Origin of the sequence: Mycobacterium parmense (genome assembly GCF_010730575.1) — a bacterium.
Lineage (GTDB): Bacteria > Actinomycetota > Actinomycetes > Mycobacteriales > Mycobacteriaceae > Mycobacterium > Mycobacterium parmense.
The window spans coordinates 2,972,452-3,084,026 of the sequence record NZ_AP022614.1; the positions used below are offsets into that span (position 1 = coordinate 2,972,452).

Here is a 111,575-nt window from a genome sequence, read left to right on the forward strand (position 1 = left end):
ACGGCCGGATGGGGGTCATCGACTTCGGTGCCGTGGCCCCGCTGCCCGGGGGCTTACCGATCGAGCTCGGGTTGATCATGCGGGCGGCCCTGCACAAGAACTACGACCTGCTGCTGCCGACCATGGAGAAGGTCGGCTTCATCCAGAAGGGGCAGCAGGTGTCGGTCCGCGACATCGACGAGATGCTGCGCCAGTACGTCGAGCCCATCGAGGTCGACGTCTTCCACTACACCCGCAAGTGGCTGCAGAAGATGACGGTCGGGCAGATCGACCGCTCGGTCTCCCAGATCAAGACGGCCCGGCAGATGGACCTGCCCGTCCAGCTGGCCATTCCGATGCGGGTCATCTCGTCGGTGGCCGCGATCCTCTGCCAGCTCAACGCGCACGTGCCGATCAAGCGGCTGTCCGAAGAGCTGATCCCCGGCTTCGCCGAACCCGACTCCGTCGTCGTCTGATCCCCTGCCGGCGTGTTGGCCGGTGGAGCGGGCCGCCGCCGCGGGTTCAGGCCGCGACTTGCGCCTTGCGGGGGCGTCCGCGCGGGCGTTTGTAGTCCAGGATCGAGCCGCGGTCGAAGATCTCGCCGCCCCACACACCCCAGGGTTCGGCGCGTTCGACAGCGGCCGCCAGGCACTGGCGCCGGATCGGGCAGCCGGCGCACAGCGCCTTGGCGTGTTCGAGATCGGCAGGGGCCTCGGCGAACCAGAGATCAGGGTCGCCGACGTGACACGGCAGTGCTGCTCTGAAGACCTGTCTGGGGATTTCCGACATGTCCTGGATACCTGCTTCCTGGTCGGGTGGTTCTCCGTTTGCGGTGATCCGGGCCAGGTGGACTGTCGGGAAAAACGAGGGCCACGGATCCTTGACTCGGGTCCGTGGCCATCTGGGTGAATACCGGGCTATGCGCTCAGGTATGGCTCCGATCCACGGACGCGGTCGCGGCGGCGGCGCGGTGCTTGACCGCGGCCGCCGGTGCGGCGGCGGCATGGGAGATGCGCGCGGCCGGCGCCGCAGACAACTTCAACGCGTCGTTGATCATCGCGGCCACCTCCCTTTCACGCCCTCAGACTGCGGTTTCGAGGGTAGACGGTCGGCGCCGGTCCCCACAACCGAATTTCTGACCTGCGCGTTCGCCCTTCAGCGTGCGCGGACCAAGGCCAGCACGTCGGCGCCGTACTGTTCGAGCTTGCGCGCGCCGATGCCCGGGATGGCGATCAGCGCCTCCTCGTCGCCGGGCCGCAGTTCGGCGATCGCGATCAGCGTGTTGTCGGTGAAGACGACGTAGGCGGGCACCTTCTGCTCCTTGGCGACGTCCAGTCGCCACGCCTTGAGCCGCCCCAACAGCTCCTCGTCGATGTCGGCGGCGCACGTCTCGCAGCGCCGCAGCATGACGGCCGCGGCGCTGGCCAGGTCCTTGTTGCAGACCCGGCAGCGGGTGGTGCCGCCGCGGTTGCGGCGCGACCGGCTGGGGGCCGGGTCCGCCCGCGTCTGCGGCGCAATGCCGTTGAGGAACCGCGAGGGCTTGCGGCTCTGCCGCCCGCCGGGGCTGCGGGCAAGCGCCCAGCTGAGCGCCAAATGCACCCTGGCCCTTGTGATTCCGACGTACAAGAGCCGACGCTCCTCTTCGACCGGCTCGCTCTCGGCGCCGTGGGACAGCGCGTGCGAGATGGGCAGCGTGCCGTCGGCCAGCCCGACCAGGAAGACCGCGTCCCACTCGAGGCCCTTGGCGGCGTGCAGCGACGCCAGCGTGACGCCCTGCACCACCGGTGGGTGCCGCGCGTCGGCGCGCGACCGCAGTTCGGCGACCAGCCCATCGAGGCCGAGCTGCGGGCGCTGCGCCACCTCGTCGTCCACCAGTTCGGCCAGTGCGGTCAACGCCTCCCAGCGCTCGCGGGCCTTGGTACCGGCCGGCTCCTCGGCCGTCAGTCCCAGCGGTTCCAGGACCGCGCGCACCACCTCCGGCACCGAGCCCTCGGCGTCGCGATCGGCGGCGCGCTGCAGCGCCAGCATTGCCTGCTTGATCTCCTGACGGGTGAAGAATCCCTCGCCGCCGCGGACCTGATAGGCGATGCCCGCCTCGGTCAGCGCCTCCTCGTAGATCTCGGACTGCGCGTTGACCCGGTACAGGACGGCGATCTCGGCGGGCGGGGTGCCCGATTCAATCAGCCCGGCGATCGACTTGGCCACCGCGGCGGCCTCGGCACGCTCGTCGGGGTGCTCGTCGAAGGACGGGGCCGGCCCGGGCGGGCGCTGGCCGACGAGGTGCAGCTTGCTGCCGGCCACCCGGCCCCGCGCCGCGGCGATCACCTGGTTGGCCAGGGAGACGACCTGCGGGGTGGACCGGTAGTCGCGCTCCAGGCGCACCACGGTGGCGTCGGGGAAGCGGCGCGAGAAGTCGAGCAGGAACCGAGGCGAAGCCCCGGTGAACGAATAGATGGTCTGGTTGGCGTCACCGACGACGGTCAGGTCGTCCCGGTCGCCAAGCCACGCCGAGAGCACCCGCTGCTGCAGCGGCGTGACGTCCTGGTACTCGTCGACGACGAAGCAGCGGTAGCGGTCGCGGAACTCCTCGGCCACGGCGGCGTCGTTCTCGATGGCCGCCGCGGTGTGCAGCAGCAGATCGTCGAAGTCGAGCAGCGTGACCGATTGGTCGACGGTCTTGAGGGCCTCATAGGCGGCGTAGACGGCCGCCGTCTTGGCGGCGTCCAACGGGGCGTCCCGACCCGCGGCGGCCACGGCGGCCGGATACTGCTCGGGGCCGATGAGCGACGCCTTGGCCCACTCGATCTCACCGGCCAGGTCGCGCACGTCGTCGGTGCCGGCGTTGACCCTCGAGCGGTTGGCCGCGCGGGCCACGATCGCGAACTTGCTGTCGAGCAGCTGCCAACCCGTGTCACCGACCACGCGCGGCCAGAAGTACCGCAGCTGGCGGTGCGCGGCCGCGTGAAACGTCAACGCCTGTACCGCGCCCACGCCCGCCGCAGAGTTCGCCGCCCCGTCGAGCGCCCGCAGCCGCGAACGCATCTCCCCCGCCGCGCGCTGGGTGAACGTGACCGCCAGCACCTGCGCGGGAGCGACGTGACCGCCCGCCACGAGATGGGCGATACGGTGCGTTATGGTGCGGGTCTTGCCCGTGCCGGCGCCCGCGAGGACACACACCGGGCCACGCGGAGCCAGCACGGCATCGCGCTGCTCGTCGTCCAGCCCCGCGGTCAAGGCATCGGCGACCATCGGCATGGCCCCCATCTTGTCAGTGATGGCCGACAGCCCGCGCGCAGCGCCACGCCGCCGCACACCCCCCGAGCGCGGAATGCATCGACACCCGGCTACGTTTGAGGGCTTATGACCAACTCTGCGATCACCGTCTACACGACGTCGTGGTGCGGCTACTGCCACCGGCTCATGACCGTGCTCAAGTCCAGCGGAATCCCCTACGAGGCGGTCGACATCGAACACGACCCCGCGGCGGCCAAGTTCGTCGGTTCGGTCAACGGCGGCAACATGACGGTGCCGACCGTGAAGTTCGCCGACGGGACGACGATGACCAACCCGAGCGCGGCACAGGTCAAGGCGAAGCTGGCCGAAGTCAGCGGCTGACGGCGCGGGGGCGGCCGCCGGCCGCTGCCGGGCCCGCATTATGGGCCGGCGGCGGGATCAGTCGCTTTCGGCCCACGATTCGATTATCACACGGGCGATCGAAATCGACCCGGGCAGAAGCAGTTTCGAGTCCGAGGCGGTGGCCCAGTCACCCGCGGCGAGCGCGGCGCGCACCTCGTCGCGGGTGAACCACGCCGCCTCGGCAATCTCTCCGTCGTTGAACGCGAAATCTTCGGCCGGGTCGGCGACGGCATGGAAGCCGACCATCAGCGAACGCGGAAACGGCCACGGCTGGCTGCCCAGATAGCGCACGTCGCGGACCGTCAGGCCGATCTCCTCGCGAATCTCCCGGGCCACACACACCTCGAAAGACTCCCCGGCTTCGACAAATCCGGCCAGCAGCGAGAACATCCGCTCGGGCCACACAGCCTGGCGCGCCAGAACGGCGCGGTCGGCGCCGTCGTGCACCAGGCAGATCACCGCGGGATCGATGCGCGGGAACTCCTCGTGCCCGGTGACCGGGTTGACGCGCGACCAGCCCGCCCGCGCGGGACGCGTCGGCGAGCCGTCCACCGAGCTGTACCTGGCCTTGTCATGCCAATTGAGCAGCGCGACGGCCGACGACACCAACTGGCTGCTGGTGTCGTCGAGGTCCGAGGCGAGGCCGCGCAGGTTCACCACCTCGGCGTGCACGCCGGCGTCCTCGGGCGCTTCCAGCGGTCCCCGGATGGCCCACACGTGCCGGCCGCTGTCCAGCCGGCCCAGAAACACCGCCTCCGGCGGAGGCTTGTCCGCCAGCGTCGCCGCGGCACCGAGCACCACCCGCGAGTCGGCGACGAGCACCTGGTTGCGCGAATCCACTCGCAGCAGCGCCGCATCCGGCCAGCCCGCGGCCGCCGCGTCGACGTCCGTGCGTAGCTGATCGGCGCGGTCGGCGCCGACGCGCGACAGCAGCGGAACCTCCCGCAACCGCAAATCCGCGAAGGCCACTAGATTCCCGATCCGCGGCGACCCGCCGCGCCCGGCTGCGCCGCGCTCGCGATCGCCACTCGCCCCACCCGCGGCGACCCGCCGCGCCCGGCTGCGCCGCGCTCGCGATCGCCACTCGCCCCACCCCGCGACGACCCGCCGCGCCCGGCTGCGCCGCGCTCGCGATCGCCACTCGCCCCACCCCGCGGCGACCCGCCGCGCCCGGCTGCGCCGCGCTCGCGATCGCCACTAGTGCCCCGCGTTCCGGATGTACAACAGCCGGTCGGTCGCCTCGATGGCGTCCACCTCGGGCGCACCGATGCGCAGCAGGTGACCGTCGCGCACCACACCGAGCACGATGTCGCGAAGGTGCCGCGGCGATCCCCCGACCTCGGTCTGCTCGACCTCACGTTCAGCGATTGCCAGCCCCATGTCCGGTGTGAGCAGGTCCTCGATCATCTCCACGACGCTGGGCGTCGTCGTGGCCAGCCCGAGCAGCCGGCCGGCGGTCTCCGAGGAGACCACCACCGAGTCCGCTCCCGACTGCTGCAGCAGGTGCTGGTTCTCGGCCTCCCGGATCGAGGCGACGATCTTGGCCGTGGGCGCGAGTTCGCGCGCCGTCAGCGTGACCAGCACGGCGGTGTCGTCGCGGCTGGTGGCCACGATGATCGAGACCGCGTGCTGCGCCCCGGCCAGCCTCAGCACGTCGGCCTTGGTGGCGTCGCCGTGCACCGTGACCAGGCCCGCGGTCGCCGCGTGCTCGAGCGCCGTCCTGTCGGTGTCGACGACGACGATTTCGCCTTGCGAGGCCTCGTCACCCACGATCGCGGCCACCGCCGTCTTCCCCTTGGTCCCGTAGCCGATGACGATGGTGTGGTTGCGCACTCTGCTCCTCCAACGCTGGATCTTCCACGCCTGCCGGGACCGCTCGGAGAGGACCTCGAGCGTCGTGCCGACCAACACGGCCAGGAAGGCGATCCGCAGCGGCGTGAAGATCAGGGTGTGGGTCAGGCGCGCGGTCTCCGTGTATGGGGTGATGTCGCCGTAGCCCGTCGTCGACAGGGACACCGCCGCGAAGTAGACGGTGTCCAGGAACGTCAGCCGCTCGCCGCGCACATCGCGGTAGCCGCTGCGGTCCAGGTAGACGATGAGGGCGGCCGCGAACAGGACCACCAGCGCGATCGCCACCCGTCGCGCGATGACGCGGAACGGGCTGCCGTGCTCCTCGGGGATTCGCAGCACGCCGACCAGTTGATGACCCGGTTGGGCCGCCAGCGTCTCGTCGAGACCGCTCAGCCTGCGCGACCTACCGTTGCCCACGGCGGCCCGTCATCGGCTTGACCACAGCGCACGAGACACGCACGACTCTTATGTAACCACGATCACCGAATCCCCAATACTCGGGCAGCAGAGCTCACAGGTCTGCGCTCGGGGCGCCGGACGACGAGGCCAGCAACCCCGCCAGTTCACCCGGACCGGGCAGATCGCCGGGCGAGATCGTGGCGCCCGCCCGCACGTAGTAGAACGCGGTGCGCACCTTCGATTCCGGGACCCCCGACAACGCGGCCCACGCCAGCCGGTAGACGGCGAGCTGGACGGCGGCCTGCCGCACGGCCTCCGGCCCGTGCGGCGGCTCACCCGTCTTCCAGTCGACCACGGTGGCGCCGCCGTCGGGGTCGGCGAACACCGCGTCGATGCGGCCGCGCACCACGGTGTCGCCGATCGGCATCTCGAACGGCACCTCGACCGCCACGGGGCTGCGGGCGGCCCACGACGATCCGGCGAACGCCGCTTGCAGCGTCGCCAGCTCGCGGCCGTCGCCGACATCGGCGTCGGCGGCACCCGGCAGATCACCGAGGTCGAACAGCCACTTTGCGCCGTAGAACTGCTGGACCCAGGTGTGAAAAGCGTTGCCCAGCAATGCATGCGGATCGGGACGCGCCGGCAGCCGATGTATCAGGCGCTGAGCCGCGCCCGCGGGGTCGCGCGCAAGATCCACCAGCGCGCTGACCGACACCTGGCCGGGCAGCGCGCGGCCGGCGCCCGCGCCCGAGTTCGCGCGCTCCGCCAGCAACGCGTCGACGTCGGCGCCCCAGCCGTCGACGTCGACGCCGGCCTGCGCGGGATCGGCGGTCATCGCCCGGGCCACCAGCTGCGCCCCGCGTTCGACGTCGCCGCGCCGTGCCGCCAACGGGTCGACGGGCCAAACCGCCTCGACGACGTCGTCGCGCAACGGGTTTCGCTCGCCGTCGGCCGGCGGGGGCGCCCAGTGGTCGACCTCGCCGCAGGGATCACCGGCGGCGGCCGACCGGTCGATGATGTCCTTGAGCTCGGAAAGGAACTCCGACGGGCCCCGCGGCTTCATGCCGGTGGCGCCCCAGTGGTGGCCGGACACCAGCAGGGTGTCCTCGGCGCGCGTGATGGCCACGTACAAAAGCCGGCGCTCCTCGTCCACCCGCCGCTGCTCGAGTTGGTCGCGATGGGCAGAGATGGCGTCAGACAACTGCTTTCGGTTCGTGACGTCCGCGGTGTCGAGCACCGGGATGCCCAGTACGCCCGCGGCGGCGCGGTCGCCGCGCAGCAGCGGTGGCAGTTGGGCGGCGTCGGTCAGCCACGTGCTTCGCGACGCGGTCGACGGGAAGATGCCACCCGAGAGATGTGCCACCGCCACCACCTGCCACTCCAATCCCTTCGCGGCGTGCACGGTCAGCACCTGCACCCGGTCCCGCGACGCCGTCACCGAGGCGGGCGCCAGACCGTTCTCGACATCGTCGGCCACGTCGAGGAAGGCCAGCAGGCCCGCCACCGATGCCGCCGACCCCGTCGCCGGCGCATCCGTCGCGCCGCAGCGTTCGGCGTAGCCCGCGACCACGTCCGCGAAGGCGTCGAGGTGTTCGGTGCCCGCCCATGCCTCGCCCCCGGCGATCTGGGACGCCATGGCCGCGGCGCGCACTTCGCAGTCGACGCCGAGCACGCGGCGCACCTCGGCGACCAGATCGGGCAACGGGTGACCCAGGTGGTCGCGCAGCATGCTCAGCTCGGCGGCGAGCGCGCCGATGCGCCGATAACCCTCGGGGGAATAGGGGCCGGGCGGTCCCGGGTCGCTGATGGCGTCGGCCAGGCCGGCGGCGTCGACGTCCGGTCCGGCCGCGCGGGCGATCGATTCGGGCGACGGCGCCTCACCCGACGGCGCGCCCAGTCCCGCGCCGAGGGTCAGGGCGCGCTGCCACAACGCAGCAAGGTCTCGCCCGCCGAGCCGCCAGCGCGGGCCGGTGAGCACGCGCAGCGCGGCCGCCCCCGCGGCCGGGTCGGCGACCAGTCGCAGCATGGCCACCACGTCAGCGACCTCGGGGATCGACAACAGCCCGGCCAGCCCCACGACCTCGACCGGGATGCCGCGGGCGCGCAGGGCCTCTGCGACGGGCGCGGCATCGGCGTTGCGGCGCACCAACACCGCGGCGGTCGGCGGCTCGACGCCGTCGGCCCGGGCCCGCTGATACTGCCGGTGAACCTGGTCGGCGATCCACTCGCGTTCGGTGCGCACGTCGGCGAGCAGAGCGCACCGCACGGTGCCCGGCGGAGCGCCCGGACGTGGCCGCAGCGCATGCACGGCGACCGATCGTCGGCGCGCCTCCGCCGATATCGCGTTGGCCACGTGCAGGGTGCGCGGGGGGTTGCGCCAACTGGTCCGCAGCTCCAGCGCCGGCGCGGGGGTGCCGTCGGAGCGGGGGAAGTCGGTGGTGAACCGCGGCAGGTTGGTCGCCGAGGCCCCGCGCCAGCCGTAGATCGACTGAATCGGGTCGCCGACCGCGGTCAGGGCCAACCCGTCGTCGACCCCGCCCCCGAACAGCGCCGACAACGCCACCCGCTGGGCGTACCCGGTGTCCTGGTACTCGTCGAGCAACACCACCCGGTAGCGGCCGCGCACCTCCTCGCCCACCTCCGGGAAATCGGCGGCCAACCGGGCCGCCGAAGCCATCTGCATGCCGAAGTCCATCACCTTCGCGGCGCGCATGCGCTCCTGCAGCGCGTCGAGCAGCGGCACCAGCTGCGCACGCTGCGTCTGGGTGTCCAGCAGCCGCAGCAGCCACTGGCTGGGGCCGCGGTCGCGTTGGCAGGGACCGGCCGGCAGCGTGTGGATCAACCGCTCCAGCTCCACGTGCGTGTCGCGAAGCTGGCGCGTGTCCACCAGATGCTCGGTCAGCTGCCCCCACAGTCGCAGCACCATCGAGGTGACCGCGGCCGGGGTCTTGTCGGTGCGCAGCTCACCGCGGTAGGCGCTGACCACGTCGAGAGCGAGCTGCCACAACTCGGTTTCGCCGAGCAGGCGGGTGTCGGGTTCGACGGGCAACAGCAGCCCGTAGTCGCGCAGCAGCGAGCCGGCGAACGCATGGTAGGTGCTGACCGCCGGGGCGCCGGCCGATTCGAAATCCGTCGCGGCGCGACGGTCCAGGTTCAGGCCGCTCAACCGGGCCAGGCGGGACCGCACCCGGCGCAACAGCTGCCCGGCGGCCTTGCGGGTGAAGGTCAATCCCAGCACCTGGCCTGGATCGGCGTAGCCGTTGGCGACCAGCCACACCACCCGGGCGGCCATCGTCTCCGTCTTGCCGGCGCCCGCCCCGGCGATCACGACGAGAGGACCGGGCGGTGCGGCGATGACCGCGGCCTGCTCGGCGGTGGGCGGGAACAGGCCCAGCGCGCCCGCCAGGTCGGCCGGGCTGTGGGTGGGTGCGAAACTCACTGCGGTTCCGTCCCGTTGGTATGGGCCGGGCAGCATGACCGTATCGGGCAGTGCGCGCAACCGTCGTTGCGCCGCGCGACGAACTGCGGCCCCGCGGTCGCCGCGGCGGCCGCCCGGACCGCGTCGCGCCATTCGTCCCGTGCCGCGGGTGTCAGCGGATCCTGTTCGCGTTCGGTGGCCCCCGCCGACCCGGCCTTGCCGACGTAGACCAGCCGCGCCCCGCCGGGCTCCCGGCCGTCGGCGACCATCCCCTCGGCCACCGCCAGCTGGTACATCGCGAGCTGGGCGTGCTGCTGCGCGTCGTCCTTGGTGACCGGTGTCCTGCCGGTCTTGACGTCGACGATCACCAGGCGGCCCGCCGCATCGCGTTCCAGCCGGTCGACGCGGCCCCGCAGCCGGATCTGCCCGCCGTCTTCTCCCGCCGCACCCAGGCTCCCGTCGATCTCGACCTCGACTCCCACCTGGGTCAACTCACCCCGCGTGCGCGTCCGCCAGTGTGCGAAGGCCTCGATCATCGCGCGGTGACGGGCCAGCTCGTTGGCCGAATGCCACTGCGCGTCGAACGGCAGATGCTTCCAGGCCCGGTCGAGCCCGGCGAGCAGCTGCGCCTCGGTCTTGTCCGGTTCGGCGATCAGCGCGTGCACCACCGAGCCGATGGTGGACCGCAGGTCGCGCGGGTTCGTTGCGCCGTGACGTTCGGCCAGCCAGCGCAACGGGCAGTCGGTCAGAGTCTGCAGGGTAGAAGGGGTGAGCGTGACGACGTCCTCGCGGCCGCGCAGCGGTTCGCTGGTGCTCACCGGCGTCAGGCCGTGCCAGCCGGCCGGGTCGGCGCCCGGCACGCCGGCTGTGGCCAGCCGGGCCAATTGTGTTGCCGCGCACTGCCGGGTGACGTCGTCGACGCTCCCGTCGGGAGCGCACACGACGCCGCGCAGCCGCCCCACCAGCGCCGCCGACGACAACACCCGCGGCGCCGCGACCGGCTGCACGAAGGCCGGCTCGCCGTCACCGCCGGCCCACCGCGCGATCTCGGAGAAGAACGCCGACGGCAGCGCGCCCTCCTGGTCGGCCCCGCCGTCGTCGCTGTCGACGGCCGTCACCAGCAACCGGCGCCGCGCCCGGCCCATCGCCGCCACCAGAAGCCTGCGCTCCTCGGCCAGCAGTGGCGCGCGCACCGAGGCGTCGGGTGTCACCCCGTCCAGCACGTCGAGCAGCCGCTGCGTGGCCAACACGCCGCCGCGCGGAACCGTGTTGGGCCACAAACCTTCCTGCAGGCCGGCGATGACGACGAAGTCCCATTCGTGTCCCAGCGCGGCGTGCGCGCTGAGCACCCTGACCTCCTCGCCCGCCGGCCCCGTCTCGGTGGGGGCGCCCGGCAGCCGCAGGGCGGCGACGTGCTCGACGAGGCCGCGCAGCGACGCCCCCGCGGTGCGGGACACATAGTCGTCGGCGATGTCGAACAATGCGGTCACCGCGGCGAGGTTCCGGGTGGCCTGGGCGCCGACCGGGCCACCGCGCTCACTCGCCGCCAGCCAGCGCCGCTGCAGGCCGCAGCGGTGCCAAGCCGCCCAGAGCGTGTGGCGCGGGTCGCCGCCGTGGGGCGGTGTCTGCGGCCCCCCACGATGGCAGCGCGCGGCCGCGTCGAGAACGGCGCGCACCCGGTGCACGGCGCGAAACTGCGGTCCCCGTGCCGGCGCGTCGCCGCGCAGCGCGTCGACCAGCAGGCCGCCGAGGTCGCCCGGCGGCTGTGCGGGGTTGGCGCGCAGCAGCGCCCTGCGTAACTGCCGCAACGAGATCGGGTCGACGCGGCCGATGGGCCCGGTCAGCAGGGCCATCGCCTGGTCGCCGTCGAGCCCGTCGGCGGTGGCCGCCAGCACCATGAGCAACGCCCGTGCCGCGGGCTCCTCCCACAGCGATCCGCTGACTCGTGGGCAGGCCACCGGGACCCCGGCGGCGGACAGGGCCCGCGGCAACCGCGCACCGGCCCGCGGCACCGACCGGACAATGACCGCCATCTGCGACCACGGCACGCCGTCGACCAGGTGTGCGCGCCGCAGCGCGTCGGCGATCAGCGCCGCCTCGGCGTGCTCCGACGCGGCGAGGCGAACCGTGACGGACCCGTCCTCGGCCCCGGCGCCGTCGATGCGCCTGCCGGTGCCGCTGCCCGGCAACCGACCTGCGACGCCGCTGACCACCCGCGCCACCGCCGGCGCACAGCGCCGCGATACCGTCAATACCACTGTGCCAGAATCGCTTTCACCAAAGCCATCACCCAGCAGTCCGGCGGGTTCCCCACCCCGGAAGCCGAACACCGCCTGGTTGGGGTCGCCGGCGATCAACGCCAGCTCCGCGCCCGCTGCCAGCACCCGCACCAGGCGGGCCGCCTGCGGGTCGAGCTGCTGGGCATCGTCGACCAGCAAGACGCGGATCCGGGCGCGTTCGGCCGCCAGCAACTCCGGGTCCATCGCGAACGCCTCGAGTGCGGCGCCCACCAGCTCGGCGGCACCCAACGCGGGGGTGGTCGCCTGCGGCGACGCCGTCCCGACCGCCGAGCGCAGCAGCATCACCTGCTCGTACTGACGCGCGAACCGGCCCGCGGCCGTCCAATCCGGGCGGCGGCACCGACGCCCGAGCCGTTCCAGCCGCTGAGGGTCGACGCCGCGTTCAGAGCAGCGGGCCAACAGGTTTCGCAGTTCGGCGGCGAAGCCCGCGGTGCCCAGGGCCGGCCGCAGCTGAGCCGGCCACCCGCTGGCCGCGCGGGGGCCGTCCTCGAGATCGCCGGCGAGCAATTCACGGATGATGGCGTCCTGTTCGGCGCTGGTGACCAGCCGCGGGGGCGCGTCACCGGCCCGTTCGGCCGCGCGGCGCAGCACCGCGTAGGCGTAGCTGTGCACCGTGCGCACCAGCGGCTCGCGAACGGCGGCACGGCACGGGCCGTCCGGGCGCGAGCCGAGCAGCTTCGCCGTCAGCGCGCCGCGCTCGCGGATCCCCAGCCGGCCCGAACCCGTGAGCAGCAGAACCGATCCCGGGTCCACACCGGCGTCGATCTGGGCGACTGCGGCCTCGACGAGCAGGCTGCTCTTGCCCGTTCCGGGGCCGCCGAGGACGCGCACCAGCCCGCGGAACCCCGGCGCCAGGACCGCACGCGCCTCGGCATCCCAGGTGTATGACATGGCTGCATGAAAGCACCGGGGTACGACAAGTCGGGCCCGCGGGCACAGTGACTCCCGTCCCAGAAGCGGAGGGGCGGGCCGTGGGCTCCTAGTCTGGAGGCCGGAACTGACAGGCCGTCGAAGGCGACCGCGATCAGCTGGACGAATGATAGGAGGGTTCACATGGACGTCGACCGTGGCTTTCCCATCGACGAACCGCCCGAAGCCGACGCCGCCGAGCAACAGCGACCCGCCGACGGCGACGACCAGGCCGGCTTGGACACCGAATACCTCGCCGCCGCGGACCGCGAGGCCAACGAGGCCGACGTGATGGAACAGGCCTACATCGTCGACGTCGACGACGAGTGGGACGACCGCTGACCGCCGATCTGCACGTGCACCGCTACGGTCCGCCGGGGCCGGCACAAGTCCTGGCGATTCACGGGTTGACCGGCCACGGACAGCGCTGGCAACACACGGCCGGGTATCTGCCCGAGATCGCCTTCGCCGCACCGGATCTGCTCGGCCATGGCCGGTCGTCGTGGGCGGCGCCGTGGACGCTGGACGCCAACGTCACGGCGCTGGCCACGTTGCTCGACTCGCAAGCCGGTGGGCCGGTGCTGGTGGTCGGCCATTCGTTCGGCGGCGCGGTCGCGATGCATCTCGCCGCGGCGCGCCCGGACCTGGTGGGGGCGATACTGCTGCTCGACCCGGCGGTTGCCCTCGACGGCGGGTGGATGCGCGAGATCGCCGATGCGATGTTCGCCTCACCCGACTACCCCGACGTCGAGGAGGCGCGGATGGAGAAGGCGTCGGGGTCATGGTCGGACGTCGACCCCGCGTTGCTGGACGCCGAAATCGACGAGCATCTGATCGGGCTCCCCAACGGGCGTTATGGCTGGCGGGTCGACATTCCGGCGATGATGTCGTACTGGAGCGAGCTGGCCCGCGACCTGGTGCTGCCGCCACCGGGGACGCCGACGACGCTGGTGCGGGCAAAACAGACCTCGCCGCCCTACGTCGGCGATCGCCTGGTCGCGGGACTGCAGGGGCGCCTCGGTGACGATTTCCGGCTCCTGGACTTCGACTGCAACCACATGGTGCCCTACGCCAGGCCCGACGACGTCGCCACCCTGATCCGCGAGCTCGTGACGGATCCGCAGGGCCGCTGACCATGGCGCCGATCACCGACGAACAGGTCGAGAGCGTGCGCGCTCTGGTCGCCGCGATCCCGCCGGGCAACGTCGTCACGTACGGCGATATCGCCGCTGTGGCAGGGCTTTCCAGTCCGCGCATCGTCGGATGGATCATGCGGACCGACTCCTCGGACCTGCCCTGGCACCGGGTGATCACCGCGAGCGGCCGGCCCGCGCGCCATCTGAGGGCCCGCCAGCTGGAACTGCTGCGCGCCGAGGGGGTGCTCGCCGTGGACGGCAAGGTCGCGCTCGGCGAATTCCGTTACGAATTCCCGCCCGGGCGCTAGAGCATCAGGCGGATCATGGCCGCGGTGCGGGCCAGGCCCGGGAAAGCCTCGGCGGTCGACCGCGGGTGCAGCGCATGCACGGCCAGACGAAAAATCAACGCCCGCAACAGCATCTGCGGCCATTCCGGCAGCGCGTTCCACCGCTCGATGAGACCGTCGTCGGCCTCACCCCAGGACAGCGCGTCGACGACGACGACACCGGCCGCCCACGATGCAGGGCGCCAGTACGGCGTGATGTCGGTGATCCCCGGCGCCGCGGTGCCCACGAACAGCACGGTGCCGTAGAGGTCGCCGTGCACGAGCTGGTTGGGGCTCTTGGTGGGTTTGCGCAGCATGGCGAGCTGGTTGATCAGCTCGACCGAGCGCTCGGCGTCGGCCGTGGGTGGGGCCGTGCGGGCGCCCGGCGGCACCGAGGCCAACGGTCGTTCCTCCCACGCGGCACGGTCGGCCGCGATGAAGATGTCGACGTCGCCCCACGGCGCGGTCGGCCCCTGGGTCAGAAACCGGGGGCGTTCCAGCTTGCCGGTCGCCTCGTGCAGGCGGACCGCCGCGGAGACGACTTCGTCATGCCTGGGCTCCGGCGTGCCGGCGACGAACGTGTCCGCGCGCCAGCCGGACACCACGTAGCGCCCGTCGGTCGAGCGCACCGGGCGCGCCAGCCGGATGCCGTCGACGAACAGCGTCTCGCGCACCCGGGCCGACCAGGCCGCGCGGGCGTGGTCGGGCACCAGGGACATGACGACCTCCCCGCATCGCCAGCCGCCTTCCCAGCTGGGCCCCAGGGACACCGGTTTGACGCCGGTCAGGCCGAACGCCGACAGCACATGATCCGGCGGTGGCTCGACATTCACACAGGTAGCCTAAACGAGCGGGCGGGACGGACTGGCTCAGTACATGACCATGTCGGGCTGTAGCTGCTCGGCCCACGCCATGATCCCGCCTTCCAAATGCACGGCGTCGGCGAACCCGGCCTTCCTGACCGTGGCCACCGCCTGCGCCGAACGCACGCCGGTCTTGCAGTACAGCACCGCCATCCGGTCCTGCGGCAGCATCGCCAGGCCCTCGCCCGAATTGATCGACGACTGCGGAACCAGCTGTGCGCCGTCGATGTGCACGATGTCCCACTCCGCCGGCTCGCGCACGTCGATCAGGGCCAGCTTCTCGCCTGAGTCCAGCAGCGCGCGCAATTCCCGCGGCGTGATCGCAGAGCCGGCGGGATCGTGCGCGGCTGACTCCAGCGCCGTGCCGCAGAACTGCTCGTAGTCGACCAGTTCGGTGATCTTCGGCGCGAGCGGATCCTTGCGGATGTTGATGGTGCGGTAGCTCATGGCCAGCGCGTCGTAGATCATCAGGCGGCCCAGCAGCGATTCGCCGATCCCGGTGATCAGCTTGATCGCCTCGGTGACCATCACCGAGGCAACGGAGGCGCAGATGACGCCCAGCACGCCGCCCTCGGCGCAGGACGGCACCGTGCCCTGCGGCGGTGGCTCCGGGTAGAGATCCCGGTAGTTCAGGCCGAGACCGCCCGGGGCGTCCTCCCAGAAAACCGACACCTGTCCCTCGAACCGGAAGATCGAGCCCCACACGTACGGCTTTCCCGTCAGAACCGCGGCGTCGTTCACCAAGTACCGGGTGGCGAAGTTGTCGGTGCCGTCCACGACCAGGTCGTACTGCCCGAACAGGTCGAGGGCGTTGCCGGCGTCCAGCCTGACCTCGTGCAGCCGCACCTGCACCAGCGGGTTGATCGCGGCGATCGACTCGCGGGCCGACTGCGCCTTGGACCGACCCACGTCGGCCACGCCGTGGATGATCTGGCGCTGCAAATTGGAATCCTCGACGACGTCGAAGTCGACGACGCCGAGGGTGCCCACCCCGGCGGCGGCCAGATAGAGCAACGTCGGCGCGCCCAGACCGCCCGCACCGATCACCAGCACCCGGGCGTTCTTGAGCCGCTTCTGCCCGTCGACGCCCAGGTCCGGGATGATCAGATGGCGGCTGTAGCGGGCCACCTCGTCGCGGGTCAGTTCGCGAGCGGGCCGAACCAGCGGCGGCAACGACGTCGACACCGAACTTCTCCTTGATCAGCTTCGCGTTCCCGGTAATCCGAGGCTACCCGGACCGTCCCGGGGGAAGTGTGTCGCGGCGGAGCCGGGCGACGCGGGTCGCCGTAGCTTCTAGGCGATCGGATACGGCCAGGGGTTGAACCGGCAGGTCTTCCCGTCCGCCTTGACGACATCGGAGTCGAATTTTGCGGCGTCGTCGTTGGACGTGGAGAACGTCTGCTGCATCATCACCGGCGCGAGGCCGCCCTGCTGCTGGCAGGCCTCGTGGTGCACGTAGCCGATGGCGTGGCCGACTTCGTGGTTGATCACGTACTGCCGGTAGGACCCCACGTCCCCCTCGAACGGGACGGCCCCGCGCACCCAGCGCGCCTCGTTGATCATGACCCGCGCCTGCCGGTCGGCACCGTAGGACGGGTTGTAGCACGACGTCTCCAACCGGAATTCGTAGCCGCAGCCCTCGCGCACGGTCACCGGCGACACCAGCGAGATCCGGAAGTCCGGGGTGCCCCCGTTGGTCCCGTCGATCCGGATGAACGCGAACTGCGGGTTGTGCGTCCAGCCCTTCGGGTTGGCCAGCGTCTGGTCCACCATCTCGGCGAACGCGGTGTCGCCCCCGAACATCGTGGGGTCCAGGCCGTTCTCCACCTCCACGGTGTAGCGGAACACCTTCGCGGTGCCCTGCCCGATCTGCGGCGTGGTGCCGGGCACCACCTGCCACGTCTTGTCGCCGGCCTCGGTGTACGGGCCGCCGTCGGGCAACGTCCCGGCCGGGATGTTGGCGTCGAAGGCGGCCAGTCCCTTGGGCGGGGCGTCCATGATGGCAGTGCCCACCGCGCCGATGGCCGGCGGACCCTGGATGGACTGCCTCGCAGTGGGTTTCGGCGCGCCCGTGCCCGTCACCGTCTGATAGATCACCACCGCGGTCAGCACCGCCAGCGCGGGCAGCGCGTACGCGCGCCAGCCGTAGGTGGAGACGAATCGGCCCAGCCATGTCTGCTTGCGCCACTGGCGCGGCCGCTCCCGGTCGGCCCGGGCCCGGCCGCCGTCCCGGGCGATCGGGTCGCGCAGGGCCCGCAGCGGCTCGCGCCACTCGTCGCGCAGCACCGGAACTCGGCCGCTGCCGCGGCTGGGCCGCTGGTAGGTCATTTCCCCAGGATGGCACAGCAGGCACCCCACGAACCGGAATGCCGCCTTTGGCGCGCCCGCATGCGCGCGCCCGAAACCGTCACTGCCAGCGGATACGCCATCGATGCCGATCACGAAGTCCGCACGGGTAGTAAGGTCTTTGCAACGAGCGCGGCCGGCGCGGGGTCTGTCCGACGGCCGGCTACCGGACAAGTCAGATGAGGACTCGATGAGCGAACTCGCCAGGGAGACGGCACGCCGTGTCACGCCGGCCGATCGCGGTCGTCCGGCCGACGGTCTGGCGGCGGCGAGCCGGCGTGGCAACCGGTTGCCGCGCGATGAGCGCCGCGGCCAGTTGTTGAGCGTGGCAAGTGATGTCTTCGTCGACCGCGGCTACCACGCAGCCGGCATGGACGAGATCGCCGATCGCGCGGGTGTCAGCAAACCCGTTCTCTATCAACACTTTACGAGCAAGCTCGAGCTGTATCTGGCCGTGCTTGCCCGGCACGTGGAAAACCTGGTCTCGGGCGTGCAGCAGGCGCTGCGCACCACGACCGACAACCGACGCCGGCTGCACGCCGCAGTGCAGGCCTTCTTCGACTTCATCGAGCACGACAGCCAGGGCTACCGGCTCATCTTCGAAAACGACTACGTGACCGAGCCCGAGGTCGCCGCGCAGGTCCGGGTCGCCACCGAATCCTGCATCGACGCGGTGTTCGCGCTGATCAGCGCCGACTCCGGCCTGGACCCCCACCGCGCCCGGATGATCGCGGTGGGACTGGTCGGCATCAGCGTCGACTGCGCCCGGTACTGGCTCGATTCGGACCGGCCGATCTCCAAGGCGGACGCCGTCGAGGGCACGGTCCACTTCGCGTGGGGCGGCCTGTCACACGTGCCGCTTACTCGCTCTTAGCGCCCTTACCCGCGAGCCCCGCGACTTCTGCGCCGATCCCGAAGCCGACCCGTCGGGCGTCGGCGACTCCGATCTCGACGTAGGAGATCTTGGCGGTGTGCACCAGGAAGCGGCGACCGCGCTCGTCGCTCAGCCTCAACAGAGCCGAGCCCTCGCTCAGTGCGGCGCTGACCAGTTCCTCGACTTCGGCCGGCGTCTGCGCGCTGGAAAGCACCAGCTCGCGCGGACTGTCGGAGATACCGATCTTGACCTCCACGGTCACCCCTTTTCGTTGGCATCAAGTCGCAGACCTGTCAGCAGCAGGCTAATCGACGTGGCGGACGAGCCCGGACGCAGAGTGCCCGCCCCGGTGCACCTCACAGTTCGCCGTGAGCGAAACGACGCTAACCGATCGGTAACGATTCGCTTCCAACCGGGCTGACACCCGCGCGCTCCCCGCCCCCACGTGCTTTCACATCCGTACCGTCGGCCCCATGGGTACCACACTGTCGCAGCGCGCCGGCGTACGTGAGTCCCGCGGGGACTTCGAGCACCTCGACGAGGACGACTGGGATACCGACGACACCGACGTCTACCCCGACGACGACTACACCTGGACGGGCTGGCCGGTCGAATTCCGCTGGCGCTCAGTCACTGCCGTACTCGGCGTCGTGGTCGCCGTCGGCGCCATCGCGACCGCGGTCATCATCAACAGCGGCGACAGCGCGTCGACCAAGGCGACCGTGGGCCCCTCGGCCCCCCGCCCGCTGACCTCCGCGCCCGCGGCGCCGAAGACGACGGCGGCCAGCGCGGCGCCCAGCGTCGCACCCAGCCAGGCGCCGAGCGTCTCCGCCGCCCCGCAGTTGCCGGCCGAGACGTTCACCACGGTGACCACGCCCAGCGCGCCGCCCGCCTACGGGCCCGGTTACTCGCCGGGAGCGCCGACCGTCGCGGCGCCGCCCTCGGTCGCCCCGCCGCTGGCCACGCTGAATCCGCGCACGGTCGTCTACACCGTGACCGGCACCAAGCAGCTGCTCGACCTGGTCAACGTGGTGTACACGGACGCGCGGGGCTACCCCCAGACCGAGTTCAACGTCTCTCTGCCCTGGTCGAGGGCGGTCGTGCTGAATCCGGGCGTCCAGACCCAGTCGGTGGTGGCCACGAGCTTCCTCGGGCGACTGGACTGCTCGATCGTCAACGCCGCCGGCGAGACGGTGGTGGCCTCGACCGCCAACTCCAACCTGGCGACCTGCACGAAGTAGGCGCAGGTCAGCTCAGGCCGAGCTCGCGCATCCGCCGGTCGTGGGTGTGCTGCAGACGGTCGAAGAAGGCGTTGAGCTGGCCCAGACCGCCGGCGCCCGACATCACCAGGTCGACCAGCTCGTCGTGGTCGGCCAGCAGGTACTGCGCCTGGGTGATCGCCTCGCCGAACAGGCGGCGCGACCACAGCGCCAGCCGGCTGCGCTGCTTGCCGCTGGACGTCACCGCCTTGCGCACCTCGGCGACGACGAACTGCGAGTGCCCGGTTTCCGAGAGGGCGGCCCGCACGACGTCGGCGACCTCGTCGGGCAGGCCGTCGGCGATCTCCAGGTACAGGTCCGCGGCCAGGGCGTCGCCGACGTAAGTCTTCACCAAGGCTTCCAACCACGTACTCGGCATCGTCAGCCGGTGGTAGTTCTCCAGCGCGGAAACGTACTTCGCCATCGCGGTCACCACGTCGACGCCGCGGCGGTCCAGTGCGTCGCGGAGCACTTCGTAGTGCTGCATCTCGGCGGCCGCCATGCTCGCCATCGAGATACGGCCGCGCAGGTCCGGGGCCATCTTGGCCTCGTCCGTGAGCCGGTAGAACGCCGCGATCTCGCCGTAGGCCAGGACCGCGAACAACTCGTTGACACCTGGATGATCGGCCGTGAGACGGGGGGCCCTCAGGTCGGTGGCATCGTCCGCCTGGTCGGCGGAAGCGGGCTCGCAGGAGGGCCGGGTCATGGCAACACTCTAGTCGGCGGAGTTGGCGCGACATGGGTGCCAGCTGTCGACCAGCTATCATGGGGACAGGTTTTGGCTGTAGTCCTACCGCCACTACCGGCGAAATGTGCGTGCACGTGCTGGCCCGCCTGGATGATCCCAATGAGAACGAGGGGCCGGCGACTCGGCGACGTGATCGGAGTCGGAACTCGTGCGCGCGTGACCGCGACATGAGAACACCGACACCAATCGAAAACGTCACCGAAAGGCTTCCCCCAACGTATGACCGCACCGACGAGCACAACTGAACTGACCTTTGCCCAACTCGGCGTCCGCGACGAGATCGTGCGCGCACTGGCGGAGAAGGGCATCGAGCGCCCCTTCGCCATCCAGGAACTGACCATGCCGCTGGCGCTCGCCGGCGACGACGTGATCGGCCAGGCTCGCACCGGCATGGGCAAGACCCTGGCCTTCGGCGTGCCGCTGCTGAACCGCATCACCTCCGGCGTGGGCGTGCGCGCGCTCACCGGCGCCCCCCGCGCCCTGGTCGTGGTGCCCACCCGTGAGCTGTGCATGCAGGTCACCGACGACCTGGCCGCCGCGGCCAAGTACCTGACCGCCGACGGCGGGCGCCGACTGTCCGTGGTCTCCATCTACGGAGGACGGGCCTACGAGCCGCAGATCGACGCGCTGCGTACCGGCGCCGACGTCGTGGTGGGCACCCCCGGCCGGCTGCTGGATCTGGCCCAGCAGGGCCACCTGCAGTTGGGCGGGCTGTCCATGCTGGTGCTCGACGAGGCAGACGAGATGCTCGACCTGGGCTTCCTGCCCGACATCGAGCGCATCCTGCGGCAGATACCCGAGGACCGCCAGTCCATGCTGTTCTCGGCGACCATGCCGGGCCCCATCATCACGCTGGCCCGCACCTTCATGAATCAGCCCACGCACATCCGGGCCGAGGCGCCCCATTCGGCCGCCACGCACGACACCACCGAGCAGTTCGTCTACCGCGCGCACGCCCTGGACAAGGTGGAGTTGGTGAGCCGGGTGCTGCAGGCGGAGAGCCGCGGGGCGACGATGATCTTCACCCGCACCAAGCGCACCGCGCAGAAGGTCGCCGACGAGCTGGCCGAGCGCGGCTTCAAGGTCGGCGCCGTGCACGGCGACCTGGGCCAGATCGCCCGGGAGAAGGCGCTCAAGGCGTTCCGCACCGGCGACATCGACGTGCTCGTCGCGACCGACGTGGCCGCCCGCGGCATCGACATCGACGACGTCACGCACGTCATCAACTACCAGATCCCCGAGGACGAGCAGGCCTACGTGCACCGGATCGGGCGTACCGGCCGCGCCGGCAAGACCGGCGTCGCCGTCACGCTGGTGGACTGGGACGAGCTGCCCCGGTGGTCGATGATCGACAAGGCGCTGGGCCTGGACACTCCCGATCCGGCCGAGACCTACTCCAGCTCGCCGCACCTCTACGCCGAGTTGGGCATCCCCGCCGAGGCGAGCAGCACGGTCGGGACCCCGCGTAAATCGCCGGTCAAGCGGCGCGACGCCGGGTCGCCGGAAACCCCGGGCAGCCCCGCCCGGTCCCGTTCGACCTCCCGGAACCGCCGCCGCACCCGGGGTGGCCAGGCCGTCACCGGACACCCGGGCGGCAGCGCGCCCGCCACGGCCGAAACCAACGGGGACGCGCCGTCGGGCGCCCAGTCCGACAACCCTGGCCGGCGGCGGCGCCGGCGGCGCAAGCCCGCCCAATCGTCGGCCGCCGCCCCTGCCAACTAGGGCCAACCAGGCCCGCAGGCCCGCAGCATGGTCAAACCCGAGCGCCGGACCAAGGGCGACATCCTCGCCGCCGCGGCGATCGCGATCACCGTGGCCGCGGTCGCCTCGCTGATCTGGTGGACGAGCGACGCCCGCGCCACCATCAGCAGGCCTGCCGCCGTCCCGGCGCCCAACCCCACCCCCGCCCGCGAGGTCCCGGCAGCCCTCAAACAGCTGTGGACCGCCAGCAGCCCCGCCACCACCGCACCCGTGGTGGTGGGCGGCCTGGTCGCCACCGGCGGTGGCCGCCGGGTCGACGGGCGCGACCCCGGCACCGGCCAGTCGCGCTGGAGCTACTCACGGGACACCGACCTGTGCGGGGTCTCGTGGCTGTACCGCTACGCCGTCGCCGTCTACCGGGACGACCGCGGCTGCGGGCAGGTGAGCACGATCGAGGGGGCCACGGGCCGCCGCGGGCCGGCGCGCAGCGGCTACGCCGACCCGCGCGTGCGCCTCTCGTCGGACGGCACGACGGTGCTGTCCGTCGGCGACACCCGGCTCGAGCTCTGGCGGTCTGACATGGTTCGGATGCTGGCGTACGGCGAGACCGACGCCCGGGTCAAACCGTCGGCGCGCGGGCTGCACTCCGGGTGCCGTCTGCTCTCGGCCGCGGCGAGTTCGTCGGCCGTCTCGGTGCTGGAGAGCTGCGCGGACCAGGCCGACGTGCGGCTGGTGCTGTTGCGGCCCGGCAAGGAGGACGACGAACCGGAGCAGCGCGCCCTCGCCGAACCGGGCATCCGGCCCGACTCGGGCGCCCGGGTGCTGACGGTCTTTGCCAACAACACCGCGGTCTACCTCCCGACCCCGCAGCCCCGGGTCGAGGTGGTCGACGAGACCGGCGCCACCGTGTCGAGCACGCTGCTGCCCAAGCCGCCGTCGAAGTCGGCGGCGGTGTCGCAGGCGGGCAACGTCGTCACCTGGTGGACCGGCGACTCCGTGATGGTCTTCGACGCCGCCAACCTGACGCCGCGCTACACGATCGCCGCGGGAGGCAGCACGGCGCCGCTGGGCCCGGGCACCATGATGGCCGGCCGGCTGCTGGTGCCGGTCACCGGGGCGATCGGCGTGTACGACCCGGTCAGCGGCGCCAACGAACGCTACATACCCGTGAATCGGGCGCCGACCAGTGCTGCCGTGGTGCCCACCGTGTCGGGATCGAAGGTCTTCGAGCAGCGGGGTGACACCGTCGTTGCGCTGGGCTGATGCCGCGCAGTGGGCGCGAAACTCGAGCTACACCTCCACGGCGGCGACCCGCTGCGCCCGGCTCCGCCGCGCTGGCGATCGCCGCTACACCTCCACGGCGGCGACCCGCTGCGCCCGGCTCCGCCGCGCTGGCGATCGCCGCTACACCTCCACGGCGGCGACCCGCTGCGCCCGGCTCCGCCGCGCTGGCGATCGCCGCTACACCTCCACGGCGGCGACCCGCTGCGCCCGGCTCCACCGCGCTGGCGATCGCCGCTACACCTCCACGGCGAAGGTGGGCAGCGGCTTGCCCGTCTTCCAGTGCTTGAGCAGCGCCCGGGCCAACTCGGTGTAGGCCGACGCCCCCTTGTTCTTGCGTCCCGACATGACCGAGGCACCCGAGGCGCTGGCCTCGGCGAACCGCACCGTGCGCGGGATCGGCGGGGCGAGCACCGGCAGGTTGTAACGGTCGGCGACGTCGAGCAGCACGTCGCGGGTGTGGGTCGTCCGCGAGTCGTACAGGGTCGGAAGGGCGCCGAGCAGCCGCAGCTCCGGGTTGGTGATCTGCTGGACGTCGGCGACGGTGCGCAGGAACTGGCCGACGCCGCGGTGCGCCAGCGTCTCGCACTGCAGCGGAACGATGACCTCGTCGGCGGCGGTCAGCCCGTTGAGGGTGAGCACGCCCAGCGAGGGCGGGCAGTCGATGACGACGACGTCGAACCGGTCGGCCAGCTTGGCCAGCGCCCGCTTGAGCGCGTATTCGCGGCCGGCGCGCATCAGCAGCATCGCCTCGGCCCCGGCGAGGTCGATATTGGCCGGCAGCAGCGTCATGCCCTCCATCGTCTCGACCAGAGCGGCGTCGGGCTCGACATCGCCGAGCAGCACCTCGTGCACGGAGAGCGGAAGTTTGTCGGGATCCTGGCCGAGCGAGAAGGTCAGGCACCCCTGCGGATCAAGGTCGACGAGCAGGACTCGCTGCCGCTGGTCGACCATCGCCGCGCCCAGCGAGGCAACCGTGGTCGTCTTGGCCACGCCGCCCTTTTGGTTGGCCACCGCCAATATCCGAGTCTTACTCACACTGCCATCCTGGCACGTCCGTCTGTGATGCGCTTCGACCAACAGGCAGAGTCGGGCGTCCGGCAGAATCAGTCGATATGGGCTTGCACAACCACCGACTTGTACTGCTACGCCACGGCGAGACGGCGTGGTCGAAGTCCGGCCAGCACACCGGCCGCACCGACATCGAACTGACCGACACGGGCCGCCTCCAGGCTGAGCTGGCCGGCCGCGTCCTGCGCGAACTCAACCTCTCCGACCCGCTGGTGATCAGCAGCCCGCGCATTCGCGCGTTGACCACCGCGAAGTTGGCCGGGCTCAGCGTCGACGACGTGACCCCCCTGCTGTCGGAATGGGATTATGGCTCCTACGAAGGGCTGACGACCGAGCAGATCCACGAATCGGTGCCCGACTGGCTGATCTGGACGCACGGCTGCCCGGGCGGTGAGAGTGTGGCGCAGGTCAGCGACCGCGCCGACCGGGCCGTCGCGCTGGCGCTGGAACACATGACCTCTCGCGACGTGATTTTCGTGGGCCACAGCCACTTCTCCCGCTCGATCATCACACGGTGGGTCGAGCTTCCGCTGGTCGAGGGCAGCCGCTTCTGGATGCTCGCCGGCTCGATCGCGGTGTGCGGGTTCGAGCACGGCGTGCGGCAGCTGGCCGCGCTCGGGCTGACCGGCCTACCGCAGGCGATCGCGCCCGGGTGAGCGGCACCGAAGGCGAACCGCCGTTCGCGCTGTGCGGGCCGTCGAACACGGTCGTCGCTGGTGGGGTGCGACGGCGCTACCACAACGTCCGTGCTGCGCAGGCGGCCCTGCGGGCCGGCACGGTTCCGATTGTGTTGGGCGCGTTGCCTTTCGACGTCAACGATCCGGCGGCCCTGCTGGCGCCGGAGACAGTGCGCACCACCGACGGCCCGCCAGGGTGGCCGACGGGCCCGCTGCCGCCCGTGCGCGTGGCCGCCGCCCTCCCGGCGCCGGCCGAGTATCGCGCCCGCATCAGCCGGGCACGCGACGAACTCACCGCGCCGGACGCCTCGCTGCACAAGGTGGTGCTCGCCCGCGCGCTGCGTCTGGTCGCCGACGCGCCCCTGGACGCGCGCGTCATCCTGCGCCGGCTGGTCGCCGCGGACCCGGCCGCCTACGGCTACCTCGTGGACCTGACCGCAGCCGGGGGCGACTACGCGGGCGCCGCCCTGGTGGGCGCCAGCCCCGAGCTGCTGGTCGCCCGCTCCGGCGACCGGGTGGTGTGCAAGCCATTCGCCGGTTCGGCCCCGCGCGCCGGCGACCCCGAAGCCGACGCCGCCAACGGCGCGGCGCTGGCCGCATCGGCCAAGGACCGTCACGAGCACCAGTTGGTGATCGAGGCCATGCGGGTCGCCCTCGAGCCGCTGTGCGACGGGCTGGAGATTGCCGCCGAACCGCAGCTGAGCCGCACCGCGGCGGTCTGGCACCTGTCCACCCCGATCAGCGGCCGCCTGCGCGACACCTCCACCGACGCAATCGATCTCGCGCTGGCGCTGCACCCCACCCCGGCGGTCGGCGGCGTGCCGACCAAGGCCGCGACGGAGCTGATCGCCGAGCTGGAAGGCGACCGCGGCTTCTACGCCGGCGCCGTGGGATGGTGCGACGCCCGCGGCGACGGCCACTGGGTGGTCTCGATCCGGTGCGCGCAGCTGTCGGCGGACCGGCGCACCGCGCTGGCGCGCGCCGGCGGCGGCATTGTCGCCGAATCCGACCCCGATGACGAATTGGCGGAGACCACAACCAAATTCGCGACGATCCTGCGCGCACTGGACGTCGGGCGATGAGCGGCGACATTCGTCGCGCCCGGCGGGGGGATGCCGCCGACATCACCGACATGATCCATGCGCTCGCCGACTTCGAGCACGCCGCCGAGCAGTGCACGGTCAACGAAAAGCAAATCGCCGCAGCACTTTTCGGCGCTCCACCGACCTTGTACGGGCACGTGGCGGAGGTCGGCGGCAAGATCGCGGCCACGGCGCTGTGGTTCCCCAACTTCTCCACCTGGGACGGTGTCGCGGGGATCTACCTCGAAGACCTCTACGTGCGGCCGGGGTTTCGCCGCCGCGGCCTGGCCCGCGCACTGCTGGCGGCGCTGGCGGCCGAATGCGTCGCCGGCGGTTACACGCGACTGTCGTGGGCGGTGCTCAACTGGAACACCGACGCCATCGCGCTCTACGACGGGGTCGGCGGCCAACCGCAGCGCGAATGGACCACCTATCGGCTGTCCGGCCGGCGCCTGGCCGAGCTGGCGGGACCCGCCTGACCGCCGCCCGCGGCCCACCGAACGGCCGCGGGGCTGAACAACAGCACCAGCACGGTCAGCGCCAGCACACCCAGGGGAAGCCCGAAAGCGGCGCGGTGCGAACTCACCGCGAGGTACCAGGCGACCGGCAGCAGCAGCAGCTCGGTGACCACCGCCAGCCCGCGGCCCCACCGCTTCCCGAAGGTCAGCGCGCGCCCGGCGGCCAGCACCACGGCGCCGACCAGCACGAACCAGACCGCGGTGCCCAGGCCGTTGACGACGCGCTGGTCGGCCCCCGCGGCGCCCCGAACCACCAGCACCACGGCCATCGCCAGCGCCGCCAGCCCCTGCACCGCGACGATGACACCTGCGGCGCGTACCACGGCCGGGACCACATCATCTGCGTTGCCAGGCAGGAACTTCACCAGCGTCAGCGTAGTCAGCCCCGCGGGCCGTCCCCCGCGACCCGGTGTTCCCCACAGCAGGCCCTTAGCGGCCCCGCATAAGCTCGTGCATCATGCGCGCCGTGCTGATCGTGAACCCCACCGCGACCTCGACAACCCCGGCCGGCCGCGACCTGCTGGCGCACGCGCTAAAAAGCCGGCTGCAGCTCACGGTCGAACACACCCGGCACCGCGGTCACGGCGCCGAGCTGGCACACAAAGCCGCCGCAGACGGCGTCGACCTGGTAGTGGTCCACGGCGGCGACGGGACGGTCAGTGGGGTGGTCAACGGCCTGCTGGGGCAGCCCGGATCCCTACCGACCGGTCCGGTGCCGGCCGTGGCGGTGGTGCCCGGCGGCTCGGCCAACGTGCTGGCGCGATCCCTGGGAATATCACGGGACCCCGTCGCGGCCACCAACCAGCTCATCCAGCTGCTCGACGACTACCGCCGCCACCGCACCTGGCGGCGCATCGGGCTGATCGACTGCGGCGAGCGGTGGGCCGTGTTCAACACCGGCATGGGCGTGGACGCCGAGGTGGTGGCAGCCGTCGAGGCCGAACGCGACAAGGGCGGCAAGGTCACGGCTTGGCGCTACATCCGGGCCGCGGTGCCCGCGGTGTGGGGTTACACCCGGCGCGAGCCGATGCTCAAACTGGAACTGCCCGGCCGGGAAGCGATCAGCGGGGTGAGCTTCGTCTTCGTGTCGAATTCCAGTCCGTGGACCTTCGCAAACGAGCGTCCGGTGTGGACCAATCCCGGCTGCAGCTTCGAGTCCGGACTGGGGGTCTTCGCGCCGACCAGCATGAAGCCCATCCCCACCCTGCGGATCGTGCGCCAGATGTTCGCCAAACGGCCGACGTTCGACTTCAAGCACCTGATCACCGAGGACGACGTGCCCTCTCTACAGGTAACCTCGACCGGGGTTCCGGTCGCCTGCCAGTTCGACGGCGATTACCTCGGTCTGCGGGAGACAATGACGTTCAGGGCCGTCCCGAACGCGCTGGCCGTGGTGGCCCCGCCCCACAAGGATCCGACCTGACCTGCGCAAACAGTGCCACCAGCGGCCGCCCGGCGGAAAAAATTCCGCCAGAGTAGCCGATCAGTGTAGTACAACGGAGTAATGGCGCGGTTTCAGCACGGTCAAAGTGAGATAGCCCACGAGCGAACGCACGCTATTGACATCTGTTGAGCCTGTGAAACGATCGAAAGGTTGCATGCAGAAATTTACGTAGGGGCGCGGAACCTTTTCTTGTGCACGCGGTAACAGCCTAAGAAAAAGGCCGTGCGCCTTGCTGCGCACTCAGTGAGGAGTATCAAGGTATGGATTGGCGCCACAAGGCGGTCTGTCGCGACGAGGACCCGGAGCTGTTCTTCCCGGTAGGGAACAGCGGCCCGGCGCTCGCACAGATCGCTGACGCAAAACTGGTCTGCAATCGGTGCCCGGTCACCACGGAGTGCCTCGGCTGGGCTTTGAACACCGGCCAGGACTCGGGGGTTTGGGGCGGCATGAGCGAGGACGAGCGACGCGCACTCAAGCGTCGCAATGCGCGGACGAAGGCCCGTAGCGGAGTCTGACCCAGTTGCATACAGTGCGGCCTCGACGAATTCGTCGGGGCCGCACTGTTGTGCGGGGCCCCGGCCGCGCCGGTCGCCTCACAGCTGCAGCCGGGCCCGCCGCCCGATCGGCACCCGGAGCACCACATCGGTACCACCGCCCGCGCCCTGCCGCATGCCCAACGTGCCGTCGAGTTCCGCGGACACCAACGTCCGCACGATCTGCAGGCCCAGGCTGTCGGAGTGTTCGAGGCTGAATCCCTGCGGCAACCCGCGCCCGTCGTCGTGCACGACGACGTCGAGCCAGCGGGCCGAGCGTTCGGCGCGGATGGTCACCGACCCTTCTTGCGCGGCCGGATCGAAGGCGTGCTCGATCGCGTTTTGCACGAGCTCGGTGATCACCATGATCAGGGCGGTCGCGCGGTCGGAATCCAGAACGCCGAGGTCGCCGACCCGGTTGATCCGGATGGGCCGGTCCACCGACGCCACGTCGTTCATGATCGGGAGGATCCGGTCGATCACCTCGTCGAGGTTCACCTGCTCGTCGACCGACATCGACAGCGCGTCGTGCACCAGCGCGATCGACGACACCCGCCGCACCGACTCGATCAGCGCCTCGCGGCCCTCGGCGTTGACCGTCCGGCGGGCCTGCAGGCGCAGCAGCGCCGCGACGGTCTGCAGGTTGTTCTTCACCCGGTGGTGGATCTCACGGATCGTGGCGTCCTTCGAGATGAGGGCCCGGTCGCGGCGCTTCACCTCGGTGACGTCGCGGATCAGCACGGCGGCGCCCGCGCTGGCGCCCTTGACCACCAACGGCAGCGTGCGCAACAGCACCGTTGCTCCCCCGGCGTCGACCTCCATCCGCATGCTCTTCCCGCCGGCGACCAGGTCCTCCACATGCTCGGCCACCTCCTGCGCCTCGAACGGGTCCGAGATGAGGGGCCGGGTGGCGTCGACGAGGTGGTGGCCCTCCAATTCGCTGGTCAGGCCCATCCGGTGATACGCCGACAACGCGTTGGGGCTCGCGTAGGCGACGACGCCGTCGACGTCCAGGCGGATGAAGCCGTCGCCCACCCGCGGCGTCGAGCGCGACATGGCCACGTCCCGCACGTCGGGGAAGGTGCCCTCGGAGAGCATGTGCACCAGGTTCATGGCGCATTCCCGGTAGGCCGTCTCCAGGTGGCCGGACAAGTCGTCGGGCGACGGCGCTGTCTGGTGCCGGGTGAGCACGGCCACCACCTGGCCGCCGTACCGCACCGGGGAGGCCTCGACCTGCGTGCCGGGCAGTAACCACGAATGTTGTTGGCTCAGTTCGTTCTCGCCCCGGGCGGCGCCGGATGCGAAGGTCTCGGCGACCAGCGGCAAGCGTTCGTCGGGGATGGCGGTGGCCACGGCGTCGGTCTGCAGCACCGTGGGCGCGGTCGTCGGCCGGCATTGCGCCACGCAGACCAGCACGCCGTCGTCGCGGCGCACCCACATCAAGTAGTCGGCGAACGACAAGTCGGCCAGCAGCTGCCACTCCCCGACCACCGCGTGCAGATGGTCGACGGCGTTACCGGGCAGCATGGTGTGCTCGGCAAGCAGATCACCGAGAGTGGACATCACTGACCCCCGAGTCGTTCCCGGGCGCTGGGCACAACCGGCGCAACGGCTAGCTGATCACGGCGATCAGGTCGCCCGCCTGGATGACATCGCCGACCGCAACGCTGACCTTGCTTACGGTGCCGGCGGTTTCGGCCAGGACCGGAATCTCCATCTTCATCGACTCCAGCAGCACCACGGTGTGACCCTTGCCGATCTCGTCACCCTCGCTGACACAGACTTCGAGCACGCTGGCCACGATCTCGGCGCGCACATCCTCGGCCATACTCACTCCGCTCGTTTCGGCCATTCGCGCAGGCAAGCTGCTGGTCCCGCAAGCCCGCATCAGGCTCAGGTGTATATCGAACCATAGGACCGGTCGGGACCGCGGCGCGCAGGGCCTCTGATGAGCCGGCGCCGCGCCGTGAGAGACTGACGGTAAGCCGACGGGCGCGGGGCGCTCGATCTGACGTCAATCACGGAGGTTTCGACGATGGCCAAGCGTGGCCGTAAGAAGCGCGACCGCAAGCACAGCAAAGCCAATCACGGCAAGCGGCCCAACGCCTGACGGGAGCGGTTATTCCGCTCCCCGGATGATGGTGGTCCGGCGGATCTCCAGCCGGAGGCGCTCGCGCAGCGACTCCGGGGCCCTCTCGCCCCGGCACTTGGTCGCGATCAGCGACTTGATCCGCTCCTCGATGCCGTAGTGCTTGAAACACCCGGGGCATGCTTCGAGGTGCTGGCGCAGGCGCTCGCGTGCCTCTGGCGTGCACTCACCGTCGAGCAGGGTCCATACCTCGGCGATCACCTCGGCGCAGCCGATGTCGCCGTGAGCATGGTCGTTGGGGCACAGCTCGCGCGGGTCCGACAGCTCGCTCATGACGACACCTCCTCGTGCGCCTGCCGGCCGCGGTTGAAGCCACGCTCCTTGGCCACGTCGGCCAGGAGTTCCCGCAGCTGACGTCTGCCGCGGTGCAGCCGCGACATTACCGTTCCGATGGGCGTATCCATGATCTCGGCGATCTCTTTGTACGGAAAACCTTCGACGTCGGCGTAGTAGACGGCCATCCGGAAATCCTCCGGCAACGCCTGCAGCGCTTCCTTGATCTCCGAGTCCGGCAGCCCTTCGAGGGCCTCGACCTCGGCCGAGCGCAGCCCCGTCGACGAATGCTCGGCGTTGGAAGCCAGCTGCCAGTCGGTGATCTCCTCGGTGGGATACTCCGCCGGCTGGCGCTGCCTCTTGCGGTAGCTGTTGATGTAGGTGTTGGTCAGGATCCGGTACAGCCACGCCTTGAGGTTGGTACCGGCCCGAAACGATCGGAACCCCGCGTAGGCCTTGACCATCGTCTCCTGCAGGAGGTCTTCGGCGTCGGCGGGATTGCGCGTCATCCGCAGCGCACCGCCGTAGAGCTGGTCCAACAGGGGAATCGCGTCGCGCTCGAAGCGCGCCGTCAGTTCCTCGTCGGTCTCCTCGTGGGGGGCGGCCGCGGTCAGGTCCGCGCCGTCTCGGCCATCGTCAGAGTCGGCCATATCGATCAACCCGGTCCCTTCTGCTGCGGTGTTGCCGGAGAGCACCGATAGCGCCGCCGGGCTCGCGATGAGGCGAACCAACTGCTCGGCGCCTGCTGGACTGTCCAACAGGCTCGTCGCCGTCGACACCAGACTGCTCCTTCCCAATCTAGAGGCTGCCCCCGACAGTGTCTGCCCGGGCCGCCGCCGCATCCGCATCGGAAACCGAATAAATCACATAAACCAACAGTGCTCCCGGCCGCGGTATTTCCCGAGCAAACTCGGGCCGTGAACTCGCCCGGAAGGGCTGGCGTTAGTGTGACGCCATGTCCTTATCAGGCAAGACCATGTTCATCTCCGGCGCCAGTCGTGGGATCGGCCTCGCGATCGCCAAACGCGCCGCCCGGGACGGCGCCAACATCGCCCTGATCGCCAAGACCGCCGAGCCGCATCCGAAGCTGCCGGGCACCGTGTTCACCGCCGCCAAGGAGCTCGAGGAGGCCGGCGGACAGGCGCTGCCGATCGTCGGCGACGTCCGCGATCCCGATTCCGTCGAATCCGCGGTGGCCAAGACCGTCGAGCAGTTCGGCGGCATCGACATCTGCGTGAACAACGCCTCGGCGATCAACCTCGGATCCATCACCGAGGTGTCGATGAAGCGCTTCGACCTGATGAACGGCATCCAGGTGCGCGGCACCTACGCGGTCTCGCGGGCGTGCATCCCGCACCTGAAGGGCCGGGAGAACCCGCACATTCTGACGCTGTCACCGCCGGTGCTGCTGGGCAGCGAGTGGCTCAAGCCGACCGCCTACATGATGGCGAAGTTCGGGATGACGCTGTGCGCCCTGGGGATCGCCGAAGAGATGCGCGAGGAGGGGATCGCGTCGAACACGTTGTGGCCGCGCACGCTGGTGGCCACCGCCGCCGTGCAGAACCTGCTTGGCGGTGAAGAGGCGATGAGCCGGGCGCGCAAGCCCGAGGTGTACTCCGACGCGGCCTACGTCATCCTCAACAAGCCGTCGAAGGAGTACACCGGCAACATGCTGCTGTGCGAGGACGTGCTGGTCGAGTCCGGCGTCAAGGATCTCTCGGTCTACGACTGCGTTCCCGGTTCGCAACTGGGCGTGGACTTCTGGGTCGACGGTGTCAACCCGCCGGGATACGTCCAGCCGTAAGGGGAGCGAGGTGACCGGCGCGGCGACGCCGGCGCTTGCCGCCCTCGTCGCGGCCGGCGTGCCGCACGAGATCCTCAGGTACGACCATGACGCGGGGCGCCGCTCGTTCGGCGCCGAAGCGATCGACGAGCTGACGCGGGCGGGACGCATTGCGCCCGAACAGATCTTCAAAACCCTGGTGCTCGCGGTGCCCGGCGGCCTGGCTGTCGCGGTTGTGCAGGCGTCGGGCCGCCTTTCGCTGAAGGCGACCGCCGCGGCGCTGGGCGTGGCCAAGGCCGGCATGGCGGAGCCGGCCGCCGCCGAACGGGCGACGGGTTACGTGCTGGGCGCCGTGTCACCGTTCGGGCAGCGCAAGCCGCTGCCGACCGTTGTTGACGCGGAAGCCCTCTCGTGGAACCGCGTGTACTGCAGCGCCGGCCGGCGCGGCTGGGAGGTGGGGGTGTCGCCCAGAGATCTGGTCCGGATCACCGGCGCGGTGGCGGCGCAGATCCGCACCTGACCTCAAACGGCTCGTGAGCGTGTCGCTGATGATCAACCACGGCGGGGGACTCATCGGCGAGTATTCGTTTCAAACCCGCGGGTGCGGGATCGGCGCATCAGATCGATGGCGGCGAAACCCACCGAGCCGAACTGAGCCGGTGACTTTGCCTGCCGTCGCGTGGTTCAGGCGAACGCACTCTGCCCGGTGATGTGCCGGCCGACGATCAGGGACTGGATCTCGGCGGTTCCTTCATAGGTGACCAGGGCTTCCATGTCGCACAGGTGGCGCATGACATGAAAGTCGAGCAGGATCCCGTTGCCGCCTAACACGTCGCGGGCCAGTCGGCACACGTTGCGGCCCTTGACCGTGCAGTAGTACTTGGCGAGTGCGGCCATCGTTTCTTCTACCTTGCCCTCATCGATGAGCCGGGCCATTCGGATGGCGTAGAGCTGCATCGCGGTGAGGTCCCCGAGCATCTCTACCAGCATCGACTGAATGATCTGGGTCCTGGCGATCGGCCTGCCGAACTGCTTTCGTCGCAGGGCATAGTTCAGCGCGATGTCGTAGGCCACGACGGCGTGTCCGGCCGACGCCCACGCGACGGAATTGCGGGTGCCGGCGAGCACCTTGCCCACATCTTTGAAGCTGTTGCAGTTCTGCAGCCGGGCATCGTCGGAGACGCGGCAGTCGGTGAGGGTGATGTCGGCGTTCTGTACCATCCGCAGCGACATTTTGCCGCCGATCTTTGTCGCCGTGTATCCAGGGTTTTCCTTCTCCACGACGAACGCCTTGACTTGGTTGTCCGCGGTGTCGCGGGCGTATACGACGATGTAGTCGCACCACACGGCGTTGCCCGGCCAGCGCTTGCGGCCGTTGAGCACCCATTCATCGCCCTGCCGTTCCGCGGTGGCTGCGAGGATGACGGCGTCCGAACCGTGTTCGGGCTCGGTCAGGGCGAACGCGCCGATCTTTTCCAGGCGCGCCATCGCCGGTAGATAACATTGCCGCTGTTCCTGCGAGCCCAGGAGGTTGATCGACTGCATCGCCAATCCGAGGTGGACCGCGAAGAACGTGGCGATGCTCCCGTCGATGCGGGACAGTTCGTAGATGACAAGGCCGGCGGCGACCGCGCTCATCGGTGTGCACCCGCAGTCGCGGAGGTTGTAGTCGCCGACGATGTTCAGCGCTGCAAGCTTTGGGACCAGCCCGAACGGAAATTCGCCGCGTTCCCAGTAGTCGTTGACGACCGGGAGGACTTCGGCTTCGCCGAACGCCCGGACCTTGGCAATGATCTCGCTTTCCGATTCGGTCAGCTGCTCTTTCATGAGGAAGTAGTCGGTCCCCCGGGCAAGGCCCGATGTCATCGCCGAGAGCGGCGGTGGCAGGGTCGGCGTCCTTGGCGCCTCGTGTCTCAAACGAGCTGAGCGGTTTGGGTCTCGTTGTCATGGTTATGGCCGCTCGCCCGGTTGGTGCAGAAACGTTTCGATGACGGGCGCCAGCTCGCCCGCGTTGTGCACGAGATCGATGTGGCCGCCGCTGTGTTGGTGAAGTCGCGAATGGGGAAGCAACGCGTTCATGATGTGCGCGTTGACTATCGGAATGATCGGATCATCGGCGCCGGCCACGATGAGCGTCTCCTGCCGCACGGCAGGCAGCGCGAACAAGCTGGTCCACACCGAACCCGCGAGGAGCTGATGTAGGTAGCCCACCTTCGATCCCGCGTGTAACTGCTGCAGGAACAATCGCGCCACATCCTCCCCGTGAGCGCGGACAGTGCCGCCGTAAAGCTCACCGGCGATGGAGGCGGCGTAGTCCGGATCCGAAAACCTGCGCGGGGTAGCCATCTTCACCAGTACACGTGGATGAGCGGGCACCATCAACGCCCCGGTGCCCGTTGCCACCAGCATGAGGCGCCGACATCGGCGCGGATTTTGGAAGGCGAACTGCTGCGCAAGCGCCCCACCCCAGGACAGACCGAGCACATCCACCACGCCGATGCCGAGCCCGGACAGCACCCGGCCCAACACCCATGCAAGGTAGGGGAACCCGTAGGGCGCAGGGGATGTGGGCGATCCTCCGGTCCCCGGCACATCGAATCTCACCACCGTGGTGTCCGGATCGAGCTGCTCAACCAGCGGGTCCAGCACCTCCAGGCTTGCCCCGATGCCATTACACAACACCAGCGGCACACCGGTTCCCCCTCGCACGTTCACCCGGATCCGCTGCCCGCCGGTGGCGACGTAGCACTCTTCGCCGAACAGACTTACCGGTAGGGCACGAAGACGTTGCCGCTCCCTGGTCGGTCGACGCTTGCCGGCGGCCCGTGACTTGTGCTGCGTCATAGCGAAATCCTGCGCACGGTGCTGGGTACCTCGTCGGTTTCGCGGCCGGCATCTTGACCCAGGGCTGTCGCGATCTGATCCTCGTTCTCGTCGAGAAGTCGCTCGATTCGTCCAAGTTGGTGCAGTCGCCAATTGACCGCCCGGGTGCGTCCGCTTGCGAACGCGCCACGGACAGTGGCTAGTCGGCCGGTGAGCTCGGACAGTGCGATGACCGTATGGGCGGTCATCTTGTCACTTTTCCATCACGTAGCCGCCAGGCGCTGGACCCAGTGGCGGAAGTTCCTCGCCACCAAGCGCTTTCGGCGCGTCAACCTCCGATCCGCTGCGCTCAGCGAGCCAGCTGACGTAATCCGGCCACCAGGAGTCCACATGCTTTTCAGCGGACTCGAGCCACTGCTGGGGATCCTCGACGTCGACTGGGCCGGTGCGGAACGACGCCTTGGGGTTGCCTGGCGGATTGACCAACGCCGCGATGTGACCGCTGGTTGACAGCACGAATCGGTTGTCCTTGCTGCCGAGCAGCCGCGCGCTGCGGTAGGTGGCCTGCCATGGACAGATGTGGTCGGCGACGCCGCCGACAATATAGGCGTCCGAAGTGATCTTGGAGAGGTCGACCGGGCTGCCCAGCATGCTGACCCCGCCGGGAGTCACCAGCGCATTGTTCAGACCCATCAGCACCAGGTCGCGGTGTAGCGCGGCGGCCATCCGGGTCGTGTCGGCGTTCCAGAACAACACGTCGAACGCCGCCGGCTTGCGGCCCTGCACGTAGTTGTTCACCACATACCGCCAGACCAGGTCGGTGGGACGCAGCCAGGCGAACATCTCGGCCATGTCCCGTCCATCCAGAAAACCCTTCCTGGCCGATACTCGTATCGCCGCCTGCGCAGCGCGGTCGCTCATCGCGGCTGCCGCAAAGCCCGCCCGGGTCTCATCCAGTACGGTGACCGCCAAGTTGAGGCCCGCGATCCGGTCGCCCTCCCCGATCTCGGCGAGGTGAGCCGCCGTCATCGCTGCGAGAATTCCGCCCGAGCAGGTGGCCAACAGGTGGGTACTGCCGGCCCCGGTAATTTTCTCCGCCGCGTCCATCGCCTCCACGATCGCCGCCCCGTAGGTGTCGAAGCCCCAATCTCGATGGCGTGCTTGCGGATTGCGCCACGAAATCACGAAGACCTGCTGGCCCTGCTGGACGAAGTACTCGATCATGCTGCGCCCCGGCGCGATATCCATCACGTAGTACTTGTTGATCACCGGCGGCACCATGAGCAACGGAATCGTGCGCACCGTGGGCGTCTGCGGGGCGTATTGAATCAGCTCGAACACCGAGGTTTGCACTACGACAGCTCCTTTGGTGACAGCCAGGTTCTCCCCCACCGCATAGGCGTCGGGCTCGACCATCGCCGGCACTCGAGGCTTCGAAAGCATGTCTCGGGCAAAGGCTCTCGCGCCGCGTACCGCGCTCAGGCCGCCGGTATCGATCAACGCCTTCCAGCCCAGCGGACTGATCAGCGGGTTGTTGCTGGGCGCGAGGCCCTCCACAAAGTTGTCGATGACGAACTGCATCTTCTCTCTATCGCGCCAATCCAGCTCGGCGTCGGCCAGCAACCCCTCGGCGGTCTCTGAACCCGCCAAATATGCCTGCATGATCCGGTGCAGCAGCGGATTCTGTTCCCATGCGGGGTCGGCGAACCGTTTGTCGGCACGTGCCGGAGCGCGGTGCGACTTGCCCGTCGCGATACTGGCGAACTCACGGGCCAGCGCGCCAACGCGATCAGCCACCGCGCCGGGCTGCTGGGCGAGGCTACCCGCGAAGCGGGCCCAGGTGGCGTTAGGCATCATCCGGCCGACGAATGGCTTCGTGGCGCTGGTGAGAAGCAGATCCAGCGGCGCAGCCAGCTCGTCGACTTTGGTGGTGGGATCTTTGGGAGTTGGCATAACTATTGTGTGCCTTCCGGTACAATGATGTCGCGTTTCTGGACCTTTCCGGTGGGGCCCTTGGGTAGCTCGTCGACGAGCCAAACCTTGCGCGGATACTTGTAAGCGGCCACCCGGGCCTTGACGTAGTCACGCAACTCATCGGGCGTGGCCGCAGCGTCTTTTTTGAGGGCGACGGCCGCGCCGACCTCCTCACCCAGCGAGTCGTGCGGGACCCCGATGACCGCGGCTTCGGCCACCGCGGGATGCTCGTAGAGCACTTCCTCGATCTCGCGGGGGTAGACGTTGTAGCCGCCCCGGATGATCATGTCCTTGGTCCGGTCGACGATGTAGAAGTACCCGTCCTCGTCGATGCGTCCGACGTCGCCGGTCGCCAGCCAACCATCCGGCGTGATGGTTGCCTTTGTCGCGTCGGGAAGGTTCCAGTAGCCCTTCATCACGTTGTGCCCGCGGATCTGGATCTCGCCGGTGTTGCCCTGCGGCACCTCAAGCCCGTCCAGGTCAACAACCCGCATCTGCACACCTTCGATCGGGGTCCCGATCGAGCCCACCCTGCGCTCCCGGTGCGGATGGTTGAACGCGGCCGCAGGTGAGCTCTCGGAGAGCCCATAGCCCTCCAAAACGGTACAGCCAAAGGCCTTTTCGAAATCGCTGAGAACCTGCACGGGCATCGCGGCACCACCCGAGACGCAGACCCGCAACGTGCGCGTCGCCTTCGCCGCGGCCTGGTCGGCCACGCTGAGCAGCGCCGAGTACATCGTCGGCACCCCCTCGAACACGGTGACGGCGTCGCGCTCGATCACCTCGAGAGCCTTGCGCGGATCGAACCGCGAAATGAGCGTCAACGTCGAACCCGCGAGGACCGCCCCGTTGAGCCCGCAGGTCAAGCCGAACACGTGGAACAACGGCAAGCAGCCCATCACCACATCGTCGGGCCCCGTTTCGACGAGGGTGCGGACACTGACCTCCGCGTTGCGGCCCAGATTGCCGTGGGTGAGCATGGCGCCCTTGGGCCTGCCGGTGGTGCCGGAGGTGTGCAGGATCACCGCGACGTCGTCGTGGCCACGTTCCACAGGTGCGTCTTGGGGCGGCAGGTCGGCGATCAGCTCCATCAGGCCGGCGTCATCGACAATCCAGAACTCCGAACCCGTTTCCTGGGCGCCGGCGCTGGCCTCGCCGGCGAAGCCGGGTGTGCCGAACAACGCCTTTGCGCCGCTGTTGGACAGGTAATAGGACACCTCACGCGCCTTGAGCAAGGGATTCATCGGAACCCCGACCGCACCGCGATAGATGATCCCGTAGAACACGATGGCGAATGCGGGTGTGTTGGGGAGCATCACGCCGACCCGATCCCCCGGTTCGATTCCGGCCTGCTCGAGCAGCGTCGCCACCCGGGACGCTGCAGCGTGGAACTCAGCGAAGGTGAATTGGAGGTCGTCGCACCGCAGCGCGACGCGGTCAGGGTCGCGCTGCATGGATGCGACGAGATTGGCGCTCAGGCCGGTCATGTTCTGCCTCTGTGGATCTAATGGTGTGCCCGCTTCCAGGGCTGTCCCGAGGAACACAATCGTCCTCTCGGCGACATCACGCGACAATGTCGGCGGGCACAACGACCCGGCCGCCTCGGTGTGATGGCGCACAGCTGATTGCCGATCGCCGTTGACGTGCGGCCATGGCGTGCTTGTTCGATACGGAGGTCCTGTTGGCGAGCGGTCCGGAATTCGCAGTCGTCTTCTGCGGCGTCTTGCACGCCGGTGCCGTTGTGGTGCCGATGAATCCGCCGCACAACTCCCGCGAAGTCGCGTTTCTCTCGGTCATCACGGGTGCACAATGTGATGAAGGGCTGCTGGAACTCGGCACAATCCGGCGCGGACGCCGTTGTCGACGAATGGTTTTCGACGCATCGAGCGAGCCCGTCCCGGGCTGCGGACGCGCAAGTCCGGGCGGGCGATTGTTTCCTGGGACATGGGCTGGGGTTGGACGTTGTTGCCGAGCACATAGACAGCCATCGGCGGTTGGAGTGAGGTGTTGGGTAGCAATGCGCGATCAGAATGCACTGACGCGACTCGTCTAGTGGAAGGTCGGATAGGGCGATGGCTGACCAGAAATCCGTTCATGAGGTGACCTATGACCTGTTGCGCACCCTGGGTCTGACCACCGTGTTCGGCAATCCAGGCTCCACCGAGCAGACATTTCTGAAGAACTTTCCCGACGACTTCACCTATGTCCTGGGGTTGCAGGAGGCCTCGGTAATGGCCATGGCCGACGGGTTCGCCCAATGCACCGGGAAGCCCGCACTGGTCAACGTGCATACCGCCGCGGGGACCGGAAACGCGATGGGCAGCGTGGTGGCGGCGTACAAGGGCAACACACCGCTGATCATTACGGCCGGCCAGCAGACCCGCGAAATGGTTTTGTGTGAGCCGTATCTGAGCAATCCGGATGAGACGGTGTTTCCGCAGCCATGGGTGAAGTGGGCATACGAGCCGAAGCGCGCCGAGGATGTGCCGGCGGCGTTCATGCGGGCCTACACGGTCGCGTTGCAGCCGCCAGCCGGTCCGGTGTTCTTGTCGATACCGCTTGACGACTGGGAGAAACCCGCGCTGGGCCCCGCGGTTATCCGCACGGTCAGTCATCGCGTCAGCCCCGATGCCGCACGGCTGCGCGGATTCGCCGAACGCATCAACAAGGCTAAGCGGCCTGCTTTGGTGGTCGGGCCTGAAGTCGATCGCAGTGGCGCCTGGGATGCCGGAGTCGCGTTCGCCGAGAAGGTCGGCGCGCCGGTATACGGCAGCGCGTTGCCCGACCGGGCGTCGTTCCCCGAGGATCATCCGCTTTTCCAAGGGCAGCTGGCGATGACCGTCGCTGGTGTCGCTGAGACGTTACAGAGCTACGACCTGGTGGTGGTCATCGGGGCGCAGGTCTTCCGGTACTACCCCTACGTGGCGGGCGAGTATCTGCCCGAGGGCACCGAGCTGCTGCAGATCACCGCCGATCCTCGACTGGCCGCGACCGCGCCGGTGGGTGACAGCGTGCTGGGTGATGCCCTGCTGGTGTTGGAGCAGCTGGTGGAGCTGGTCGACGACCACAGCGACCGCTCGGTCCCGCCTCGGAAGGCGAACACTGGCGCCGTTGACGTGAGCGGATCGGCACCGTTGACTGCGGATGCCGTATGGCAGACATTGAGCACCGTCAAGCCCGCCGACTCGCCCCTGGTCACCGAGTCGACATCAACCCAGGCCCAACAAACGCGATTCCTGCCCAGCACCCGCCCGGCTTCGTTCTTCGCCACCCCCAGCGGCGGTATCGGTTGGGGCGTGCCCGCGGCGGTCGGCATCGCGCTGGGCGACCGAGCCCGAGGCGTCAAGCGCACCGTGGTCGCCACCATCGGCGACGGATCATTCCAATACTCGGTGCAGGCCATATACACGGCCGCCCAACATAAGTTGCCCATCGTGTTCGTCGTGATGCGCAACGGCGAATACTCAATCCTGAAGTCGTTCGCGGTGTTGGAGAAGACACCCGGCGTGCCTGGACTGGACTTGCCCGGCCTCGACATCGCCTCCATCGCAACAGGTTTCGGCTGCCACGCGGTCAACGTCGACACCACCGAGAAACTGGCGCACGAATTCACCAACGCGCTGAACGCCGAAGGGCCTACCGTCATCGTGGTGCCTACCAAACCGCAAGCTACGCATTTGGGCTGACGCCGTCAGCTCATCGCTTATTTCACGGAGTGACCATGCCGGTCTACACCTGCACGACGACAACGGGGACGCTTACCGCCGACGTCAAGAGCGCGTTGGCTCGAGAGCTCAGCCGCATCCACGCCGAGATCAATCATGTGCCCAGCACCTACGTCAACGTTGTTTTTCATGAGCTCCCGCACGGCGGGATTTACACCGACGGCGTGCCCGCGGATCCGGTGCTGGTCAACAGTTGGGTGCGATCCGGTCACCCACTAGACGAAACAACCCGTCTGGCAACGGAAATCGCATCCGCCGTGTCCCGGATTGCCAATATTGACGCCGCCCGGGTTCTGGTGGTGATCCAGAACAGTCCGGCGAGCGGAGCGGTCGAAGGTGGCCGTGTCCTGCCCGAGCCCGGGCAAGAGCAGGCCTGGGTCTGTCATTGATCAAACACAACAGCGGCTGCTGCGCGGCCGCGTCGGACAGCAGGCTCAGCACGGCGAGCCCGACCAGAAACCGGTCCGGCGTTGCCCCTGGACTCAGGCCCAAGACCGTCCGCAGGGCATGCCGCGACACAATGTGCCTTCCCATGTAACTGCAAGTCAGGCGCCGACCGGCCTCCAGCACTCGTCGGCCCGAGACGAAGATGCTCGTGACTGTTTTTGTCGACAGACGAAACCGGTTCGTTGTGACCACTCCCATCACCCCAGTGGCCGGGCATAGGGTTTCGGGTATGAGCGCGGTATCGCACGCTGGCGGGGTACGGCACGGCGCCGAACCCGATCCGCATATCGTCGAGTTGAGCAAGCTGATGCTGGGCCGCGCCCCCGAGCTGGGCCGGGCGCTGGCCGATCGGCTGTTCCGGGAGATCGACGCGTACCGCGACGGCACCGCCGTGACAAGAGACGAAGTCGCCGCAAGTTGTGCGGCGAACCTGACGTTCGTTTTTCACGCACTTTCAGGCCACGCGGACGTCGATGTCTCGCCCGCCGAGCAAACCGGAGTTGCACGCGCGCTGATCGGGTTGCCCTTGCCGGCGTTGATGACGGCCTACCGGATCGGATTCCGATTCATGTGGGAGGAGACCCTCGCCGTTGGCCGGGCCGCGGGCGTACCCACCGAATCGATCCTGGACGCCACCGCCCGCGTCTTCATCGCGCAGGACACCTTCACGCAGGCGATGGCCAGCGCCTATCGGCAGCAGCTGACCGCGCAGATCCTGGAGCAGGAGGAGGAAAGGTCGGCATTGGTTGAGGCATTGCTGTCTCGGCGGATAACGGATAGCCAGAGCCTTTGGGAGGCAGCCGATTTGCTCCGGCTGCCCACCACCGGGCCATACGTCGTCGTCGCGGCCGACTTGCCGGCGATCGGCAAACTTGGCTTGCCCACGATCGAAAACAAGCTCGCTGCCCGCGATATCCGGTCGGCGTGGCGGCTGCTCCCGGACTTACACGTCGGCATCGTCCACGTGCGGATACGCGACACGATCAGCACGTTGACCTCAGTGCTCCGGCAGGTCGCGACGGTCCGGGTCGGCATCAGCCCGCCGTTTGACGACTTGGCCGAAACCAGCGATGCGTTGCGATTCGCCCGGTTAGCGGTGACCGGGAAGCCGTCATCCGACTCGCTGATCACGGCGTTTCAGGACACCCCTCTGGCGGTCGCGGCGGTGAGCGCCCCGGAAGTCATGGCAAAGATCAGGTCGTCGGTGCTACGCCGATTGATCGAGCTGCCGACCGCGGAGCGCACGATTTTGCTCGATACGTTCCAGGCCTGGCTGCAGGCGGGCGGCTCTGCCAACGACACCGCGGCGAAGATCTTCTGCCATCCCAACACTGTCCGGCACCGGCTGCGCCGCATCGAGGAGTTGACCGGCCGATCACTCACGCGGCCAACAGATCTCGCCGAACTGTGTCTGGCTTTCGAGGTCGAACGCCGACTGCCCTGAGTGGCTAGGTGCCCGCCTTCGCCCGGCCGCGAACCTGGAACGCCGTGATGACGTCCATGATGCCGATGACGATCAGCCAACAGCCGGCCACCAGGGTCAGGATCGCGATCGAATCGAGCGGGGAGATGATCATCACGCCGCCGCCGATCACGATGACGATGCCGGTGAAGGCCTGCCAGCCGCGTCCGGGCAGGTGGTCGAACGACAACGCCGCGGCGAGCAGCGTCAGACCGCGGAACACCCAGCCGATACCGATCCACAGGGCCAAAAGCGCGACCGCTTCGAATTTATCGCGGAAGCAGAAGAAGCCCAAGATGACCGACACGACACCGGTGATGAATGTCAGCACTCTCATTGCGGCTCCGGCGTGTGTGCCGAATGCGGCAAACACATACCCGAAACCGGACACCACCAGGTAGATCCCGAACAGGATCCCCGCTACGAGAAGTGTCTTGCCTGGCCAGGCCAGCACAATGACACCGAGTGCCACAGCCAGGACGCCGGTCAGGAGAAGCACCTGCCATGCGCTGCGAGCAAGCTGGCGTAATGGACCTTCGAAAACTGTCTGGTCGCTCATTGTCATGCAAATATGATTCGCCCAATCCGGTGGAGAGAAAATGTCCGCGGCGACACAATTCGGCATCCTTCCTAGTTGTCGCGAACAACGCCTGGTCCGGCTGGTGATCTATCGCGATGCGCGCACACCACGTTTGTCCCCGGAAGACGAACGTTCGGCGCAAGTTCGTCGGTTGACGACATTCCAGGCCGAGACAACGTCACTACATTTTCACTTCCAAGCGCACTGACGCGCTTGCGCAACCGGCTGACACTCTTCGACACGGACGTCGAACAACTCAGCACCGCATGATCATCGGCCCCAGAAATGCGAGAAGATTATGACTTACCTGTCCATCGCCGCAATGCTCGTTCTCGTCCTGTTCCCCGTGCTGCTCCCCGCGGTCATCACCGCCGTCCACGTCGCACTTGGGACGAACCGGCCGGCCCCCACCCCCGGCTACCCGCGGCCCGCAATCGCATGACCGCGGTCTAGCACCGCTGCAGAACCGCGCCGCGGTACCAGTGACAGGCCAGCAAGGCCAGTTCGACGTCGAGCCGGTCGGCGCCGATCTCCCGGCCGCGCCGGGCGACGGCGCGGCTGACCCGATACTTCACCGAGTTGAAGTGCAAGTTGAGTTCTTCGGCGGCAACCTTGTAGCTGGAGCCGCAGGCCAGATAGACCCGCAACGTGTCACGCAGCCGCTCGTCGTTCTCATTGTCGGCGGCAAGGTCTCCGAGCACGGTGGCCACCCACGCCCGGGTGGAGGCCACGTCGCCACCGAGACGGGCCACGACGGACAACCCGGGATCACTGGCTGCGATCACCGTGGGCGAGGCCGAACTGGGGCGCTCGCCGGCGATCGCGATGGCACGGACTTCCAGCGCCTCCCGGTGCGAGCGGCGAAAACCTGCCACGCCGCCGCCTATCGTCCCGATCGCCAGACCCGGCGAATCAGGCCGGCTGAGGGCGAATTGCCGGGTTTTCTCCACGCCGTCGATCATCGCCGCGCGATACGGCAACCACCCGTACGCGCAGCTTCGATCGACAGCGACGAACAGTGGGCCGGCGTCGGCGCCGGCCGCTTCGCCCACCTCGCGCAGAAACCGTTGCAGCCGAGGAAGTTCGTCGGCTTCGGAGCCCTGTTCGCGGTACCACATGACGAGCCCGACGTGGTGCCAGCGCAGCGGGTAGCGGATCTGCGTCGACGCCGCGTCGACGTCGATGGTCTTGGTTCCGCCGAGGATCTCGCGGACCCGCACGCCGCGCAGACTGTTCTGGTTCTCCAGCCATCGTTCGCGTTCGTCTTCGTAGACGGCCACCACTTGCTGCGACATCCAGTCGATGTACTCGAACAGCGTCGCGGTGATGGCCTCGATCACCGTGACCCTGCTCGTTTCGGGCATATCAATCGCCCGCAACTCGGCGAAAATGAGCTCATTCACCGTCCGCTGACCGAGCCGATAAGCGCGAACGAGCGCCGCGACGGGCATCCCCTGTTGCGCCAATCGCCGGGAGTACTCCAGTGCCGCGGTGGGCGCCTCGACACGCTCCACGGCGATGTCGTGGCGCAGCGCGTGCAGGACGGTGTCCACGTTGCCCTCGACGCTGGCCCCGAGCAGCTCCATGAGCCGCACATCGCCGCGCAGGTCCGGGATCTGATCCTCGAGCGTACGAAGGATGGTCGACGACACGTCGGCCAGCCGGTCGTGCAACCGGTCGGCCACCTCCGCGACGTAGCGACTCACCTCGACGTCGCTGTCGAGACGGGGGTTCGTCATCACTAAAACCGTAGACCTCGCGGTTGTCTTTGGGCGATAACTCCGGCCTGCGGCTTTGTCGATTCGACACTGTTTCGCGCCGAGCGTCCCTCCTACCGTTGTCGCCACTGTGCCGATCGCCACGCCAGAAGGAGCCACGACCATGGGATTCACCCAACCGCAACTCCCCGCAGTCGATCCCGATGCCTTCTTGGGCAAGCCGCTGATGGAGCGCATGCGGATTCTCGCCGTCGAATGGGCCGAAAACGGCTTCGGGGCACCGCGGATGGTCCACACCATCTACATCGTCAAGCTGATCGTGTTCTTCGCGATCGGCGGCGTCACGGTAGCGACCGCGACCTCCGGCCTGCCTGCCTTCTGGCACGTCACCGGATGGTGGAACCAACCGATCGTCTACCAGAAGGTCATTCTGTGGACCGTGCTCCTCGAGACCATCGGTGTGGCCGGTTCCTGGGGTCCGCTGGCCGGCAAGATCAAGCCGATGACCGGTGGCATCCTGTTCTGGGCGCGGCGGGGAACCATTCGGCTGCGCCCGTGGAAGTGGGTGCCTTTCACCGCCGGCGACCGGCGCACGTGGTTCGACATCGGGGTGTACCTGGCATTGCTGGTCAGCCTGGCCGCGGCCCTGCTGGCACCGGGTGTGCGCAGCGATTCGCTGTCAAAGGCATTGCCGCACAACACGTCGGGGCTGGTCAACCCCGCTCTGATCGCTGTCCCCATTGCGCTGCTGGTGCTGATCGGCATCCGAGACAAGACCGTCTTCCTGGCCGCCCGCGGCGAGCAGTACCTGCCGGCGCTGTTCTTCTTCGCGGTTCTGCCCTTCGCTGACATGATCATCGCGCTCAAGATGATGATCGTGGTGGTGTGGGTCGGCGCCGGGTTCTCGAAGTTCGGTAAGCACTTCTCCAACGTCATTCCGCCGATGGTCAGCAACACGATCTTCGCGCCGAAATGGGTGCGCCGGGCCCACTACCGCGAATTCGGGCGCGACATGCGGCCCTCACGGCTCGCGGACTTCATGGCACACGTCAACGGCACCACGGTCGAGATCGCCGCCCCGCTGGTTCTGTTGTTCTCCACCAACAAGTGGTTGACGCTGGCGGCGGCGCTGCTGATGGTGGGGTTCCACCTGTTCATTGTCTCGACGTTCCCGCTCGCGGTGCCGCTGGAGTGGAACGTGGTCTTCGCCTACGCCACGGTTTTCCTGTTCCTCGGCTTCCCGAACTGGGACGGCTACGCGCCGTGGAACATGACTCCGCGCTGGCTGGCCCCCGTCATCGCGGCGGCGCTGCTGTTCTTTCCTGTGCTGGGGAACCTGCGGCCCGACAAAGTGTCCTTCCTGCCCTCGATGCGGCAGTACGCCGGCAACTGGGCCTCGGCGGTGTGGGCCTTCGCGCCCGGCGCCGAGGCCAAACTCGATCGGGTCACCCGCACGGCGTCAAACCAGGTCGACCAGTTCATCGCCGCCGGCTACGAGCCCACTTGGGCGGAGATCACGATCCAAAAGACGATCGCGTGGCGAAGCATGCACAGCCAGGGCCGCGGCCTGTTCTCGCTGCTTTTGACCCACCTGCCCGACATCGACACCCGCACCGTGCGGGAGGGTGAGTTCGTGTGCAACTCTCTCATCGGATTCAATTTCGGCGACGGTCACCTACACAACGAGGACTTGATCCGGGCCGTCCAGTGTGAGGCCGAGTTCGAACCGGGCGAGTGCGTCATCGCCTGGGTGGAGTCGGAGGCCTTCGGCAGCGGCGTCCAGCACTACCAGCTGATCGACGCCGCGCTCGGGGTCGTCGAGCGCGGCACCTGGAAGGTCGCCGACGCCGTCAAAGAACAGCCGTGGCTGCCCAACGGTCCCATCCCCACTCGGGCGAGCTGGTCGCTGCGCGGCACGACGGCGACCGGGCACGGAGCGCGGGCATGACTGCCGCACTGGTGGTGGGCGGCGGGCCCAATGGACTGGCCGCCGCCATCTGTTTGGCCGCCCAGGGCGTGCAGGTCACCGTCCTCGAGGCCGCAGACGAGGTCGGCGGCGGCGCCCGCAGCGGCGAAGCGATCATCCCCGGTCTGCTGCACGACCACTGCTCGGCGATCCACCCGATGGCCGTCGGTTCGCCGTTCTCGAGCAGGTTCAACCTGCAGGCATACGGATTGCGTTGGCGCTGGCCGGAGATCGACTGCGCGCATCCGCTCGACGGTGGCAGCGCCGGGGTGCTGTACCGCTCGGTGGAGCAGACCGCGGCCGGCCTGGGTCGCGACGGACGGCGATGGCAGCTCGCGTTCGGCTACTCGGCCGAGCGGTTCGACACGCTCAGCGACGACATCATGGGACCCCTGCTGCGGCTTCCGCATCATCCGCTGATGCTGGCCCGGTTCGGTGCGCCCACCGTGCTCCCGGCGTCGGCCTTCGCCCGGCTGTTCGGCACCCCAGAGGGCCGGGCATTGTTCGGAGGCGTTGCTGCGCATGCTTTCCGGCCGCTGCACTACCCGATGACCTCGGCGATCGGAATGGGCATCATCGCCGCAGGCCACCGGCACGGCTGGGCGGTGGCCGAAGGCGGGTCGCAAGCGATCACCGACGCGATGGTGGCGCTGCTCGGCGACCTGGGCGGCAAGGTCGAGACCGGCGTGCGGGTGACGGCGGCGTCGCAGCTGCCGCCGGCCGACGTCACGTTGTTCGACCTGGCACCCGGTGCGGTCGCCGATATTATGCGCGACCGTCTTCCGCGCCGGATTTCGGCTGCCTTCACCAGGTTTCGGCGTGGTCCCGGTGCGTTCAAAGTCGACTTCGCCGTCGAGGGCGGCGTCCCCTGGACGAACCCGGACGCGCGTCGGGCCGGCACCGTGCACGTGGCCGGCACCTACGCCGAGCTGGCCGCGACCGAGCGCGAAATCCACGCCGGACGCATGCCCGAGCGACCGTTCGTGCTGGTCGGCCAACAGTATCTGGCCGATCCGCAACGGTCGGTGGGCAATACACACCCGGTGTGGACCTACGCGCATGTCCCCAACGGCTACACCGGCGACGCGACCGAGGCGATCATCGCCCAGATCGAGCGGTTCGCGCCCGGCTTCCGGGACCGGATCATCGGCTCCACAATCCGCTCGACGACGCAGATGGAGACCTACAACCCCAACTACGTGGGCGGCGACATCATGACCGGCGCGAAGGACATTCGCCAGTTGACGTTCGGGCCGCGAATCACCCTGTCGCCATACACGATCGGGGTGCCAGGCATGTATATCTGCTCAGCGGCCACCCCGCCCGGGCCGGGCGCGCACGGCATGTGCGGCGCCAACGCCGCCCGGCTCGCGCTGGACTACCTGTCCCGCCGTTAGCGTGGCGCCCGTCTAAGCGGCGGCCAGCGCGGTGTTGACGGCGGCAGGCACGCGCGGGCCCGGTCACCACAGCGATCTTCATGACGCCATCGAATCCAGGAATCCGGGCCAGTCGGGAAACAGTGCCCTATCGACGATCTCGATGCGGACGCCACCGGCGTCGATGAAGTAGGCGAACATCGTCAGCGCTTCGCCGCTGGGCCGCGCCTCCAGCCGGTACCCGGACCGCTCGAGTTGCGCTGCGGCCGAGGCGAGGTCGTCGACCCAGTAGCCGAGGTGGTGCGCGCCGCCGCCGGCGGGTGCGGTCCAGATGGTGCCGGGCACCTCTTGGATCAGCTCCAGATGCGGCGCGTTCACCGAATACACGAACCGAAACGGCACCTCGACCTCCCCGCCGACCGTGGTGACGTTCAAGGTCGCCTCGACGGGCCTGGTCCATCGGTATCCCATCACCGCGCTGAGCCGCGCGGCGGCGGCGCCCATGTCGTCGACGACCAGCCCGGTGTGATAGCAGTCAGCCGGATTCACGGCGCGCCCTCCAGTTCGATGTCGAAGGTATCCAAATATTCGGCGAAAGTCGGCGCGAGTTTCTCGACGGTCAGGTCGTATTGGCCGAGGTTGTAGGTGTTGAGGGCAAACGGGTAGGGCGTTGGCGGCGTCGTCGAGCACGCGTTCGCGGCCCTGCGGGGTGAAGACGGGTGAGCCGTTGACCCCGTCCACGAGCAGCGCCAACCCCTCGAACCACGAATGGGAGCGATCCCGGTGAGGCCGGTGCGCTGCGCGGCGAGTTCGAGGATGCCGTCGGGCGTGGCCATATTGTCGATGTCGCCCATGGTTCACACCGTGAGGTATCCGCCGTCGACGGCGATGGTGCTACCGGTGATGTAGGACGCCGCGTCGGTACACAAGAACAGCGCGGCGCCGACGCAGTCACGGGGCGTTCCGGGCCTGCCCAGCGGGGTGTGGAAGCCGATCTCGACGTCCATGACCTCGGGGATGGCCATGGCGGGCTGCGTCATTCGCGTGTCAATGAGCCCGGGCGCGATGGCGTTGACGCGGATGCCGTCGCCGGCCCAGCGGCGCGAGAGGTTCATCGTCAGCGCCATCAGGCCCATCTTCGACGAGGCGTACCCGGGGACGAAGACCGCCGAGCGGAACGCCGACATCGAGACGACGCTGACGACGCTCGCGCCGTCGCTCGCCTTGAGGCGCTCGTGGCAGCGCATGGTCAATCGCATGGGACCCAACATGTTCTGGGTTACCGACGCGACGTAGCCGTCCGGATCGTACTCGTCGCCGGCGGGGTACGGGCCGCCCGCGTTGTTGATCAGGATGTCGAGTTCCCCGAGCGAGTCCGCCAGCGCGTCGACGGACTCGGGTTGCTGGATGTGACACTGTCGGTAGGTGAACGCGCTGAGGTCGTCGTCGTAATCGGCTGGCGCGCAGCGGGTTCCGGTGATCGTGACCGTGGCGCCCGCTTCGGCGAACGCCGTGGCGACGGCGTTGCCGATGCCGCTGGTGCCGCCGGTCACCAGCACGCTGGCGCCCGCGAAGTCGAAACTGACGGAGGCTTTCACGATGGCCTCAATTCGCTGATCGATTTGGTGAGCCAGGCTCGCTTCCAGAAGTTGTCGGTCCCGTCCAGCAGCGCCTCGTGGGCGTAGGCGGCGACCGCGCGCGCCCCCGCATGAGCGGGATCGGCCTTGAGGACGAGGTCGGTGGTGGAGCGGTGCTGGAACCACCCGGCGTTGGACACACCGGGCGACATCCAGATCTGGTTGCCCAGCGGTATCGCGGGTGCGCCGGTGGCGGCCGCCAGGTCGGCAGCGCCGGGACGCTCCCGATGAATCCCAGCCATGACTGGCGATCCTCTACAGTCCTAGAGGTAAAGTCAAGAGCCATGGGACTGCGAGGTTTGGCGGACAAGGTTGCGGTCGTCGTCGGCGGCGCGACCGGCATCGGCGCCGCGACCGCCGCCCGGCTAGCCGAGGAAGGCTGCCGGGTGGTTGTCGGCGACATCGCGGCCGAGGCCGCCGAAGCGACGGCCGCGCGCATCGCCGCGTCGGGCGGCACCGCGACGCAGGTGGCCTTCGACCTGGCGGACCCGCCGTCGGTCGCAAAGTTGATGCGCACCGCGACGGCAACCTACGACGGCGTCGACCTGCTGTTCAACGTCGGCGCCGACATGAGCGTCATCCGGGCCGACACCGACGTGGTCGACATCGACTTCGACGTGTGGGACCGCGTGATGGCGGTGAACCTGCGTGGGTATGTGGCGGCCATGAAGTACGCGATCCCGGAGATGCTCAACCGCGGCGGCGGGGCGATCGTGAACATGTCCTCGGCGGCCGCGTTCCAGGGTGAGCCCGCCCGCCCCGCCTACGCCACCGCGAAGGCCGGCATCGGGGCGCTCACCCGCCATGTCGCGTCGCGGTGGGGCAAGGAGAACATCCGCTGCAACGCGGTGGCGGCGGGGTTCACCGCGACCGAAGCCATCCGGTCCGTTCCGCAGTGGCCCGAGCTGCAGGCCGGAGCACTCAAGCGCATCCGCGGAACCCGCGTCGGCGACCCCGGCGACGTTGCCGCGCTGGTCGCCTTCCTGCTCTCCGACGAGGGCGGCTGGATCAATGGTCAGGTCGTCAACATCGACGGCGGCACCGTGCTGCGGTGAGCAAACGCATGGCCACCGCACACCGGAAGCGAGACGGCGACGAACGTCGTCGCACGCTCTGCGACGCGGCGATCCGGGTACTGGCCGAGCACGGATCGCGAGGACTGACGCACGGTCAGGTCGACCGCTGCGCGCGAGTCCCCGGGGGCACCACCTCGTACTACTACCGAACCCGGGAAGCGCTGCTGCGGGGCGTCGGAAAGCGCGTCGCCGAGATCGACGTCGCCAACCTGCAGTCGGTGATCGACGAGCCGCTCGACCCGCGATCGCCCTTCGCGCACCTGGCGCGGCTGACCATGATGCAGGCCGACGGCCCCGGCCTGATGCTGAACAGAGCGCGGCACGAATTGGTGCTGGGAGCCGCGCGTGATCCCAGTCTCGCTGCCACATCACAGGTCTTCGTCGCCCGCATCAATGCGATGGCCCACGACGCACTCGCCCATCTCCAGCCGGGCACGGACGATCCGGGCCTGCTCGCCGCTCAGACGACGGCCGTCACCACGTTCATCGCCGGTGTCTTGAGCCGGCTCGCCGCCGGCGACCGCACCATCGACGACGCCGCGCAACTCATGCGGCTCTTGGAGGCCGTCGCCACCGCGGTCTCGCTGCGGCGCGCGTAGCGGCCTGGCCGAAAGCCCCCTGGGACTCCCTGATTGCGCATACCTTTGATGCGGGTTCATGCGCCACAGGAGGACGGAAATGAAGCGATCGATCAACGCGCTGCTGGCCGCGGGCGTGCTGGCCGCCGCCGGGCTGATGACGACCGGCGTGGGCACCAGCTCCGCCGACACCATCCAGACCGAGAACAGCTACCCGACCCGGGAGGCCTGTCAGGACGCGGGCCCCGGCGTGAAGGCCTCGACGCCAGGAAACTGGAACAACTTCTGGTGCGTTCCGGACCGCAACGTCGCCGGTAGCTGGCGCCTGGTCCTCAGCAACTGAAGGCGCCTCTAACCGGACGGGCCCGACGGGTACTTGTAGAAGCCCTCGCCGGTTTTGACACCGAGCTTGCCCGCATCAACGAAGGCTTGCAACAACTCTCGGACATTGCGCGGCAGGTGCGGGAACTCTTGGGCGTAGTGGTTCTCGATGTCGAGCACCACGTCGAGGCCCACCAGGTCCATCATCTGGAACGGTCCGGCCGGCACGCCCCAGTTGACCTTGAACATGCCGTCGACGTCTTCCGGTCGCGCCACGCCCTCGGCGACCACGGCCAGAGACTCACGCTTGATGGCCGCCCAGATGCGATTGAAAATGAATCCGGTGCTCTCCCTGCGCGCCTCGAAGGGATACACGCCGAACTCCGGCAGCACGGCCAGCAGGGTGTCGAGCAGGCCGCGGTCGGTCTCGCCATCAGACATCAGGTCGACCGCATTGATCTCCGGTGGCATGTAGAAGTGCATGTTGCACAACCTGGTTTTGTCGCGAACCTGTTCGGCCATCAGCCGCGACGGGTAGGACGACGAGTTGGTCGCGAAGATGGTGTTCGCCGGCGCCGCTTCATCTATCCGGCCCCACAGCGGAATCTTGACGTCCAGCCTCTCGGGGACGGATTCCACCACAAGCCAGGCACCGGCTAATGCCTCTTCGAGCGACGTCACCCCCGTCACCGTGCCGGCCTCGCCGAATCCTCTGTCCTGCAGCACTTTAGGCAACGCCTCAGAGGCATACTGCGTCGCGGCGGCGAGTTGCTCGGCGCGCCGGCCCGCAAGGCGCACGGTTCCCCCGCGGCTGGCGAACATCACCGCGATGCGCCGGCCCAGCGTCCCCGCCCCGATCACGGCGACGGGGCGGTTACGGACGTCCTCGAAGCTGTACGTGAAGCCGGCCACACCCGCATGGTAGGCCGCGACGAAATTCGGCCCGCCTCTTCACCCCAAAACGGCTCCATCGACGTGCGCGGTGCCCTAACGTGTGGCTTCGCTCACCGGAGAGCGGAACGACACGAAGCCCGTGGGGGGTAGGCGATGTCATTGATGTTTGTGGTGCCGGATTTGTTGGGCACGGCGGCAGCCGACGCGGCCCAGGTCGGTTCGGCGGTGCTGGCCGGCAACCAGGCCGCGGCGATCGGTACGACGCAGGTGGAGGCGGCGGCCGCCGACGAGGTGTCGACGGCCGTCGCGGCGGTGTTCAGCGCGCACGGCTCGCAATTTCAGGCCGCGGCGGCGCAGGCGGCGGCGTATTACGACCGATTCGTCAACAATCTGAGCGCCGCCGCGGCGTCGTATGCGGGCACCGAGACGAGCATCGCCGCGTCGATGCATGCGACGCTGAGCGCGGCGGCGGCCACTCCCCAGGCCGGGCTGGGTATTACCGCCGTCAACGAATTCGCCTCGGTCTTCAACGGTTCGGTTCACGCGGCCGAGGGGCAATGGGCCGGCAGCGCACTCGGAGAGCAGCTCGACCCGATCGTCGCGGCGATCACGGGCAACACCGGCACCGGCACGCCGATCGTCATCGACTTCGTCCGGCACGGGCAGTCCGTCGGCAACGCGTTGAACCTGATCGACACCGCGGTGCCCGGCACCGGTTTGACGCAGCTGGGCGTGCAACAGTCGCAGGCCGTCGCCAATCTGCTTGCGGGCCAGGGCCCCTTCGCCGGGATCTTCACGTCGCAGTTGCTGCGCACCCAGCAGACGGCCTTGCCGTTGGCCACCATGCTGGGCGTGAACCCGCAGACCCTGCCCGGGCTCAACGAGATCGACGCCGGCATCTTCAACGGCATGCCCGAGGTCCCGGCCGGCATCCTCTACCTGATAGGCCCGGCCGCCTGGACGTTCGGACTGCCCATCGCCCCGATGCTGGCCCCCGGCTCCGTCCACCTCAACGGCATCGTCTTCGACCAGGGCTTCAGCGGCGCGCTGCAGTCGATGTACGCCACGGCCATGGCCAACCCCGTGATCGCCGCCAACGGCCACATCACCGACGTCGCCTACTCCAGCGAGTTCGCGATCGAGGTCGGCACGCTGATGAACGTGAACAATCCCGACCCGTTGCTGATGCTGACCCATCCGCTTTCCAACACCGGGATGGTCGTGGTGCAGGGCAGTCCCCAGGGCGGCTGGACGATGCTCAGTTGGGACGGGGTGCCCGTGCCGCCGGCGAACCTGCCGACCGAGCTCTTCGTGGACGCGCGCGACCTGATCATGGCGCCGCAGTTCGCGGCCTACGACGGGTTCGAGTCCCTGCTCACCGGAAACCCCGCGGCGATCGCGAGCGCCGTCCAAACCGGTGTCGAGCAGGTGGCCGGCGCGGCGATCCGATTCCCGGTCGCGGTGGGCGAGGACCTGATCGACGCCATCGGGGTGTAGCCGGCTACAGGAGCCGGGCCTGCTCCGGCTGCGGCTCGGCCGGCGCCAGCAGCTCGGGACCGTTGTTGCGGACGCTGTTGACCAGCGTCGACACCTCGCGCATCCGGATGTCGTGGATGTCGGGCGTGCGGGCCAGCAGCTCCTCGTCGACCGGGGCCTCGGGGTCCAGCCAGCGGTCCCAGTCGCGCTCGGGCACCACCAGGGGCATCCGATCGTGGATCCCGGCGAGCTCACCGGGGGCGTCGGTGGTGATGATCGTGCAGCTCAGCAGCGGCGGCGAGTCGTCGTGGTGCTCCGGCCCCCGCCACACCGACCACAGTCCCGCCATGAACAGCGGCTCGCCGTCCTCGCGGTACATGTAGAAGGGCGTCTTTCGCGACTTCTTGCCGTCGACGTCCGAATTGACCCGCCACTCGTAGTAGCCGTCCATCGGGATCAGGCAGCGCTTGGACTTGGCGCTGGACCGGAAGGCCGGCGAGGTGGTGACCTTGTCCGCGCGCGCGTTGATCAGCATCGGCCCCTTGGTCTCGGGGCTGCCGTCCGAGGTGGCCTTCACCCACGGCGGGACCAGGCCCCAGCGCATGAGCCGCACCCGACGAGTCGGCTGGTCGTCGGGATCGGTGTGCCGACTCACCACCGTCGCGATGTTCGTCGTGGGCGCCACGTTGTAGTTGGGTGCCGTCCCCGAGCCGCCGGCCGCCTCGGTGGCCTCGTCGATCGCCTTGATCTTTTCGGCCAGCAGGGCCGGATCGGTCGTCACCGCAAACCGTCCGCACATACCTTCCATGGTGGCAGGCCGCGAACTCCCATTGGTGGCAGCCCACTCGGACACGCAATGATGGACCGGTGACGACGTGGACGGCGCCCCCGGCACCCGGACCGGTGCACGCGACCGTGACCGTGCCGGGCTCGAAGTCGCAGACCAACCGGGCGCTGGTGCTGGCCGCGCTGGCGGCCGCGCAGGGGCAGGGCACCCCCGTCCTGCGCGGCGCGCTGCGCAGCCGCGACACCGACCTGATGATCGGCGCGCTGCGCACGCTCGGGCTGCGTGTCGACGGCGACGGCCCGGAGCTGTCGGTCAGCGGCCGGATCGCGCCCGCCGCGCACGCCCGGGTGGACTGCGGCCTGGCGGGCACCGTGTTGCGTTTCGTTCCGCCGCTGGCCGCGCTGGCCGACGCGGTGGTGGAGTTCGACGGCGACGAGCAGGCGCGAGCCCGCCCGATCGCCCCGCTGTTGGACGCGCTGCGGGGGCTCGGCGTGCCGATCGAAGGCACCGGGCTGCCGTTCCGGGTCCGGGGCGGCGGATCGGTCGCGGGCGGCACGGTGTCCATCGACGCGTCGGCGTCGTCGCAGTTCGTGTCCGGGCTGTTGCTGTGCGCGGCGTCGTTCACCGACGGCCTGACCGTCGAGCACACCGGTTCGACGCTGCCGTCGGCGCCGCACATCGCGATGACGGTGGCGATGCTGCGGCAGGCCGGGGTCGACGTCGACGATTCGGTCGCCAACCGCTGGCGGGTGCGGCCCGGCCCGGTCGCGGCCCGGCGCTGGGAGGTCGAACCGGACCTGACCAACGCCGTGCCGTTCCTGGCCGCCGCCGTGGTCACCGGCGGAATCGTGCGCATTACGGGTTGGCCGGCCGCCAGCGTGCAACCCGCCGACGACATCCTTTACGTGCTCGGCAAGATGAATACCATTGTCACACAGACTGATTCGTTCCTCGAGGTGCGAGGTTCAGCGGACTACGACGGGTTTGACGTCGACCTGCGCGACGTCGGTGAGCTGACGCCGTCGGTGGCGGCGCTGGCCGCGCTGGCCAGACCCGGGGCGGTGTCACATCTTCGCGGCATCGCCCACCTGCGCGGCCACGAAACGGACCGACTGGCCGCGCTGAGCGCCGAGCTCAACCGGCTGGGCGGCGACTGCGCCGAGACCCCCGACGGCCTGACGATCACCGCGACTCCACTGCGGGCCGGCGTGTGGCGTGCCTACGCCGACCACCGGATGGCGATGGCCGGCGCCATCGTCGGGCTGCGGGTCGGCGGGGTCGAGGTGGACGACATCGGTGCCACCAGCAAGACGCTGCCCGAGTTCCCCCGGCTGTGGGCGGACATGCTGGGGCCCATCGGTTGAAACCCGGCGACTACGACGAGTCCGACGTCAGGGTCCGCTCTGGCCGGGGCTCGCGGCCGCGGACCAAGACCCGTCCCGAGCACGCCGACGCCGAGGCGGCCATGGTGGTCAGCGTGGACCGCGGCCGCTGGGGCTGCGTGCTCGACGGCGATCCTGAACGCCGGGTGACCGCCATGCGGGCGCGCGAACTCGGCCGCACGCCGATCGTCGTCGGCGACGACGTCGACCTGGTCGGCGACCTGTCGGGACGCCCGGACACCCTGGCCCGCATCGTGCGCCGGGCCGAGCGGCGAACCGTGTTGCGCCGCACCGCCGACGACAGCGATCCCACCGAGCGAGTGGTGGTCGCCAACGCCGACCAACTGCTGATCGTGGTCGCGATGGCCGACCCGCCGCCGCGCAGCGGGCTGGTCGACCGGGCGCTGATCGCCGCCTACGCCGGCGGGCTGACGCCTATCCTGTGCCTGACCAAGACCGACCTCGCCCCGCCCGGGCCGTTCGCCGAGCAGTTCGTCGACCTCGACCTGACGGTGGTGGTCGCCGGGCGCGACGATCCCCTGCTGGCGGTGGCCGACCTGCTCGCCGGCAGGATCACCGTCCTGCTCGGCCACTCCGGGGTCGGCAAGTCGACGCTGGTGAATCGCCTGGTGCCCGAGGCCGAACGGGCCGTCGGCGAAGTCACCGACTTCGGCCGCGGACGGCACACCTCCACCCAATCGGTGGCACTTCCGCTGGCGACGTCGGGCTGGGTGGTCGACACCCCGGGCATCCGGTCGTTCGGGCTGGCCCACATCGAGCCCGACGACGTGCTGATGGCTTTCTCGGACCTGGCCGACGCGATTGCGCGGTGCCCGCGCGGCTGCGGGCACATGGGGCCGCCGGCCGACCCCGAATGCGCGCTGGACGCCCTGTCCGGACCCGCCGCCCGCCGGGTCGCCGCGGCCCGGCGCCTGCTCGCGGCGCTGCACCAGGGCTGACCGGACCGCCGAGCGCGCGTGTCGGTACGCCGACACGCCGCAGGGGGCGTACATTTGCGCGCCCTCGCGGCAGTCAGGGCGATTTTGCCAGCCGTACCCCGAGTTCGTCGGGCGGCACCAGATGCCCCTCGGCGCAACGAATTTCCACGCCCGCCTCGGCGCCGCAGCCCAGATGGGTGAGCCGCAGGCGATTGCGTCCCGGCAGATGCCGCCTGCCCCACTCGAACATGGCCCACACCACCGGCATGAAGTCGATTCCGGCGTCGGTGAGCACGTATTCGTCGCGGCTGCGCTGCCCGGGTTCGCGGTAGGGCCGTCGCGTCAGCAGGCCCAGGTCCACCAGCTCGGCGAGCCGCGCCGAGGTGGCCGCCTTGGTGATGCCCACCCGGCGCGCGAAGTCGTCGAACCGGGTGGTGCCGTAGTAGGCCTCGCGCATGATGAGCATCGCCGACTTGGTGCCGACGACGGCCATGGTCTTCTCGATGGCGCACTCGCCGACCGCCGACCAAGCTTCCCGGTCGGCCAGCGGTCCCTGCAGCATTGTCATCTAAATCACCTCCCCAGCTGGGTTGCATTCAGTGTACCTAGATGTTTACCTGGGTATAGCTAATCGAACTTAGCTGTGGACTCGAGGAGGAGCCATGATCAACGACCGCGACGCCGTCATCGTCGGTGCCGTCCGCACCCCCGTCGGCAAGGGCAAGGCCAGCGGCGGGCTGCACGACGTGCTGCCCGCCGACCTGCTGGCGCACAGCCTGCGTGAACTGGTCGAACGCACCGGGGTCGACCCGGCGCAGGTCGACGACGTGATCGCCGGGGCGGTCACCCAGGTAGGCGACCAGGCGGTCAACATCGCGCGCAATGCGTTGCTGGGCGCCGGCCTCCCGGAGTCGGTTCCCGGCGTCACGATCGACCGGCAGTGCGGCAGCAGCCAGCAGGCCATCAGCTTCGCCGCGCAGGGCGTGCTCGCCGGTTCCTACGACCTGGTCATCGCGGCCGGCGTGGAGTCAATGGGCCGCGTCCCGATGGGCAGCTCGGTGCTGCCCGGCAGCAACCCCTTCGGCGACGACATGACGCGCCGCTACCCCGAGGGCCTGGTGCCCCAGGGCATCAGCGCCGAGTTGATCGCCGCCAAGTGGGGCTTCTCGCGCACCCAGCTCGACGAGTTCTCGGCCGCCAGCCACGACAAGGCCGCCCGGGCCACCAAGGACGGGCTCTTCGACAACGAGCTGATCGCCACCGCCGGGTTGTCCGTCGACGAATCCATCCGGCCGGGCACGACGGCCGAGACGCTGGCCGGGCTGAAACCAGCGTTCTACAGCGAAGCGATGGAAGCGCGTTTCCCGCAGATCACTTGGTCGATCACGGCGGGCAACTCCTCGCCGCTGTCCGACGGCAGCGCCGCGGTGATGATCACCAGCGGCGAGGTCGCCAAGAAGCTGGGGCTGCACCCGCTGGCCCGCATCCACACCACCACCGTGGTGGGCTCCGACCCGCTCTACATGCTGACCGGCGTCATCCCCGCCACCGAGAAGGTGCTGCGCCGCGCCGGCCTGACGCTGGCCGACATCGACCTGTTCGAGGTCAACGAAGCCTTCGCGCCGGTGGTCCTCGCCTGGGCACACGACACCGGCGCCGACCTGGCCAAGACCAACGTCAACGGCGGCGCCATCGCGATCGGCCACCCGCTGGGCGCCAGCGGCGCCCGCATCATGACCACGCTGGTCAACGCTTTGCAGCAGCGCGGCGGGCGCTACGGGCTACAGACCATGTGCGAGGGCGGCGGGATGGCCAACGCCACCATCATCGAGCGATTGGATTAATCATGGCAGGATCACAGACCCGCTTCGACGGCGTGCGGGTGCGCTACGACAGCGAGAAGAGTTACGAGGCCCTGCTCGCCGCCCTGCTGGACGACATCGGCGACAAGCCGGTGCCGATCAACACTGTCGCCACCGACACCGGGAACTGGCAGGAATACCAGGAGCGGGTCGAACCCCAGGTCGGGCCTAGCGGATTCATGCTGTTCTCCCTGATCAACCACGGCGCATGGATCACCAAGGCCGGCATCGACCGCAAGCTGATGCGCGTCATTCTCGGCAACCCGCTGATCGCCATCACGATGCTGCGCCACGACGTGACCGCGGGCCTGTTCGCCCCCGTCGAATTGCTGCTCACCGACGAAGGCGACGGCCGCAGCAGCTTGACCTACGTCAAGCCGTCGTCGCTGATGGTCATCGAACCCAATCACGAATTGCGCAGCGCCGCAGAGGAACTCGACGCCAAGCTGGCGGCACTGGCCGAGAAGGTGACCAGCGCCTCCTGACCGCACGTGAGGAGCGCTGCGGTCGTTGAAGGAAATACCGTAGACGCGCTGCAGACGCTAGGCACCGCGAGAACGCTCAGGAATTCGACGCACGCTGCCGTGCCGAGAGCACTGGGCCTGGCACGTTGCATTCGACCGCGTGATCGTCGTGGTTTGCTGTAGTCACGAATAGCCGCAAGGGAGAAGCAGTTATGAAAGCGTGGCTGTGGGATGGACATGCAGGGATAGATCACCTGACCCTGGCTGACGCGCCTGATCCGGTTCCAGAGGAAGGCGAGGTGGTCATACAAGTCCACTACGCCGGCTTAAATCCGGCCGACCGGATGATGGCGGAGAGGCGCTACCCATATCCGGTATACCCTCCTGCGCCGCACGTGCTGGGGCGGGATGGCGTCGGGGAAGTAATCAAAGTTGGCAAAGGCGTCGAGGATGTGCAGGTGGGCGAGCACCGCGTTCTTCTGCGCAGTGACGTCGGGCTTCTCCGCTGGGGCATGTTTGCCGAACAAGCGTCCATACCGGCGGTTAACTTAGCGGAGATCCCCGCAGGTTGGACCGAAGAGCAGTCGTCGGGCGCCGCGGTCGTTTATCTATCGGCGTACCGTGCGCTCACCATGTGGGAACCGCTCAAGCCAAATTCAGTGGTCCTGGTCACCGGCGCGTCGGGAGGGGTCGGAGTTGCGGCTGTGCAACTGGCGGCGGCGATGGGCCACACGGTCGTGGCGCTTTCGCGCAGCGAGGAAAAGCAACGACGCCTCAAGGAACTCGGAGCGACGTTCACATTCAACCCTGAGGACCCGCAGTGGCGAGCTCGCGTAAAGGATGCCCTGAATGGAGGTGGGGTGAACCTGGCGGTCGACACGATCGGGGGCACGCTGCTTCCTGAAGTCATCGATACGATGGGCGATTCGGGAAGACTCAGCTTGGTGGGAGAACTCGGAGGCCCGGTGCCCAACTTTTACACGGGCACGCTCTTTTCGCGCTGGCTCCGAATTGGCGCAATGGCTCTCAGCTACTACACACCGGAGCAGCATCGCGCCGGCTGGCACGACCTCTTGGGCATATTGGCCCGCTCTGGCGCACGGCCTCTGGTCGACCGTGCGTTTCCGTTCGAGCAGTTGCCGCAAGCCTTCGAACGCCTAGCGGACGGCCCGATGGGCAAAGTGGTGATCGAGGTAAAGCCATGAGGCTCCATCACGTTGACTTCGACTTCACCGAACCGGGTAAGTGACGGCAGCGATACAACGAGGCGTTCGGCCGCGGTCGTGCTGGGACAGCGAGAAGAGTTACGACGCACTGCCGGACGACATCGGCGACAAGCTGGTGCCGATCAACACTGTCGCCACCGACACCGGGAACTGGCAGGAATACCAGGAGCGGGTCGAACCCCAGGTCGGGCCAAGCGGATTCATGCTGTTCTCCCTGATCAACCACGGCGCATGGATCACCAAGGCCGGCATCGACCGCAAGCTGATGCGCGTCATTCTCGGCAACCCGCTGATCGCCATCACGATGCTGCACCACGACGTGACCGCGGGGCAATCACGGCACGGCCTGTCTGGCCCCCGTCTGCCCTTCGGGACGCTTGGCGATGACGATGCGGCCCGCAACGGTGGGAATCTGCTCGAAGATGGAGATGGGCACGCCCAACACCGCTGAGAGCACGTCGTTGGGTATGGCGGTGAGAGACTGACCAATGCCGATGTCGTCTTTCGGTTCCGCGGCGTCTGAGTTGAATACGATCAGCGCCACCAATTCCTCTGTGGCACTGGCGTTTTCGAAGTAATGATAGTGACCCTGCGGTGCGAAGATGACGTCGCCTTTGCCGGCCTCGAAGACGTCCTGGGTGCCGTTGGGTCCGACGAACACCCATCGGCTCAACCCGGCCAGCACCACGTTGACTTCCCACGCGCTGGGATGCCAGTGCGGTTCTCGAATGCCGCCGACAGCCAGTCGCGCCAGATAGACCGCTCCCTTCTGGCCGACCAGTATCGGCCAGTTCTCGCTGTTGGCGCCTTGCAGGCTGCCGCCGGGGAAGACGTTGCCTCCCCAGTCGGCCAGGTGAAACAGGTGCGGATGATCGGGGTCCGTGCCTCCGGCAATCTGTTCGCCACGACCGACCGGCGTGGTCTGCTCGCTAGGCCAGGCCGCACTGCCGATCCCAGGGCCCTCCGGCAAGAGCTGCGGGGGCGGGGTGTTCGAGCCGGGCGGATTCGGTGACGGCACCGTGCGGTCGTCGACCGACGGCTGCGCCGCACCATCCGCTGGATTATTCGTCATCACAATTCCTTTCGTTGGTTTTGTTTCCCTATTGCTGAGTCGGCTGAGATGTCTGTGAGCTGCGGTTCGCGCCTGTCTGCGGACGGCGGTAATCCGCTCGAGGTAAACCGTTCCAGCGGCTTCCCTGGTCTTTCTGTTCTGACAGTTCCGGCGCCGCCGGGGTGCAGTCCCGCCGGTCCGGCCCCGGCCCGGTGTCGGAAGCTCAGCGACCCGTAGAGCACCGGGCGTTTCATCCGGACCCGGGCACACACTTTGTCGAAGCGCGGTCTTTGGCCGGCAGCGCCTCGCGCCCTTCAAGCTACTGCGGCGGCGGCCTCCACAACAGGGGTCCACATGACCGCGAATCAGAAAAACAGGGCGCCAAAGCCTTGTGCGAACGAGTAACCCAGGGACTTCACGGTTGCTGCCTGGTACGCGTTCTCAACCCATTCGGCGATCAACGGCAGACCGAGCGTGATGCTGAGTAACGCTATGGGCCGCAGTAGCGGCGGAGTCGGCGAATCGCCACTGACCGCTTTCCGCGACCTCGACACGCCTCGCCTGCTCGACAACGTCACCACGTTCAACTTCCACCCCCACCTGCCGCACTACGAACGCACTGACCCCGAAACCGATTCCGTGCGCGTGCTGGGCCGCCAACGCATCGACCCGAACCGGCCGCATCCTTCACCGCGGCCGGTAACACAGTTCAACGTGCTGATCTGGTTGCCGCCCAACGGGCGACGCGTCGGCGACGTCGTGCTCGTCGACTCCACCAACTTCACGACGCTGTTCGGTGGCACCGAAAGCCTCGAGAACTTTGGCACAACCTCGCGGCCATGAAATGGCGGTCCTCATGGACGCAACCGTGAGCAATGTCTTCTACGCCACCTCGGACCGCGCCTGAACGCCGTGCAGGTGTGATCAATCGGATGCGACGGGGAGGCCGGGGCACACCGCGATGTAGTCGATCGCCGGGGACACCCAGTCGCGCCATTGTTTGTGACTCATGTTGGTGAGCAGTTTGTCGCACAACTCCGAGGGATCGGCAACGGCAGGCGAGAGGAGCAGGGTTCCATCCAGGGTTGCCGAGGCGGCCAGTCGCCCGTCCGGGCTCACCGCCACACTTGTGACATCGTCTGATCTCATCAGCGGCGCCGCGGTCGGCTTGCCGGTAGAGGTGTCCCACAAACGCACGGTGCCATCGACTCCACCGCTTGCCATTTGACCTCCCACCCCGAACGCCACGCCGAAAATTACGCTCGAGTGACCCAACAGCGGACTGTCTTGCAACGGCGTTCGCGTGGTGGCGTCCCACAATTCCACCGCACCGTCCTCGCGCCCGCCCGCGACCGTCTTGCCGTCACGGGTGAATGCCACCGACATGAGGGGGATTGACCCGTGGGTGGATGTCATCACGTTTCCCTCGGGCTGTGTGGTGTCGGCGTTCCAGAGCCGGAGGCCGTCGTTGTAGCCGGCGACGAGGTGACGACCATCCGGGCTGAAAGCCAGTGCGAGGAGGGCATTGGGTTGGTCAACGGTCATGGGTTGGCCCAGGGCACGACCGGTCCCGACGTCCCACAACTGGACCGTGCCATCCTGGTCGTCGCCCGAGGCAACCCTGCGACCATCGCTACTGAAGGCGAAGTGGAAGGACGGTCCCTTGATGTTGAGACGGACAGGTGGCTGGATGGGCTGAAGCGTGTTGGCATCCCACTCCTGCACCGTGCCATCCCCCGCGGCGGTCACCATCCGCCCGCCAGCAACGAAGCCAAAATTCTTGTGTCCTGCGCCGCTCACCGCCAGCGGCGGGCCGGCCACGCCGGAGGCTGTGTCCCATTGCTGCACGGCCGTATCACCGGAGGCCGCTACCCGCCTGCCGTCGGGGCTGAACGCCGCCTCTACCAATACCGGGTCAGGGCCCCTCATCGGCTCGCCAACCGTGGTGTTCCACAGTCGAAGCGTGCCGTCCTGGCCGCATGTGGCGAGCTGTCGGCCATCCGGCCTGAACGCTGCGCCGAATACCGAGCGGTTGTGCCCGGCCAGCGTCTGACCGAATTGCGCCCCGGTGTCGGCGTTCCACACCTGCACCGCCCCGTCGTTGCGGCCGGTGGCAACGAGACGTCCGTCCGGGCTGAACGCGACCGCGGAGACCGCGCTCAGTTTTTTCGTCCCGACCTGAACTGTCCGGACATTCTTCCCGGAAGCGACGTCCCACAGCTCCAGATCGTCGCTGCCCGAGGCAATCGTGTGCCCGTCCGGGCTGAAGGCGATCCGGTACACAATCCCGGGAGTGGATTCCACGCCCGTAACCGACATGATCGGCGCGTGCGGCTGGCCAGTGGCCGTGTCGAACACCACGATCGAACCGTTGTTGCCGCTCGCGGCGAACAGCGCCCCGCTGCGGTCGAACGCGACATCGCTGATGGCCACGCGGTGGTCGTCGAACACATGATTGGTGGTGCGCAGATGTCCGGTCCGGGGGTTCCAGATTCGTACGGTGTCGTCTTCGCCGCCGGTGCCGATCATCGTGCCGTTTGGACTGACCGCGACGCTGGTGAGTCCGGTACCCACGTTTTGGGGATCGTGCACGAGCGGGTCGCCGGTGCCGGCGTTCCACAGCCGCATCGTGCCGTCAAAGCTGGTGGATGCAATCGTGTGGCCGTCGGGGGTGTACACGACGCCGGTGACCGCGCCGGAGGCTCCCTTGAGCGGGGAGCCGATCGGCTTTCCGGTGGTGGAATCCCATTGGCGCAGGGTTCCGTCGTCCTCGGCGGTCACGACGCGACTGCCGTCCGGGCTGTATGCGAGTTGGCGCGCGAACGACGATGTGTCGACGATCTTCTGGGTGGTGACCCGGGCAATCTGGGCGTTGAGGATGGGCACCCCGTCAGCCTCTATCGCGTTAGCGGCCAGCAGTTCCTGCAGGGCACGCACATCGCCGCCAGGAGTGTCGCCGGCCAGCATCGCCGCCCCCTCGGCGCTGAGCTTGGCCACGGTCGCGTCGTGCAGGCGCCGGATGGCTTCTTGGCGCTGGGCGAAGGCGATGACGGCGGCGACCACGGCGAGCACGGTAAGCACCGCCAATCCGCTGATCGCCGCGGCGCGCAGTCGGCGAAACCTCCGCTGCTCGCGCAAATCGTCGCTGGCCAGCTGGTCTTTGGGTTTGCCGTGAATCGGAGCCGCCAACGCGGTGACCTTGTCGCGGAACGCCACTGACCGCAAATCCCACGGCGCATCGTCGCTGACGTCGATGTACAAGGGCTCGGCAAGCAGGGATCCCGGCTGGGTCAGCGCCGGTGGCGCGGCGTCAGAGTGTTCAGGGTCGAACCTGTTTCGCGTCGCGTCCCATCGCAGCTGACCTTCGGCCAGAACCAACATCAGTCGCTGGTGACCGCGGTGTTCAAGCCAGTGCCTGATCTCCTCGTTGACCCAGTGTGATGACGCCGCTTGCGGGGACAACACCACGATCATGTAGCGGGCGCTATCGAGCGCCTCCGCAATCTTGCCCCACAGATCCGGGTCGGCTGTGAGGTTGGTGTCGTCGCGGAACACCCGCAACGCGCGCAACTGACCGATGCGCCGCCCGATCTGGTGCAGGCCCTTCTGGATCGCCATGGTGACCTGCCGATCACGATGCGAATAGGACAAGAAGGCGCCGTATTCCGGCGGCCTGCCGCCTTCGGGAGCCGCAGATTCGAAGCCCTTTGTTACCTCGGCCATATTCCGCCTAGGGACGCTCCGGGGGCCTTGACAATCCGGCCGGCATGTCAGTAACCACGTCAAGTTTGCCACCTGGCGCGCCGGCGCGAGCCGGTTCGCCGATCTCGACTGTTCGACACCCGCCGAGTCGTCGCCGGTCGCGGCAGGCCCACCCATGTCGCGAATGGCAGCCGCCGGCGACGCGAACGCCCACGTTCAGTCCATGGTGGCGAACTGTCCGAGCACCGAGATGGTGCTCGGCGGCTATTCCCGGGAGGCTGTGGTGATAGATCTGATCACCATCGCCTGGCGCGCTCGCGCACTGGTTCGGCATCTAGTGCCTCACTCCCTGCGCAACCGGAGCGTGGTCGCCGCGGCCTCGTCGCGCACCATCGCGCTCGTCGAATCACCCTGGTACTTCTGGCGATACGCGTCGTCTACGGCCGCCCGCAGCGCCGCGGGGCCGGCACCGACATCCACGACGCGCACGTCGGCTTCCAGGCCCGGGGCGCGTACCCGCGCCCGCCCGGTGCGCAGGGCGAGACCGAACCAGCCGGTCGTTCTGCGATACCAGGTACGGACGTAGACCTCGCCGTCCGCGCACACCACCCAGATCGGCGTCCCGGGCCGCGGCGTGCCGTCCTCTCGGTACACGGCGATCTCCAATTCGGTTGTGCGGTCTATGCGCTCGAGTTCGCTGGGCGTCCAGGTCATGACGCGAGGGGCCGCGGCAGCACGCGCACGGTAGTGCGGGTCGCGACGGTCATGCCGAACGGGATCCTTTCGCTCGATGATGCGGCGGCCCTACTGCAGCGCCGTGATGACGGACGCATACATGGTCGACTTGATCGCCCCCAGTGTCCCGGGATCTTTCCCGACCAACGGCCGGATGCGATCGACGGCTGCCTGGACCAATTCCTGCTCCGATGCGGTGTCGTCCACCAGGCCGGCGGCTTGGGCGTCGGACCCGGCGAACCGGCGCGCCGTCGTCATCGACGCCACGGCGGTCTGCGGAGTCAGCTTCGCCTGGATCAACGCGGCCATGCCCGGGGTGAAGGGAATGTTGATGTCGGCTTCCGGAAAACAGAAATAGCCGCGATCGGATCGCATGACGCGGTAATCGTGAGCGATGGCGAGCATGGCTCCCGCGCCGAAAGCGTGACCGTTGACGGCGGCGATCGTGGGCATCGGGAAGGTCAGGATGCGGGCGAAGAGTCGCTGCACCGCACCGACATACCACTGGCCGCGTTCGGCGTTCGCGGAGAGCCATTCCAGGTCAAGGCCGTTGGAGTAGAACTTGCCGATCCCGGCGGTGACCAAGCCCTTAGACGTGCCCTCGATTTCGTCGAGGCGGGCGGTCACCTCGTCGAGCCAGTCGGGTGCGAAGCGGTTTTCGTCGTCTCCCAGCGTGAGGACGGCGACGGATTCGTGCTGATCGACCTTCGTGGCCATGGCCTCATCCTTCGGTTTCGATGTGACGGGTTTCCCGGGCGAAGCGGGCGGTCCACGCGCCGGCCCGGCCCGTCCCGCGGCGGCGAGCCGTTGCCCGGCGCCATGCCTGGTCGTCACGCCCGGGCCGCGGCCACCCGTGGCGTCAATCGAACTTGCTGGAGTACTGCGAGCAGTAACTCCCGGTGGCCGCACCCATGATCTTGGCGATCGAGGTGTCAGCCAGTTGCGGCATCCCCGATTTCGCGTCGGCCAGGGTCTGCTCGAACGTCAACCCCTTGGACCAGTCTGCACAGACGGCATGCCCGATCTGGACCATCGCCTGGTCCGAGCCGCCGGGCCACGTGATGCCCTTGTCCTTGAGCGTTTGCAGGTAGGTGTCGTCGGTGGAATCGGCGCCGGCGATCGGGGCGACGGCGAGTGCGATGCCGCCCAGGATCACAGCGAACGGGCCGGCCAGTCGTGCGATGTTATTCATCCGTTGACTCCTCCGTGGGGAACTGTTTCGCGCAAGCCCCCCTGACGCCGACGCGGTAGCAGTCACAGTATCGCGGCCGCGCGCTGCAGCAAACGTTGTCAACGATTCGGCGAGCGAACACCCGACCCCTACCGGGGCAGCACGGCCTCGATGGCGCTGATCACCTCGGGGGCGTCGGGTTCGGTGCGGGGGCGGAACCGATTGACCACCTCACCGTCGGGAGCGATCAGAAACTTCTCGAAGTTCCATTGGATGTCGCCCGCCGCGCCGGCGTCGTCGGCCGTCTTGGTCAGCTCGGCATAAAGCGGATGGCGGTCGCCGCCGTTGACATCGGTTTTCGCCAACAACGGAAACGTCACCCCGTACGTCGTGGAGCAGAACTCCCGGATCTCCTCGGCCGTGCCCGGTTCCTGGCCCATGAACTGGTTGCACGGAACGCCGACGACCGTCAGGCCACGGTCGCGGTAGTCGCTGGCCAGCTTCTCCAACGCGGCGTACTGCGGGGTCAGGCCGCACTTGGAGGCCACGTTCACCACCAGCGTTGCGCCGTCGGACAATTCGGCCAGCGTGGTGGGAGTGCCGTCGAGGGTGGTCAGGGCGATGTCTTTGAGGGTCACACCCAGGACGCTAACACTGCGCCTGGGGTGTCACCAGGAACTTCTCTCCCGTCGCCCGCTTCACGTAGGCGTGGAACGCCTCGGGCGCCAGCATGCCGGCCAGTGAAACCTCCCGGGTGTAGGCGCTGGCGAACGTCGTGGTCAGCTCGGCGGCCACCCTCGCCCTAAGCCGGCCGAAGGTTTGCGCGTCGATGCTCTGCAGGAACGGAGTCAGCAGCCAGCCCCCGACGCCCCATGCCATGCCGAAGTTTCGCGTCAGCGTCGTGGGCCCGGTGTCGAGTCCTCCGTAGATGTACACCTGCTTGTGAACGGTCGACCCGTAGCGCGAATACTCCCCCGTAGTCGCGCCGGCCGCCTTCTCCATGCCGTTGAGGATCTGGCTCGCCAGCGTCCCGCCCCCTACGGCGTCGAAGGCGATGGTCGCGGAGGTGGCCGTGAGAGCCTCGAGGAGATCGGCCTCGAACGACGGCGATGCGGAGTTGCAGACATATTCTGCGCCAAGCGATCTCAGCAACTCCTCCTGGTCCGGCTTGCGGACGATGTTGACCAGCGGCACATCGTCGCGGCGGCAGAGCTTGACCAGCATCTGGCCGAGATTCGACGCCGCCGCGGTGTGCACGAGGCCCGAATGACCTTCCCGGCGCATGGTGTCCAGCATGCCGAGAGCAGTCAACGGGTTGACGAAGGACGACGCGCCGTCGGCGGCGGTCGCCCCCTCGGGCAGGACGAGGCACGCGGACGCGGCGACCGCCCGGTACTGGCTGTACATGGCGCCGCCCGCGATGCCGACCAGCTTGCCCAGCAGAGCCTGGGCCGCCGGGGACGAGCCGGCGGCCACGACCGTGCCCGCACCCTCGTTGCCGACCGCAAGCGGCTTGTCGAGCCGCGCGGAACGCCCTTGCAAGGCGGCCTCGCTCAGGGTTGCGGTGACGACCGGGCGCTCCGGCGTGCCCGTCACCGTGGCCGTGGACATGTCGGCGCCGGCGATCAGAACGCCCAAGTCCGAGGGGTTGATCGGCGATGCTTCCACCCGCACCACCACCTCGTCGGCGCCCGGGGTGGGAACTGCCACGTCACGCAGCGAAAGCTCGAGCGTGCCCCTCGATGTCACCAGGGAACGCAGTTCAAGGGCGTGATCGGGCAGGTCTACGGTCATCGGGCTCGCCTCGTTCCTGGTGCGGCTGCACGTTTCACCATACGAACTCCAGAGCGGCCGCGGCTACGCCCCGCGCGCCTATCGCCGACCCGCCTCGAGAACGCCGACACGGTAACCCCTTCCGCTCAACCGCAACGTGGAGACGCTGCCGCCGAAGCCAGAGCCGATGACGAGGACGTCGTAGCCGGATCGGGTCACGCGCCGATCTCCTCGGTGACGGACGTCGGAAACACTTCCAGGTAATCGGCAACGAGCAGATCCGCCGTGCGGCGCTGATATTCGTGGACCAGCCCCGGCCAGTTCGTGGTCACCCGACCGGAGGAGGTGCGATACCACGACTCGCACGTCGTCCACACCCCGCTGTCCAGGCGCGCCTGGACCTCCGCGTCGTAGGCCTCGTGCACGGCGCGGCGCACCTCGAACGCGCGGGCCACGCCCCCGCGGGCGAGTTCCTCGGCGACCTGGCGGATGTAGCGGGCCTGCTGCTCCATCATCAGGATGATCGAGCTGCTGCCGAGATTGGTGTTGGGGCCGTAGATCAGGAACATGTTCGGGAATCCCGGCACGGCCATGCCCAGGTGGGCGTGGGCGCCCTGTGCCCATTCCGTACGCAGGTCCCGCCCGGCGCGGCCGGTGATCGTCATCGGGGCGAGGAATTCGGTGGCCTTGAAACCGGTGCCGTAGACGACGATGTCCACCTCGTGCAGCCGGCCGTCGCCGGTGCGCACACCGGTCGGCGTCACCTCCGTGATCGCGGCCGTCTCGACCGAGACGTTGTCGCGCGCCAGCGCGGGGTACCACTCGCTGCTGAACAGGACGCGCTTGCAGCCGATCGGATAATCCGGGGTGAGCTTGGCACGCAGCACCGGATCCTTGATGTGGCGCTTGAGGTTTCCCAGTGCGAGGGCCCGCAGCAGCCGGGCCAGCGGCGCGACCTTCGTCAGCGCGAGACCCAGCAGCTCGGTGATCTCCCAGATCGCCGCGCGCATGGCGGCGGCGAACCCGGGAAACTTCGAGAACGCGGCGTGGTGGGCGCGCGTGTAGGCGCGGTCGAGTTTCGGCACCACATAGGGCGCCGAGCGCTGAAAGACCGTGACGTGCCCGGCGGTGGTGCGAATACGCGGGACGAACTGGATCGCCGACGCCCCGGTGCCCAGGACCGCGACGCGCTTGCCGGCCAGGTCGACGTCGTGGCGCCACTGCGCCGAGTGGAAGGAGGGACCCGCGAACGTGTCGAGTCCCGGGATCGAGGGAAGCGCCGGGCGCGACAGTTGGCCCACGGCGGGGATGAGCAGGTCGGCCTCGAAAACTTCGCCGCTCGAGGTCTCTGCCCGCCACGTGGCGGTGCCGTCGTCGTAGGAGGCGGAGGTGACCTCGACGCCGGTGCGCACCAGCCCGCGCAGGCCGAACCGGTCGGCGGTGTCGTGGATGTAACCCAGGATGTCGGGCTGCTCGGCGTAGCGCCGGCCCCAGTCGGTCTTGCGGGCGAATGAATAGGAGTACAGGTTCGACGGGACGTCGCATGCGGCGCCGGGGTAGGTGTTCTCCCGCCAGACACCGCCGATGTCGCCGGCCTTCTCCAGCACCGTCACGTCGGCCAAACCGCCCTTGGTCAGCTCGTAGGCCGCCGCCAGGCCGCCGAAGCCGGCGCCGATGACCACCGCGCGGGGACGGCGGGGGATCGAAGTCATGGATCCCACGTTAGGGGCCACGGCCCGTCGTCGGCAGCCCATTCCGGTCTGCAAATCCATGATTCCGGCCAAGCCGCGAACGTGCCGGTCAACGGGCCCGCGGCGCCGCCGAACGCTGATACCGGGCCGGAGTCGTACCCGTCCACCGTTTGAACGCGGCGATGAAACTCGTCGCCTCGGCATAGCCCAGCCGCAACGCGACGTCGTCAACGGAGAGTGCGCCCGTGGCCAGCAACTCCTCGGCGAGCACCCGGTGGACCTCTTCGACCAGGCACCGGAAGGACGTGTTCTCCTCGGCCAGGCGTCGCCGCAGCGTCCGCTCGCTCATCGCCAGTTGCCGGGCGACGCTCGCGACCGTGTGGGGTTTGCCGTCGATCGAGGCCAAGCGGTCGCGGACCCGCCGGGCGACACCGGTCAGCTGCCGACGGCGTTCCAGCAACTCCTGGCATTGCTGCTGACACGTGGCCACACTGATCTCGCTGGCCTGGGGCAGCCGGTCGGTCAGCAGCGCGGCGGGCCACGACACCACCGTCACCCGCAAGCCGTAACCGGGTGTCACGCCGAACGCCTCGCGGGCGGCGGCGTCACCCGACGCCGGCGCCGGACCCGCGAACGTGACGGACGTGAACGGAACGGGCCTGCCCAGCAGCTCCGCCATGACTCGCGCGATCGCGACCAGGTCACGCCGCATGAGAAACTGCGCAACCGGACCGGTCAGGTCGGGCAGGTCGAGCCGCAGTGACGCCTGTGGTCCATCGACGATGACCGTCGGCAGACAGAACCCGTAGCTGAGCTCGTAGAACTTGGCCGCAAATCTCACCGCGTCGCCGAGCGTCGAACTGGTCAGGCAGGCAAAACCGAAGATGCCGAAGGATCCGACGTGATAGGTGCCCCCCACCCGCACCCCGAGGTCGGCAGCTCCCGCCTCGCCGCCGAGCAGGTTGACCAGGTTGGTCACGACCGCCAGCTCCTGGCGCCCGACGATCATCCGATTGTGGTCGTGCAGGTCCGCCTCGGAAAGCCCGGAACCTTCGAGCACCTCCGACACGGCAAGCCCGCTCTCGCAAGCGAAATCGGCCATCAATGCGACGCTGGCGGTGTTCCGCGGGAAATCCCAGTGCGACACCTGCCGTCCCGCGAACACCCGCACACGTCCCAGTATGTCGAACGATCTCGCGCCGGTCTCCGCCGCGCAGGTCCTCGAACCGAATCCAATTCCTATTCAAGGCTTATCGGTTCGACCCATTGCGCCCGGGACGGCCCCGGCTCGAAGGGATCGCCGAAGTACTGCGTCTCACGGACCACTTCACCCCCCTGGAACTCCATGATGCTCACCACGTAATACGGTTGCCCGTCGTAGGTCAGCACGAGCTCGCTGATCCAGAGATCGCCGCCGCCGAGCATGCGCCGCACGGTGAAGCGCTTGGCATTCGGCTGGGCTTCCCGTGACGCCTGAATTCCGGCCCGGCTCGCGATCCGCTCGCCCGACTGCGGATATTCGAGAACCGCGTCGGCGCGGTAGATTTCGTGTTCCGCATCGAAGTCGTTGGCGTCGGAGGCCGCCCAGTGGCGCTGCAGGGCCGCCCGCACGTCGTCATCCCCCATGATGATCTCCTCTCGGGCGGATCTCGACCGCTTCCATGTTCCTCCCCGGCACGGCTGTGTGGCTACCGCCAACCGTGGGTTAGCGCCCTTTACCGGGTTGTGCCACCGGAGTATCGTTCGGCCCTGCCGACAGGCGTCGTCACCGTCTGACCAGGGGACCGTCACATGTCCACCAAGCGTCCGGGCGATGAACACGGACGGAGGTGTGGCGGATGGATCGCGTCGCGGTGATCACCGGAGCCAGCCGGGGAATCGGAGCGGCGACCGCACTGGTGCTCGCGCAGCGCGGATTTCGCGTGGTGGTCAATTACCACTCCAGCGCCGAGCAGGCCGACGAAGTGGTGCGAGCCGCGACGGCGGCCGGCGGCGCGGCTATCGCGATTCGTGCCGATGTCACCGCACCCGACGACGTCACCGCGATGATGGACCAAGCGACGCGGGAATGGGGGCGCGTCGACGTGCTCGTGCACAACGCGTTGATCCCCTTCGCCGTGACCTCATTCGCCGACCTGACCTGGGAGCAATTGGGCGGCAAGCTGGACCGCGAGCTCCATGCCGCGTACCTGATCACCAAAGCTGTTGTGCCGGGCATGATTTCGCGGGGCTACGGGCGCCTGGTCTACCTGAGCACGGGGTTGTCGCGCCGGCCCCGCGAAGGCATGATCGCGCTGGGCACGGCCAAGGCAGCGTTGGACCAGTTCGTCAGATACGTCGCGCTCGAGGTGGCGCCGCACGGGATCACCGCGAACCTCGTCGCGCCCGCCACCGTCGCCGAAACAAAGGTGAGCGGCCAGTTGTCGCCAGGTGAGGTGAAGCGCCTCGGTGTGACCAACCCCATGGGGCGCCTGGTGACCCCGGAGGAGGTCGCCAAGACGGTGGCTTTCCTGGCCAGTGCGGACTCCGAATTCACCACGGGCCACTACCTGCCCGTCAACGGTGGCCTTGCCATGGACTGAAAAGACTCTCGCCACAGCGGAAGTCACCCTATTCGGAAGGGCCCGAGCGGTGCTGACGATCGATCTCGCCTACGTCGGGCGCGGTATCCACGAGGAGTTGGTCGCCCACGTTGCTGACCAGGAGGGCTATTTCGAGGACGAAGGTGTCCACGTCGCCATCCGCGACGGGATCGCCTGGCCGGCCGAGCGGCTGCGCCGCGGCGCGGTGATCGGCCTGGGCCGGACCTTGCTGTCGCGGATGAGTGACGGGATCGGCTGGACAGTGCTCAGCGTCAGTACCGATCGGCCGCTGTTCTGGTTTCTCGGCAACGCCGAGGTGAATTCCATGACGGATCTTCGCGGGCGGCGCCTGGCCGTCCACGCTCCCGACAGCCCTCCCGGCGCATTCGCCCGAATTGTCCTGCGCAAACACGGCCTGGACCCCGATCACGACCTGCACTGCGTGGTGCGGCATCCGGGTGATTACCAGATGGACCTGCGCCGCCTGCGGGACGGCTCGATCGACGCCGCCTACGTGGGCAGCACCCTGTCTCCCGAACAGGTCGCCGACGAGGAGGGGTTCCACGTGCTGGCCTGGGTCGGCGATCACTTTCAGATCCCCACCGTGGGCGTCGCCGTGGACCCCGCGCACACCCCGCTGGACAGCCCGGCCTTGCAGGGTGTCGTGCGGGCCAACCAGCGGGCCCTGCGCACCCTCGCCGAGCAACCCGGCCGGGCTGTCGACTATGTCGCGTGGTTCCTCGATCGGCTCACGCGCGAGGAAGCGCACCGCTACTACGACCGCTACGTCCGTCCGTACTTCGTGCCCGACCGCCGGATCGACCCCGGTGCCGGGCAGCGAGCGATCGACGCCGTCGCGCACGAGTTGGGCGTCGCGGCGATCGCCGCCGCGGACTTCTATCACCAGTGCGTCAGTCGGGCGCCCGCCCCTTGACCATGGGGCACCCGTTCGCCCGACGGGGTCGGCGGTCAGCGGACGTTGCGGCCCAGCCACTCATTGAGTGGCGCGGCGGCGCGCAGGGCTTTGACTACGCGGTCTTTGGCCTTGCGGGTGCCGAGCCACGCACCGATGGGCCAGCCCTTGGTCATCGCGATGCCTTTGTGCCGTAGCAGCTCGATCCGCGGATGGTCGCGAGGATATCCGCGCGGCGCGCTCTTGAGGGTGTCGTGAGCCGTGATCTGGTAACCGGCGGCGTGCAGGGCGGCGACGATCTCGGCGAGTTCTGCACCGGACCGCTCAGCGTCGAGCGCGTCGCGGTAGCGCTGCAACTCGGCGGGCTCGGGCATGTAGAGGCCGCTGGCCACTTTGAGTTCGTGGGCGGACAGCGCCACATACCCGTCGCCCACCGTGGCCGAGCAGTTGGTCTTGTAGGGCGACTTGTCGGCGGAGAATCGGACGTCGCGGTGAGGCCGGAAGATCCGGCCGTCTCCGAACTCGCCGGCGAGCTCGGCCAGCAGTTCTTCCATCGGAACCCGCACGGCGCGTTCGTAGACGCCCTTGTTTTTCTGCCAGTACGTCTTGGAGTTGTCGGCCTCGAGACCCTCGTAGAACTCGACCGCCTCGACCGGCCATCCGCGAAACGCCATCCCGCTGTCCTTCCCGCCGGGAACCCGACCCCGCAGACGGGTAACCACATCCACGTCAATATTCCCCAGGGCTGGGACGGCTTTCGCGGTTTCGCGCAAGACAGGGTCCGTGACGAAGGCAACGGATGCAAGTCCATTCCGGTGCGCCGCGCCGCCGAGGACGTCGACGACGTCCGAGAGACGTTCCTTCGCGCGCTGACGACGGCCGAACGCGAGCGACTGCTCACCAGCCTGAAGAAATGCCTGCCCGCCGCCCGGCCGGCGCCGCCACGCGGATCCGGGCGCACACCCGACCGAACCTAGGGCGTCGCCGCGACCTAGGCCGCCAGGTCGTCGTCGGACTCCCGCGACAGCGCCGCGGCGGTTCGCCTGGCGCGCCGCCAGCTCCGCACCGTTGCGATGGCCGTCTTGAGGCCGCGGCGGCGTCCGGTCGCCGGATCGGTGCCGACGAAACCGGGTTCGAGGTCGGCGAACATCCGCTCGCTGCGCGTCTCCGGCGCGTTGTCGGCGTCGTCGCGCAGGTACTGGTTGGGCAGCGACAGCTTGGCGATGGTGCGCCACGTCTTGCCGTACTGCACAAGGAAATTGCCCGTGGTGTAGGGCAGGTCGTACTTGTCGCAGACCTCGCGGACACGGACCGAGATCTCGTGCAAGCGGTTGCTCGGCAGATCCGGATACAGATGGTGCTCGATCTGGTGACACAGATTGCCGCTCATGAACCGCAGCGCGGGGCCCGCCTCGAAGTTGGCGCTGCCCAGCATCTGACGCAGGTACCACTGGCCCTTGGTCTCGCCGATCATGTCGGTCTTGGCGAACTTCTCTGCGCCGTCGGGGAAGTGGCCGCAGAAGATGACGGCGTTGGCCCACACGTTGCGGATGACGTTGGCGACGGCGTTGGCCTTCAGCGTCGACGTGTAGGTCGCGCCGGGCGACAGCGCGGTCAGCGCCGGGAAGGCGACGTAGTCCTTGAGCACCTGCCGGCCCGCCTTGGCCAGGAACTCATCGACCCGCTGCCGGGCATCGTCCTGGTCCATTCGCTTCTTGGCGATCTTGCCGAGTTCCACGTGCTGCAGGCCGACGCCCCACTCGAAGAGAAGCGCGAGCATGGTGTTGTAGACCAGGTTCAGCATGTTGAAACGCTTCCAGCGCTGGTCTCGGGTGACGCGGAGCAAGCCGTAGCCCACGTCGTCGTCCATACCGAGGATGTTGGTGTACTTGTGGTGCACGAAGTTGTGGGTGTAGCGCCAGTGCTTGGACGAACCGCTCATGTCCCACTCCCACGTCGAGGAGTGAATCTCCGGGTCGTTCATCCAGTCCCACTGGCCGTGCATGACGTTGTGGCCGATCTCCATGTTCTCGATGACCTTGGCCACGCCCAGCGCCACCGTGCCGGCCCACCAGGCAGAACGCCGCGAACTGGCGGCCAGCGCCAGCCGCGCCGCCACCTCCAGCGCGCGTTGCGCGGCGATGGTGCGGCGGATGTAGCGGGCGTCTCTCGCGCCGCGCGACTCCTCCACGTCCTGGCGGATGGCATCCAGCTCGAAGGCCAGGTTTTCCAGATCGGCGTCCGTCAGATGGGCGAATACGTCGATGTCGGTGATCGCCATCGTCATCATCTCCCTGCGATTGTGCGGTCTCGGACCTACGCTATCGTAACCTACGAGCCCGTAGGTTACCTGTGAGTAGCCTTTATATGTCTAGCGCGCAATCACCGGAGGCGGCCGAGATGCACGTCTGAACCCGGGTGCCGGGGTCGTGTTCGGCGCCGGTTCGCAGGTCACGGACGTGGCCTTCGACCAAGCTGACCACACACGATTGGCAGATGCCCATCCGGCAGCCGAACGGCATCTGCACCCCGGCGCCCTCCCCCGCGTCCATCAACGACGTGGCGGCGTCGGCGGCGACGGTGCGGCCGCTGCGAACGAACGTGACGGTGCCACCGGCTCCGGCGGGCGCGGCCTTGGACACCGCGAAACGCTCCAGGTGCAGCCGATCGCTGATGCCCGCGGCCGACCATGCCCGCTCGGCCCCGGCGAGCAGCCCCTCCGGCCCGCAGGCCCAGGTCTGCCGCTCGCGCCAGTCGGGCACGTCCTGCTCGATCGACCCGAGGTCCAGCCGCCCCTGCCTCCGGGTCTCGCGCAGCTGCAGTCGGTAGCCGGGCTGCGCGGCAGCCAGCGCCGCCAGCTCGGCGCGGAACATCATGCCGGCTTCCGACGGCGCCGAGTGGAGGTGGATGACGTCGCCGATCTGGTTGCGCCGGACCAACGTTCGCAGCATCGACATCACCGGCGTGATCCCGGAGCCGGCGGTGAGGAAAAGGATGGCCGCCGGCGCCGGGTCGGGCAGCACGAAGTTGCCCTGCGGCGCGGCCAGCCGGACGATGGTCCCCGGCGCGACGCCCGCCACCAGGTGGGTGGACAAGAAGCCCTCCGGCATGGCCTTGACCGTGATGGTCACCGTGCGCCCCGACGCCGCACCCGCGGCCGGCGTCGACGTCAGCGAGTACGACCGCCAGCGCCAGCGGCCTTCGACCAGGAGCCCGATCCCGATGTACTGGCCCGGCTGATAGTCGAAGTTGAATCCCCAGCCCGGCTTGATCACCAGCGTCGCGGAGTCCTCGGTCTCCCGGCGGACCTCGAGGACGCGGCCGCGCAACTCCCGCGCCGACCACAGCGGGTTGGCCAGGTGCAGGTAGTCGTCGGGCAACAGCGGGGTGGTGATGCGCGCGGCGATCTTGCGCAACGCGTGCCAGCCGGGATGCCGTTCCGCGCCGGCCACTTCGGGACGTTTGGTGTCGATGACGTTGCCCGTAATCGACGGGTTGCGTTTGCCCAGCGGAAGCTCCTGCTCACTACGTGGCCCATGACTGACGCTCACATTGTGATCGATTCTCTGCGCTCCACAAAACCTACGGTACCGTAACCTACGGTGTCGTAGCTACAGCAGTTCGAGCAAGAACGGGAGCTCCTGGTTCGCATACCACGCCAGGTCGTGGTCCTGGGCGTCGCCGACGATCAGCTCCGCGTCCTCGTCTCCCAGGTCAGCCGCGTCGATGGCCTCGATGGCCTTCGCGACGGCCGGCTCGGCGCCCGCGGTGTCGACGTAGGCGGCGATCACCCGATCCATCGGCACGGGCCCGGCGAGCCTGACGACGGCGTCGTCGAGGTCGGGACGGTAGGTGACGTCGTCGACCTCGGCGGCCAGCACCGCGCGACGAAGCGGCTCGTCACCGGCGCCTTCGGCCAGCAGGCGCAGCGACGCCAACGCCGCCTCGCCGAGGGCCACCTCGGCGAGCTCCTCGTCGTCGCCCTGGGCATAGGCCTCGCGCAACGTCGGCGTGACCGCGAAGGCGGTGCCGTTGACCGGCCGCACGGAGCCGTCGCTGACCAGCCGCTGCAACATCGCCAGGGTGGCCGGGATGTAGACATGCGTCATGTGCGCGCCGCGCCCCGGGCGAGGCGCCCCGCGTAGTCGTCGACGTAGGTCGACAGATCGCGCGGCGGGCGCTGGTAGTTCCCGCTATCGACAGGGCGTTTCGGGAGCCTGACCTCGGGCGTGGCCACATCGGCGTATTCGATCGTGGACAGCAGGTGGGCCATCATATTCAGCCGGGCGTGCTTCTTGATGTCGGACTCCACGACATACCACGGGCTGACCGGCGTGTCGGTGTGCACCATCATCTCGTCCTTGGCGCGCGAATACTCTTCCCACCGGTACACCGATTCCAGATCCATGGTGGAAAGCTTCCACCGCCGCACCGGGTCATTGCGCCGCGCCTTGAACCGCCGCAACTGTTCGGCCTCCGAAACCGAAAACCAATACTTGCGCAACAGGATTCCGTCGTCGATAAGCATCTGCTCGAAGATCGGCGTCTGCCGCAAAAACAACACATACTCCTGCGGCGTGCAGAATCCCATCACTTTCTCGATGCCGGCGCGGTTGTACCACGACCGGTCGAAAAGCACGATCTCGCCTTTGGCGGGCAGGTGCTTGATGTAGCGCTGGTAATACCACTGGCCGCGTTCCCGATCCGTCGGCACCGGCAAGGCGGCGACCTGCGCGACCCTCGGGCTGAGGTACTCGGTGACCCGCTTGATCGCACCCCCCTTGCCCGCGGCGTCGCGGCCTTCGAAGATGATGACGACGCGCGCACCCGAATGGCGCACCCATTCCTGCAATTTCACCAACTCCGTTTGCAGCCTGAATAATTCGGCCTCGTAAACGGCGTCGGAGATCTTCGGTTCGGTCCGTTTGGATCGTTTGGCGGACTTCCTCGCCCGCTCGGACTTCTCCGCCTTTGCCGGACTGCCGTCGTGCGTCGGAGTGCTCACGAAAACGAATGATAGATCCGCGGCCCGAATTTCACCCGCGGAGCTACCGGGACGCTTCGAGGAGTTCGTCGAGAGATTGGCTCAACAGCCCCGGCAGCAGATCGACGTCGCTCATCGCTTCGCGGTCGGCGTTGATCCCGAAGTAGAGCATGCCGTTGTAGGACGTCACGCCGATGGCCAGGGCCTGGTTGTGCAGCAGCGGGGGCACGGCGTAGGTCTCGAGCAGTTTGGTTCCGGCGACATACATCTGCGACTGCGCACCGGGAGCGTTGGTGATCAGCAGGTTGAACGTCCGCTTGGAGAAGCTCGGGAAGCTGGTGGCGACCCGAATCCCCATGGCGTGCAACGTCGGTGGCGCGAACCCCGAGAGGGTGACGATGGTCCTGGCGTCGACCAGCCGGGCCGCGGTGGGATTGGATTCCGTGGCGTGCGCGATCTGCGACAACCGCACCACGGCATTGGGCTCCCCCACCGGCAGGTCGACCAGGAAGGGCATCACCTGGCTGATGGTCTGCCCGGGACCGGTAGCGTCGAGCTGGGCGTCGGCGTAGACCGACAGCGGCGCCATCGCCCGGACCGTCGCGGTCGGCGACACCGCCTCTCCCCGCGACATCAGCCAGTTGCCCAGCGCGCCGGCGATGACCGCCAGCACCACGTCGTTGACGTCACAGTCGTAGCGCGCACGCACGGCGCGGTAGTCCGCGAGGCTGCCGGAGGCGACCGTGAAGCGGCGATGGCGCGACACCGTGGCGTTGAGCGGGCTGCTGGGCGCGGTGCCGCGCGCCAGGGCGCGCGCGAAGTTCAGCGCCCGCCGGCCGGTGTCGACGAGTTCGCCGTAGTTGGTGAGCAGGCCGGTGATCGCGGAACCGACCGCCTGCATCTGGTTGCCGGGACCGACGAACCACTCGCCGATCGCCCCGAGAGCCAGGCGGGTATTGCCCGGGTCGCGCTCCGGTACCCAGATGTCCTCGGGGAACGGCGGCGGGCGCTTGGTCCGGTCGGCGATGACGTGGTTGATCTCCAGCGCGCTCATGCCGTTGATCAGCGCCTGATGCGACTTGGTGTACAGGGCCACGCGGTTCTTGGACAAGCCCTCGACCAGGTACATCTCCCACAGCGGCCGCGACTTGTCGAGCGGCCGCGCCGCCAGGCGGGCGACCAGCTCGTGCAGCTGCTCGTCGCTGCCCGGCGACGGCAGCGCCGAACGGCGCACGTGGTAGGTGATGTCGAAGTCGTTGTCGTCGAGCCAGACGGGGCGGGCCGTGCCGATTCGCACTTCCCGGACCTTCTGCCGGTACCGCGGGATCTGCGGCAGCCGCTGCTCGACGGTGGCCAGCAGCGTCTCGTAACTCAGGCCGGCCCGGGGACGCCGAAGGATGGACAGCGACCCGACATACATGGGGGTGGCCGTGTTTTCCAGCCGGTAGAAGGACGCGTCCGACGGCGACAGCCGGGTCACCATGACGGCGCCGTCCTCATCAAATCGTCCTCAATCGCTCGGTGATCTCTGCTTGGCAGGCGTACCCGCCCACGGTAATAGTCCCGGCGCCGCAGAGCTCGCGGCGGGTACGCGCGCGGCCGAGTTGTGCCATGATGACCGATGTCCGCCCCTCTCCAGCGGGACGCCCGTTCGGGTCGAATGCAATCGCAGCGTGCGAGTTGGAGAGTGTGCGTGACCGCTGATCCCGCCTCGAGCCCGCCACCCGGGGACGCCTTCTCCGTCACGCGCGTGGTCGACTACGAGCCCCCGGCGGGCGACGTCTCGCACGGCCAGCCGTCCCACCCGCCGTTGCGCCGCCCGTATGGCGGCCGGCCCGGCAAACGAACGACGCCGCCCGAGGCCGGCGCCGGCAAAGTCGCGCCCATGGCCATGCCCGCGCCGATGCGGCAGGCGGCGGCGTTCGCCGACGCGGCGTTGCGCCGGATCTTGGAGGTCATCGACCGGCGCCGCCCCGCCGCACAGCTGCGGCCCATGCTGGCGCCCGGCCTGGTCGACTCGGTGGTCTCGGTCGGCCGTTCCGGGCACCCGGGCCCACAGCGCGGGGCGGCTGTGCTGCGCCGGATGCGGCTGCAGCCGGCCGGGCACCGCGACGTGCTCGCCGCGGCCGAGGTGTTCGGCTCGTACAGTCGCGGGAACCGCATGCACGCCATCGCATGCCGGGTCGAACGCGTGGGCGACGAGACCGGCGGGAACAGGTGGCAGGTGGTCGCGCTGCACATCGGGTGAGCGCCTCCGGTCAGGCGGACGGCCCGGCCCCGGCCGGCAAGGGGCCGCCCGTATAGCGGGCCAGCACCGGGCCCACGATGGCCATCACGAACACATACGCCGTCGCCAACGCGGCGACCGTCGGGATCGAGGTGCCGGCCAGCCCGATGATGATCAGCGAAAACTCGCCCCTGGCGATCAGCGCCGAGCCCGCGCGCAGTTGGCCGCGACGCGCCACACCCTCGCGCCGTGCGGCATAGACCCCGGTCAGCACCTTGGTCGCGGCGGTGACCACCGCCAGCACCAGCGCCGCCGGCAGCATGGGGATCAGCTCGTGCGGGTCGACGGAGAAGCCGATCGCCAGGAAGAAGATGGCGGCGAACAGGTCCCGTAACGGCCCCAGCACCTCGCGGGACCGCTCCGCCGTCTCGCCCGTCAGCGTCAGCCCCACCAAGAATGCGCCCACGGCGGCCGAGGCGTGCAGTGACTCGGCCACGGCCGCCACCATCAGCGTGATGCCCAGAACCCGCAGCAACAGCTGCTCGGGGTCGGGGTGTTCGACCAGCCGGCCGACGTGGTGGCCCCAGCGGTAGGACGCGGCGAACGCCGCCAGCAGGGCGGCTACCGCCGCGACCATGCCCCCGACCGCGTGCAGCCAGCCGCCGCCCGACGCCAGCACCGCGAACAACGGCAGGTACGCCGCCATCGCGAAGTCCTCGAGGACCAGCACCGACAGCACGGCGGGCGTCTCGCGGTTACCGAGCCGGCCCAGGTCGCCGAGCAGCCGCGCGACGACTCCCGACGAGGAGATGTAGGTGACGCCGGCCAGGCACAGGATGGCGACGCCGTCCAATCCCAGCAACCACCCGGCGATGGCACCGGGCAACGCGTTGAGCACGACGTCGACACCCGCGGAGGGCAGGTGGCGCCGCATGCTGGCGGCGAACTCGGTCGCGGAGAACTCCAGGCCCAGGGTCAGCAACAGCAGCACGACGCCGATGGGCGCGCTCGTGGTGACGAACTCGCCCGCTGCGGCCACCGGCAGGATGCCTCCCTTGCCCAGTGACAGTCCCGCCAGCAGGTAGACCGGTATCGGTGACAACGCGAATCGCCTTGCGGCGGTGCCCAATACGGCCAGGATGGCCAGGAGGGCGCCGAGCTCGAACAGCAGCGCCCCCGAAACCTGCACCCGCTCAGCCCTTGTCGATAATTCGTTCGACACCGGCGATGCCGTCTTCGGTGCCGATGACGATCAGGACGTCCTGCGCGCGCAACATCTCGGCCGGGCCGGGCGAGGCGAGCACTTCCTCGTTGCGCACGATGGCGACGATGGACGCTCCGGTGCGGGTGCGGGCGTGGGTGTCGCCCAGCGGGTGTCCGACGAAGGGGCTGCCGGTCAGGATGTGGACCTGCCGCGTCTCGAGACCCGGAATCTCCTTGGCCAGTTCCGTGAACCGCTCGGCGATGCGGGGCGCCCCGAGGATCTGGGCCACCGCCTCGGCCTCCTGATCGCTCAGATGCAGGATCGGTCGCGCCTCGTCGGGGTCCTCGCGGGCGTAGACGACGACGTCGAAGTCGCCGCTGCGCCGCGCGATGATGCCGATCCGGTCCCCCTTGTGGTCGGTGAATTCGTAACGCAGACCGACACCGGGTAGCAGCACCTCCTTGACGTCCATGTCGTCAATCCTGACAGGGCCGGCCGGCGCCCAGGTAGCCGGCTAGTGCCGCCGGCGCGCCGCGTCGGCGTTGCGTGCGCGCGCCAAGGCCTTCAGGGGCAGCAACATTGAGACGTCCCGGCGGTAGGCGACATATTCTTCGCCCAGCGCGGCGACCAGGTCGCGCTCTTCGATCCGCACGGCGAGCAGGATGTACACCGTCATCGCGATCGAGAACAGCAGGTGCCCCGCCGTCATCGTGGGCACCGCCCAAAAGGCGATGACGAATCCCAGCATCAGCGGGTGGCGCACCAGGCGGTACAGCAGCGGGGCACGAAACCCAACGTGGCTGTAAGGCTTTCCACGCCACGCCAGGTAAACCTGGCGCAGGCCGAACAAATCGACATGGCTGACCATGAAAGTCGAGGCCAGCACGATCGCCCAGCCCAGCCAGAACAGCGCCCACAGCGTCGCGCGCAACGCCGGCTGCCGGACCTCCCAGACCACGGTGGGCATGGTCCGCCATTGCCAGTACAGCAGCGCCAGCACCGCGCTGGACATCAGCACGTAGGTGCTGCGCTCGATCGACGGCGGCACGACACGTGTCCACCGCTGTTTGAACGCCGGGCGCGCCATGACGCTGTGCTGGACGCCGAACGCGCCCAGCAGCAGCACGTTGACCAGTGCCGCCCAGCCCGGCGACGCCGGGTGCCCATGATCGACGGAGCGCGGCACCCAGATGTTGCCCAGGAAGCCGACGAGGTACCCGAACGACACAAGGAACAGCAGGTAGGCGACACCACCGTAGGCGATCGCGAGATGCCGGTTCATTAGCCAAGTGTCCGCCTCGCGGACCCGCGTGCCTATAGGTTGTCGGCCCCGATTTCGGCGGCCCGCGCCGGGCCGGGCTAGCGGCGCTTGACCGACTTCGGCGGTTTGGCGCCGCGGCCCTGCTGCCTGGCGGCCGCCCGCCGCTCGCGCCGGCTCGCGCCGCCGGGGACGCCGGCGGGCGCCTTCTCGCCGCCGCCGTTGCGCTGAACCTGCGCCGAACCGTCCTCCGAGGGGCCGGAGTAGGTCAGCGCGGGCTGCTCGTCGTCGATTCCCTTGGCCCGCAACCTGTTCGGAGTCTCCTCGCGCGCGGGCGGGGCCGTGTCACCCTGCTCGGGCGCGGTGCCGAGGTTTTTGAGGCCCTCCGGCGTTTCGACCGGCGCGACCTGCGGGGAGGGCGCCGCCTCGACGACGACGTTGAACAGGAACCCGACGGACTCCTCCTTCATGCCGTCGAGCATGGCCATGAACATGTCGTAGCCCTCGCGCTGGTACTCAACCAGCGGGTCGCGCTGCGCCATCGCCCGCAACCCGATGCCCTCCTTGAGGTAGTCCATCTCGTAGAGGTGCTCGCGCCACTTGCGGTCGATCACGTTGAGCAAGACGTTGCGCTCCAGCTGGCGCATCGCGCCCTCGCCGGCGATCTCCTCGAGCTCGGCTTCCCGCACACCGTAAGCACGTTCGGCGTCCTTGAGCAGCTCGTCGAGCAACTCCTCGCGGGTCAGGTCGTCGCGATCGGAGTCACCGTCGAGACGCATCAGCTCTTCGTGGCTGATGCCGACCGGGTACAGCGTCTTGAGCGCCGTCCACAGCGCCTCCAGATCCCAGTCCTCGGCGTAGCCCTCGCCGGTGGCGCCGTTGACGTAAGCGGTGATGACGTCGCGGACCATCTCCAGCGCCTGCTCCTTGACGTTTTCGCCCTCCAGGATCCGGCGGCGCTCGGCGTAGATCACCTTGCGCTGCTGGTTCATCACCTCGTCGTACTTGAGGACGTTCTTTCTGACCTCGAAGTTCTGCTGCTCCACCTGAGTCTGGGCGCTCTTGATGGCCCGGGTGACCATCTTGGCCTCGATGGGCACGTCCTCGGGCAGGTTCAGCCGGGTCAACAACGATTCCAGGGCGGCGCCGTTGAACCGGCGCATGAGCTCGTCGCCCAGCGACAGGTAGAAGCGGGACTCACCCGGGTCGCCCTGCCGGCCGGAGCGGCCGCGCAGCTGGTTGTCGATGCGCCGCGACTCGTGTCGTTCGGTGCCCAGCACGTACAGACCACCGGCCTCGATCACCTCGGCGGCCTCTTTTCCGGCCTCCTCCTTGACCAGCGGCAGCTCTTCGTGCCAGGCCGCCTCGTATTCGTCGGCCGTTTCCACCGGATCCAGGCCGCGCTCCCGCAGCCGCTGGTCGGTGAGGAAGTCGACGTTGCCGCCCAGCACGATGTCGGTGCCGCGGCCGGCCATGTTGGTGGCCACCGTGACGCCGCCCCGGCGGCCGGCGACGGCGACGATGCCCGCCTCCTGCTCGTGGAACTTGGCGTTGAGCACGTTGTGCGGGATCCGCCGCTTGGTGAATTGGCGCGACAGGTACTCCGAGCGCTCGACACTGGTGGTGCCGATCAGGACCGGCTGGCCCTTCTCGTAGCGCTCGGCCACGTCGTCGACCACCGCGATGTACTTGGCTTCCTCGGTCTTGTAGATCAGGTCGGACTGGTCGGTGCGGACCATCGGCTTGTTGGTCGGGATGGGCACCACGCCGAGCTTGTAGATCTCGTGCAGCTCGGCCGCCTCGGTCTGGGCGGTGCCCGTCATGCCGGCGAGCTTGTCGTAGAGACGGAAGTAGTTCTGCAGGGTGATGGTGGCCAACGTCTGGTTCTCGGCCTTGATCTCGACGTGCTCCTTGGCCTCGATGGCCTGGTGCATGCCCTCGTTGTAGCGGCGGCCGTAGAGGACGCGCCCGGTGAACTCGTCGACGATGAGCACCTCGCCGTCGCGGACGATGTAGTCCTTGTCGCGGCTGAACAGCTCCTTGGCCTTCAGCGCGTTGTTGAGGTAGCTGACCAGCGGGGAGTTGGCGGCCTCGTAGAGGTTGTCGATGCCGAGCTGGTCCTCGACGAACTCGACGCCGAGTTCGTGCACGCCGACGGTTCGCTTGCGCAGGTCCACCTCGTAGTGGACGTCCTTCTCCATCAGCGGCGCCAGCCGGGCGAACTCGAGGTACCAGTTGGAGGCGCCGTCGGCGGGGCCGGAAATGATCAGCGGGGTGCGGGCCTCGTCGATCAGGATCGAGTCGACCTCGTCGACGATCGCGAAGTTGTGCCCGCGCTGCACCAGGTCGTCGAGCGAATGCGCCATGTTGTCGCGCAGATAGTCGAAGCCGAACTCGTTGTTGGTGCCGTAGGTGATGTCGGCGTTGTAGGCCACGCGGCGCTCGTCGGGGGTCATCTGCGCCAGGATCACGCCGACGTCGAGGCCCAGGAAGCGGTGCACGCGGCCCATCCACTCGCTGTCGCGCTTGGCCAGGTAGTCGTTGACCGTGACGACGTGCACGCCTTTTCCGCCGATGCCGTTGAGGTAGGCAGGCAGCACCGACGTCAGGGTCTTGCCCTCGCCGGTCTTCATCTCGGCGACGTTGCCGAAGTGCAGCGCCGCCGCGCCCATCACCTGCACGTCGAAGGGGCGCTGGTCGAGCACCCGCCAGGCCGCCTCTCGCGCCACGGCGAAGGCCTCAGGCAGCAGGTCGTCGAGGCTTTCTCCGTCGGCGTGCCGCTTCTTGAACTCGTCGGTCTTGGCCCGCAACTCGGCGTCGGTGAGCTTCTCCACCTCGTCGGAGAGGGTGTTGACGTAGTCAGACACCCGCTTGAGACGCTTGAGCATGCGGCCTTCGCCGAGGCGCAGCAACTTCGACAGCACGGTGTTGTCCCCTTTTCGGGATCTTCCCCTGGTGGTAGGAGTCTTCTCGTAAGCGACTCCCATCGTAGGTGACAACCCCACGATGGCCCGCCCGCGGCGATCGCGAGCGCGGCTTCGCCGGGCGCGGCGGGTCGCGCCGCCCCAGTACCCGCGGCGATCGCGAGCGCGGCTTCGCCGGGCGCTGCGGGTCGCCGCCCCGGTACCCACGGCGATCGCGAGCGCGGCTTCGCCGGGCGCGGCGGGTCGCCGCCCCCGTACCCGTCAGGACAGCCTGATCAGCCCGTAGTCATAGGCGTGGCGGCGGTAGACGACGCACGGCCGCTCGGTCTGCTTGTCGTGGAACAAGAAGAAGTCGTGCCCGACCAGTTCCATCTCGTAGAGAGCGTCGTCGACCGTCATCGGCGTGGCCGGATGCTCCTTTGTGCGGACTATCCGCCCGGGTTCGTGCTCGGGTTCGATGCCGTTGCGTTCGACGGGAGGGGGCTCCGGCCGGCGTTCGGTTTGCGGCACCACCGCGGTGGCGGCCGCCAGCGAGACCGGGGTCTTGTCGCCGTAGTGGACCTTGCGGCGGTCCTTGGCGCGGCGCAACCGGTTCTCGAGCTTGTCGACCGCGGACTCGAACGCGGCGTAAAAGCTGTCGGCGCAGGCCTCGGCCCGGCTCACCGGCCCGCGGCCGCGCGCGGTGATCTCCACCCGCTGGCACGACTTGCGCTGCCGCCGGTTGGGCGCGTGTTTGAGTTCGACGTCGAAAAGGTAGATGGAGCGATCGAATCGCTCCAGCCGGGCGAGTTTGCTTGACACGTAATTTCGGTAGTGATCGGGGATTTCGACATTGCGGCCCTTGAAAACAACCTCGGCCTGGGGGGCCGACTCGGCCTGCCCGTCGGCTTCTGGCGGCACCTCGTCGAGAACCTGGACGGAATCCACGGAAATCCTTGACATACGGGACAACTCGCTCCTCATTTCATGTCGCACGCGTACTGCGTGCTCGGCTACCAAATACGCGCCGACGAGGTTGGAGCGGGTCTGAGAAGATTTCCCGCCGCAGGCAGCCCGCCGGTGCAAGGTGTCGGATACTCACCCCCTCCCACGTGTGGGGTCTGCACGGCGGAAAACCGCGACCAAGAACTCAGACCAACAGAGTCATTCAAGGTTGTCCTCGACGTTAGCTCTTGTTCGCCAAGCGACGCCACTAATTTCGCTGACTGTTGCGAGTTCTTCACAACCTCTTGGCGGGTTCACGGGCTCGGCGCCCGGCCGCACAGATTCACGCGGCCGCGAGGGCCAGCACGGCGGCCACCGCCACCCCCGCGTCGCGCAGCACCCGCACCGATTCGCGCGCGGTGGCGCCGGTGGTGACGATGTCGTCGACGAGCACGACCTCGGCGCCCGGCGCGACGAGCCGCCGGCCCCGCAACGCGACCCGGCCCGCGACGTTGCGCTCACGGGCCGCGGTGCTCAGGCCCACCGAGTCCCGGACCAGGGCTCTGTACCGCAACAGCTCGGCGACGGCGATGCCGGGATGTCCGGCCACCGCCGCCCGCGCCAGCCTGGTCACCGGGTCTCCCCCGCGCCGCCGTGCCGCCGAACGCCGCGTCGGCGCGGGCACGATGACCAGCGGGGTATCGACCATTCCCCACGTCAGCAGCCGATGCACGCCGGTGGCCAGCGCGCACGCCAGCGGCGCCGCGAGGTCGCCGCGGCCGTGCTCCTTCAACGCCAGGATGGCGCGCCGGCGCGCGCCGGCGTACCGGCCGAGCGCGAAGACGGGCGCACGGGGGTCGACACGTGGCTCGACCACGTGCGGCTGGTCGGCGGCCACCGACAGTTCGGCGGCGCAGGCGTCACACCAGCGGGTGGACGGCGCCCCGCAACCGCCGCACTGCAGGGGCAGGATCAGGTCGAGCACGCCAGCAGTGTCGCTCGCGGCACCGACAGGGCGGTTCAGCCGGGCAACACCGGCGCCGCTCCCAACACCCCGAGACCGGCCACCTCGGACCATCCCTGCTGGCCCTCCGCGGCGGACGCCGAATACTGCAGCACCCCCTGGGGGTCGGCAACGTAGATCGTCGAGGGATTGGCCGCGACCGTCGACACCGGAAGCTGCAGCCCGCGGGCAGGCGCGTCGGAGTTCACCCCGTCGAGGTTGACGTAGGACACCGGGTGGCTCGCGTCGGTGCGGGTGACCACGATGTCGTCGCCGGTCCGCCACGACAACGACACCACCGACGTGCCCAGGCCGAAGCCCACCCGCCGCGGGTAGGTCAGGGCGTACTGGCCCGCCTGGGTCTGCTCGACACCGGCGAGTATCACCTGGCCGCCGATCACCATCGCGGCACGCGTGCTGTCCCGGGACAGCTGCAGATCCGTGATGGGGCCCGGGAAACGGCTGGACACCGCGACAGAATCCACCGGGATGCGCGCGGGTTGTCCCGACGCGGGTTCCTGAATCGCCCGCAGGACGTTGTTGCCGTCCACCACCACCCACACCGCGTCGTCCAGCGACCAGCTGGGCCGCGACAGGCTGTGCCCGTCGGCGGACTGGGCCGCCTCGCCGCCGAGATCGCCGATCCACAGCGACGCCTCCACGTCCGGCGCGCCGCGGCGCAGCGTCACCACCGACGCCACCTGGCGTCCGCTGCGGGACAGGGCGGCGCCGGTCTGGTCGCCCATCCGGCCGAACGCCCCCGGCACGTTGGTGGCGCGCTGCCCGTCGAGGCCCACCAGCGACCCGTTGACCAGGGCGTGCAGCCCCGCGCCCGCGCCGTCGGCGACGCCCGGATCGGTGGCCGCGACGTCGGAGGTGGTCCACCCCTCGGCGAACCTGTCGTCCAGCGGCGCGCCGTCGGCGTTGATCACGTACGGGCCGCGGATGTCGGCCCGGGCCAGCGTCCAGATGATCTGCGCGGCAAGCAATTGCCTGCTGTGCGGGTCGGTGGTGGACAGCTTCTCGAGGTCGATGCGGGCACCGCCGTAGCCGCGCCCGATCCCGTTCTTGCCGCCGTCGGCGCGGGTGACCGGCCCGCGCAGCCGCAGCGGCGGGGCGAGCAGGTTGCGCACGGTGTGGGCCATCTCGGGCCGCGGTCCGGCGATCATCTTGGAGATCAGCTCGGTGGCCAGCTGATCGTGATCGGCCACCGCGACGTAGCGCGGGTCGGGCACCACCGTCTTGCCGGTCGGGTCGGCGAAGTAGAGGGTGTTGCGCTTGTAGGTCGCCTGGAACTGTTGCCAGTCCAGGAAGACGCCGTTGGGCAGCCGGTCGATGCGCCAGCCCCCGGATGTCTTCACCAACTCGATCGGGCCCGGGTCCGGCAGCACGCCCTCGGCGGTCTCGAAGACCCCGACGTCGGACAGCGAGCCCAGGATGTCGGCCCGCATGGTCGCCGAAACCCGTTCGGCGGCGCGGGTTTCGACGAAGACCACGTGGTCGATCAGCAGTGCGCTGCCGGCGTCGTCCCAGGAGTTGGATGCCGACTGGGTGAGGAACTGGCGCGCCGCCAGGTGCCGGTTCGCGGGATCGGCCGTGGCCTTGAGGAATTCACGCAGCAGCACGTCCGGGTCCATGCCGGGCGTCGGCTTGGGCAGGTTCGACGGGGCCGGCCGCTCGACGGTGCCGATGGCCTGTGGGGCCGACGTGCTGGGCACGCCCGCACAGCCGGCGAGCAACAGCGCCGACGACAGCAGCGCGAAAAGCTTGCGCCTCATCACCCGCTCCGCTCGGCGTGCTCACGCGGCCTGGGCAGGTCCGCGCGTTCCGGGGCGGCGTGCTGCGGGCCCGCCTGCGGCATGGGCTTCAGCGGCAGCGGACTGGTCGTGACCTTGTGGCCCCGGACCAGCGGCAGCGTCAACCGGAAGCAGGCGCCCTGACCCGGTTCGCCCCAGGCCTCCAGCCGGCCCTGATGCAGCCGCGCGTCCTCGATGCTGATCGCCAGGCCCAGCCCGGTCCCGCCGGATCGCCGCACCCGCGACGGGTCCGACCGCCAGAACCGGCTGAACACCAGCTTCTCCTCGCCCGGGCGCAGGCCCACGCCGTGGTCGCGGACGGTGACGGCGACGGTGTCCTCGTCGACGCCCATCCGGATCTGCACGGGCTTGTGCTCGGCATGGTCGATGGCGTTGGCGATCAGGTTGCGCAGGATCCGCTCGACCCGGCGCGCGTCCACCTCCGCGATCACCTCTTCGCCGGGCATGTCCACCTGCAGCTCGATGCCGGCATCCTCGGCCAGGTGTCCCACGTTGCCCAGCGCGCTGCCCACGGTGGTGCGCAGGTCGACCGCCTCGACGGACAGTTCGGCCACGCCGGCGTCGTGCCGGGAGATCTCCAGCAGGTCGTTGAGCAGCGTCTCGAACCGGTCCAGCTCGCTGACCATCAGTTCGGTGGAGCGCCGCAGTGTCGGGTCGAGGTCCTCACTGTGGTCGTAGATCAGGTCGGCGGCCATGCGCACGGTGGTCAGCGGGGTGCGCAGCTCGTGGCTGACGTCCGAGGTGAACCGGCGTTGCAGGTTGCCGAACTCCTCGAGCTGGGTGATCTGCCGGGACAGGCTCTCGGCCATGTCGTTGAACGACAACGCCAGCCGGGCCATGTCGTCCTCGCCGCGCACCGGCATCCGTTCGGAGAGGTGCCCTTCGGCGAACCGTTCGGCGATGCGCGACGCCGACCGGACCGGCACCACCACCTGTCGCGTCACCAGCAGCGCGATCCCGGCCAGCAGCACCAGCAGGACGGCGCCGCCGGTGATCATCGTCCCGCGCACCAGCTGAATGGTGGCCTGCTCGTTCTTCAACGGGAAAATCAGGTACAGCTCGAGGTTGGCCACCTGCGACGACGCCGGCGAGCCGACGATCAGCGCGGGACCCGAGAAGCCGTCGGTGTGCACGGTGGCGTACTGGTAGGCGGCCTGCCCGGCCCTGACGAAGCCGCGCAACGAGTTCGGCACCTGATCGACGGGCCCCGCCGCGGTGGCCGCGCGCGGGCCGTCGCCCGGGACCATCAGCACCGCGTCGAACGCGCCGGCCAGGCCGGCGCCCGACGCCGAGTCGGTCTTGGACGTCAGCGTGTTGCGGGCCAGCTGCAGACTGCTGTCCAGCGAGCGCGTCTCCTCGCCGCTGACGATCCCGCCGACGGTGATGCGGGCCCGCTCGATCTGCTCGATCGCGGCCCGGACCTTGACGTCAAGAACGCGGTTGGTGACCTGGCTGGTCAGTACGAAGCCGAGGGCGAGGATGACCGCCGTCGACAGACCGAGGGTCAACGCCATGACGCGCAGCTGCAACGACCGGCGCCAGGCGACGCCGACGGCGCGGCTGACCGCGCCCATCCCGCGACTCATGGGGCCGGAGCGCCCCCAGCGGCTGCGAGTACGTCGCCGGGACCCCCACCACATCAATGACGCCGCTCCCGCAAGTCGGCGCGGGTCACGGAGGTCCGGCCTTGTATCCCACTCCTCGAACGGTCAACACCACGGTCGGGTTTTCAGGGTCTTTCTCGACTTTGGCCCGCAGACGCTGGACGTGCACGTTCACCAGGCGCGTGTCAGCCGGGTGACGGTATCCCCAGACCTGTTCGAGGAGCACATCACGAGTAAACACCTGCCGCGGTTTGCGCGCCAACGCGACGAGCAGGTCGAATTCCAGCGGCGTCAGCGAGATCTGCTCGCCGTTGCGGGTGACCTTGTGGGCCGGGACGTCGATCTCGACGTCGGCGATCGACAGCATCTCGGCGGGCTCGTCGTCGTTGCGCCGCAACCGTGCCCGCACCCGGGCGACGAGTTCCTTCGGCTTGAACGGCTTCATGATGTAGTCGTCGGCGCCGGACTCCAGGCCCAGCACCACGTCCACGGTGTCGGTCTTGGCCGTCAACATGACGATGGGAACGCCGGAGTCGGCGCGCAACACCCGGCACACGTCGATGCCGTTCATGCCCGGCAACATCAGATCGAGCAGCACCAGGTCGGGGCGCAGTTCGCGCACCGCGGTCAGGGCCTGGGTACCGTCACCGATGACAGCGGTGTCGAAGCCCTCCCCACGAAGCACGATGGTGAGCATCTCGGCCAACGAAGCGTCGTCGTCGACAACCAAAATCCTTTGCCTCATGGAGTCCATGGTGTCACCAGATCGGGACAAATCCGGCGCACCACACGGGCGTTTCGTGCCCGACACCGCCAAATCGTGACAATTCTGTGCTAACCGGCCGTGAAAGTCGCCACCAATCGCCCCGGATCGACGTCGGCGTCCACCGCCAGCCACGGTCCGCCCCAGCCCGCGGCGGCCAGTTCGGCATACACAGCGCCGGTGCGGCGCTGCAGGTCGTCGTCGCGTTCGTAGGTGTCGCGTGCACGGCCCGGCTCGGACTCGGCCCGGCTGCGGGCCCGCTGCCCGGCCAGCTCCGCGGACACCGCGAGCAACACCTGCCAATCGGGCGCCGGCAGCCCGAGGCGCTGGAACTCCAGGCGGCGCACCCATTCCACCGCCTCGCCGTCGGCGCCCTGGTGCAGCCGCGCGGCGCTGTAGGCCGCGTTGGAGGCGACGTAACGGTCCAGGATCACCGCGTCGTGCGCACCGCACAGCGCTTCGATCTCGCCCACGGCGGCCGCACGGTCCAGCGCGAACAGCGTCGCCATCGCATACACCGACGACGCCAGATCGCCGTGTTCGCCGTGTAGCGCCTCGGCGGCGATATCGGCGGCCACCGACTGCCCGTAACGGGGGAAGGCCAGCGTCGCCACCGACTTGCCCTCGGCCCGCAACACCGCGCACAGGCCGTCGGTCAGCGTCCGCTTGCCCGCGCCGTCGACGCCCTCGATCGCGATCAGCACGGCGCGAGCCTATCCGCGATCTGGGTCCGCGAGTGTGCGGCCAGCCGCACGCTGGGCGCCGAGTGTGCGGCTGGCCGCACACTCGGCGCCGGCGAGGACTCAGTAGCGGTAGTGGTCGGCCTTGTAGGGGCCGTCGACGTCGACGCCGATGTACTCGGCCTGCTCCTTGGTGAGCTTGGTCAGCTTGCCGCCGAGCGCCTCGACGTGGATGCGGGCCACCTTCTCGTCGAGGTGCTTGGGCAGCCGGTACACCTCGTTGTCATACTCGTCGTTCTTGGTCCACAGCTCGATCTGGGCGATGACCTGGTTGGAGAAGCTGTTGCTCATCACGAACGACGGGTGGCCCGTGGCGTTGCCCAGGTTCAGCAGCCGGCCCTCGGACAGCAGGATGATCGACTTGCCGCTGTCGGGGAACGTCCACACGTCGACCTGGGGGCGGATGTTGACCTTGGTGGCCCCGGACTTCTCCAGCTGGGCGACCTGGATCTCGTTGTCGAAGTGCCCGATGTTGCCCAGCACGGCGTAATCCTTCATCGCCTTCATGTGGGCCAGCGTGATGATGTCCTTGTTGCCGGTCGCGGTGACGACGATGTCCGCCTCGCCGATCGCGTCCTCGACCGTCTCGACGTCGTAGCCCTCCATCAGGGCCTGCAGCGCGTTGATCGGGTCGATCTCGGTGACGACGACGCGCGCGCCCTGCCCCTTGACCGAATCGGCGCAGCCTTTGCCGACGTCGCCGTAGCCGCAGATCAGCACCTTCTTGCCGCCGATCAGCACGTCGGTGCCGCGGTTGATCCCGTCGATCAACGAGTGCCGGCAGCCGTACTTGTTGTCGAACTTGCTCTTGGTGACCGAGTCGTTGACGTTGATCGCCGGGAAGGCCAGGTCGCCGGCCGCGGCGAACTGGTAGAGGCGCAGCACGCCGGTGGTGGTCTCCTCGGTGACGCCCTTGACCGACTCGGAGATCTTGGTCCACTTGTCCTTGTCGGTCTCGAAGCGGCTGCGCAGCAGTTCGAGGAAGACTTTCCACTCGGTGGGGTCGTCGTCTTCGGCGGGCGGCACCACGCCGGCCTTCTCGTACTGCGCACCCCGCAGCACCAGCATGGTCGCGTCGCCGCCGTCGTCGAGGATCATGTTCGCCGGCTCGTCGGGCCAGGTGAGCATCTGCTCGGCGGCCCACCAGTACTCCTCCAGCGTCTCGCCCTTCCAGGCGAACACCGGTACGCCCTTGGGCTCTTCGGGGGTGCCGTGCGGGCCCACGACCACCGCGGCGGCGGCGTGGTCCTGAGTGGAGAAGATGTTGCAGGACGCCCAGCGGACCTGTGCGCCCAGCGAGACAAGGGTCTCGATGAGCACCGCGGTCTGGACGGTCATGTGCAGCGAGCCCGAGATCCGCGCGCCCTTGAGGGGCTGCACTTCGGCGTACTCGCGGCGCAACGACATCAGGCCGGGCATCTCCTGCTCGGAGAGCTCGATGTCGCGCCGTCCATAGTCCGCCAGCGACAGGTCGGCGACCTTGAAGTCGATGCCATTGCGGACGTCGGCGGTCAACGCACTTTCGGTCGTCGTCATGGATTCTTCCTTCTACGGCTTAGGTTCAAGAGGATTACTTAGGTTAGGTATACGCTCTTGCGCCACTGTAATAGGCGGCCGGCGGGCCGGTGGGCGTCAGGGCGCGTTGACGACCCCGTGGCGCTCCGCGAAGGGCGTCATCAGCCGCGCCAGGTCGGCCGCGACGTCGTGGTCGGCCTCGGGCGGCATCGACACGTAGCTCATCGCCAGCCGCACGATCGCGCGCGCCAGCACCCCGGCGTCCTCGTCGCTGGTGGAAACCCAGGTGCTGGTGAATGCCGAGGTCAGCCGGGCCGACGCCCGGGTGATGATGGGTGCGCTGTCGGTGGTGATGATCTGCAGCAGGTCGGGCTTGGCGGCGCCGGTCAGCAACGAGATCACCAGCGGGTCGGCGGCAGACTCTGAGAAGAAGGAACGAAAACCCTGCAGGAAGGCTTCATAGAAGTCGCCGACGTTGCTTTCCAGGGAGGCGTGGATGGTGTCGACGAGGTGATCGGCCAGGCGCAAGGCGTACCCCTGCGCCAGGCCGTGGCGCGAGCCGAACTCGTTGTAGATAGTCTGCCGGCTGATCCCCGCCGCCCGCGCCACATCGGTGAGCGTGATGGCCGACCAGTCGCGGGTCAGCAGCTCGTCGCGCATCGCGTCCAGCACCGAGTCGCGCAGCAGGGCCCGCGACGCCTCGGCGTAAGGGATCCGCTTCACAGGCGCGAGGATAGTGCTCAGGACCTGGCTACTTCCACCATCTCGAAGTCGGACTTCGCGGCGCCGCAGTCGGGGCAGCTCCAGTCTTCGGGTATCTCGTCCCAACGGGTGCCGGGCTCGATGCCGTCTTCCGGCCAGCCCTGCGCCTCGTCGTACTCGAAGCCGCACTGCAGGCAACGGAACAGTCTGTAGTCACTCATCGATTCGCTCCTCGAGGTTCGAAGTCGACCTTCTCGCGCACCGCGCAGTCCGGGCAGCACCAGTCGTCGGGAATCTCCGCCCAGCGCGTCCCCGCCGGAAAGCCTTCCCGGGCCTCACCTTTGGCCTCGTCGTAGACGTAGTCGCACACCGGGCACGCATAGGAGGCCATCACCGCTGCCCCGCTTCGCCGTAGCGGGCCAGCATCTTCTCGCGCAGCCGCGGCTGCACGTTGACCCGGGTGATGTCGCCGTCGTAGTGGTCGAGCACCCGGTGGTCCATCACCTTGCGCCACAGCGGCGGCACATACGTCAGCGCGATCATCGACGCGTAGCCGCTGGGCAGGTTGGGGGCGCCCGTCATGCTGCGCAGCGTCTGGTACCGGCGCGTCGGGTTGGCGTGGTGGTCGCTGTGCCGCTGCAGGTGGTACAGGAACAGGTTGGTGACGATGTGGTCGGAGTTCCAGCTGTGCACCGGCGCGCAACGCTCGTAGCGGCCGCCCGACTTCTGTTGCCGCAGCAGCCCGTAGTGCTCGAGGTAGTTGACGGATTCGAGCAGGCTGAAGCCGAAGACCGCCTGGATGACCACGAAGGGGATCAGCGCCGGCCCGAAGGCCCAGATCAGCGCACCCCACAACAGGGCCGACATCGCCCAGGCGTTGAGCACGTCGTTGGACGCGTATGTGCGCGGGTCCCACGGGCTCCTGCCCAGCCGGCGCAGGCGCTGCGCCTCCAGCCGCAGCGACGAGCGCAGGCTGCCGAAGACGCTGCGCGGCAGGAACTCCCAGAACGTCTCCCCGAAGCGGGCGGACGCGGGGTCCTCGGGCGTGGCCACCCGCACGTGGTGACCGCGGTTGTGCTCTATGTAGAAATGGCCGTAGCACGTCTGCGCGAGGGTGATCTTGGACAGCCACCGCTCCAGCGAGTCCTTCTTGTGCCCCATCTCGTGGGCCGTGTTGATGCCCACCCCGCCGAGGACACCGACCGAGAGGGCGACACCCAGTTTCCCGACCCAGCCCAGCGCACCCTCGAAGCCCAGCCAGCTCAGGTTCGACGCGGTGAACAGGTAGGCGCCGACGACGACGCTGGCGTACTGGAAGGGGACATAGATGTAGGTGCAATAGCGGTAGTACTTGTCGTTCTCCAGCCGCTCCATGACCTCGTCGGGCGGGTTCTGCCCGTCGGGCCCGAAGCGCAGATCCAGGATGGGCAACAGCACGTAGAGCAGGATCGGGCCGATCCACAACGGCACCTGTGCGGCGGCATGCCAACCGAGCCGGTTCAATCCCCAGACGATCGGCAGCATCACGAACAGCGCCGTCGGAGCGATCAGCCCCATCAGCCAGAGACGACGCTTCTTGTCCCGCCAGACGGGCGCCTCGGAGAGTTCCGATTCGGGCCTCAGCGTGGTCATATGCCAAACCTCCTCGTGAGTCACATCACCTTGAGGTTGGACATTACATGCGTTTAAGTCTGATGTCTAGACACAAGAGCATGATTTGTAAACGCCTCCTAGCGGTCAGCCTCGACCGGCGCGAGCGCCTCGAGCTCCCCCGCGTCGCGGCGGCCCTGCACCGAATGCCGGTGGCCGTATCCGGCGTAGATCGCCGTGCCCACCACCAGCCAGACACCGAACCTCACCCAGGTCAGCGCGGTGAGGTTCACCATCAGCCACACGCACGCGACGATCGACGCGATCGGCAGAGCCGGCACCCACGGCGCCCGGAAGCCCCGTTCCAGGTCGGGCCGGTTGCGGCGCAACACGATCACGCCCGCCGACACCAGGACGAACGCGAACAGCGTCCCAACGTTGACCATCTCCTCGAGCTTGGTGATGGGAAAGACCGACGCCGTCACGGCCACCACGGCCGCGACCAGCACCGTGATGCGCACGGGGGTGCCCCGCGCGCCGGTCTTGGCGAGCCGCCGCGGCAGCAGGCCGTCGCGCGCCATCGCGAACAACACCCGACACTGCCCGAGCATCAGCACCATCACCACGGTGGTCAGACCCGCCAGCGCCCCGACCGCGATGACCCCGCTCGCCCAGTGAATTCCGTTCGCCGTGAACGCCGTGGTCAGATTCGCCGGCGTACCGCCCGGCCGGGTCTTGAGCTCGGTGTAGGGCACCATTCCCGACAGCACCACGGAGACCGCGACGTAGAGGACCGTCACGATCGCGAGCGACGCCAGGATCCCCTTCGGCACGTCACGCTGGGGCTCCCTGGTCTCCTCGGCCATGGTGGCCACGATGTCGAAACCAATGAACGCGAAGAACACGATCGACGCGCCCGCCAGCACGCCGTACCACCCGTAGTGACTGTTATGGGCCCCGGTGAGCAGCGACAGCACCGACTGGTCGATGCCACGCTGGTCGCCGCCGGCCTGTGGCTTGGGAATGAAGGGCGAGTAGTTCGCCGCCTTGATGTAGAAAGCCCCGACGACGACGACGAAGACGACCACCGCGACCTTGATGGTGGTGATCACCGCGGAGAACCTCGACGACAGCTTGGTCCCCAGGGCGATGAGGGTCGACACGATCGCGACGATCAGCAGCGCTCCCCAGTCCAATGTGAACGACCCGAGTTGGGCCGTGCCCCCGGCGAAGCCGAAGACCGTGCCGAGGTAACTCGACCAGCCTTTGGCCACGACGGCGGCGCCGACCGCGAGTTCCAGCAGCAAATTCCAGCCGATGATCCAGGCGAGGAATTCGCCGAACGTCGCGTAGGAGAAGGTGTAGGCGCTGCCGGCGACCGGCAGCGTCGAGGCGAATTCCGCGTAGCACAGCGCCGCCAGCGCACAGGTGCCCGCCGCGATCACGAACGACACCCAGACCGCCGGACCCGTGACGTCGCCGGTTGTCGACGCGGTCACGGTGAAGATTCCGGCGCCGATCACCACCGCCACCCCGAAGACCGCGAGATCGCGCCAGGTCAGCTCCTTGCGCAGCCGCGTGTCCGGCTCGTCGGTGTCGGCGATCGACTGCTCGACGGACTTCGTGCGCCATCGGTTGGCCATCAACCCCGCCCTTCCCTCCCCAAGCTGGGGGCCGTTGGTCCGTCACAGTACTGGGTACTCTGCGGGGGTGCCGGGTAGCGGACCAAACACCAGAGACCACGCGGTTGTCATCGGGGGAAGCATCGCCGGCCTGTGCGCCGCACGGGTGTTGTCGGACTCCTTCTCCCGGGTCACCGTCTACGAGCGCGACGAACTGCCGGGCATCCCGGCAAACCGCGCAACCGTCCCCCAGGACCGTCATCTGCACATGTTGATGGCCCGCGGGGCGGACGAGTTCGAGAGCCTGTTCCCCGGACTGCTGAAGGACATGGTGGCGGCGGGCGTTCCGATCCTGGAGAACCGGCCGGACTGCATCCACCTCGGCGCCGCGGGCCACGTTCTGGGGACCGGACACACGCTGCGCGACGAGTTCACCGCCTACGTTCCCAGCCGCCCGCACCTGGAATGGCAGCTGCGCACCCGCACCCAGGACATTCCCAATGTCGAGATCGTGCGACGTTCGGTGGCCGAACCGCGATTCGACCGCGCCCGGCAGCGCGTGACCGGAGTGCTGCTGGACGCGAGCGATCCCGAGCCGGAATTCGTGGCGGCCGACCTGGTCGTGGACGCCGCCGGCCGCGGCACCCGGCTGCCCGCGTGGTTGGAGCAGTGGGGATATCCACGCCCCGACGAAGAAGTCCTGGACATCGGCATCCACTACGCCACCCACCGGTTCCGGCTGCCCGACGGTCTGATCGCGGAGAAGGTCGTGGTGGCCGGCGCTTCCCACGACCAGTCGCTGGGGCTGGGCATGCTGTTCTACGAGGACGGCGCCTGGGTGCTGACCACCTTCGGGGTGGCCGACGCGAAGCCGCCGCGAACGTTCCCCGAGATGCTCGCGCTGGCCGACCAGCTGTTACCCGCCCACTTCGGCGCCGCGCTGCGACACGCGGAACCCTTCGGCGAGCCGGCCTTTCACGCCTTCCCGGCCAGCAGATGGCGTCGCTACGACAAGCTCGAACGCCTTCCGGCCGGCATCATCCCGCTCGGCGACGCCGTCGCCAGCTTCAACCCCACCTTCGGTCAGGGCATGACGATGACGTCGCTGCAGGCCGGCCACCTGCGCCGCGCGTTGCAACTGCCCGACGACCAGATGGCCGCGGCGCTGAATCGGGCCACCTTCAAGACCACCTACCCGGTGTGGATGATGAACGCCATCGGTGACGTCACCTTCCACCACGCCGGAACCAAGAAGCCCGTCCCCTGGTGGTGGCGGCCCTCCGGCGCGCTGTTCGACCAGTTCCTGGGCGCCGCCGAGACGGACCCCGTGCTGGCGGAGTGGTTTCTGCGCCGGTTCTCGCTGCTGGACAGCCTGTACATGGTCCCGCCCCCGCGGATTGTCGGCCGGGCCATGCGACACAACATGCGGCTGTGGCTCGGCGAACGCCGGGAGGCGGCCCGGCAGCGGCGTCGCGTGGCGATCGCGAGCGCGGCGCAGCCGGGCGAAGCGGGTCGCCACCATCGGGTCTAGTGGCGATCGCGAGCGCGGCGCAGCCGGGCGAAGCGGGTCGCCACCATCGGGTCTAGTGGCGATCGCGAGCGCGGCGCAGCCGGGCGAAGCGGGTCGCCACCATCGGGTCTAGTGGCGATCGCGAGCGCGGCGCAGCCGGGCGAAGCGGGTCGCCACCATCGGGTCTAGTGGCGATCGCGAGCGCGGCGCAGCCGGGCGAAGCGGGTCGCCACCATCGGGTCTAGTGGCGATCGCGAGCGCGGCGCAGCCGGGCGAAGCGGGTCGCCACCATCGGGTCTAGTGGCGATCGCGAGCGCGGCGCAGCCGGGCGAAGCGGGTCGCCACCATCGGGTCTAGTGGCGATCGCGAGCGCGGCGCAGCCGGGCGAAGCGGGTCGCCACCATCGGGTCTAGTGGCGATCGCGAGCGCGGCGCAGCCGGGCGAAGCGGGTCGCCACCATCGGGTGGGTCTTAGCTCACAGCCCCACGGTGGCGCGGAACAGCTTGGTGGGTTCCCGCGCGACCAGCCGGATCGGGGCGTCGTCCGCGGCCACCCATGCGGCCATGCCCCGCTCCAGCGTGAGGGAACCGGACTTGCCGTGCACCGTCGTGGCGCCCTGCGTGCACAGCAGGATCTGCGGGCCTTCATGGCTGCACGACGCGTCGACCTCGTGGCCGAGGTATTCGCCCTCGAGGTCCAGGAGCGCGACCGCGAACTCGTCGGCCGGGGTTTCGTAGATCAGCCCGAATCCCTCGCGGCGTACGTGCGGGCGCAGCTGCGCCTCGGCGGTGGGTTCGAAGTCCAGCACCCGCAGCAACTCGGGCACGTCCACGTGCTTGGGGGTCAGGCCGCCGCGTAACACGTTGTCGGAGTTGGCCATCACCTCCACCGCGAAACCGCGCAGGTAGGTGTGCAGGTTGCCGGCGGGGACGAAGATGGCCTCGCCGGGCGCCAGGCAGATGCGGTTGAGCAGCAACGCCGCCAGCACGCCGGCGTCGCCGGGGTAACGCTCGCCGAGCTCCAGCACGGTTTTGGCTTCGTCGGCGAACTCCGTTGCCCCGGAGCTCACATAGTGGATGGCGCCGTCGAGCACGGCGGGCACCAGCACGTCGATGTCGGGCTGTGGCGCGGTGATCCAGGTGGTGAACAGCGCGCGCAGGCCGTCGGCGTCGGATTGGTCGTTGAGCAGGTCGATGTAGGGGTCGAGGTCGGAGACGGCCAGCGCCCGCAGCAGTTCGGTGGTGCGGGAGGCCTGCCGGAAACCGGCGAGCGCCTCGAACGACTGCAGGGCGACCAGCAGCTCGGGCTTGTGGGACGTGTCCCGGTAGTTGCGCACCGGCGAGGACAGCGGTATGCCCAGCCGCTCCTCGCGCAGGTAACCCTCGATCGCCTGGGCCGCGCTGGGGTGGGCCTGCAACGACAGCGGCTCGTCGGCCGCCAGGACCTTGAACAGGAACGGCAGGACGTCACCGAACCTGGCGCGCGATCCGGGCCCGAGCTGGCCCTCGGGGTCGGCGACCACCGCATCCAGCAGCGAGACCTCGCCGTCCTCCGTCTCGAGGAAGGCCGGGTCGCCCGGGTGGGCGCCGAACCAGAGCTCGGCCTCCGGGTGGGCCGCCGGCACCGGACGCCCGGTGAATTCGGCGATGGCCGTGCGCGATCCCCATGCGTACGTCCTCAACGCCCCGCGTAGCAGTTCCACTGGTCTATCTATCCCCGCGCCAATCGCATGTAAACCGCGGCCGTCTCCAACCGGACCGCTAATACTGCCAGCTGCTGCTCGGGGCGCCCGGCGCCGGTAGCCGGCCGCGCACCGGAGACGGCCGGGCCGTCGGGCCCGACCGGCCGGCCCAGCGCCTCGGGTGTGTCGGGCAGATCGGGCACGTCCTCGGCGGCGAGGAGGTAGACGTCGTCGAACCCGGCGACCCGGGCGGCCACCACCGTCCGCTCGGCGTCCAGGGTCAGCGCCAGCACCCGCAACGTCTCGGGCAGCGGCCCGTCGATCTGATCGTCGTGGAACAGCGCGTCCACCGACGAACCACCCGCGAACCCGGCGGCGCCGCGGTCGCGCAGCGCCACGACCGCGTCCGCGAGTGCGGCCGCGGCGACCACCTGCTGCGCGACCCGCAGGAAGACCGAGCTTCCGTACCGGGCCAGCGCGAGCGTCGCGGCGCAGTCGCCGGCCAGCGCCACGCGGCGGTCGGCCATGCGAGCCGCGATCGTCTTGGCCGGGTTGGTGAAGAGCTCACGGGCGGCGCTGTTGCGCAGCGCCTCGGCGTCCAGCTCGTCGGCCAGCGCACCGAGGTCCACGCCAGGTCTGCGGTCGACGGTCTGCACGACCAGCAGGCCCGCGGCCAGGTACCGGCACAGCCCGAAACCGTCGGGCACCCAGACCCGCGGCGCCAGCACGGCGGCCCGGCCGGCGGTGTAGTCGCGCAGCGGCCCCTCGTAGGGCGCCACCACGATCACCCGCGCACCGCGGCGCACACCGGTCGCGGCCGCGGTCACCAGCGCGGGATCGCCGGGGTCGTCGCCTGCGACGACCAGCACGTCCAGCGGGCCCACCCACGGCGGCGCCTCGCTCACCACGGTGATCGGCTCGGCGGCCGCACCGCCCAACGTCGCCGCGAGCATCAACCCGGCCGTCTCGGCGGTGCCACGGCCGGCCACCCAGATCACGCTGCGCGGGCGGTCGTCGCCGCGTATCGAATCGAGTTCGCCCTCGTCGGCCGCGGCGGCCAGCGCGCGCACCTGGGCGCCCGCCGACGACGCGGCACGCAACAGTCCTTCGCGGTCGGCCGCCAGCAGACCCTCGGCGTCTTCGAGGTCCACGGCGCGAGTGGTGTTCACGGGGCGGCCTCGACGCGCACCGCCTGGATCTCCGCGCGAATCTCGGCCACCATCGCGTCGACGTCCTCGGTGCTGCGCGCCTCCACGTTGAGCCGCAACAACGGCTCGGTGTTGGAGCTGCGCAGGTTGAACCAGCTGCCGCCGCCCAGATCGACCGTCACCCCGTCGAGGTGATCGAGCGAATGGATGCGGCTGGCGAACGCTTTGAGCACCGCCTCGACGCACAGCGGCGCATCGGCCACCTTGAAGTTGATCTCGCCGGAGGCTTCGTAGCGCTGGTAGTCGGCCGTCAGCTCCGAGAGCGGGCGGTCCTGCTCGCCCAGGGCGGCCAGGACGTAAAGAGCCGCCAGCATTCCGGAGTCGGCGCCCCAGAAGTCGCGGAAGTAGTAGTGCGCCGAGTGCTCGCCGCCGAAGATCGCTCCGGTGTCGGCCATCAGCGCCTTGATGTAGGAATGGCCGACCCGGGAGCGCAGCGGCGTGCCGCCGCGCTCGGTGACCAGCTCCGGCACCGCACGGGAGGTGATCACGTTGTGGATGACCGTCGCGCCGATCTCCTTGGTGAGCTCGCGGGCGGCCACCAGGCTGGTGACCGTCGACGGCGCCACGGGCCGGCCGCGCTCGTCGACCACGAAGCACCGGTCGGCGTCGCCGTCGAAGGCCAGGCCGACGTCGGCCCCGGTGTCGCGCACGTATTTCTGCAGGTCGACCAGGTTGTCCGGGTCCAGCGGATTGGCCTCATGGTTGGGGAAGTTGCCGTCGAGCTCGAAATACAGCGGCAGCAAGGTGATCGAGTCGATGGCGCCCAGCACCGCGGGGCTGGTGAGGCCGGCCATCCCGTTGCCGGCGTCCACCGCGACCCGCAGGGGACGCAGGCCCGAGGTGTTGACCAGCGAGCGCAGGAACTGCCCGTAGTCCTCGAGCACGTCGCGGTCGGACACGGTTCCGGGTGGCCCGTCGTAGGGGCCGACGCCGGAGATGACCTGGTCGCTGATCAGTCCCAGCCCGGTGTCGGCGCCGACCGGTTTGGCGCCGGCCCGGCACAGCTTGATGCCGTTGTAGGCCGCCGGGTTGTGGCTCGCGGTGAACATCGCGCCGGGGCAGTCCAGCAGCCCGGAGGCGAAGTAGAGCTGGTCGGTGGACGCCAATCCGATTCGCACCACGTCCAGGCCCTGGCCGGTGACCCCGGCGGCGAACGCGGCGGCCAGCGTCGGGGAGCTGTCCCGCATGTCGTGCCCGATCACCACCCGGTGCGCCCCCTCGGCACGCATCAGCTCGGCGAACGCGGCGCCCAGGTCGGTGACCAGAGACTCGTCGAGCTCTTCGCCGACCAGTCCCCGCACGTCATACGCCTTGACGACGCGGTGGACGGTCGCGGCGGGCCGGGACATGCGGGGCCTCCTGACGCCGAATTCTTCGTCTCTTGGCCGCCAGCCTATCCGCACGCCGTTGCTGCGCGCGGCCAACGGTCACAACGGATTGCGGTGTGCGCGGGGTGGCCTAGTCGCTGGGATCGGGCAGCACCCGCAGGTGTCCGCGGCGGCGTCCCGTGCGGCGCTCGGGCGGCGCGAGCAAACCGCTGCTCGGGGCGGTGGCCTGCACCCCGGCCGGGTGCAGGTGCGGATCGGCGAAGCCGTTCAATCCATGTTGCGGCACGCCGTTGCCCGCGCAGGGCACCGCGCGGCCTCCCTCACGCACCGCGTCGGCCAGGGCGACCAGGTCGTCCTCGTCGGGGTGGTGGGGCTCCGAAAGGAGGGGGCCGGCGTGGCGCACGAGGTCCCATCCCCGGGGCGCCGTGATCCGGCCGGCGTGGCCGACGCACAGGTCCCAGGAGTGTGGTTCGCGCGCGGTCGCGAGTGGGCCCACCACCGCCGTCGAGTCCGAGTAGACGAACGTCAAGGTCGCCACGGCGTAGTGCGGACACCCGGGCCGGCAACAGCGACGGGGAACGTTCACGATCGAAAGGCTAGCGTGCGCAAACGCCGCCGAAGCGCCGGACACGCGCATGCGACCGGCCCGCGATGTCCAACCGTTACCATCGGCGCGTGGGCGAATCCCGCGGCTCCCCGCGACGAGATCGGTCTCAGGACGGTTCGGCTCCACACCGACCCTTCCGGCGAGGCCGCGAAATGCGCGGTCCGCTGCTGCCGCCGACGGTGCCGGGCTGGCGCAGCCGCGCCGAGCGATTCGACATGGCGGTACTGGAGGCCTACGAACCCATCGAGCAGCACTGGCAGGACCGGCTGTCCGGGCTGGACGTCGCGGTCGACGAAATCCCGCGGATCGCGGCCAAGGACCCCGAGAGTGTGCAGTGGCCACCCGAGGTGATCGCCGACGGCCCGATAGCGCTGGCCCGCTTGATCCCGGCGGGTGTAGATGTCCGCGGCAACGCCACGCGGGCACGAATTGTGCTGTTTCGCAAGCCTATTGAGCGACGGGCCAAGGACACCGTCGAACTGGGTGAGTTGTTGCACGAGATCCTGGTGGCCCAGGTGGCCATCTATCTCGACGTTGAGCCCTCGGTCATCGACCCGACGATCGACGACGACTAGTTTCTCCGGTTCGGTTGCGCGTCAGATGATGCCGCGCTTGAGGCGGCGACGCTCGCGTTCGGAGAGGCCGCCCCAGATGCCGAAGCGCTCGTCGTGCTCGAGGGCGTACTCGAGGCACTCGTGGCGCACCTCGCAGCCGAGGCAGATCTTCTTGGCCTCCCGGGTGGAGCCGCCCTTCTCGGGGAAGAACGCCTCGGGGTCGGTCTGCGCGCACAGTGCACGGTCCTGCCACTGGTCGGCGACCGGCTCGGCCACGGGCTCGGGCTCGAAGACGGCGGGCACATCGGGAACAACGGTTAGGTGCGGCCGGGAAACCGGTGCCGAGCCGACGGTGGTGTGCGGCGTGCTAGCCATGACGCCACGGAGATGTTCGTAAGACATGCGGTCGTCCGCCTCCTCAGTTGGATTGAGAGAGTGAGTGATTCCCACTTTTCTGATGTACAGACAATTCGAACAAGTGATCGAATCTCGGCCTGCGACACCGGAATCGGCCGGCCAACCGGGAAATGACACTGTTGTGATTAGACACGGGTTGACCTGCTGGGTCAAGCGTTATGGGGCATTTCCATATCATCTCGTGACCAGATTTCGGCGTTTCCGTGTTTTCCACCCTTCGGCGTGTCGATCACACCGCTCACTCGCCCACCATCCGCAACGTTGCGGGCAGTACTGTCAACCAATGTGAAGGTCACGGTTCTGGTCGGCGGGGTCGGCGGCGCCCGCTTCCTGCTGGGTGTTCAACAGTTGCTCGGGCTCGGTCAGTTCGATCAACGGCAGGGCCAAGGCTCTCCGGCCGGCACCCACGAACTCCGCGCGATCGTCAACATCGGCGACGACGCGTGGATCCATGGACTTCGGGTCTGCCCGGACCTGGACACCTGCATGTACACCTTAGGTGGAGGTGTTGACCCGGAGCGAGGGTGGGGTCACCGCGACGAAACCTGGCACGCCAAAGAGGAATTGGCGCGCTACGGCGTGCAACCCGACTGGTTCATGCTGGGCGACCGCGACCTGGGCACGCACCTGGTGCGCACCCAGATGCTCAACGCCGGCTACCCGCTGTCACAGATCACCACCGCCCTGTGCGACCGTTGGCAACCGGGTGCGCGGTTGCTGCCCGCCACGGACGACCGTTGCGAGACCCATGTGGTGATCACCGACCCTGCCGACGGCAGCCGGCGCGCGATCCACTTCCAGGAGTGGTGGGTGCGCCACCGGGCCAAGGTGCCCACCCACAGCTTTGCGTTCGTCGGCGCCGAAAAGGCAAGCGCCGCATCTGAAGCCGTCGCGGCCATTGCCGACGCGGACGTCATCATGCTGGCGCCGTCCAACCCGGTGGTGAGCGTCGGCGCCATCCTGGCCGTCCCCGGCATCCGTGGCGCGCTGCGCGCGGCGAGCGCCCCGGTGATCGGCTATTCGCCGATCATCGGCGGAAAGCCGTTGCGCGGCATGGCCGATGAATGCCTGCGCGTGATCGGCGTGGAATCCACCGCCGAGGCCGTCGGGCGCCACTACGGGGCGCGCAGCGGCACCGGCATCCTGGACTGCTGGCTGGTGCACGAGGGCGACCCGGCCGGCTTCCAGGCCGACATCGAAGGGGTCGCGGTGCGCTCCGTGCCGCTGCTGATGACCGACCCCGCGGCGACGGCCGAGATGGTCAGGGCGGGCCTCGACCTCGCGGGCGTCGCGGCGTGACCGAGCACGGCACCGCCGCCGCCCTCGAGATCCTGCCCGTCACGGGGCTTCCCGAGTTCCGGCCCGGCGACGACCTGAGCGCGGCCGTCGCGGCCGCCGCACCGTGGCTGCAGGACCGCGACGTCGTGGTGGTCACCAGCAAGGCGGTCTCCAAGTGCGAGGGGCGGCTGGTGCCCGCGCCGAGCGACCCCGAGGAGCGGGACGCGCTGCGGCGCAAGCTCGTCGACGACGAGGCGGTGCGCGTGCTCGCGCGCAAGGGCCGGACACTGATCACCGAGAGCCGGATCGGCCTGGTCCAGGCCGCCGCGGGCGTGGACGGCTCCAACGTGGGTCGCGGGGAGCTGGCGCTGCTGCCCGTCGACCCGGACGCCAGCGCCGCCGCCCTGCGCGCCGGGCTGCGCGAGTTGCTCGGCGTCGACGTGGCGGTGATCGTCACCGACACGATGGGCCGCGCCTGGCGCAACGGCCAGACCGACACCGCCATCGGCGCGGCGGGCCTGCCCGTGCTGCACAGCTATGCGGGCGCGGTCGACGCGCACGGCAACGAGCTGGTGGTCACCGAGATCGCGATCGCCGACGAGGTCGCCGCGGCCGCCGACCTGGTCAAGGGCAAGCTCACCGCCGTGCCGGTCGCCGTCGTGCGCGGGCTCAAGCTGGCCGACGACGGCACGACCGCACGCCGGTTGCTGCGACCCGGACCCGAGGACCTGTTCTGGCTCGGCACCGCGGAGGCCATCGAGCTGGGCCGCCGGCAGGCTCAGCTGCTGCGCCGGTCGGTGCGGCGGTTCGGTGACGAGCCGGTGCCCCCGGACCTGCTCGAGGACGCGGTCGCCGAGGCCCTCACCGCGCCGGCCCCGCACCACACCCGGCCGGTCCGGTTCGTCTGGCTGCAGAACCGGGCCGCCCGCATCCGGCTGCTGGACCGCATGAAGGACAAGTGGCGCGCAGACCTCGCCGCAGACGGCAGGCCCGCCGAGTCGGTCGAACGGCGCGTGAACCGCGGCCAGATCCTCTACGACGCACCCGAAGTCGTGGTCCCGTTCCTGGTTCCCGACGGCGCGCACAGCTACCCCGACGCCGCCCGCGCCGACGCCGAGCACACCATGTTCACCGTTGCCGTCGGGGCGGCCGTGCAGGCCCTGCTGGTGGCGCTGGCGGTGCGCGGGCTCGGCAGTTGCTGGATCGGCTCGACGATCTTTGCCGCCGACCTGGTGCGCGCCGAGCTGGAGCTGCCCGCCGACTGGGAGCCGTTGGGCGCCATCGCCGTCGGCTACGCCGCCGAGCCCGCCGGACCCCGCGACCCGGCCGCCACCACGGACCTGCTGGTTCGGAAGTGACGTCGGTGCAGACGTTCGCGGGCAAGGCGGCGGCGTCGGCCGGCAAGATCCGCGGCGGCTACTACACCCCGGCGGCCGTCGCCAGGTTCTTGGCCGGCTGGGTCCGCGAAGCCGGCCCGGCGATCGTCGAGCCGTCCTGCGGCGACGGCGCGATCCTGCGCGAGCTCGGCCGCCTCACCGACCGGGCCCGCGGCGTGGAGCTCGTCGAGTCGGAGGCGGCGAAGGCCCGCGAATTCGCTCCCGTGGACGCCGAGAGCCTCTTCACCTGGGCGGCCGGAAGCCGGCCCGGCGGCTGGGACGCCGTGGCGGGCAACCCGCCCTACATCCGCTTCGGGAACTGGCCGTCCGACCAGCGCGCACCGGCACTGGAGCTGATGCGGCGGGAGGGACTGCGCCCCACCCGGCTCACCAACGCCTGGGTGCCCTTCGTGGTGGCGAGCGCCGCGCTGGTGCGCGACGGCGGGCGGGTGGGGCTGGTGCTGCCCGCCGAGCTGCTGCAGGTCTCCTATGCCGCGCAGCTGCGCGACTTCCTGCTGAGGCGGTTCCGCGAGATCACGCTGCTCACCTTCGAACGGCTGGTGTTCGACGGCGTCCTGCAGGAGGTCGTGCTGTTCTGCGGTGTCGTCGGGCCCGGCCCGGCGCGGGTGCGCACGGTCCACCTTGCCGACGCCGACGCGCTCGCCGACTCCGACCTCGACGTCGAGCGCCGTCCTTTTGCGCCCGCGCTGCTGCACGAGGACGAGAAGTGGACCAAGTACTTCCTGGACCCCGGCGCGATCCGGCAGCTGCGCGCGCTCAAGGCGTCGGGGGCCATGCCCCGGCTCGGCGCCGTCGCCGAGGTCGACGTCGGCATCGTGACGGGCCGCAACACCTTCTTCACCTTCACCGACGCGCAGGCCCGCGAGCTCGGCCTGACAGCGCACTGCGTCCCGCTCGTCTCGCGCAGCTTCCAGCTGTCCGGCCTGGTCTATGACACCGATTGCCGCGCAAGCGACCTCGCCGCCGGTCGCCGGACGTGGCTGCTGAGCGCGCCCCGCGAGCCGGTCGATCCGGCCCTGCTCGCCCACATCGCAGCCGGGGAGGCCGCGGGCGTCCACAGCGGGTACAAGTGCTCCATCCGCAAGCCGTGGTGGGTCACCCCGTCGCTGTGGTGCCCCGACCTGTTCATGCTGCGCCAGGTCCACCTGGCGCCGCGACTGACCGTCAACGCCGCCGGTGCCACCAGCACCGACACCGTGCACCGGGTCCGGCTCGGCGCGGGCGTCCGGGCCGGCGCGCTCGCCGCGGTGTTCCACAACAGCGCGACGTTCGCCTTCGCCGAGATCATGGGCCGCAGTTACGGCGGCGGCATCCTCGAGCTGGAACCCGGGGAGGCCGAACAGCTGCCCGTGCCCCCGCCGGCCCTCGCCGACGCCGAACTCGCCCGCGACGTCGACCTGCTGCTGAAGTCCGGCGAGACCCTGCGGGCGCTCGACCTCGTGGACCGGCGCGTCCTCGTCGACGGGCTCGGCCTGTCGCCGGAGCTGGTGGCGCAGTGCCGGTCCGCGTGGGAGGCGCTGCGCGATCGCCGGGCGGGGCGGCGGTCGCGGTGAGCGTTCGGGAGTCGGCGATCTCGGTCCTGACCCATTGGCACCCGCCCGATCCTGCGCAGGACTCGTTGCGGCACGCCGTGCTGGCCTTCGTGCACGGCCGTCCCGACGCCTGCCTGCGCGAGTGCGTGCCGGGCCACGTCACCGCCTCGGCCCTGGTGCTCGACCACACGGGCACCCGGGTGCTGCTGACCCTGCATCCCCGGGTGGGCCGCTGGGTGCAGCTGGGCGGCCACTGCGACGCCGGTGACGCCGACATCGTCGCCGCCGCGCTGCGCGAGG

Annotated in this window: 112 protein-coding genes and 3 pseudogenes (2 of these 115 only partly in view); 44 read left to right on the top strand and 71 right to left on the bottom strand. The window is 69.0% G+C overall.

Translation table 11 applies throughout. The annotated features are described in order from the left end of the window. Window positions 1–455 carry the 3' portion of a macrolide-binding ATPase MABP-1 gene (locus tag G6N48_RS13580; RefSeq protein ID WP_085268032.1) on the top strand. The gene continues 889 nt to the left of window position 1, outside the view, so 455 of the gene's 1,344 nt are visible here — the last part of the coding sequence; the start codon falls outside the window, past its left edge; the stop codon is at window positions 453–455. A 46-nt stretch (window positions 456–501) separates the two neighbouring features. Here G6N48_RS13580 and G6N48_RS13585 read toward each other — a convergent pair whose 3' ends face one another. From G6N48_RS13585 to G6N48_RS13590, 3 genes are all read right to left on the bottom strand, one after another. After that, window positions 502–768 carry a WhiB family transcriptional regulator gene (locus G6N48_RS13585; protein ID WP_085267700.1) on the bottom strand — a complete coding sequence of 89 codons (267 nt, stop codon included), beginning with the start codon at window positions 766–768 and terminating at the stop codon, window positions 502–504. Between the two features lie 136 nt (window positions 769–904). Beyond that, window positions 905–1,036 carry a hypothetical protein gene (locus G6N48_RS28665; RefSeq protein ID WP_264049898.1) on the bottom strand — a complete coding sequence of 44 codons (132 nt, stop codon included), beginning with the start codon at window positions 1,034–1,036 and terminating at the stop codon, window positions 905–907. Window positions 1,037–1,134: 98 nt separating this feature from the next. After that, the gene (locus G6N48_RS13590; protein ID WP_163670832.1) at window positions 1,135–3,234 is read right to left on the bottom strand and encodes an ATP-dependent DNA helicase UvrD2; all 2,100 of its coding nucleotides are present in this window, start codon (window positions 3,232–3,234) and stop codon (window positions 1,135–1,137) included. A gap of 105 nt (window positions 3,235–3,339) precedes the next feature. Between G6N48_RS13590 and G6N48_RS13595 the strand changes: the two genes are divergently transcribed. Next, complete coding sequence (locus G6N48_RS13595; protein WP_085267699.1) at window positions 3,340–3,594, top strand: mycoredoxin; 255 nt, start codon at window positions 3,340–3,342, stop codon at window positions 3,592–3,594. Between the two features lie 57 nt (window positions 3,595–3,651). On the opposite strand, the gene nudC is transcribed toward G6N48_RS13595, so the two are convergent. The 4 genes from nudC to G6N48_RS13615 all read right to left on the bottom strand — a co-directional run bounded on the left by nudC (window position 3,652) and on the right by G6N48_RS13615 (window position 12,474). Beyond that, entirely contained in the window at window positions 3,652–4,584 is a 933-nt protein-coding gene (gene nudC, locus G6N48_RS13600) for an NAD(+) diphosphatase (protein ID WP_085267698.1), read from the bottom strand. Between the two features lie 228 nt (window positions 4,585–4,812). Then, on the bottom strand, window positions 4,813–5,883 hold the full coding sequence (locus G6N48_RS13605) for a potassium channel family protein (protein WP_085267697.1): 1,071 nt from the start codon (window positions 5,881–5,883) through the stop codon (window positions 4,813–4,815). 94 nt (window positions 5,884–5,977) lie between these two features. Next, window positions 5,978–9,340, bottom strand: a complete 3,363-nt coding sequence (locus tag G6N48_RS13610) for an ATP-dependent helicase (protein WP_139825621.1) — start codon at window positions 9,338–9,340, stop codon at window positions 5,978–5,980. Then, complete coding sequence (locus G6N48_RS13615) at window positions 9,301–12,474, bottom strand: ATP-dependent helicase (protein WP_085267695.1); 3,174 nt, start codon at window positions 12,472–12,474, stop codon at window positions 9,301–9,303. The genes G6N48_RS13610 and G6N48_RS13615 overlap by 40 nt, the downstream gene beginning before the upstream one ends. Window positions 12,475–12,636: 162 nt before the next feature. Here G6N48_RS13615 and G6N48_RS13620 point away from each other — a divergent pair, with 162 nt between their 5' ends. Genes G6N48_RS13620 through G6N48_RS13630 form a run of 3 tightly spaced genes read left to right on the top strand, consistent with a single transcriptional unit; the run spans window position 12,637 to window position 13,936 of the window. Then, window positions 12,637–12,834 (top strand): hypothetical protein, encoded by a 198-nt coding sequence (locus G6N48_RS13620; RefSeq protein ID WP_085267694.1) that lies wholly within the window; start codon window positions 12,637–12,639, stop codon window positions 12,832–12,834. Next, on the top strand, window positions 12,831–13,625 hold the full coding sequence (locus tag G6N48_RS13625) for an alpha/beta fold hydrolase (RefSeq protein WP_085268030.1): 795 nt from the start codon (window positions 12,831–12,833) through the stop codon (window positions 13,623–13,625). Before G6N48_RS13620 ends, G6N48_RS13625 begins: the two co-directional genes overlap by 4 nt. A 2-nt stretch (window positions 13,626–13,627) precedes the next feature. Further along, complete coding sequence (locus G6N48_RS13630; protein WP_085267693.1) at window positions 13,628–13,936, top strand: MGMT family protein; 309 nt, start codon at window positions 13,628–13,630, stop codon at window positions 13,934–13,936. Here G6N48_RS13630 and G6N48_RS13635 read toward each other — a convergent pair. The 3 genes from G6N48_RS13635 to G6N48_RS13645 all read right to left on the bottom strand — a co-directional run bounded on the left by G6N48_RS13635 (window position 13,933) and on the right by G6N48_RS13645 (window position 17,145). Continuing rightward, window positions 13,933–14,787, bottom strand: a complete 855-nt coding sequence (locus G6N48_RS13635; protein WP_085267692.1) for a TIGR02569 family protein — start codon at window positions 14,785–14,787, stop codon at window positions 13,933–13,935. The genes G6N48_RS13630 and G6N48_RS13635 overlap by 4 nt on opposite strands. A gap of 36 nt (window positions 14,788–14,823) precedes the next feature. Further along, entirely contained in the window at window positions 14,824–16,002 is a 1,179-nt protein-coding gene (moeZ, locus tag G6N48_RS13640; RefSeq protein ID WP_085267691.1) for an adenylyltransferase/sulfurtransferase MoeZ, read from the bottom strand. A gap of 108 nt (window positions 16,003–16,110) precedes the next feature. After that, window positions 16,111–17,145, bottom strand: coding sequence for a DUF3152 domain-containing protein (locus G6N48_RS13645; RefSeq protein ID WP_085267690.1), 1,035 nt, complete (start codon window positions 17,143–17,145; stop codon window positions 16,111–16,113). 208 nt (window positions 17,146–17,353) lie between these two features. Here G6N48_RS13645 and G6N48_RS13650 point away from each other — a divergent pair, with 208 nt between their 5' ends. Continuing rightward, on the top strand, window positions 17,354–18,037 hold the full coding sequence (locus G6N48_RS13650; protein WP_085267689.1) for a TetR/AcrR family transcriptional regulator: 684 nt from the start codon (window positions 17,354–17,356) through the stop codon (window positions 18,035–18,037). Here the strand turns inward: G6N48_RS13650 and G6N48_RS13655 are convergent. Beyond that, window positions 18,024–18,293: a DUF3107 domain-containing protein gene (locus G6N48_RS13655; RefSeq protein ID WP_085268029.1), complete on the bottom strand. Its 270-nt coding sequence runs from the start codon at window positions 18,291–18,293 to the stop codon at window positions 18,024–18,026. The genes G6N48_RS13650 and G6N48_RS13655 overlap by 14 nt on opposite strands. Before the next feature lie 217 nt (window positions 18,294–18,510). Between G6N48_RS13655 and G6N48_RS13660 the strand changes: the two genes are divergently transcribed. Further along, window positions 18,511–19,278 carry an MmpS family transport accessory protein gene (locus tag G6N48_RS13660; protein ID WP_085267688.1) on the top strand — a complete coding sequence of 256 codons (768 nt, stop codon included), beginning with the start codon at window positions 18,511–18,513 and terminating at the stop codon, window positions 19,276–19,278. Between the two features lie 7 nt (window positions 19,279–19,285). On the opposite strand, the gene G6N48_RS13665 is transcribed toward G6N48_RS13660, so the two are convergent. Next, window positions 19,286–20,002 (bottom strand): ferritin-like fold-containing protein, encoded by a 717-nt coding sequence (locus G6N48_RS13665; RefSeq protein WP_085267687.1) that lies wholly within the window; start codon window positions 20,000–20,002, stop codon window positions 19,286–19,288. 261 nt (window positions 20,003–20,263) lie between these two features. Between G6N48_RS13665 and G6N48_RS13670 the strand changes: the two genes are divergently transcribed. Together G6N48_RS13670 and G6N48_RS13675 are read left to right on the top strand one after the other, a co-directional pair. Then, window positions 20,264–21,766 carry a DEAD/DEAH box helicase gene (locus tag G6N48_RS13670; RefSeq protein WP_085267686.1) on the top strand — a complete coding sequence of 501 codons (1,503 nt, stop codon included), beginning with the start codon at window positions 20,264–20,266 and terminating at the stop codon, window positions 21,764–21,766. A gap of 27 nt (window positions 21,767–21,793) precedes the next feature. After that, the gene (locus tag G6N48_RS13675; protein ID WP_085267685.1) at window positions 21,794–23,008 is read left to right on the top strand and encodes an Rv3212 family protein; all 1,215 of its coding nucleotides are present in this window, start codon (window positions 21,794–21,796) and stop codon (window positions 23,006–23,008) included. 255 nt (window positions 23,009–23,263) lie between these two features. Here G6N48_RS13675 and G6N48_RS13685 read toward each other — a convergent pair whose 3' ends face one another. Next, window positions 23,264–24,064 carry a ParA family protein gene (locus G6N48_RS13685; RefSeq protein WP_085267684.1) on the bottom strand — a complete coding sequence of 267 codons (801 nt, stop codon included), beginning with the start codon at window positions 24,062–24,064 and terminating at the stop codon, window positions 23,264–23,266. 77 nt (window positions 24,065–24,141) lie between these two features. Here G6N48_RS13685 and G6N48_RS13690 point away from each other — a divergent pair, with 77 nt between their 5' ends. The 3 genes from G6N48_RS13690 to G6N48_RS13700 are packed head-to-tail and all read left to right on the top strand — an operon-like array spanning window position 24,142 to window position 26,335. Next, a complete protein-coding gene (locus G6N48_RS13690; RefSeq protein WP_085267683.1) occupies window positions 24,142–24,753 on the top strand; it encodes an acid phosphatase in 612 nt (203 codons plus the stop codon). Next, window positions 24,750–25,856: an isochorismate synthase gene (locus tag G6N48_RS13695; RefSeq protein WP_085267682.1), complete on the top strand. Its 1,107-nt coding sequence runs from the start codon at window positions 24,750–24,752 to the stop codon at window positions 25,854–25,856. The genes G6N48_RS13690 and G6N48_RS13695 overlap by 4 nt, the downstream gene beginning before the upstream one ends. Beyond that, a complete protein-coding gene (locus G6N48_RS13700; RefSeq protein WP_085267681.1) occupies window positions 25,853–26,335 on the top strand; it encodes a GNAT family N-acetyltransferase in 483 nt (160 codons plus the stop codon). Before G6N48_RS13695 ends, G6N48_RS13700 begins: the two co-directional genes overlap by 4 nt. On the opposite strand, the gene G6N48_RS13705 is transcribed toward G6N48_RS13700, so the two are convergent. Further along, the gene (locus tag G6N48_RS13705) at window positions 26,287–26,730 is read right to left on the bottom strand and encodes a hypothetical protein (protein ID WP_276080677.1); all 444 of its coding nucleotides are present in this window, start codon (window positions 26,728–26,730) and stop codon (window positions 26,287–26,289) included. The genes G6N48_RS13700 and G6N48_RS13705 overlap by 49 nt on opposite strands. A 101-nt stretch (window positions 26,731–26,831) precedes the next feature. On the opposite strand from G6N48_RS13705, the gene G6N48_RS13710 reads away from it, so the two are divergent. Together G6N48_RS13710 and whiB1 are read left to right on the top strand one after the other, a co-directional pair. Further along, the gene (locus G6N48_RS13710; protein WP_085267680.1) at window positions 26,832–27,797 is read left to right on the top strand and encodes a diacylglycerol/lipid kinase family protein; all 966 of its coding nucleotides are present in this window, start codon (window positions 26,832–26,834) and stop codon (window positions 27,795–27,797) included. A 281-nt stretch (window positions 27,798–28,078) separates the two neighbouring features. Continuing rightward, a complete protein-coding gene (gene whiB1 / locus G6N48_RS13715; RefSeq protein ID WP_003874607.1) occupies window positions 28,079–28,333 on the top strand; it encodes a transcriptional regulator WhiB1 in 255 nt (84 codons plus the stop codon). Window positions 28,334–28,411: 78 nt separating this feature from the next. On the opposite strand, the gene G6N48_RS13720 is transcribed toward whiB1, so the two are convergent. Beyond that, window positions 28,412–29,914, bottom strand: a complete 1,503-nt coding sequence (locus G6N48_RS13720) for a sensor histidine kinase (protein ID WP_085267679.1) — start codon at window positions 29,912–29,914, stop codon at window positions 28,412–28,414. 49 nt (window positions 29,915–29,963) lie between these two features. Continuing rightward, window positions 29,964–30,179, bottom strand: coding sequence for a biotin/lipoyl-binding carrier protein (locus G6N48_RS13725; protein WP_085267678.1), 216 nt, complete (start codon window positions 30,177–30,179; stop codon window positions 29,964–29,966). Between the two features lie 207 nt (window positions 30,180–30,386). Here G6N48_RS13725 and G6N48_RS28940 point away from each other — a divergent pair, with 207 nt between their 5' ends. Then, window positions 30,387–30,461 carry a 50S ribosomal protein bL37 gene (locus tag G6N48_RS28940; RefSeq protein ID WP_011728008.1) on the top strand — a complete coding sequence of 25 codons (75 nt, stop codon included), beginning with the start codon at window positions 30,387–30,389 and terminating at the stop codon, window positions 30,459–30,461. 9 nt (window positions 30,462–30,470) lie between these two features. Here G6N48_RS28940 and rsrA read toward each other — a convergent pair whose 3' ends face one another. Both rsrA and G6N48_RS13735 read right to left on the bottom strand, forming a co-directional pair. After that, window positions 30,471–30,773: a mycothiol system anti-sigma-R factor gene (gene rsrA / locus G6N48_RS13730; protein WP_085267677.1), complete on the bottom strand. Its 303-nt coding sequence runs from the start codon at window positions 30,771–30,773 to the stop codon at window positions 30,471–30,473. Next, complete coding sequence (locus G6N48_RS13735) at window positions 30,770–31,423, bottom strand: sigma-70 family RNA polymerase sigma factor (RefSeq protein WP_163670963.1); 654 nt, start codon at window positions 31,421–31,423, stop codon at window positions 30,770–30,772. Before G6N48_RS13735 ends, rsrA begins: the two co-directional genes overlap by 4 nt. 305 nt (window positions 31,424–31,728) lie before the next feature. Here G6N48_RS13735 and G6N48_RS13740 point away from each other — a divergent pair, with 305 nt between their 5' ends. After that, window positions 31,729–32,577, top strand: a complete 849-nt coding sequence (locus G6N48_RS13740) for an SDR family oxidoreductase (protein ID WP_085267676.1) — start codon at window positions 31,729–31,731, stop codon at window positions 32,575–32,577. 10 nt (window positions 32,578–32,587) lie between these two features. After that, a complete protein-coding gene (locus tag G6N48_RS13745; protein ID WP_085267675.1) occupies window positions 32,588–33,076 on the top strand; it encodes an aminoacyl-tRNA deacylase in 489 nt (162 codons plus the stop codon). 164 nt (window positions 33,077–33,240) lie between these two features. Here the strand turns inward: G6N48_RS13745 and G6N48_RS13750 are convergent, their stop codons facing one another. The 5 genes from G6N48_RS13750 to G6N48_RS13770 form a co-directional block, all read right to left on the bottom strand. After that, window positions 33,241–34,422, bottom strand: a complete 1,182-nt coding sequence (locus G6N48_RS13750; RefSeq protein WP_085267674.1) for an acyl-CoA dehydrogenase family protein — start codon at window positions 34,420–34,422, stop codon at window positions 33,241–33,243. 84 nt (window positions 34,423–34,506) lie between these two features. Then, window positions 34,507–35,400, bottom strand: a complete 894-nt coding sequence (gene phaZ, locus G6N48_RS13755; protein WP_085267673.1) for a poly(3-hydroxyalkanoate) depolymerase — start codon at window positions 35,398–35,400, stop codon at window positions 34,507–34,509. Beyond that, window positions 35,397–35,627, bottom strand: a complete 231-nt coding sequence (locus tag G6N48_RS13760; protein WP_163670834.1) for a hypothetical protein — start codon at window positions 35,625–35,627, stop codon at window positions 35,397–35,399. Before G6N48_RS13760 ends, phaZ begins: the two co-directional genes overlap by 4 nt. 4 nt (window positions 35,628–35,631) lie before the next feature. Beyond that, the gene (locus tag G6N48_RS13765) at window positions 35,632–37,332 is read right to left on the bottom strand and encodes a PHA/PHB synthase family protein (RefSeq protein WP_085267672.1); all 1,701 of its coding nucleotides are present in this window, start codon (window positions 37,330–37,332) and stop codon (window positions 35,632–35,634) included. Between the two features lie 2 nt (window positions 37,333–37,334). Further along, window positions 37,335–38,840: a long-chain-fatty-acid--CoA ligase gene (locus tag G6N48_RS13770; protein WP_085267671.1), complete on the bottom strand. Its 1,506-nt coding sequence runs from the start codon at window positions 38,838–38,840 to the stop codon at window positions 37,335–37,337. Between the two features lie 585 nt (window positions 38,841–39,425). Between G6N48_RS13770 and mdlC the strand changes: the two genes are divergently transcribed. The 3 genes from mdlC to G6N48_RS13785 all read left to right on the top strand — a co-directional run bounded on the left by mdlC (window position 39,426) and on the right by G6N48_RS13785 (window position 42,969). After that, the gene (gene mdlC, locus G6N48_RS13775) at window positions 39,426–41,039 is read left to right on the top strand and encodes a benzoylformate decarboxylase (RefSeq protein ID WP_085267670.1); all 1,614 of its coding nucleotides are present in this window, start codon (window positions 39,426–39,428) and stop codon (window positions 41,037–41,039) included. Window positions 41,040–41,074: 35 nt separating this feature from the next. Then, entirely contained in the window at window positions 41,075–41,467 is a 393-nt protein-coding gene (locus tag G6N48_RS13780; protein WP_085267669.1) for a tautomerase family protein, read from the top strand. A gap of 287 nt (window positions 41,468–41,754) precedes the next feature. Beyond that, the gene (locus tag G6N48_RS13785) at window positions 41,755–42,969 is read left to right on the top strand and encodes a PucR family transcriptional regulator (RefSeq protein WP_085267668.1); all 1,215 of its coding nucleotides are present in this window, start codon (window positions 41,755–41,757) and stop codon (window positions 42,967–42,969) included. Between the two features lie 4 nt (window positions 42,970–42,973). On the opposite strand, the gene G6N48_RS13790 is transcribed toward G6N48_RS13785, so the two are convergent. Further along, entirely contained in the window at window positions 42,974–43,612 is a 639-nt protein-coding gene (locus G6N48_RS13790; protein ID WP_232066623.1) for an HdeD family acid-resistance protein, read from the bottom strand. A gap of 253 nt (window positions 43,613–43,865) precedes the next feature. Here G6N48_RS13790 and G6N48_RS13795 point away from each other — a divergent pair, with 253 nt between their 5' ends. Then, window positions 43,866–44,009, top strand: coding sequence for a hypothetical protein (locus G6N48_RS13795; RefSeq protein WP_161494168.1), 144 nt, complete (start codon window positions 43,866–43,868; stop codon window positions 44,007–44,009). A 7-nt stretch (window positions 44,010–44,016) separates the two neighbouring features. Here the strand turns inward: G6N48_RS13795 and G6N48_RS13800 are convergent, their stop codons facing one another. Continuing rightward, window positions 44,017–45,306 (bottom strand): PucR family transcriptional regulator, encoded by a 1,290-nt coding sequence (locus G6N48_RS13800; protein WP_085267666.1) that lies wholly within the window; start codon window positions 45,304–45,306, stop codon window positions 44,017–44,019. Between the two features lie 142 nt (window positions 45,307–45,448). Between G6N48_RS13800 and G6N48_RS13805 the strand changes: the two genes are divergently transcribed. Then, window positions 45,449–47,233, top strand: coding sequence for a DUF3556 domain-containing protein (locus G6N48_RS13805; protein WP_085267665.1), 1,785 nt, complete (start codon window positions 45,449–45,451; stop codon window positions 47,231–47,233). After that, window positions 47,230–48,648: a phytoene desaturase family protein gene (locus G6N48_RS13810; protein WP_085268026.1), complete on the top strand. Its 1,419-nt coding sequence runs from the start codon at window positions 47,230–47,232 to the stop codon at window positions 48,646–48,648. The genes G6N48_RS13805 and G6N48_RS13810 overlap by 4 nt, the downstream gene beginning before the upstream one ends. A 78-nt stretch (window positions 48,649–48,726) precedes the next feature. Here the strand turns inward: G6N48_RS13810 and G6N48_RS13815 are convergent, their stop codons facing one another. The 4 genes from G6N48_RS13815 to G6N48_RS28945 are packed head-to-tail and all read right to left on the bottom strand — an operon-like array spanning window position 48,727 to window position 50,506. After that, the gene (locus G6N48_RS13815; protein WP_085267664.1) at window positions 48,727–49,176 is read right to left on the bottom strand and encodes a VOC family protein; all 450 of its coding nucleotides are present in this window, start codon (window positions 49,174–49,176) and stop codon (window positions 48,727–48,729) included. Next, on the bottom strand, window positions 49,173–49,481 hold the full coding sequence (locus tag G6N48_RS13820) for a hypothetical protein (protein WP_085267663.1): 309 nt from the start codon (window positions 49,479–49,481) through the stop codon (window positions 49,173–49,175). Before G6N48_RS13820 ends, G6N48_RS13815 begins: the two co-directional genes overlap by 4 nt. Before the next feature lie 3 nt (window positions 49,482–49,484). After that, window positions 49,485–50,225: an SDR family NAD(P)-dependent oxidoreductase gene (locus G6N48_RS13825; RefSeq protein ID WP_085267662.1), complete on the bottom strand. Its 741-nt coding sequence runs from the start codon at window positions 50,223–50,225 to the stop codon at window positions 49,485–49,487. Beyond that, entirely contained in the window at window positions 50,222–50,506 is a 285-nt protein-coding gene (locus G6N48_RS28945; RefSeq protein WP_085267661.1) for a hypothetical protein, read from the bottom strand. The genes G6N48_RS13825 and G6N48_RS28945 overlap by 4 nt, the downstream gene beginning before the upstream one ends. A gap of 42 nt (window positions 50,507–50,548) precedes the next feature. On the opposite strand from G6N48_RS28945, the gene G6N48_RS13835 reads away from it, so the two are divergent. The 3 genes from G6N48_RS13835 (at window position 50,549) to G6N48_RS13845 (ending at window position 52,261) form a co-directional block, all read left to right on the top strand. Beyond that, window positions 50,549–51,319: an SDR family NAD(P)-dependent oxidoreductase gene (locus G6N48_RS13835; protein ID WP_085267660.1), complete on the top strand. Its 771-nt coding sequence runs from the start codon at window positions 50,549–50,551 to the stop codon at window positions 51,317–51,319. Window positions 51,320–51,327: 8 nt separating this feature from the next. Continuing rightward, complete coding sequence (locus G6N48_RS13840; protein ID WP_085268025.1) at window positions 51,328–51,939, top strand: TetR/AcrR family transcriptional regulator; 612 nt, start codon at window positions 51,328–51,330, stop codon at window positions 51,937–51,939. A 79-nt stretch (window positions 51,940–52,018) separates the two neighbouring features. Further along, the gene (locus G6N48_RS13845) at window positions 52,019–52,261 is read left to right on the top strand and encodes a hypothetical protein (RefSeq protein WP_085267659.1); all 243 of its coding nucleotides are present in this window, start codon (window positions 52,019–52,021) and stop codon (window positions 52,259–52,261) included. An 8-nt stretch (window positions 52,262–52,269) separates the two neighbouring features. Here G6N48_RS13845 and G6N48_RS13850 read toward each other — a convergent pair whose 3' ends face one another. Then, a complete protein-coding gene (locus tag G6N48_RS13850) occupies window positions 52,270–53,151 on the bottom strand; it encodes a 3-hydroxyacyl-CoA dehydrogenase family protein (protein ID WP_085267658.1) in 882 nt (293 codons plus the stop codon). Between the two features lie 135 nt (window positions 53,152–53,286). On the opposite strand from G6N48_RS13850, the gene G6N48_RS13855 reads away from it, so the two are divergent. Then, window positions 53,287–54,630: a PE domain-containing protein gene (locus G6N48_RS13855; RefSeq protein ID WP_085267657.1), complete on the top strand. Its 1,344-nt coding sequence runs from the start codon at window positions 53,287–53,289 to the stop codon at window positions 54,628–54,630. A gap of 4 nt (window positions 54,631–54,634) precedes the next feature. Here the strand turns inward: G6N48_RS13855 and G6N48_RS13860 are convergent, their stop codons facing one another. Next, a complete protein-coding gene (locus tag G6N48_RS13860) occupies window positions 54,635–55,408 on the bottom strand; it encodes an SOS response-associated peptidase (RefSeq protein ID WP_085267656.1) in 774 nt (257 codons plus the stop codon). 68 nt (window positions 55,409–55,476) lie between these two features. Between G6N48_RS13860 and aroA the strand changes: the two genes are divergently transcribed. Both aroA and rsgA read left to right on the top strand, forming a co-directional pair. After that, window positions 55,477–56,760, top strand: a complete 1,284-nt coding sequence (gene aroA, locus G6N48_RS13865) for a 3-phosphoshikimate 1-carboxyvinyltransferase (protein WP_085267655.1) — start codon at window positions 55,477–55,479, stop codon at window positions 56,758–56,760. Continuing rightward, window positions 56,757–57,737 carry a ribosome small subunit-dependent GTPase A gene (rsgA, locus tag G6N48_RS13870; RefSeq protein ID WP_085267654.1) on the top strand — a complete coding sequence of 327 codons (981 nt, stop codon included), beginning with the start codon at window positions 56,757–56,759 and terminating at the stop codon, window positions 57,735–57,737. The genes aroA and rsgA overlap by 4 nt, the downstream gene beginning before the upstream one ends. 73 nt (window positions 57,738–57,810) lie before the next feature. On the opposite strand, the gene G6N48_RS13875 is transcribed toward rsgA, so the two are convergent. Continuing rightward, entirely contained in the window at window positions 57,811–58,284 is a 474-nt protein-coding gene (locus tag G6N48_RS13875; RefSeq protein ID WP_085267653.1) for a winged helix-turn-helix transcriptional regulator, read from the bottom strand. Between the two features lie 94 nt (window positions 58,285–58,378). Between G6N48_RS13875 and G6N48_RS13880 the strand changes: the two genes are divergently transcribed. The 4 genes from G6N48_RS13880 to G6N48_RS13895 all read left to right on the top strand — a co-directional run bounded on the left by G6N48_RS13880 (window position 58,379) and on the right by G6N48_RS13895 (window position 61,719). After that, window positions 58,379–59,560, top strand: coding sequence for a thiolase family protein (locus tag G6N48_RS13880; RefSeq protein ID WP_085267652.1), 1,182 nt, complete (start codon window positions 58,379–58,381; stop codon window positions 59,558–59,560). A gap of 2 nt (window positions 59,561–59,562) precedes the next feature. Continuing rightward, window positions 59,563–60,063: a DUF302 domain-containing protein gene (locus G6N48_RS13885; protein ID WP_085267651.1), complete on the top strand. Its 501-nt coding sequence runs from the start codon at window positions 59,563–59,565 to the stop codon at window positions 60,061–60,063. Window positions 60,064–60,254: 191 nt separating this feature from the next. Beyond that, window positions 60,255–61,247 carry a quinone oxidoreductase family protein gene (locus G6N48_RS13890; protein WP_085267650.1) on the top strand — a complete coding sequence of 331 codons (993 nt, stop codon included), beginning with the start codon at window positions 60,255–60,257 and terminating at the stop codon, window positions 61,245–61,247. Between the two features lie 40 nt (window positions 61,248–61,287). Beyond that, entirely contained in the window at window positions 61,288–61,719 is a 432-nt protein-coding gene (locus tag G6N48_RS13895) for a hypothetical protein (RefSeq protein WP_232066624.1), read from the top strand. On the opposite strand, the gene G6N48_RS13900 is transcribed toward G6N48_RS13895, so the two are convergent. Further along, the gene (locus G6N48_RS13900) at window positions 61,603–62,340 is read right to left on the bottom strand and encodes a cupin domain-containing protein (protein WP_085267649.1); all 738 of its coding nucleotides are present in this window, start codon (window positions 62,338–62,340) and stop codon (window positions 61,603–61,605) included. The two genes, G6N48_RS13895 and G6N48_RS13900, sit on opposite strands and share 117 nt — an antisense overlap. A gap of 501 nt (window positions 62,341–62,841) precedes the next feature. On the opposite strand from G6N48_RS13900, the pseudogene G6N48_RS13910 reads away from it, so the two are divergent. Then, window positions 62,842–63,191, top strand: a pseudogene (locus tag G6N48_RS13910) (hypothetical protein); the annotation flags it as partial. Between the two features lie 52 nt (window positions 63,192–63,243). On the opposite strand, the gene G6N48_RS13915 reads toward G6N48_RS13910, so the two are convergent. From G6N48_RS13915 to G6N48_RS13965, 11 genes and pseudogenes are all read right to left on the bottom strand, one after another. Further along, window positions 63,244–65,580, bottom strand: coding sequence for a WD40 repeat domain-containing protein (locus G6N48_RS13915; protein ID WP_232066625.1), 2,337 nt, complete (start codon window positions 65,578–65,580; stop codon window positions 63,244–63,246). 108 nt (window positions 65,581–65,688) lie between these two features. After that, window positions 65,689–66,198: pseudogene (locus tag G6N48_RS28950) on the bottom strand (toll/interleukin-1 receptor domain-containing protein); the annotation flags it as partial. A 165-nt stretch (window positions 66,199–66,363) separates the two neighbouring features. Next, window positions 66,364–66,735 (bottom strand): DUF2255 family protein, encoded by a 372-nt coding sequence (locus tag G6N48_RS13925; RefSeq protein ID WP_139825619.1) that lies wholly within the window; start codon window positions 66,733–66,735, stop codon window positions 66,364–66,366. Between the two features lie 90 nt (window positions 66,736–66,825). Continuing rightward, window positions 66,826–67,473, bottom strand: coding sequence for an enoyl-CoA hydratase-related protein (locus G6N48_RS13930; RefSeq protein WP_085267646.1), 648 nt, complete (start codon window positions 67,471–67,473; stop codon window positions 66,826–66,828). A gap of 142 nt (window positions 67,474–67,615) precedes the next feature. Beyond that, window positions 67,616–67,948, bottom strand: coding sequence for a DUF732 domain-containing protein (locus tag G6N48_RS13935; RefSeq protein WP_085267645.1), 333 nt, complete (start codon window positions 67,946–67,948; stop codon window positions 67,616–67,618). A 128-nt stretch (window positions 67,949–68,076) separates the two neighbouring features. Beyond that, on the bottom strand, window positions 68,077–68,565 hold the full coding sequence (locus G6N48_RS13940; protein WP_085267644.1) for a glutathione peroxidase: 489 nt from the start codon (window positions 68,563–68,565) through the stop codon (window positions 68,077–68,079). Between the two features lie 10 nt (window positions 68,566–68,575). Beyond that, window positions 68,576–69,721, bottom strand: a complete 1,146-nt coding sequence (locus G6N48_RS13945) for a zinc-binding dehydrogenase (protein ID WP_085267643.1) — start codon at window positions 69,719–69,721, stop codon at window positions 68,576–68,578. 81 nt (window positions 69,722–69,802) lie between these two features. Next, window positions 69,803–69,919 (bottom strand): annotated as a pseudogene (locus G6N48_RS13950) (NAD(P)-binding protein); the annotation flags it as partial. Next, window positions 69,916–71,412, bottom strand: coding sequence for a flavin-containing monooxygenase (locus tag G6N48_RS13955; RefSeq protein ID WP_085267642.1), 1,497 nt, complete (start codon window positions 71,410–71,412; stop codon window positions 69,916–69,918). The pseudogene G6N48_RS13950 and the gene G6N48_RS13955, both read right to left, overlap by 4 nt. An 88-nt stretch (window positions 71,413–71,500) precedes the next feature. Further along, window positions 71,501–72,493: an AraC family transcriptional regulator gene (locus G6N48_RS13960; RefSeq protein WP_232066626.1), complete on the bottom strand. Its 993-nt coding sequence runs from the start codon at window positions 72,491–72,493 to the stop codon at window positions 71,501–71,503. 137 nt (window positions 72,494–72,630) lie between these two features. Next, a complete protein-coding gene (locus tag G6N48_RS13965; RefSeq protein ID WP_085267640.1) occupies window positions 72,631–73,017 on the bottom strand; it encodes a nuclear transport factor 2 family protein in 387 nt (128 codons plus the stop codon). Between the two features lie 212 nt (window positions 73,018–73,229). On the opposite strand from G6N48_RS13965, the gene G6N48_RS13970 reads away from it, so the two are divergent. Together G6N48_RS13970 and G6N48_RS13975 are read left to right on the top strand one after the other, a co-directional pair. Continuing rightward, the gene (locus G6N48_RS13970; protein ID WP_085267639.1) at window positions 73,230–73,973 is read left to right on the top strand and encodes an SDR family NAD(P)-dependent oxidoreductase; all 744 of its coding nucleotides are present in this window, start codon (window positions 73,230–73,232) and stop codon (window positions 73,971–73,973) included. A 49-nt stretch (window positions 73,974–74,022) separates the two neighbouring features. Further along, window positions 74,023–74,907: an ABC transporter substrate-binding protein gene (locus G6N48_RS13975; protein ID WP_085267638.1), complete on the top strand. Its 885-nt coding sequence runs from the start codon at window positions 74,023–74,025 to the stop codon at window positions 74,905–74,907. Between the two features lie 35 nt (window positions 74,908–74,942). Here the strand turns inward: G6N48_RS13975 and G6N48_RS13980 are convergent, their stop codons facing one another. Beyond that, window positions 74,943–75,560: a DUF2461 domain-containing protein gene (locus G6N48_RS13980; RefSeq protein ID WP_085267637.1), complete on the bottom strand. Its 618-nt coding sequence runs from the start codon at window positions 75,558–75,560 to the stop codon at window positions 74,943–74,945. Window positions 75,561–75,701: 141 nt separating this feature from the next. Between G6N48_RS13980 and G6N48_RS13985 the strand changes: the two genes are divergently transcribed. Then, window positions 75,702–75,863 (top strand): hypothetical protein, encoded by a 162-nt coding sequence (locus tag G6N48_RS13985; protein ID WP_161494165.1) that lies wholly within the window; start codon window positions 75,702–75,704, stop codon window positions 75,861–75,863. Window positions 75,864–75,877: 14 nt separating this feature from the next. Here G6N48_RS13985 and G6N48_RS13990 read toward each other — a convergent pair whose 3' ends face one another. The 5 genes from G6N48_RS13990 to G6N48_RS14010 form a co-directional block, all read right to left on the bottom strand. Beyond that, window positions 75,878–77,167: a fatty acid desaturase family protein gene (locus tag G6N48_RS13990; RefSeq protein WP_085268024.1), complete on the bottom strand. Its 1,290-nt coding sequence runs from the start codon at window positions 77,165–77,167 to the stop codon at window positions 75,878–75,880. An 82-nt stretch (window positions 77,168–77,249) separates the two neighbouring features. After that, window positions 77,250–78,395, bottom strand: a complete 1,146-nt coding sequence (locus G6N48_RS13995; protein ID WP_085268023.1) for a ferredoxin reductase — start codon at window positions 78,393–78,395, stop codon at window positions 77,250–77,252. A 102-nt stretch (window positions 78,396–78,497) separates the two neighbouring features. After that, entirely contained in the window at window positions 78,498–78,995 is a 498-nt protein-coding gene (locus G6N48_RS14000; protein WP_085267636.1) for a DUF6912 family protein, read from the bottom strand. After that, window positions 78,992–79,891 carry a polyphosphate kinase 2 gene (ppk2, locus tag G6N48_RS14005; protein WP_085267635.1) on the bottom strand — a complete coding sequence of 300 codons (900 nt, stop codon included), beginning with the start codon at window positions 79,889–79,891 and terminating at the stop codon, window positions 78,992–78,994. The genes G6N48_RS14000 and ppk2 overlap by 4 nt, the downstream gene beginning before the upstream one ends. A 43-nt stretch (window positions 79,892–79,934) precedes the next feature. Then, a complete protein-coding gene (locus tag G6N48_RS14010) occupies window positions 79,935–81,353 on the bottom strand; it encodes a WS/DGAT/MGAT family O-acyltransferase (RefSeq protein ID WP_085267634.1) in 1,419 nt (472 codons plus the stop codon). Between the two features lie 210 nt (window positions 81,354–81,563). Between G6N48_RS14010 and G6N48_RS14015 the strand changes: the two genes are divergently transcribed. Continuing rightward, entirely contained in the window at window positions 81,564–82,118 is a 555-nt protein-coding gene (locus tag G6N48_RS14015; protein ID WP_139825618.1) for an Rv3235 family protein, read from the top strand. A 10-nt stretch (window positions 82,119–82,128) separates the two neighbouring features. Here the strand turns inward: G6N48_RS14015 and G6N48_RS14020 are convergent, their stop codons facing one another. From G6N48_RS14020 to G6N48_RS14095, 16 genes are all read right to left on the bottom strand, one after another. Continuing rightward, entirely contained in the window at window positions 82,129–83,286 is a 1,158-nt protein-coding gene (locus G6N48_RS14020; protein WP_085267632.1) for a cation:proton antiporter, read from the bottom strand. A gap of 4 nt (window positions 83,287–83,290) precedes the next feature. Further along, window positions 83,291–83,773, bottom strand: coding sequence for a cation:proton antiporter regulatory subunit (locus G6N48_RS14025; RefSeq protein WP_085267631.1), 483 nt, complete (start codon window positions 83,771–83,773; stop codon window positions 83,291–83,293). A 42-nt stretch (window positions 83,774–83,815) separates the two neighbouring features. After that, window positions 83,816–84,583, bottom strand: a complete 768-nt coding sequence (gene mddA, locus G6N48_RS14030) for a methanethiol S-methyltransferase (RefSeq protein ID WP_085267630.1) — start codon at window positions 84,581–84,583, stop codon at window positions 83,816–83,818. Window positions 84,584–84,660: 77 nt separating this feature from the next. Continuing rightward, window positions 84,661–87,483, bottom strand: a complete 2,823-nt coding sequence (gene secA / locus G6N48_RS14035; protein ID WP_085267629.1) for a preprotein translocase subunit SecA — start codon at window positions 87,481–87,483, stop codon at window positions 84,661–84,663. 261 nt (window positions 87,484–87,744) lie between these two features. Then, window positions 87,745–88,410, bottom strand: a complete 666-nt coding sequence (hpf, locus tag G6N48_RS14040; protein WP_085267628.1) for a ribosome hibernation-promoting factor, HPF/YfiA family — start codon at window positions 88,408–88,410, stop codon at window positions 87,745–87,747. A gap of 340 nt (window positions 88,411–88,750) precedes the next feature. Continuing rightward, window positions 88,751–89,392, bottom strand: a complete 642-nt coding sequence (locus G6N48_RS14045; protein WP_085267627.1) for a ComF family protein — start codon at window positions 89,390–89,392, stop codon at window positions 88,751–88,753. A 35-nt stretch (window positions 89,393–89,427) separates the two neighbouring features. After that, window positions 89,428–91,188, bottom strand: a complete 1,761-nt coding sequence (gene lpqB, locus G6N48_RS14050; RefSeq protein ID WP_085267626.1) for an MtrAB system accessory lipoprotein LpqB — start codon at window positions 91,186–91,188, stop codon at window positions 89,428–89,430. After that, window positions 91,188–92,867, bottom strand: a complete 1,680-nt coding sequence (gene mtrB, locus G6N48_RS14055) for an MtrAB system histidine kinase MtrB (RefSeq protein ID WP_085267625.1) — start codon at window positions 92,865–92,867, stop codon at window positions 91,188–91,190. The genes lpqB and mtrB overlap by 1 nt, the downstream gene beginning before the upstream one ends. 31 nt (window positions 92,868–92,898) lie before the next feature. After that, on the bottom strand, window positions 92,899–93,585 hold the full coding sequence (gene mtrA, locus G6N48_RS14060; protein WP_007168097.1) for a two-component system response regulator MtrA: 687 nt from the start codon (window positions 93,583–93,585) through the stop codon (window positions 92,899–92,901). An 80-nt stretch (window positions 93,586–93,665) separates the two neighbouring features. Continuing rightward, window positions 93,666–94,298 carry a dTMP kinase gene (locus G6N48_RS14065; protein ID WP_085267624.1) on the bottom strand — a complete coding sequence of 211 codons (633 nt, stop codon included), beginning with the start codon at window positions 94,296–94,298 and terminating at the stop codon, window positions 93,666–93,668. A gap of 99 nt (window positions 94,299–94,397) precedes the next feature. Then, the gene (gene ahcY, locus G6N48_RS14070; RefSeq protein ID WP_085267623.1) at window positions 94,398–95,870 is read right to left on the bottom strand and encodes an adenosylhomocysteinase; all 1,473 of its coding nucleotides are present in this window, start codon (window positions 95,868–95,870) and stop codon (window positions 94,398–94,400) included. A gap of 96 nt (window positions 95,871–95,966) precedes the next feature. Then, entirely contained in the window at window positions 95,967–96,572 is a 606-nt protein-coding gene (gene alkX / locus G6N48_RS14075) for a TetR family transcriptional regulator AlkX (RefSeq protein ID WP_085267622.1), read from the bottom strand. Between the two features lie 17 nt (window positions 96,573–96,589). Further along, a complete protein-coding gene (locus G6N48_RS14080) occupies window positions 96,590–96,772 on the bottom strand; it encodes a rubredoxin (RefSeq protein ID WP_085267621.1) in 183 nt (60 codons plus the stop codon). Next, window positions 96,769–96,942, bottom strand: a complete 174-nt coding sequence (locus tag G6N48_RS14085) for a rubredoxin (protein ID WP_085267620.1) — start codon at window positions 96,940–96,942, stop codon at window positions 96,769–96,771. The genes G6N48_RS14080 and G6N48_RS14085 overlap by 4 nt, the downstream gene beginning before the upstream one ends. Further along, entirely contained in the window at window positions 96,942–98,183 is a 1,242-nt protein-coding gene (locus G6N48_RS14090) for an alkane 1-monooxygenase (RefSeq protein ID WP_085267619.1), read from the bottom strand. The genes G6N48_RS14085 and G6N48_RS14090 overlap by 1 nt, the downstream gene beginning before the upstream one ends. Before the next feature lie 98 nt (window positions 98,184–98,281). Then, a complete protein-coding gene (locus tag G6N48_RS14095; RefSeq protein WP_085267618.1) occupies window positions 98,282–99,784 on the bottom strand; it encodes an APC family permease in 1,503 nt (500 codons plus the stop codon). A 67-nt stretch (window positions 99,785–99,851) separates the two neighbouring features. On the opposite strand from G6N48_RS14095, the gene G6N48_RS14100 reads away from it, so the two are divergent. Continuing rightward, on the top strand, window positions 99,852–101,294 hold the full coding sequence (locus G6N48_RS14100) for an FAD-dependent oxidoreductase (protein WP_085267617.1): 1,443 nt from the start codon (window positions 99,852–99,854) through the stop codon (window positions 101,292–101,294). A 454-nt stretch (window positions 101,295–101,748) separates the two neighbouring features. Here G6N48_RS14100 and manA read toward each other — a convergent pair whose 3' ends face one another. The 4 genes from manA to G6N48_RS14125 form a co-directional block, all read right to left on the bottom strand. Beyond that, window positions 101,749–102,975 (bottom strand): mannose-6-phosphate isomerase, class I, encoded by a 1,227-nt coding sequence (gene manA / locus G6N48_RS14110; protein ID WP_085270678.1) that lies wholly within the window; start codon window positions 102,973–102,975, stop codon window positions 101,749–101,751. 8 nt (window positions 102,976–102,983) lie between these two features. Beyond that, window positions 102,984–104,123, bottom strand: a complete 1,140-nt coding sequence (locus G6N48_RS14115) for a TobH protein (protein ID WP_085270677.1) — start codon at window positions 104,121–104,123, stop codon at window positions 102,984–102,986. Then, a complete protein-coding gene (locus G6N48_RS14120) occupies window positions 104,120–105,511 on the bottom strand; it encodes a phosphomannomutase/phosphoglucomutase (RefSeq protein ID WP_085270676.1) in 1,392 nt (463 codons plus the stop codon). Before G6N48_RS14120 ends, G6N48_RS14115 begins: the two co-directional genes overlap by 4 nt. Window positions 105,512–105,620: 109 nt before the next feature. Beyond that, a complete protein-coding gene (locus tag G6N48_RS14125) occupies window positions 105,621–106,076 on the bottom strand; it encodes a DUF3499 domain-containing protein (RefSeq protein WP_197745592.1) in 456 nt (151 codons plus the stop codon). Between the two features lie 173 nt (window positions 106,077–106,249). Here G6N48_RS14125 and G6N48_RS14130 point away from each other — a divergent pair, with 173 nt between their 5' ends. Continuing rightward, window positions 106,250–106,672, top strand: a complete 423-nt coding sequence (locus G6N48_RS14130; RefSeq protein ID WP_085270674.1) for a metallopeptidase family protein — start codon at window positions 106,250–106,252, stop codon at window positions 106,670–106,672. 21 nt (window positions 106,673–106,693) lie between these two features. Here the strand turns inward: G6N48_RS14130 and G6N48_RS14135 are convergent, their stop codons facing one another. Then, entirely contained in the window at window positions 106,694–107,026 is a 333-nt protein-coding gene (locus G6N48_RS14135; protein ID WP_085270673.1) for a WhiB family transcriptional regulator, read from the bottom strand. A 327-nt stretch (window positions 107,027–107,353) separates the two neighbouring features. Between G6N48_RS14135 and cofD the strand changes: the two genes are divergently transcribed. The 4 genes in view from cofD to G6N48_RS14155 are tightly spaced (at most 5 nt apart) and all read left to right on the top strand, a layout consistent with a single transcriptional unit that may run on beyond the window. After that, complete coding sequence (gene cofD, locus G6N48_RS14140) at window positions 107,354–108,367, top strand: 2-phospho-L-lactate transferase (protein ID WP_085270671.1); 1,014 nt, start codon at window positions 107,354–107,356, stop codon at window positions 108,365–108,367. After that, a complete protein-coding gene (locus tag G6N48_RS14145) occupies window positions 108,364–109,704 on the top strand; it encodes a coenzyme F420-0:L-glutamate ligase (protein ID WP_085270670.1) in 1,341 nt (446 codons plus the stop codon). Before cofD ends, G6N48_RS14145 begins: the two co-directional genes overlap by 4 nt. A 5-nt stretch (window positions 109,705–109,709) precedes the next feature. Further along, entirely contained in the window at window positions 109,710–111,296 is a 1,587-nt protein-coding gene (locus G6N48_RS14150) for an Eco57I restriction-modification methylase domain-containing protein (protein WP_085270692.1), read from the top strand. Next, on the top strand, window positions 111,293–111,575 hold the 5' portion of the coding sequence (locus G6N48_RS14155) for an NUDIX hydrolase (protein WP_085270691.1). The gene runs 257 nt beyond the window's last position; the window shows 283 of its 540 coding nt (coding positions 1–283); it begins with the start codon at window positions 111,293–111,295; the stop codon falls past the right edge of the window. The genes G6N48_RS14150 and G6N48_RS14155 overlap by 4 nt, the downstream gene beginning before the upstream one ends.

What these genes read in the sequence shown, in the direction of transcription:
- G6N48_RS13725 (WP_085267678.1), bottom strand. Translation starts at nt 30,179, where the DNA reads ATGGCCGAGGATGTGCGCGCCGAGATCGTGGCCAGCGTGCTCGAAGTC.
- G6N48_RS13735 (WP_163670963.1), bottom strand. Translation starts at nt 31,423, where the DNA reads ATGGCCGACTCTGACGATGGCCGAGACGGCGCGGACCTGACCGCGGCC.
- G6N48_RS13875 (WP_085267653.1), bottom strand. Translation starts at nt 58,284, where the DNA reads ATGACAATGCTGCAGGGACCGCTGGCCGACCGGGAAGCTTGGTCGGCG.
- G6N48_RS14080 (WP_085267621.1), bottom strand. Translation starts at nt 96,772, where the DNA reads ATGAGTGACTACAGACTGTTCCGTTGCCTGCAGTGCGGCTTCGAGTAC.
- G6N48_RS14130 (WP_085270674.1), top strand. Translation starts at nt 106,250, where the DNA reads ATGCGCGGTCCGCTGCTGCCGCCGACGGTGCCGGGCTGGCGCAGCCGC.
- G6N48_RS13955 (WP_085267642.1), bottom strand. Translation starts at nt 71,412, where the DNA reads ATGACTTCGATCCCCCGCCGTCCCCGCGCGGTGGTCATCGGCGCCGGC.
- G6N48_RS13800 (WP_085267666.1), bottom strand. Translation starts at nt 45,306, where the DNA reads ATGACGAACCCCCGTCTCGACAGCGACGTCGAGGTGAGTCGCTACGTC.
- G6N48_RS14000 (WP_085267636.1), bottom strand. Translation starts at nt 78,995, where the DNA reads ATGACGCATGTCTACATCCCGGCCACCCTGGCGATGTTGCAGCGGCTG.
- G6N48_RS14010 (WP_085267634.1), bottom strand. Translation starts at nt 81,353, where the DNA reads ATGGTGACCCGGCTGTCGCCGTCGGACGCGTCCTTCTACCGGCTGGAA.
- G6N48_RS13675 (WP_085267685.1), top strand. Translation starts at nt 21,794, where the DNA reads ATGGTCAAACCCGAGCGCCGGACCAAGGGCGACATCCTCGCCGCCGCG.
- lpqB (WP_085267626.1), bottom strand. Translation starts at nt 91,188, where the DNA reads ATGAGGCGCAAGCTTTTCGCGCTGCTGTCGTCGGCGCTGTTGCTCGCC.
- G6N48_RS13960 (WP_232066626.1), bottom strand. Translation starts at nt 72,493, where the DNA reads ATGGCCGATTTCGCTTGCGAGAGCGGGCTTGCCGTGTCGGAGGTGCTC.
- G6N48_RS13885 (WP_085267651.1), top strand. Translation starts at nt 59,563, where the DNA reads ATGGCAGGATCACAGACCCGCTTCGACGGCGTGCGGGTGCGCTACGAC.
- G6N48_RS13660 (WP_085267688.1), top strand. Translation starts at nt 18,511, where the DNA reads ATGGGTACCACACTGTCGCAGCGCGCCGGCGTACGTGAGTCCCGCGGG.
- G6N48_RS13665 (WP_085267687.1), bottom strand. Translation starts at nt 20,002, where the DNA reads ATGACCCGGCCCTCCTGCGAGCCCGCTTCCGCCGACCAGGCGGACGAT.
- G6N48_RS13980 (WP_085267637.1), bottom strand. Translation starts at nt 75,560, where the DNA reads ATGGCGTTTCGCGGATGGCCGGTCGAGGCGGTCGAGTTCTACGAGGGT.
- G6N48_RS14090 (WP_085267619.1), bottom strand. Translation starts at nt 98,183, where the DNA reads ATGACCACGCTGAGGCCCGAATCGGAACTCTCCGAGGCGCCCGTCTGG.
- mdlC (WP_085267670.1), top strand. Translation starts at nt 39,426, where the DNA reads ATGGCTGACCAGAAATCCGTTCATGAGGTGACCTATGACCTGTTGCGC.
- G6N48_RS13770 (WP_085267671.1), bottom strand. Translation starts at nt 38,840, where the DNA reads ATGACCGGCCTGAGCGCCAATCTCGTCGCATCCATGCAGCGCGACCCT.
- G6N48_RS13760 (WP_163670834.1), bottom strand. Translation starts at nt 35,627, where the DNA reads ATGACCGCCCATACGGTCATCGCACTGTCCGAGCTCACCGGCCGACTA.
- G6N48_RS13795 (WP_161494168.1), top strand. Translation starts at nt 43,866, where the DNA reads ATGACTTACCTGTCCATCGCCGCAATGCTCGTTCTCGTCCTGTTCCCC.
- G6N48_RS13835 (WP_085267660.1), top strand. Translation starts at nt 50,549, where the DNA reads ATGGGACTGCGAGGTTTGGCGGACAAGGTTGCGGTCGTCGTCGGCGGC.
- G6N48_RS13590 (WP_163670832.1), bottom strand. Translation starts at nt 3,234, where the DNA reads ATGCCGATGGTCGCCGATGCCTTGACCGCGGGGCTGGACGACGAGCAG.
- G6N48_RS13890 (WP_085267650.1), top strand. Translation starts at nt 60,255, where the DNA reads ATGAAAGCGTGGCTGTGGGATGGACATGCAGGGATAGATCACCTGACC.
- G6N48_RS13610 (WP_139825621.1), bottom strand. Translation starts at nt 9,340, where the DNA reads ATGCTGCCCGGCCCATACCAACGGGACGGAACCGCAGTGAGTTTCGCA.
- G6N48_RS13845 (WP_085267659.1), top strand. Translation starts at nt 52,019, where the DNA reads ATGAAGCGATCGATCAACGCGCTGCTGGCCGCGGGCGTGCTGGCCGCC.
- G6N48_RS28945 (WP_085267661.1), bottom strand. Translation starts at nt 50,506, where the DNA reads ATGGCTGGGATTCATCGGGAGCGTCCCGGCGCTGCCGACCTGGCGGCC.
- G6N48_RS13790 (WP_232066623.1), bottom strand. Translation starts at nt 43,612, where the DNA reads ATGCCGAATTGTGTCGCCGCGGACATTTTCTCTCCACCGGATTGGGCG.
- G6N48_RS14095 (WP_085267618.1), bottom strand. Translation starts at nt 99,784, where the DNA reads ATGGCCAACCGATGGCGCACGAAGTCCGTCGAGCAGTCGATCGCCGAC.
- G6N48_RS14025 (WP_085267631.1), bottom strand. Translation starts at nt 83,773, where the DNA reads ATGGACGTCAAGGAGGTGCTGCTACCCGGTGTCGGTCTGCGTTACGAA.
- G6N48_RS14135 (WP_085270673.1), bottom strand. Translation starts at nt 107,026, where the DNA reads ATGGCTAGCACGCCGCACACCACCGTCGGCTCGGCACCGGTTTCCCGG.
- mtrB (WP_085267625.1), bottom strand. Translation starts at nt 92,867, where the DNA reads ATGTGGTGGGGGTCCCGGCGACGTACTCGCAGCCGCTGGGGGCGCTCC.
- G6N48_RS13965 (WP_085267640.1), bottom strand. Translation starts at nt 73,017, where the DNA reads ATGGGGGATGACGACGTGCGGGCGGCCCTGCAGCGCCACTGGGCGGCC.
- mtrA (WP_007168097.1), bottom strand. Translation starts at nt 93,585, where the DNA reads ATGGACTCCATGAGGCAAAGGATTTTGGTTGTCGACGACGACGCTTCG.
- G6N48_RS13690 (WP_085267683.1), top strand. Translation starts at nt 24,142, where the DNA reads ATGGGCTTGCACAACCACCGACTTGTACTGCTACGCCACGGCGAGACG.
- G6N48_RS13785 (WP_085267668.1), top strand. Translation starts at nt 41,755, where the DNA reads ATGAGCGCGGTATCGCACGCTGGCGGGGTACGGCACGGCGCCGAACCC.
- G6N48_RS13650 (WP_085267689.1), top strand. Translation starts at nt 17,354, where the DNA reads ATGAGCGAACTCGCCAGGGAGACGGCACGCCGTGTCACGCCGGCCGAT.
- G6N48_RS28665 (WP_264049898.1), bottom strand. Translation starts at nt 1,036, where the DNA reads ATGATCAACGACGCGTTGAAGTTGTCTGCGGCGCCGGCCGCGCGCATC.
- G6N48_RS13585 (WP_085267700.1), bottom strand. Translation starts at nt 768, where the DNA reads ATGTCGGAAATCCCCAGACAGGTCTTCAGAGCAGCACTGCCGTGTCAC.
- whiB1 (WP_003874607.1), top strand. Translation starts at nt 28,079, where the DNA reads ATGGATTGGCGCCACAAGGCGGTCTGTCGCGACGAGGACCCGGAGCTG.
- G6N48_RS13740 (WP_085267676.1), top strand. Translation starts at nt 31,729, where the DNA reads ATGTCCTTATCAGGCAAGACCATGTTCATCTCCGGCGCCAGTCGTGGG.
- ahcY (WP_085267623.1), bottom strand. Translation starts at nt 95,870, where the DNA reads ATGACGACGACCGAAAGTGCGTTGACCGCCGACGTCCGCAATGGCATC.
- G6N48_RS13820 (WP_085267663.1), bottom strand. Translation starts at nt 49,481, where the DNA reads ATGGGCGACATCGACAATATGGCCACGCCCGACGGCATCCTCGAACTC.
- G6N48_RS13840 (WP_085268025.1), top strand. Translation starts at nt 51,328, where the DNA reads ATGGCCACCGCACACCGGAAGCGAGACGGCGACGAACGTCGTCGCACG.
- mddA (WP_085267630.1), bottom strand. Translation starts at nt 84,583, where the DNA reads ATGAACCGGCATCTCGCGATCGCCTACGGTGGTGTCGCCTACCTGCTG.
- G6N48_RS13700 (WP_085267681.1), top strand. Translation starts at nt 25,853, where the DNA reads ATGAGCGGCGACATTCGTCGCGCCCGGCGGGGGGATGCCGCCGACATC.
- rsrA (WP_085267677.1), bottom strand. Translation starts at nt 30,773, where the DNA reads ATGAGCGAGCTGTCGGACCCGCGCGAGCTGTGCCCCAACGACCATGCT.
- G6N48_RS13855 (WP_085267657.1), top strand. Translation starts at nt 53,287, where the DNA reads ATGTCATTGATGTTTGTGGTGCCGGATTTGTTGGGCACGGCGGCAGCC.
- G6N48_RS14120 (WP_085270676.1), bottom strand. Translation starts at nt 105,511, where the DNA reads ATGTCCCGGCCCGCCGCGACCGTCCACCGCGTCGTCAAGGCGTATGAC.
- G6N48_RS13765 (WP_085267672.1), bottom strand. Translation starts at nt 37,332, where the DNA reads ATGCCAACTCCCAAAGATCCCACCACCAAAGTCGACGAGCTGGCTGCG.
- G6N48_RS13970 (WP_085267639.1), top strand. Translation starts at nt 73,230, where the DNA reads ATGGATCGCGTCGCGGTGATCACCGGAGCCAGCCGGGGAATCGGAGCG.
- G6N48_RS13645 (WP_085267690.1), bottom strand. Translation starts at nt 17,145, where the DNA reads ATGACCTACCAGCGGCCCAGCCGCGGCAGCGGCCGAGTTCCGGTGCTG.
- G6N48_RS13810 (WP_085268026.1), top strand. Translation starts at nt 47,230, where the DNA reads ATGACTGCCGCACTGGTGGTGGGCGGCGGGCCCAATGGACTGGCCGCC.
- G6N48_RS13925 (WP_139825619.1), bottom strand. Translation starts at nt 66,735, where the DNA reads ATGACCTGGACGCCCAGCGAACTCGAGCGCATAGACCGCACAACCGAA.
- G6N48_RS13945 (WP_085267643.1), bottom strand. Translation starts at nt 69,721, where the DNA reads ATGACCGTAGACCTGCCCGATCACGCCCTTGAACTGCGTTCCCTGGTG.
- G6N48_RS13710 (WP_085267680.1), top strand. Translation starts at nt 26,832, where the DNA reads ATGCGCGCCGTGCTGATCGTGAACCCCACCGCGACCTCGACAACCCCG.
- G6N48_RS13595 (WP_085267699.1), top strand. Translation starts at nt 3,340, where the DNA reads ATGACCAACTCTGCGATCACCGTCTACACGACGTCGTGGTGCGGCTAC.
- G6N48_RS13880 (WP_085267652.1), top strand. Translation starts at nt 58,379, where the DNA reads ATGATCAACGACCGCGACGCCGTCATCGTCGGTGCCGTCCGCACCCCC.
- G6N48_RS13720 (WP_085267679.1), bottom strand. Translation starts at nt 29,914, where the DNA reads ATGTCCACTCTCGGTGATCTGCTTGCCGAGCACACCATGCTGCCCGGT.
- G6N48_RS13935 (WP_085267645.1), bottom strand. Translation starts at nt 67,948, where the DNA reads ATGAATAACATCGCACGACTGGCCGGCCCGTTCGCTGTGATCCTGGGC.
- G6N48_RS13615 (WP_085267695.1), bottom strand. Translation starts at nt 12,474, where the DNA reads ATGTCATACACCTGGGATGCCGAGGCGCGTGCGGTCCTGGCGCCGGGG.
- G6N48_RS13860 (WP_085267656.1), bottom strand. Translation starts at nt 55,408, where the DNA reads ATGTGCGGACGGTTTGCGGTGACGACCGATCCGGCCCTGCTGGCCGAA.
- phaZ (WP_085267673.1), bottom strand. Translation starts at nt 35,400, where the DNA reads ATGACGCAGCACAAGTCACGGGCCGCCGGCAAGCGTCGACCGACCAGG.
- G6N48_RS13620 (WP_085267694.1), top strand. Translation starts at nt 12,637, where the DNA reads ATGGACGTCGACCGTGGCTTTCCCATCGACGAACCGCCCGAAGCCGAC.
- G6N48_RS13805 (WP_085267665.1), top strand. Translation starts at nt 45,449, where the DNA reads ATGGGATTCACCCAACCGCAACTCCCCGCAGTCGATCCCGATGCCTTC.
- G6N48_RS13750 (WP_085267674.1), bottom strand. Translation starts at nt 34,422, where the DNA reads ATGACATCGGGCCTTGCCCGGGGGACCGACTACTTCCTCATGAAAGAG.
- G6N48_RS13990 (WP_085268024.1), bottom strand. Translation starts at nt 77,167, where the DNA reads ATGGCGATCACCGACATCGACGTATTCGCCCATCTGACGGACGCCGAT.
- G6N48_RS13900 (WP_085267649.1), bottom strand. Translation starts at nt 62,340, where the DNA reads ATGACGAATAATCCAGCGGATGGTGCGGCGCAGCCGTCGGTCGACGAC.
- G6N48_RS13630 (WP_085267693.1), top strand. Translation starts at nt 13,628, where the DNA reads ATGGCGCCGATCACCGACGAACAGGTCGAGAGCGTGCGCGCTCTGGTC.
- G6N48_RS13930 (WP_085267646.1), bottom strand. Translation starts at nt 67,473, where the DNA reads ATGGCCACGAAGGTCGATCAGCACGAATCCGTCGCCGTCCTCACGCTG.
- G6N48_RS14085 (WP_085267620.1), bottom strand. Translation starts at nt 96,942, where the DNA reads ATGGCCTCCTATGCGTGCCCGGTGTGCGACTACGTCTACGACGAGGCC.
- G6N48_RS13780 (WP_085267669.1), top strand. Translation starts at nt 41,075, where the DNA reads ATGCCGGTCTACACCTGCACGACGACAACGGGGACGCTTACCGCCGAC.
- G6N48_RS13670 (WP_085267686.1), top strand. Translation starts at nt 20,264, where the DNA reads ATGACCGCACCGACGAGCACAACTGAACTGACCTTTGCCCAACTCGGC.